Raw genomic sequence first — 113094 nt, 5'->3', positions numbered from 1 at the left:
AGGCCGACGGCATTCGTGCCGATGCGGCGTTCGCTGAGATCATCGCCCGCGCGCATACCGATTTCGGCGGCGGCATCGACCTGATCGGGATTGCCGTGCACCCCCAGCACCCGGCCGAACTGATCGGCGACCGCGACGATCAAACCCGTTCTGGCCGTGTCCTGTACGAGCAATTTGTCGATCAGCGGCATCAATGCGGCAATCGGATGCGCGTCGCGGTAGCGCTGCAGATCCGCGCCGCGCAGGCCGCGCCCGTCGAGCGGATCCATCGGGTCGACGCCGCCGCGCACACTGCGCAACCAGGATTCGAGCACGACGGGACGCAGCAGACCGGCAAGCTGCGACAGCTGCTCGCCACCCGCGCTAAGGTATCCGTGTGCTTGTGCGGCATAGGCTTCCAGTGCGCCGAGCTGAGTGCCGGGTTCGACGCCGTGCCGTGGGGGCCGCCCACCTGCAAGATTGCTGACCATTTGCCTTTCTTTCCGCCCCAAACTGTACCGGCGCGCATAACTCGGGCAAGGGCCGTTGCCTTCGTTTGTCCGCCAGGTCACACCACATTCAGACCTCGCGCAAATGTGACCTACCCATCTTCCAGACCCCTAGGTGAGGTATTCGGCGACGCGTTCGGCAATCAGTACCGTCGTCGCCTGCGGACCGCGACTCAGCGGCACCGGAACAACGGAAAGATCCACCACGGATAAACCGGTCGTGCCGTGCACCCGGCACTGCTCATCGACCACCGCGCGCTCATCGTCCGCACCGCCCATTCGGCAAGTGCCCGACAGATGTTGCGAAGTAGCCAGATTCGCGTGCAACCACGCGTCATCCGGTATCGATTCCGGCGGGCGCACCATCGGTATCGCGTGCAATATCTCGCGCGCTTCGGTAACCGCCTCCCGTAACCGAATCCGATCCGCCGACTCCGACAAGTAGCGGTAATCGATGTCCGGCGGCACGGTCGGATCGGCGGAGCGGAGTCGGAGCACGCCTTCGGAATGCGGGCGCATGAGCGCCACACCCAACCGTTGGGTATACGGGGTAAACGTTACGGCGTACGGACGGATTTCGACATCGTCGAGTTCCAGCACATATTCCAGCGGGATGCCTGCGGCAGTCGAGGGCGACGGATCGAAGCGGTAGTCGATGCCGATCTCGGGGTGATCGCTGAACCCGGCGCCGACGGGCGCGGGATGCACCACCGGAATATCGAGCGCCCGAAGCCGTTCCGGATCGCCGATACCCGAGCGCAACAGCAGCGCCGCGGATTCGATTGCGCCCGCGCACAACACGATGCGATCCGCGTCGAGTGCGCCCGGCCTGCCCTCGTGCACATAGTCCACCCCGATGGCGCGCGTGCCGTGAAAGCGGATGCGGGTCACCAGTACGGCGCCGGTCACCGTGAGATTCGGTCGCGCGAGCGCGGGCGCAAGATATGCCGATCCGGTGTCGACGCGCCTGCCGTCCTCGATATTCCACGGCACCGGCCCGAAACCATCGGCCGGACCCGTGCCGGGCAGTGCGTTCAAGTCAGGTATGAGTGGTAGGCCGAGTGCCATACATGCCGAGGCGAATTCGCAGCTCAGTGGCGCGGGACCAGCGGTGCGGCGCACCGGTATCGGGCCCGTCGTACCGTGTCCCGGCTCGTCGCCGAAGTCATGGTCGCGCTCGAGCCGGCGATAGGCGGGCAGGACCGCGTCGAAGGACCAACCGTCGAGATCCTTACTCCACGCGGCGAAATCCGCGGCCGTCGCCCGGACGAAGTAGCCGCCGTTGACCGCACTCGATCCGCCGATCACCTTTCCGCGCACGATATTCCCGGTGATCTCACCTGCCAACGTGACGGGATATCGCCACACCCACGGTGATTCGTGCCCGATCGGCATTCGAGTCGCATCGAGCAGTACCGCAGGATCGGTCGACACCGGCCCCGCCTCCAGCAGCCGCACCCGATGCTCCGGGTCCGCGCTCAGCCGGGCCGCCAGTACACACCCGGCCGAACCACCACCGATGATCAGTGTGTCGATCATCTACATCAGCTCATCGGGTGGTACAGCCATCACACGTTCGATTCAGCTCCGGGGCGTACTCGGCGCGAGCGATTCCAGGCTGCGTGCGCGGAATGCGCCGAGCCACAAGCCCGTTCCATAGGCGATATCGTCCATCCGCTTGTAGGCCACGTAGCGGAACGGGTCGAGCCCGCCCGCGTCGCGATGGGTGAACCAGTCGGCCAGACCGTCCGCCACCGCCATGGTGACCGCGATGCGCCGGACCCGCCGAGAAAGAATCATCGCCAACATGGTGACCGGCCAATAGTGCCGACACATTGCCGAGGCCAGTCGCCAGATGCCCGCGAAGTAGCCGCGCGCCAGATAGATCGCCGCGATCCGAGTCGGGTTGTCCAGTCCGGTGAAGACCCGGCGTAGTCGGGCAAGCGCGGTCACCAGGGTGATGAGTCCGCCGAGTAGTCCCCACTTCGTCAGCGTGGCGAACAGCATGGTCGCGACCACCGTCCAGAACGGCACCGACAGCGGCGTCACCATGCCCGCATGCCGCTCGCCCAGCGGCGCGGCCCCGGTGCCGTAGAACAGTTTGCGACCGAACCACGCGCGGAACGAGATTCGATGATCGTGCGCGACGTGCGCCGCCGGCTCATAGCGCAGTCGCCAGCCCGCCTGCTCCAGCCGCCAGCACAGATCGACGTCCTCGGCCACCTGCATCGTCTCGTCGAACCCGTCCTGCGCGAGCAGCGCCCGGCGGCGCACCAGCATGGCCGCGCTCGGCACATAGGAGACCAGTCCGCGCGACTGCACGGCCGATTCGCGCCGACCGAGATCGAGCGAGGAGCGGGTGTGCTCATAGCGCGCGAGCGCGTTCGACTCCGGATCCAGCGCGACGATCCGCGGCGCGACCAGCGCGACCTCCGGATCGCTGAAGTGTCCGAGCATCACCTCGAGCCAGCCGCTGCGCGGGACCACATCGGAGTCCAGGAAGGCGACGAAGTCGGTTGTCGCGGCCCGCAACCCGGCATTGCGCGCGGCGGCCGGGCCCTGTCTGCGGTCGTGACGCAGCACGGTCACCCGGCAGCGGGTGCCGCGGTTGCGCGGGATCTCGACCGGCTGATCCGAACCGTCGTCGACGACGATCACATTGTGTCCGCGCAATGCCGCGAGCAATCGGGCGAGGCCGTCGGCATTGTTGTGCAGTGGCACGATCACGGTCACATCGTCGAGGGACGGCAGCAACCGGGGGCGCGGATTACCGACACCGGAGTCGAGCAGCCGTCTGGCAACAACGGCGGACTTCGGGCCGGTGACCTCGAGGTACCCGTCGCCGATCATCTCGGCGGCCTCCGGGGCAAGTCGCAGCAACCGGGCGGGTGAACCCCCGATCAGGATGCGTCCCCCGGAGTATGCGCGTACCCGTGGATCGATCCGCACCCCGAATCCGTCGGGCAGGCGATCGTGGCGCATTCCTGGCATGTTAGGCGGTGATTCGCGCATTGGCACCATCAGTCCGGAAAAAAGGACGGAATTCCGCACGAATCCGCCCGTGTGGCGCAAGAACTCCCGCCGAATCGTGTCTTCGGCGGGTCGCAAGCGACTCGCCGAAGACAGCTGGCAACGAGAGGGCAATCATCGATTTGCCACTCGATAGCCATCGTCGATCAACGGGATAGCACATAACTGGCTACCGGCCCGCCATCAGTTCAGCGGACTTTCGTCGCAGGCACGCGCGGGGCGCCGCTCCGGCGACAGGCGTTCGGACGCGGACCGAGATACCGACAGTGTCAGCGGAATCGGTCCCGACTTACGCGAGCCGGGTCGGCTCGGCGCAATGCGCCTGGAGTGGTCCACCGACGAGCGCGGAATCATCCGCCCGACATCGGCGAGGGCCGCCTCGCCGTAGCCCTGGACGCATTCCGGATCCGGTCCGTCGGCGGGCAGGCCGGTGAAGAATTTCGCCGCCATGCAGCCGCCGCGGCAGGAGTCGTAGTGCGCGCACCCGGAGCACGCACCGCCGCCGCTCGGCTCGCGCAGTTCGGCGAAGAGGTCCGATTCCTGCCACACGGTGCGGAAACCGCCGTCCGCCACCACATTTCCGGCGAGGAACTTGTCATGGATGGCGAAGGGGCAGGCATACACGTCGCCGAGCGGATCCACCAGGCAGACCACCCGGCCCGCGCCGCACATATTCAATCCGGGCAGCGCCGCACCGAAGGCGGAGAGATGGAAGAACGAGTCGCCGGTGAGCACACCCTCGCCGTTGCGCACCAGCCAGTCGTAAAGCACCCGTTGCTGTTCCGGCAGCGGATGCAGTTCGTCCCAGACATCCGCGCCGCGTCCCGAAGGCCGCAGGCGGGTCAAACGCAGTGTGGCGCCGTACTTGTCGGCGATCGCCTTGAACTCGTCGAGCTGGGCGATATTGTGTCGGGTCGCGACCACGGAGAGTTTCGCGTCCGCGAATCCCGCGGCCGCCAGATTCTCCAGCGCCCTGATCGCCATCGCATAGGAACCCGGTCCGCGCACGGCATCGTTGACCTCGGCGTCCGCGCCGTCCAAGGAAATCTGTACGTCCACATAGTCACTGGCGGCCAAGCGCGCGGCGACCTCGGGCGTGATGCGAACTCCGTTGGTGGAGAACTTCACTCCGACATGGTGCGCGGTCGCGTAGTCGACGAGCTCCCAGAAGTCCGGGCGCACAGTCGGCTCCCCGCCGCCGATATTCACGTAGAAGATCTGCATGCGCTCGAACTCGTCGATGAGCGCCTTGCACTGCTCGGTGCTCAGCTCGCGCGGATCGCGGCGGCCCGAGGACGACAGGCAGTGCACACAGGACAGATTGCAGGCGTAGGTCAACTCCCACGTCAGGCAGATCGGTGCGGCCAAACCGTTTTCGAACTTATCGATCAATCGCCCACCGGTGACGGCCGACGGCTGCCCGGCGAGCGGCAGCGGCGCTACCGCGGGGATCGGAGCACTGCCCGGCGCGGCCTGCCTGATCATGTCGGAGCCGGCCAGCTGATCCAATGCCCGAACATACTGTCCGGCCAGGTCATCCGTGACGCCCGCCGCATGCAGGGCCGCGCGTGCCGAGACATGCGCGGGCAGCGACCGCACGATCTCGAGTATCCGTGGACTCTTCAGAAACGAGAGCTTGCGGGTGCCGAAGTGATAGAGCAGCGCGCCGAAGGACTCCGGCCGCAGCGCAACGCGCGGATGCAGCTCCCATCGGGTATCGAGATCGAGCATGGTCGCCGCGCCCGTCAGTAGACGCCGCACATACCGTCGATGGAGACCTCTTCGATGAGGGTCTCCTCGACCAGCGGCGCTTCCTCGATCGAACGGGACTCGGCTGCCCCGATCCGTCCGGTGTTGTCGGTATCGGTGTGTCCGATGGATCCGTACTCCGGCATGCCTACCTCCGAGATGTGACCGGGTTCCGCGGCCACTGCTGTAGCCGTCATCACACAATAACGTCATGAGCTGACAAAATGGAACAGGGAATGCGCAGCTCCCGCTCGATGCCCGCGCGGACGCACGCCGACCGACTCACAGCGGCGCGCTCTAGACTGCGGGTGGCAAGCAGCTGAACAGGACGTGACGGGCGATTCGACCCGCAGTGGTAGAGGTGGCATGGGAGTCGGACGAATGCAGACGAGCGGGGGCGGCGGCAATACGCTGTCGGAGTCCGAGATCGTCGAGGCCGCGTTGCGGGTGGTACGTGAGGACGGTGTGGAGAAGCTGTCGATGCGACGGCTCTCCCGTGAGCTCGGCGTTTCCCCGATGGCGCCGTACTACTACGTCGCGGATAAACGCGAGCTGCTCGATCTCGTCGCCACCGCGGCGCTGACCGGAGTTCGCAAACCATCGGCCGATTCCGGACCGTGGCAGCAGCGACTGCGCGATCTGATCGACCAGATCGATGAGAAACTGCGCAAGCATCCCGGACTCGGCGATGTGCTGATCGAACAGATGCTGGGAAAACAGCTCGACCTGATCGCCGCGATCATGGAGATCCTGCTCGAGGCCGGTTTCAACGATCGCAATGTGCTCGCCGGGTACGCGACGATCCACACCTACCTGTTCGGCCGCCGCCGGGTGAACCCGCGGGAGCCACAGCCGCTGGCGGATGTCGCACTGCCCGAATCGGTGGCACGAGCCACCAAATACATGCCCGACCTGCGCGGAAAGTACGCCTACGACTTCGGCATGGAAGTGCTGATCGCGGGTCTCGAGGCCCAACTTGTCCGTCAGCCCGATCCCGACGTACGATGAAACTGAAACACGTTCTAGTTTTGGTTCGGTTCGAGAGGACGCAAGGCGTGAGCGAGCGCAGCGAGCGAACGATATACACAGCACCTTCGGTGGACCTGACCGAGCCGAGCGTAAGCGAGGCGCGGTCATGACCACCGTCGAGGTTCCACACGGTTCGCGTTCGGTCGTGCTGCGGGTAGCCGCGGTCATCACCGAGACGCCGGACACCTGTTCGCTGGTCTTCGACGTCCCCGACGACCTGCGTGAGCGTTTCAGCTATCAGCCGGGCCAGTTCCTCACCCTGCGTATCCCGAGCGATCTGACCGGGTCGGTGGCCCGGTGCTATTCGCTGGCCAGCTCGCCGTACGCCGACGACAAACCCAAGGTGACCGTCAAGCGCACCGTGGGCGGCTACGGGTCGAACTGGGTGTGCGACAACGTCAAAGTGGGCGACGCGATCGAAGTGCTGCCGCCCTCCGGCGTTTTCACGCCGAAGGATCTCGATGACGATCTGCTGCTGTTCGGCGCGGGCAGCGGCATCACGCCGGTGATGTCCATCTTGAAGTCGGCGCTGGCGCGCGGCGGCGGCCGAATCGTATTGATCTACGCCAATCGCGATCACGAGTCGGTGATCTTCGCGGGCGAGCTGCGCGAATTGGCCGAGAAGCATCCGCAGCGGCTCACCGTGATCCACTGGCTCGAGCACTTGCAGGGACTGCCGACCGCCGATGGTTTGGCCGCCCTGGTCGAGCTGTACACGAGCTACCACGCCTTCATGTGCGGGCCCAAGCCGTTCATGGATCGGGTGCACGACGCACTCGCCCAGCTCGAGGTGCCGCGTTCACGCACCCACGCCGAGGTGTTCAATTCCCTTGCCGGGGATCCGTTCGCGGATCAGGCGCCGGTCGAGGTGACCGACGAGGAGGCGGCCGATGCGGCCACTGTCGAGGTCGAACTCGACGGCGAGGTGCACGAGCTGAAGTGGCCGCGCAAGCAGACCCTGGTCGACATCATGCTGTCGAAGGGTCTGGATGTGCCGTACTCCTGCCAGGAGGGCGAATGCGGTTCCTGTGCGTGCACGGTACTCGAGGGCAAGGTCGAAATGGACAATGCCGAAATCCTCGATCCGGAGGATATCGAAAACGGCTATATCCTCGGCTGCCAGGCGCATCCGGTCACTGATCACCTGCGCATCCAATTCTGAGCCCCGTGGGGGCGACCCCCCCACACCCCCGAGACTTGGACCTCCGGTTGGGCGCAATCCTTTACAGTTCGCGATAGTGGACGCGTAAGGCGGGATCGAGGCGTTCGGTCGCGTAACTCAGTGCGGTGCGGCCCATTTGCGACGCGTGCTTGTCGAGGAAGCCGGTGAGCAGTTGCTCGTCGATGCGCTTGCCGACTTCGCGCAGCATCCAGCCGAGCGCCTTCTGGATCAGGTCGCGGCGGTCGCCGAGGAGCCGTTCACCGAGTTCGAAGGTGGTCGAGGCATCGCCCGCCTTGATGAACGCGAAGGTTGTCAGCAGCGCTACCCGACGCTCCCAGAGCGAGTCCGCGCGCGCGAGTTCGAAGAGCAGGTCCCGGGGTCGGTCGAGTAGCCAAGGGCCGATGATATTTTCGGCGGAAACGTCGACCAGATCCCAGTTGTTCACCCGCCCTCGACGCACTGCGGCGAGGTAGAGCTCGACCATTGCCGCCTGCGCATTGATATCGAGCGTGCGCGGTTCGGCCGCCTCGGCGAATTCGGCGTTGAGGATGATCAGCGCGGCCAGGCGGTCCTCGTGCACGGCACTGTTCAGCAGTGTGTCGATCTCGTCGAGCGGAAGTGCCGCAAAGCGTTTCGCGATCGATCGCGTGACGGGTACGCGCACACCGAGGAAGACATCACCCTCGCCGTACTCGCCGGGCCCGGTCTTGAAGAACCGCTGCAGATGGATGGCATCGGCCGGGTCGGCGACCTCGGCCAGCGCCGCATGCACATCGGCGGCGGTCGGCAGCGGCGCGCTACTCCTGGGCACCCAGAATCCGCCCCGACTCGAAAGCCGCCGCGCTGGTGGGCAATTCACCCGGCCGACCGCTGTTCAGCACCCGCACCTCACCATTGCCGATGGTCGGCCGGCCGAGTGCCTCCATGCGCCGAATCGTCTGCGCCGCAACGGCTTGCGCACTGTCGAACAGCCGCACGCCGTCCGGGAGTGCGGCCACAATGGCATCGATGACCAGCGGATAGTGGGTGCAGCCGAGCACCACACCTTCCACATCGTCCGGCGTCTGTTCGGCCGCCCGCGCAATCGACTCACGGGCCGCGACCAGATCACCGCGATCGATCGAATCCGCCAGACCATGGCAGGCGATGCCGACCACCTTCGCATCGCCGCCGAAGCGGGCGATCAGATCGGCCTGATATCGGCTGGCCGTGGTCGCCGCGGTCGCCCACACTGCGACCGATTTGCATACCGCCGCGGCGGGTTTGATCGCGGGGACCGTGCCGATTACCGGAATATCGGGCCCGACCTCGGCGCGCACCTCGTCCAAGGCGGTGACGCTGGCCGTATTGCACGGCAGCACGAGCACTTCCGCGCCGAGGCGCACCGAGCTCTGCGCGGCGGCGACCACCCGGTCGGTCACCCACTGTTCCGGCTTGGGACCCCACGGCGCGCCATCCGGGTCCAACTGGAGTAGCAGGTCGACATCGGGCCGCAGCTTGCGCAGCCAGGCGGCCGTGGGCAGCAACCCCAGCCCGGAATCGATGAGCGCGACGATCACCCGACAACCGTATTACAACGGAATAATCGCTAGGCCTGGGTGGCCGCGAGCAGGTCCGCGATCGGCGCACCCGCCGCGATCTTCGCACGAACCTTCATCACCTGAGCGGTCGCTCCGGCGCCGACCACGCCGGTCAGATTGCCGTTCTGCGAATAGTAGGCGAGAAATTTGCGGCCGTCGTCGGAGACGATGTGGATCTCGTCATCAGCGCTCGGAGTGCCGAGCGCCTGGATCTTCACGTCGTACTGATCGCTCCAGAAGTACGGCACCCGTGCCGCGGTCGGCGGCTCCGCGCCCAGCAGCGCACACGCCAGCAGCCGCGCCTGCTCACCGGCATTGGTCCAGTGCTCGACGCGCTTGCGCTGCCCGGTCTCGTGCAGCCAGGCCGACACATCGCCCACCGCCCACACACCCTCGACCGAGGTGCGCCCCACCTCGTCCGCGAGTACGCCACCACCGGCCGACGGTTCGGCGAGTGCGATACCGGAATCGGCGAGCCATTCGGTCACCGGCCGGGAACCGACACCGATGACCACCAGATCGGCGGCCACCTCACTGCCGTCGGAGAGCCGGGCGCCGCGCACTCGGTCGTTATCGGAGAGGAAGGTGTCCAGGCCGGTTTCACAGCGCAGATCGACGCCCTCGGCACGATGCATGCGGGCGACCAGCGCACCGATCTCGGAACCGAGCACCGAGGCCAGCGGCGTCGGCTGCGGTTCGACGAGTACGACCTGAACGCCACTGGCCCGGAAGCTCGCCGCGAGTTCGCAACCGATGAATCCGGCCCCGACCACCAGGGCGGTACCCGCACCGGACAATTCGTCGCGCAGTGCGGCGGCGTCGGCATAGCCGCGCAGAACATGTACGCCCCGCAGATCGGGCAGCCCGGGCAGACGGCGTGGCCGCAGACCGGTCGCGATGATCAGCTGGTCGTAATCGAGCGTGCCGCCGTCGGCCAAGCGGACCTGGCGCGCGGTGGTATCGACGCCGACCGCCTCGGTATTCAGCCGCAGGTCGATCTGTTTCTCGTCGAAGAATTCGGCGGGGCGCAGGGTGGTGTCGTCGGTTTCACCGCGCACGAACTGTTTGGACAACGGCGGGCGATCGTAGGGCAGCCGCGACTCCTCACCGACGAGGAGCAACTCACCCTCGTACCCGGCGCGGCGCAATTCCTCCGCTGTGCGCAAACCGGCCAGACCAGCTCCGATGATCACAATCGGCCCGTCGCTGTTCATGGTTCGCTCGCTGCGCTCACTCACGCGGCCTTCCCTTCGTAGTGCCTGGCAGGCGCCGGGTCGAGTTGGCATCCGTCACCGCGGGTGACGCAGCTAACCCTAACCTTTGCTTGGGCGCGAATCGGCGTGAGGGCCGTCACTCTCGCACGACCCGACCGATCGGTGCGCAATCGTATCCATACCTATATTGATCGGGCGGTCAATCAGAGTTAGATCTGAGTAAGGAGAACAATTCAGAGCCTGAGGAGGCACCCCATGTTCACCGAAAGTCGCGCGCAGGACCTCCTGGCCGTTGTGCTGGGCGTCTTCACCGCGCTGTCACCCCTGTGGGTGACCCACAACGACAACGCCATGTGGACGCTGATCGTGCTCGGCGTACTCATCGCCCTCACCGGCCTCGCGCAGATGTACCGGGCGACCCTGACGGCCGCCGACTACGCGATGGGCCTGTTCGGCGCGTTGCTGTTCATCTCCCCGTGGGCGATGGACTACACCGACTACCGCGGCGCATCCTGGACCGCATGGGTAGTGGGCGTGGTGACGGTAGTGGTCGCGGTGGCGGCGCTGCCGACGGTGTCGGGCCGGTTGCACGACATGGCGCCGCATCACTGATGCAGATGCCGAAAGCCCGGCGAGGCGGGCGTCGTCGTAGCGCGAAAGTCGACGGCGACGCCCGTCAGCTCATTCTCGATGCCGCGGAACGACTCTTCGCGGCACAGGGATTCGACGCGACGGCGACAGCGGCCATTGCCGAGGGCGCCGGTGTCCCCAAAGGTCTGGTCTTCTATTACTTCCCCACCAAGGATTCGATCCTGTCCGCACTGATGGCCGAGCGGGTGCCCGCCCAGCCGATCGCCGATATCGGCACCGTGGTCAGACCGGGCGATCCCGCGGCCAGTCTGATCAATCTCGATGCCGCGCTCAATCTGCGTGATCACCATTCGTCGGTGCTGCGCGTGATCATGTGGCGCGAGGCCGATACCCATCCCGACGTGCGCCGGCAATTGCGCCGCCTGCGCGATCAACTGCTCGACATCACCGCCCGGGTGCTGCAGGCCAGCGCGCCCGGCCCGGTCCAGCCCGGCACGTTGCGCGCGTGTGCCGCAGCCTGGGTTTCGGCAATGTTCGCCATTGCCAGCAGCGATCGGCTGCATGCACTCGACGGGCTGCCGCTGCCGACGGCGGATGAAATCTGCAATGTCGCCCAGGTTGTCGCGGCGGGTATGACCCAGCTCGGCTGAGCACCGAAATCTGAAAGACTCGCGTTCTCAATACGAGTCCATGGCGCGTGATACAAGTTCCAATTGTGGAGATCAATCGAATCCTTCGAGATCTCACCGGTCTCGCGACGCGCGCAGTGATTGTCGGCCTGCTGGTCGGCGCTTCGATGACAGTCCTGGGCGGCAGCGAGGCCCAGGCCGCACCGATATATCCGGATCCGGACCCGGACCCCTTCTATGCGGCGCCACCAGATCTGGCGAATAAGAATCCAGGTGACGTACTCGCGACGCGGCAGTTGCCGCCTATATTGATCTTTCCCGATACCACCGTCACGCTGATCAAATTCCGTTCGACGAATTCCACCGGCCGACCGATCGCGGCGACTACCACGGTGCTGACACCCCGCTCACATCAACCCGATGGGCCGGTGCTGTCCTATCAGCACATCATCAACGGCCTCGGGACGAAGTGCGCGGTTTCCCGCGTGCTGTACACCTCCGATCCGAATCTGCAGGTCCGCGAGGCGATACTGCTCAACGCCCTGCTGCTCAGCGGATGGAGCATCGCGCTGCCCGATCACCTGGGACCGACCTTCGCCTACGGTGCGGCCCGGCTCGGCGGCCAGATCACCCTGGACGGAATTCGCGCCGTGCGCCGGGTTCCCGAACTCGCCGCCGCACGCAGCCGGATCACGATGGCCGGATATTCCGGCGGCGGTATCGCCACCGCATTCGCCGCCGCGATGGCACCGAAGTACGCACCGGAACTCGAGATCGCGGGCGCCGCGACCGGTGGCGTCCCGATGAATTTGGTGAAAATGCTGGAGGCGGTCGACTTCAATCCGCATCCGGCATTCGGACTGCTGATGGCGGCCGCAATCGGGCTGGAACGGGAATATCCGGACCGCTTTCCGATCAGCAATTATCTGAACACGCGCGGCGTGGCGGCACGCAAGGCCATCGCCAACGGCTGCACCAATGAAATCCTCACCACCGGCGCGGGACACAGCGTCCGGGATTACGCGAGCAGTACGACGATGATCGGTGATCGCAACGCCAGGGCCGTGGTCGAGGAGAACAGTCTGGAACTGTTCGACGGAATCCCGAAAATACCGATATTCGAATGGCATTCGCCCAGTGATCCGCTCATCCCGACCGATTCGATTCTCGATGTCAACCGCCGCTACTGCGCGGCCGGAGTGCCGCTACAGGCCGAACTCACCTACTCCCCCGAACACCTGAGTGCCGCCATCCTCGGTATCCCCGCGGTGCTCTCCTGGCTCGCCGCGCGCTTCCGCGGCGAACCGGCGCCGAGCAACTGCTAGTCGGCGAGAAAGGCGACGACGTCGGGAACGAACCGCTTCACGACCCCGATATGCGTGGTTTCCGGGTAGATGATCAAATGCGAGTCCGGGATTCCGTCGGCGGTGCGACGGAAGGTCTCGGTGCTATAGGCGCCGTCGCGGTCGCCGCCGAGGACGAGGGTCGGCGCGGTGATATCGCCGAGCCGACCGGCGAGATCGAAAGAATCCTCGGCACGGATGAAAGCCAGCGTGTCCGCCGGACTCTTCGGGCGCGCAAGGGGATCGGCCAACCACATGGCCGCAGCGGTGATGCGCTGCGCGATCGGCGAGGTGGAGCCGACGGCGGCCATATGGTGCAATGCGCGCTTACCCGCATAGGCCGCCTCGCCATAGGCCAGTTGTGCCGCGCGAGTGGCGTTTTCCAGGGTGTAGCCAGATGAGGCGATGATCAGTCGGCGCACCGCGGCAGGTCGATCCGCCGCGAGTTGCAGCGCCAACGATCCACCCGAGGAGACACCGAGAACATCGACAGGCGCACCGAATTCGGCCCGCAGTGCGTCCGCATGCTCGGCGGCGATATCGGCCATCGTCGTCCCCTCGGCCATACCGGGCGCGCGGTTCACCGCGTACACCCGAAAATGCGCCGCGAGCGGTGCCAACGTCTTGATTTCGGACTGTCGCATCCACCCGGTCGGATTGGCATGATCCGGAGTGAACCATCGCAGGAATACCAGCGGACGTCCGGCTCCGAGCGCGAGATACGGCATACCGTGCGCCAACGTCCCCTCGGTGACGTCGAGCGCGCCGGCCAACGCCGAACTCCTCATTGCATCCTCCGATCAACCGGTCTTTACCCCTTTTGCCCGACGTTAACCAAAGTGGCCGTGGCACGCGATGACCACCGACGTCATGGACAGGAATACCGTTCCCCGGCAAGGCCCACCGAAAACCCGTACGACGCCGCACCTTTCGATGCGGCCGAGTCCGACGAAGCCCGAAATGCCGAACGGCGCCGCCCCTTTCGGAGCGACGCCGTTCGAAAGCGATTCAGAGAATCACTTGATGATCTTCGTGACGCGACCGGCGCCGACGGTGCGGCCACCCTCGCGGATCGCGAAGCGCAGACCCTCGTCCATGGCGACCGGCTGGATCAGCTTGACGGACATCTCGGTGTTGTCACCGGGCATGACCATCTCGGTGCCCTCGGGCAGAGTCACAACGCCCGTCACGTCCGTGGTACGGAAGTAGAACTGCGGACGGTAGTTGTTGAAGAACGGGGTGTGGCGGCCACCCTCGTCCTTGGACAGGATGTAGGCCTGACCCTCGAACTCGGTGTGCGGGGTGGTGGTGCCCGGCTTCACGACGACCTGGCCACGCTCGACATCTTCGCGCTTGATACCACGAACCAGCAGACCGACGTTGTCACCGGCCTGGCCCTGGTCGAGCAGCTTGCGGAACATCTCGATACCGGTGACGGTGGTCTTGGTGCTCTTCTCGCGGATGCCGACGATCTCGACTTCCTCGTTCACGTTGATGATGCCGCGCTCGACACGACCGGTGACGACGGTGCCACGACCGGTGATCGTGAAGACGTCCTCGACCGGCATCAGGAACGGCTTGTCGGTCTCACGAACCGGGTCCGGGATGGACTCGTCGACCGCGTTCATCAGCTCGACGATCGCCTCGGTCCACTTCGGGTCGCCCTCGAGCGCCTTCAGACCGGAAACACGCACGACCGGCGCGTCCTCGTCGAACTCCTGGGCGGCCAGCAGCTCGCGGACCTCCATCTCGACGAGCTCGAGGATTTCCTCGTCGTCGACCATGTCCGACTTGTTCAGCGCGACCAGGATGTAGGGCACACCGACCTGACGGGCGAGCAGCACGTGCTCACGGGTCTGCGGCATCGGGCCGTCGGTCGCGGCGACCACGAGGATGGCACCGTCCATCTGCGCCGCACCGGTGATCATGTTCTTGATGTAGTCGGCGTGACCCGGCGCGTCGACGTGTGCGTAGTGGCGCTTCTCCGTCTGGTACTCGACGTGGGAGATGTTGATCGTGATACCACGAGCCTTCTCCTCCGGCGCCTTGTCGATCTGATCGAAGGCAAAGCTCTCGTTCAGATCCGGGTACTTGTCAGCCAGCACCTTGGTGATCGCTGCGGTCAGCGTGGTCTTGCCGTGGTCGACGTGACCGATGGTGCCGATGTTGACGTGCGGCTTCGTCCGCTCGAACTTCGCCTTCGCCACTTGGTGTCCTCCTGGACTTGTTGGTGCGTGCAGTTGCAGCAGTGCGGTTTACATATTGGGGGTCGTGCATGACTCCCGGCTGATAAGGGCAAGTCTTGCACCTGCCCCCATCGGACTTATTCGCCGGTCGCCTTGGCGATGATCTCCTTCGACACGTTGGCCGGAACCTCCGCGTACGAATCGAACACCATGGAGTAGTTCGCCCGGCCCTGGGTCTTCGACCGCAGGTCACCGATGTAACCGAACATCTCCGAGAGCGGAACCAGCGCCTTGACGACACGGGCACCACTGCGTTCCTCCATGGCCTGGATCTGGCCACGGCGGGAATTCAGGTCGCCGATCACATCGCCCATGTAATCCTCGGGCGTGATGACCTCGACCGCCATCAGCGGTTCGAGGATCACCGGACCGGCCTTACGGGCCGCTTCTTTCAGGGCCTGCGAGCCGGCGATCTTGAAGGCCATTTCCGACGAGTCGACGTCGTGGTAAGCGCCGTCGAGCAGCGTGACCTTCAGGTTCACCAGCGGGTAGCCCGCGAGCACACCGTACTGCATGGCATCCTGCGCACCCGCGTCCACCGAAGGGATGTATTCGCGGGGCACGCGGCCACCGGTGACCTTGTTCTCGAACTCGTAGGTCGCGCCGTCCTCGCCGACGAACGGCTCGACAGCGATGATGACCTTCGCGAACTGGCCGGAGCCACCCGTCTGCTTCTTGTGGGTGAACTCGAGCTTCTCGACCGGCTTGGTGATCGTCTCGCGGTAGGCCACCTGCGGCTTGCCGACGTTCGCCTCGACCTTGAACTCGCGCCGCATGCGGTCCACGAGGATGTCGAGGTGCAGCTCGCCCATGCCGCCGATGACGGTCTGGCCGGTCTCCTGGTCGAGCTTGACCGAGAAGGTCGGGTCCTCTTCGGAGAGGCGCTGGATCGCGGTGCCCAGCTTCTCCTGGTCGGACTTGGTCTTGGGCTCGATCGAGACCTCGATGACCGGGTCCGGGAAGGTCATGGACTCGAGCACGATCTGGTTCTGCGGATCGCACAGGGTGTCACCGGTGGTGGTGTCCTTCAGGCCGATGACCGCGTAGATGTGGCCCGCGACGGCCTCGGTGACCGGGTTCTCCTTGTTGGAGTGCATCTGGAACAGCTTGCCCAGACGCTCCTTCTTACCCTTGGTCGAGTTGATGACCTGGGCGCCGGAGTCGACCTTGCCCGAGTACACGCGGACGTAGGTCAGCTTGCCGAAGAAGGGATGCACGGCGATCTTGAACGCCAGCGCCGAGAACGGCTCGCTGGTGTTCGCGTCGCGGTGGATGATCTCCTCTTCCTTGCCCGGGACGTGGCCGTCGGTGCCACCATCGTCCAGCGGGGTCGGCAGGTAGTCGATCACGGCGTCGAGCATGGGCTGCACGCCCTTGTTCTTGAACGCCGAACCGCACAGGATCGGGTACAGCTCGGAGTTGACCGTCATCTTGCGGATGGCGCCCTTGATCTCCTCGATCGAGAGCTCCTCGCCGCCGAAGAACTTCTCCAGCAGCGCCTCATCCGATTCGGCGACAGTCTCGAGCAGCTCCTGGCGGTACTGCTCGGCCTTCTCCTTCAGATCGGCCGGGATCTCTTCGATCTCGTACTTCTCGCCGAGCTTGGTCTCGCCCTTCCAGACCTTGGCGTGCATCTCGACCAGGTCGACGATGCCCTCGAAGGTGTCCTCGGCGCCGATCGGCAGCTGGATCACCAACGGCTTGGCGCCGAGACGGTCCTTGATGGTCTGCACGGTGAAGTAGAAGTCCGCGCCGAGCTTGTCCATCTTGTTGACGAAGCAGATCCGAGGCACGCCGTACTTATCGGCCTGACGCCACACCTGCTCGGACTGCGGCTCGACGCCTTCCTTGCCGTCGAACACCGCAACGGCGCCGTCGAGCACGCGCAGCGACCGCTCCACCTCGACGGTGAAGTCGACGTGCCCGGGGGTGTCGATGATGTTGATCTGGTTGTCGTTCCAGAAGCATGTGGTGGCCGCGGAGGTGATGGTGATACCACGCTCCTGCTCCTGCTCCATCCAGTCCATGGTGGCGGCGCCATCGTGGACTTCACCGATCTTGTAGGTGATGCCGGTGTAGAAGAGGATGCGTTCAGTTGTGGTCGTCTTGCCCGCATCAATGTGGGCCATGATGCCGATGTTGCGGACCTTGTTCAGGTCGGTGAGCACGTCCTGTGCCACGGAAATCTTCCCCGCTCGTAGCTAGTTGGGATTTTCGGGGACGACCCTGTGGTCGTCTCTATGTCAACGCCGGAAGCGGCAGGTAAGTGCCGCTCTCCGACTGTGCCTCCCGACCCAGAAAACGACGGGCCGGGTAGACGTCACCAGCGGTAGTGCGCGAAGGCCCGGTTGGACTCGGCCATCTTGTGGGTGTCCTCACGACGCTTCACCGAAGCGCCGAGGCCGTTGCTGGCGTCGAGCAGCTCGTTGGCGAGGCGCTCGACCATGGTCTTCTCACGACGGGCGCGCGAGAAGTTCACCAGCCAGCGCAGCGCCAGGGTGTTGGCGCGGCCGGGACGAACCTCGACCGGCACCTGGTAGGTGGCGCCACCGACGCGGCGGGGCTTCACCTCGAGGGACGGCTTGACGTTGTCGAGCGCGCGCTTGAGGGTGACGACCGGATCGGTGCCGGTCTTCTCGCGCGCCTGCTCCAACGCGCCGTAGACGATGCGCTCTGCAGTGGACTTCTTGCCGTCCAGCAGGATCTTGTTGACCAGCTGAGTAACCAGCGGCGAACCGTAGACCGGGTCGTTGATCAGCGGACGCTTGGGTGCGGGGCCCTTGCGTGGCATATCAGCTCTTCTCCTTCTTGGCGCCGTAACGGCTGCGGGCCTGCTTGCGGTTCTTCACACCCTGGGTGTCGAGCGAGCCACGGATGATCTTGTAGCGGACACCCGGAAGGTCCTTCACACGACCGCCGCGAACGAGCACCATCGAGTGCTCCTGCAGGTTGTGGCCCTCACCCGGGATGTAGGCCGTGACCTCGACCGCGCTGGTCAGGCGAACACGCGCGACCTTGCGCAGCGCGGAGTTCGGCTTCTTCGGGGTGGTGGTGTACACGCGGGTGCACACGCCACGACGCTGCGGGCTCCCCTTGAGGGCCGCAGTCTTGGTCTTGGCGACCTTGTCGCGACGACCCTTGCGGACCAGCTGGTTGATGGTTGGCATAGACCGGCTTTCCTTAATTAGTTAACGCGGTGTCTGGAACTTCATGTCTGTGTTCAATTAGCAGCGCTCTCGGGACCCTCCGTGGTCACGCAAGCTACCGCCTCCGGGTCCGTCGTTCACGCTGCGGTCATCGAGCTTTCACTCGCACGTCCGGCCGCGTTTCTCGCGTCCCGAGGTCGGGCGTGTCGCACGCAAGACATATCCCGGATTCCGGGCACGCCGGAAAGGTCAGCCGCTTTCGCTGGCTTACGTTTGCGCACGAACCTGCCCGCATGCTTCCGGGCACAGCGATCCACGATACTCGTGACCGCGACACAGGGTCAAAGTGGGGTCGGTTATCACACCCTACGGGCCACTACCACCTGCAAGGCTACCGCGCCAGATTCAGCGTCAACTCGACCAATTTCTGCGCGCCCGCGCACGGATCGGGATGGCCGCCGGGATGGTAGTTGATCCACCAGCCGATGATGCCGGTATCCGCGGCGCCCGCACTCACCCCGCACGAGTCGGGATCGTTCGGACGCGTCGTCTTCAGACCGCGCCGCCCCTGCACGGTGATGTTCTCGGTGTTGTAGCCGAGCTTGTCGTTATTGGACTTCTCGTTGTTCAGCGAGCCTTCCTCGTACCAGTTCAGTGTCACCATGGCCGAGCCGCCGGGCGCGTCCTCGACATCCCACATGCACACCGCGCCGTTGAAGGACGGGGACACGACCGTCGCGTTGCCGACCGCCGCACCGATCTGGTCGAGCCCGACCACCTCGCATTCGCGCAGCAGCTTGTCGAAATTGGTATTGATCGTGGTCGTTCCGCTGCCGCCAGCCGGATGCGCCGAACCCTTGACGGTTTTACCGCAGCCGCCCGCCGACATCGCGACCGCGAGCACCACGGCGGCGACGGCCGCGACCCGCAGACCAGGACGTGAACTCATCCGCATTCCCCTCACTGCAGCCGCTGCACCGTCAACTCGGCCAGCTTGCGGGTCCGGTCACACGGATTGCCCTGCTCGGAGAACAGTCCATAGGACATCGACCACTCGAAGAAATCGTCGTCCAGCTGCACCGCGAGATCGCAGACCGAACCGCTGGGATCCAGCGCCTGGAAGCCCTTGCGGCCACCGACATCGATGGTCTCCGGTTCCCGCCCGACATTGGAGACCCAGGCCTTCTCACGATCGATCGGACTGCCCCGATAGGACGCGAAAGTGACACTCGGCGAAGCGAGTCCGGCGGATTGGAAGTTGCAGCCGACCGAATTCCGGTTGACCCGCGCGAGCTGGCTCAACCCGGCGATATCGCGCACCTCTTGATCGGTGACATGGCCGCACTCACCGACGAACGGGCCGAGCGTCGCGACCTTCGGCGGCGGGCGCAGCGGGGCGTTCGAGGAATCGGAGTCGCCGTCCGAGCCGCAGGCCGACAGCGTCAATGCCAAGGCAAGACCGGTGATGATCGCCGACGGGATCCGCATGCCGTGAACTCTACTGAAATCTTGGCGGCGCGGGCGCCGCGTGTTCGCGGCTCTATCTTTGGCCGCGCCTTCGGCGCGGCGGGTTCGCGGCCCCCTGGTGTCTCGCGTCCGAGCCGTCGAGACTCGCGCCTTCGGCGCATGCGCTTCGACGACTCGGACGCGAGACGGGCCGCGAACTCCTCGCTCGTAAGACTCGCTCCGTTGTGGCTGGTAGTGGGAATCGTTGGTCTGGTCAGAGGTTTCCGCGCGCGGCCTGTTCGCGTTCGATCGCCTGGAACAGGGCCTTGAAGTTGCCCTTGCCGAAGCCGAGTGAGCCGTGGCGTTCGATGAGTTCGAAGAAGACGGTCGGGCGGTCGGTGAGCGGTTTGGTGAAGATCTGCAGCAAGTAGCCGTCTTCGTCGCGGTCGACCAGGATGCCGCGGCGCTGCAGTTCACGCACCGGGACGCGGACATGGCCGATGCGGGCGCGTAGTTCGGGATCGGAATAGTAGCTGTCCGGCGTTTCGAGGAATTCGACGCCCTCGCGGCGCAATACATCGACGCATTCGAGGATGTCGCTGGTGGCCAGCGCGATGTGCTGCACGCCCGGACCGCGGTAGAACTCCAGGTATTCGTCGATCTGGGAACGCTTCTTTCCCATCGCGGGTTCGTTCAGCGGGAACTTCACCCGGTGATTGCCATTGGCTACCACCTTGCTCATCAGCGCCGAGTATTCGGTGGCGATATCGTCGCCGACGAATTCGGCCATATTCGTGAATCCCATGACACGGCGGTAGAACTCGACCCACTCGTCCATCATGCCGAGCTCGACATTGCCGACGACGTGGTCGATGGCCTGGAACAGCCTGGTCGGAGTGCCGGCGCGGGGTTGATATCCGGAGCGGCGGGCGACATATCCGGGCAGATACGGCCCGTAGTACTCGGAGCGGTCGATCAGCGTATGCCTGGTCTCGCCGTAGGTGGCCAGGGCGGCCGAGCGGACGGTGCCGAATTCGTCTGTGTCGTCATGTGGTTCGACCAGGACCGTCGCGCCGTGCGTGCGTGCCCATTCGATGCAGCGGTCCACATCCGGAACCTCGAGCGCGATATCGACAATGCCGTCGCCGTGCCGATCGTGATGTGCGACCAGCGGACTGTCCGGGGTGACCGCGCCGGTAACGACGAATCTGGCCGCACCGCTGCGCAGCACATAGGCCTTGTGATCGCGGTTGCCGGTCTCCGGCCCCGAGTAGGCCTCCAGCCGCATGCCGAAGGCGGATTCCAGGAAGTGCGCGGTCTGGGTCGCGTTGCCGACCACCCACACCAATGCGTCCCAGCCGATGACCGGGAACGGATCGACGCTGTCGTCGTGATCGACCAGCCCGACCAGGCGGCGCAACTCACCGTCGGTGGGCAGCGGCCCGCGCTGTCGCTGGGCATTCCGCAGATGCTCGATGGTCATGATCCAAGGAAATCGCCGCCCCATCGGATAGGCAACATCACCAATTTCGGTTAGACACTATGGCGAAATCGGCTAGCAAGTCACCCCTGATGCTGGACAATTTGAATAGCATCACAAGTGACCCGCACCACGCCGGTCGCGCCCCGAACGGAGGCCGTCATGTCGCGCACGCCCGCGAAACTGGATGAACTCGATCTCGCCATCCTCACCGCGATGCACGAGTATCAGAAGGCGGGCATTCTCGAGCTGTCCCGGCGCACCCGGGTCGCCAGGGCCACCGTCCAGTCGCGCATCGCGCGGATGGAGGAGTCGGGCGTCATCTCCTCCTATGATCCGCAAATCGATGTCACCGCAGCGGGTTTCGATGTACAGGCCTTCGTCACCTTGGAGATTGCACAGGGCGCGCTGGATACGGTAGCGGCTGAACTCGACGCGATTCCCGGTGTGCTGGAGGCATATGCGACCACCGGCTCCGGCGATGTGCTGTGCCGGATCGGCGCGGATTCACATGCCGGGCTGCAGGCGGTGTTGTTGAGCATCGACCGGACGAGTTCGGTGGTGCGCTCGCACAGTGTGATCGTGCTGTCGACCGTGGTCGGGCACCGGACGCTGCCGCTGTTGCGCACGCTCACACCGACTGGAACGACGAAAGCGCCCGCCTACCGGGACAACCCGGAGCGCTGAATCCATCTAGGCTCGTACTTCCAGTGTCACCGAGTACGAGATTTCGATGAGCGAGCCTGCCGAATCCACCACCGCAACACCCCATGCCCGCGCCACCTGGGCGGAACTATTCTTCGACCTGGTCCTCGTCTTCGCGGTCACGCAGACCGCGCATGTACTCGGCCACCACACCTCGATCGGCACGCTCGGCCATGCGCTGGTGCTGTTGGCGCCGCTGTGGTGGGGGTGGGTCGGGGTCACCATCCTGGTGAATACGGTGGAGGAGAACAACGCTCAGCGCTTGGTGCTGTTCGGTTCCGGGCTGTGCATCTTCCTGATGGCGGTGGCCGCGCCCGCCGCGCTCGACCAACCACGCGGGGCCGCAATGGTTTTCGCGGGTGCGCATCTATTGCTGCGGATCCTCTTGTTCGTCGCCGTCATCCGGACCAACGGATTCGCGACCACCATCAACCCCTTCAGCATCGGATTGGTCACCGGCATAGCGATATTCGCGACCGCGCCGCTACCTGAGCACACACGGATATGGGCCTGGACTTGCGCGCTCGTCGTGCAGTTGGCAGCACCGCTGCTGTACGCCCGGGCCTTGCGCGATCGGACGATCGGGGTCTCGCATCTGGTGGAGCGGTTCGGTCTGTTCATCATCATCGCGCTGGGCGAATCGGTGGTCGACGCGGGCGCGCAGGCCGCCGCGACCGGCCTCGATCCGGCGGTGGTGACCACATTGGTGCTGGCCTTCCTCGTCGGCGCCGGGCTGTGGTGGATCTATTTCCACCGCTCGGCGCGACTGCTCGAGCACGCCCTGGCGACGATGCCCACACCCGGGCTGATCGTGCGAGATGTGCTGAGCTATGGGCATTTGGGGCTGGTGTCCGGGTTGGTCGCGGTGGCCGTCGGGCTGGGGCATGCGGTCGCCGATCCCGTGCACACCGCGCACGGGGTAGCCGCCGCGCTGGCACCGGGTGGTGCGGCGCTATTCCTCGTCGCCCTGGTGGTGAATCGGTGGCGGATGCTCCGCAATGTGGCCACGACCCGCCTCGCCGCGGCCATCGCGTTGATCGTGGTCGCCACGGTGTCTTCGGCGCTGCCCGCCATCGCCGTGGTGGGACTCACCGCAGGTGTGCTGATCGCGACCGATATCGCCGAGCAGTTGGTGGCCGGGCCCGGTCAGCCGTTGCCTGCGGTACGGGTCGGACGTCGACCACGTTCGACGTAGTGCAGGGTGGCGACCCCGCGACACGAATCCGCCACCGCCGCAGGCAAACCCGATACCGGTCAGCGTCGGCCGAGGCGGGTGACAAGTCCGCAGACGTGCGCCTCGGCCGCCGCGCGCGCGTCCTGCGCGTGCCCGGATTCGAGGGCTTCGACGATGCGGCGATGTTCGCGCAGGGCGACGCGACGGTTGAGTTCGGAACGCCAGAGATCGCCGCGGTAGAGATGCGCTTGGGCTTCGAGCCGGGCCAGTTCGTCGGCGAGCGGGCGGTTGCCGGCCCGGTCCCGGATGAAGGTGTGGAACTCCAGGTCGAGTTCGGTATCGCGGGCGGTGTCGGCGGCGCCGCGCAGGTTCGCCTCTTGCTCGGCCAGGATCGTCGCCAGCTTCGCCAGATCGGCCTCGGTCAGTTTCGCCGCGGCCTCGGCGGCGGCCAGGCCGTCCAGTACGGCCCGCACCGCGAGCACATCGCGCACCTGGTCGTCGTCGATTGCGGCGACCCGAGCGCCCGCGTGCGGGACATTGACGGCCAGGCCCTCATAAATGAGCTGCTGAACGGCCTCGCGCACCGGACTGCGGCTGACGCCGAGCCGGGTGGCCAGCGCCGGAACGCTCAACGGCGCGCTCGGCTCCAGCTCACCCGTCAGCACCATCTGCCTGACCTGCCGGTGCACGGAGGCGCCGAGCAGCGCGGAGGCGGTCGTCGCATCCGGGTCGGTCATCGCAGTGTTTCCTTTCCTCTCGCTGCTGAAATTACCCGTGCGACCGGTAGTTGGCCTGCACACGCTGGGTGAGGAAGTCGGCGGCGGTGACCGGCGGGTAGGTGTGCCGTGGCCCCTGGATCACGGCGTCGCGGTCGGCCTGGGCGAAGTAGGCGATGCTGTAGCGGTCGCCTTGGTATTCGCCCGTGCCCGGGCTGCGCACCCGGTGGAAGTTGGAGGGCAATTCGTCATCGCTCCAGCGGGTGAGCATATCGCCGATATTGCAGGTGATCAGCGCGGATGACGGGGTGATCGAGGTCCACTGCTGCTCGTGCATCTCCTTGCCGGGGCACACCTGCAGGCCGCCCTGTCCGTCGCGCTGGAAAAGCAGTGTCAGACAGTCGAAGTCGGTGTGCGCACCCGCCCGCCAGCGACCGGGAACGCCGTGCGGTTCCGCTGGCACCGGGAAGTAGTGCAGCAACCGCAGCGTGCTCTGATACTGCGCGGAATTCGGATCGTGCGCCTTGGTGAAGTGGTCGCGCTCGAAGCCGAGGCGATCGGCGAAGCAGGACAGCACGCGCATTGCGACGGTCCATGCCCGATGCTCGAAATCCAGGATCTCGCTACGGAATCCGGCCATTTCTGCCTCGCTCGGCCACAGCTCGCTCATATGCGGGCGGGTGATCTGATAGGACTCCTTCTGGTCGGGCACGCCGATGGACGGGCGCACCTGGCTCAGGCTCTCCCAGCCTGCATTGTTCGCTTTGACCAGGGGGTACTGCGCCTTGGTCGCTTCCGGGAGTGCGAAAAACTCCGCGGTGCGGGCGAATACGTCATCGATCCGGTCCTGCGGGATGCCGTGGCCGGAGAGCTGGAAGAAGCCGATCTCGGTAGCCGCGGCCCACAGTTGTTCGGTGATCTCGGCGCGACGCTCGTCGAAGTCGGTCAGATCGATAACGCGGATCTCGCGGGCGTCGGTCTCCGCACCGAGGCCGCCCATCTGCTGCTCGCGCGATACTTCGGACAGGTCGTAACTGGCGGTCATGGTGTCCGTCCTTGTCTGCGTTGGGTTTCAGCTGCCGACGGCGATCGTCGGGTCCAGGAATTCCTTGGTGACGATGGCGTCGGCGGTCAGATTGTTCGGCACGTTCGCGCCCCCACGGCGCAGGATCGGGGCGAATTCGTCGATCACGCGTTGCACCCTGGCGATATCGAAACTGCCGACCGCACCGTCGGTGTCGTTGCCGATCAGGCCGCCATCGATGAGCGCCTTCGAGCCGTAGGCGGCGAGTTCGGCACTGTAGGGGCTGAACTTGGTGTTCTTCGAAACCACGTCGACGACAACAGCATTCACGTGCGACGGGTCGGCTCGGAACTGCGCGGTGGCCCGCTGGATCATCGGGACGAGCCGCTGCAGACAGGGGCGCAGCTCGTTCAGTCGGTCGGCGCGGACGTTGACGGTGCGGGCGTAACCTTCGTAGCCGACGTCGCGCAGCAGCTGATAGCCGACCGGCTTGCCCCAGGCGCGGACCTCGTGCTCGTAGACGTAGGGCTCGGAGTTCACGAAGCCCTGCTGCGCGAAGGACGGGCCCGCGACGAAGCGGGACGGCGAGTTGTCGTAAGACGCATCGATCTGTTTCGGGTCGACGAGTCCCCGCGCCGCCAGCCAGTCCGGATAGAGCTGGCCCTGCGAAACGACGATCGGCGCTCCGGATTTCCCGATATCGGCGATTCCGTGCCAGTCGGGGTGGGTCTTGGGATCCCACATCAGCAGCTGCGGGCTGTTCCGCAACAGCGTAGTCACCGCGACGATCGGCTGCTGGCCCGCCGCGGCTATCGAATGCTCGGAGTGGGCCAGCCCGAGGGTGATGCTCTGGTCGACATACATCTGCGAGGGCACAGTCTGGAAGCCGATGGCCGGTCCGCCCGCACGGATCTCCAGGTCGACCCCGGTGTCCTTGCCGTCGACCACCAGCGGGCCGGTGACCTTGTTGTTGTCGGCATCGACCCGATAGCCGGGGCCGAGCAGTCCGAAGATCGGGCCGGAGTCCGTTTCGGGTTCCCATTGCAGCTGCACGACAACGGTATTCGGACACTTCCCGGCCAGCTGCTGTTCAGCGGGCGCGGCCGGGAGGTCGACGGCGGCGGTTTCGGTGTCGGAACCGGAGCAAGCGGCGCCGGTGGCGACCACCAGGGTGGCGATGGCCGCGATACTGATGCGACGCAAGGGTATTTTCATGGGGTTCTCCTGGAATGGGGCTAGCGGCCCGAGCCGTGCCAGCGGCCGACGGTGAGCCGTTGGGCGGCGGTGAAGATCGTGAAGACGAGGACGCCGAACAGGGCCGCGAGCACCAGTGCGGCAATGAGGTCCTCGGATTGCAGTCGGGCGCGGTAGTTGTCGAGTAGGGTGCCGATGCCGGGGCGGCCCTGCGCGAAGAACATGTCGCCGATGATCGCGCCGGTCACCGAAAGCCCAGCGGCGGTACGCAGACTCGTCATGATCGAGGGCAGTGCGGCCGGTAGTTCGAGTGCGATGAGCCTGCGCCAGCGACCGGCCCGGCCGAGGGTGAACAGTTCACGCAGGTTCTGATCGATGGATTGGATGCCGAACAGCGTCATCGCGATGATCGGATGGATCGCGATAAGCACACAGACGATGGTGCGGGCCGAGGTGCCATAGCCGAACCAGAGCCCGATCAGTGGAACCACCGCGAGCACCGGGATCGCCTGCAAGACAACGGCGTATGGATACACGATTTTCTCGATCGGCTTGGCCTGACTCATCAGCACGGCAATGGCGACACCGAGCACGGCCGAGACCGCGAGCCCGGTGACCGCGACCTTCGCGGTCACGCCGAGTGCACGCAGCATCACCTCCAGCTTTGCCGGATTCGCCAGCGATTCAGTGAAGACGACGTGCGGTGGCGGGAGCAGGAATCGGCGATCCGGGGCCAGCACCACCAGGGAGACCAGGTACCAGGCGGCCATTGCCAGTCCGATCGATATCACCGGTGTCGCGACCTTGGCGAGGGCGGCGCGTGGTCGCACCCGCAGCGAAAGCCGTTGTGCCGGTGCGGCCGAGGCGGCGACCGGTGCCGCGATACTGACCATCAGCAAGCCTCTTTCAGCGAATCGGAGGCCCACCCGACCAATTCGGTGAACGCGGGCTCGAAGCGCAGCTCCTGGCTGCGCGGGTAGGGCAGATCGACGTCGATCACCTCGTGCAGACACCCGGGTCGGGCGGACATGACGACCACGCGCGAGGCGAGGAAGACCGCCTCGGATACCGAATGCGTGATGAACAGCGCGGTGAAACCGTTGTCGCGGTATAGCCGCAACAGTTCTTCTTGCATGTTCAGGCGGGTCATCTCGTCCAGCGCACCGAACGGCTCGTCCAGCAGCATCAGCCGTGGTTCCAGTGACAACGCCCTGGCCAGCGAGACGCGCATGCGCATGCCGCCGGAGAGCTGACCGGGCAGGCTGTTCGCGAAATCGGCAAGCCCGACCGCGGCGAGTGCGCGAGTTGCCCGCGCGCGCCGAGTCTTTCGGTCGATCCCGCGCAGTTCGGCGGAGAGCTCCACGTTGCGCGACACCGTGCGCCACGGCAGCAGGGTGGCCTCCTGGAAGATGAACCCGATCGAATCCGTACGCACCGCAACAGCTCCCGAGCTGACCGGCTCGAGCCCGGCCGCCAAGCGCAGCAGCGTCGACTTGCCGCAGCCGGACGGGCCTACGACGGCAACGAATTCGCCCTGCCGGATATCGAGGCTGATATCGGCGAGTGCGACGGTGTCGCCGAATCGCTTGTGCGCGTTGACAAACGACACCTCCATGCCCGAGAGCAGCGTCCTCGCATCGGCGTCCTGGACCGTGTTGTGGAGTATCTGCCTCACTTGACCTTCTCTCACCGACCATCAGATATTGCGTGCAATCATTGCTTGTCATCAGTGTCATTGATCTCAATTACATGCAATTACTGCCTGGTTTCCAGCTGATTAATTAAGATCACATGCTGCGAAGACGGTTCGCCAGAGTGTCGGTATCCACCCGGGTGCTGACGCCGTCGCGAATCACCGGTTCCCCGTCCACCCAGACCGTGTCCATCACGCGCGACGAGGCCGCGGTCAGCAGGGTGGCGCCGGGATCGAGCACCGGCAGGCAGGCGAAATCCCGGTCGAAGCGGATCAGCGCGCAGTCACCCCGGTCCCCCACCCCGAGGCCGGGACCGGTCACCGGGTGGCCGAGCGCGCGTTGGGTGCCGCAGGTGGCCAGCCGCATCATGTCGTCGAAGCCCAGGATGTCTGCCCGTTTTCGGATGACGCGCTGCAGATAGGAGCCCATGCGCAGCGCGAGCAGCATGTCCTGAGTGTCGTTGCTGGCGGCGCCGTCCACGCCGAGACCGATATCGATTCCGGCAGCCAGCATCTCCAGCACAGGCGCGGCGCCGCTGCCGAGGCGCATATTGCTCAGCGGGTTGTAGGAGACGGCCACGCCACGGTCAGCGAACACCGCGAGGCCCTCGGCGTCGAGGTGGACGCAATGCACCGCCAGGGTCCGGTCCCAGAGCAGGCCGCCCGCGTCGAGGTAGTCCACCGCTGAACGGCCTGCATGTAATCGGCACATGTCCTCGTCGGTGGAGGTTTCGAGTACATGTATCGACACGGTCTTGCCGGTCCGCTGGGCATATTCTCGGGCAGCGGCCATGCCGTCGGGAGTCAGGCACCGCGGATTGGGGATCGCGAGCGCGGTGTCGATGCGCGAACCGGCCAGCCGGGCATCCAGGTCGTCGATATGTGCGAAGACCTCCGGCAGCGGCTGCATCAGTCGCGGATCGATACCCCATTTGCGAGTGACATCGGCGCGGTCGGCGACGCCGCGACCGAGGATGACCCGGATGCCCAGTTCATTCAGCGCGCGAATCATGGCGTCGTGCACGGCCGTCGAGCGATTCGGCCACAGATGTTCGACCACGGTGGTGACGCCGCCGCGCAGCAATTCGGCGCCACCGGCGAGGGCGGCGAGATAGGTCTGCTCGGGGGTGGCAAGGACGGTGCGCTCACCGACACAGTGCAGCCATTCCAGCAGCGGCAGGCCCTCGCCGATGCCGCGGAGTACGGCCTGCTGCAGGTGGGTGTGTGTGTTGACGAAGCCGGGAATCAGATGACCGCCGTCGCCGTCGACGAACGGCAGCGCACGGTGGTCGCGCCCCGCGCCAGTGCCGATCGCGGTGACGACGCCGTCCACCACGACGACGTCTTGGCCGGACAGCCATTGCGCACCCGCGCCGACACGGGCATAGACGGTGACATTGCCGATGACAGACGAATGGGGTCGATTGCGCACCACGCGGCATTCCTCCTGGGAAATGCGGCTGGTTCGCCCGCCCGGATTCGGCGGCCCCCATCGTCCGTTGCAGCCATGAACGACGTGCGAGCCAGATTAACGACCCCGTATTTCGACGGTGTTAAACCTGGTCAGGGACGCAGATCGGCGTGCACGTCGAGGATTTCGACGCTCCGCTGCTTATCGACCTCCAGGAAACCGACCAGCGCATGGGCTTCGGCGTCCACCGCCGTGCGCTCCGCGGCCGACCACTTCCGGGTCGGAGTGATGCGCAGTCGAGCGACGCCCCTCTCCAGGAAGATCTTGTAGAACCCGGCGAGGTAGCCGTCGACCAGCACCGGCGACACCGCGGCGGCGAATGCGCGCAGGGGTGGCGCTATGCCGTCGGGCACGATTCGGGTCCGATCCTGGTGCGAGAGAATCGCATTGTCGTACCAACCGAGCAGGCGGACCGGGGCCGGCAGGTCGGGATCGGCGAGTTCGCCGTCGGCGACGTCATAGAGGGTGCGGCCGCGTTCGTCGGTGTAGGTGCGCAGGCGGTCGCCGAGTTGTTCGACGGCGGCCTTCATGCCGGTCAGCTTCGACCAGGTCTGCATATCCATGGTACTGGCCGGACCGAAGGCGCGCAGATAACGAAAGACCAACTCCGCCAACGGATAACCATGTTCGAGCGGTGCCCCGAGCCAGGGTTCGACGCGGGACCAGACCGGCCTGCTGTTGTCCTTCCACCTGCCGCGTGGCGGAGTCTGCAATACGGGCAGTTGGTACAGCCAGGTCTGCAGCACCGCACCGGCATCGCGATCCGGGTAGATCGCCGCGGCCTTGGCGCGCAGGTCCGCCGCCGACATCGGCTCGTCACCGAGCGCGGCCTCGCCGTGCTCACGCACCTCATCCGGATCCAACCCGACCATCGCGCCGTAGTTGAAACCCTTTCGGAAGGGAACTTTTTCGAGCTCCGGCTGGATATGTGGTGCGATGCGCAGCGCGTCCGGCGGCGTGACCATATGAATCGTGCCGCGCATCAAGGTGATTCGGACCAGCGAGCGATCCTCCAGCCCCGCCGAAACCGTCGCGGGATCGAAATCCACTATGCGACTCCACAATCCGACGAACGGCGGTGGCGAATCCTGGGCCTGCAAACCCACCAGATGGTCGCACATCTCCGGCACGGTCAACGCCGAACGCTCCAGCAGATGCTGGCGCGCCAGCAATGTCCGATTCAGTACCCGGTTGGCCAGCTCCATGATCAGATCACCGTACCGGCGCGCACGATTTGCCGCACCGCGCATCGAACAGTCACAGAATTCGCTCGCGGCGGCTCATGGTCAGCGCAGGGTGACGACGACCTTGCCGGCGGCCGTGCGATTGTCGAGGGATGCCACGGCCTCGGCGGCGCGGTCCAGCGGGTACAGCACCGGTTCGGGCGGCGCGATCTTGCCCGCGGCGAGCAGGGGCTCGACCTCTTCCCACTGCTCGGTCAGGTAGCCCGGATGGGTCATCACCCATTCGCCCCAGGCCGCGCCGATCACCTCGACGTTCTTGAGCAGCAGTCGATTCACCTTGACCGTCGGGATCTCACCGGCGGTGAAGCCGACCACCAGCAGACGGCCCGCCGGAGCGAGACTGCGGATGCTGTCGGTGAACCGGTCGCCGCCGACCGGATCGAGCACGATATCCACACCGCGGCCACCGGTCAGCTCCTTGACGGCCGCGAGCCAGCCGTCGGTCAGCACCACATCGGTGGCGCCATTGGCACGCGCGACCGCCGCCTTCTCCTCGGTGCTCACCACCGCGATGACCCGGCTCGCACCCAGCGCGACCGCCATCCGCAGCGTCGAGGTGCCGACGCCGCCCGCGGCGCCGTGCACCAGCACGGTCTCACCCGCGGCCAGCCTGCCGCGGTTGCGCAAGCAGAAGTGCACGGTTAGATCGTTGAACAGGATTCCGGCCCCGGCCTGCAGAGATACATTGTCCGGCAACTGGAACACCATCTGCGTCGGCGTGACCGCCACCTCGGCGAGGGCATTGCCGAGCATCGTCAGCGCGACCACCCGATCCCCCGCCTTTATGTGCGCGCCCTCCGGAGCCTCGCGCACGATCCCAGCCACCTCGCCGCCGACGACGAACGGCAGCTCCGGCTTCATCTGGTACAGACCCCGCGTCATCAGCACATCGGGAAACGCCACCCCGGCCGCGTGCACGTCGATGACCACACCCCCGGGATATGCCGCCGGCTCCGGAATCTCGACGACCTCGACCGCTTCCGGCCCCTCCAGCTTGCTGACCTGGGCTGCACGCATATGCCGACCTCTCTGTCCATTCAGCGACACTCACATCATCACCGACGCACTGACCAACCTAACCACCCGCCGTCGCCCCCCTGTCCACACCACCCGTTTTTGCTATGCTGACCGCGACCTGAGGTGGGGACGAAGGGGGAGTCTTTCGTGGTGGAGAAGATGGACGCGGGGACCCTGCGGGTCGACGCGGGCGCGCTGCAGAAATTCGCGGACAACCTGCGCACCGAGGCGGGCGATATCGGCAAACTCAATGCCGGTGAAGGCTTCGCGGTGGCGGCTGCGGCATTGCCCGGTACCGACTTCGGATCCGTCATACCGGAAGTCACCGACGCGGTGAATCGCTGCATGCAGCGCATCGGCGAGCGGCTGACCACGATTGCCGACAATACGAAGAACGCGGCGGGTAAGTACGAGTTGGCCGAGGACGAATTCGCGAACAAGCTGAAGACGATCGGGCTGCAGCTGCCATGACACTCACCATCGACAATGTCAGCAACTGGCATCCGGAGAAGCTCGGTGACGCGGGCGAGCAAGCCAAGAAGGTCGCGGACGGCCTCGATGGCGTCGTCGGCAAGGGGGTTACCGATACCAAGGGGCTCGAGGACACCAAAGCTTGGTCCGGGGCCGCCGGCCAGGCGGCGAACACTCGGATGGAGACCGAGAAGTCCCGAGCCGGCAAGGTGAGCACCGAATTGCACGCGCTCCAAACGGCATTCAACGAACAGGTACAGAGCCTGCAAAGCGCAAAAGACGCTGTGCTGCGCCTGCGCAACGACGCCATCAACCAGAATCCGCCCTTCGAGGTCTCCGCCGATGGCACCGTCAGCGCCGCACCGCGCATCGCCGAAATCCGCCGGGCCGAGGGCGAAGGCTCGAATACCGAAATGAACGAACAACACGAAGCCGCACGTCGACAGTGGGAACTCGTCCTCGCATTGCAAGCTGCGGAGACAGCCGCGAACACCGCCCGCGACAGAATCCGCGATGCTGTCGGTAAGTTGCAGGCTGCCTTCAACGATCTCGGCGACCCGAATCTCGGTGTGACGCAGACACAGAACACCAGCACGACGCCGGCCGCCACTACCTCTACCACGAGCAAGCCCAGCTATGTGACGAGCAGCCACAACGGCGGCGGCTCCGGATCGTCTTCCGGCACATCGAATTACGGAACCAGCGGTGGTACGCACAATGCCACCGGAGCGATGCCGACGGGCGACGTCGCGGAATGGATCAAGAAGGCCAAGGCCAAGTTGATCGAAATGGGATACAGCCCGGATCAAATCGATGAGCGGGCCCTGGCCATGATCATCGAGCACGAGTCCGGTGGCAACCCCTTGATCGTCAACGATTGGGACAGCAATGCCGCCGCGGGCCACCCGTCGAAGGGATTGATGCAGACGATCGACAGTACCTTCAACGCATATAAGGCACCCGGCCACGAGAATATCTACGACCCGGTCGACAACATCATCGCGGGAACGCGCTACGCCATCGACCGATACGGTTCCCTATCCAACGTTCCAGGCGTAGCGGCCGTCAACAGCGGCGGGGCCTATCAGGGCTACTGACCGAACCGGGTTTCGCTGCGCTACTGGGCATTCACCATCCACCGCTTCAACCGATTCGAGCAACTGGACGGGCGTCGGCCGCTAGGCGGGATTCCTGTCGAGACATGCGTCCACAACTGGGCGCAGTACCGGCGGCACTCGGCTCGTATCCGCCCGGTTGTGCACCACGTTGTACAACGTCTGCGGCGTCGATGCGCCGAGGAAGGGACTCTCGCCTGTGGCGGCGAGCAACAGCATGGCGCCGACCGAGAAGACGTCACTGGCGACGGTCAGCGGGCGGCCTTCGGCTTGTTCCGGTGACATGAAGGCCGGGGAGCCGACCAGGGAGCCGGTGTTGGTGAGCTGGGTGTCGCCTTCCAAGGCGCGGGCGATGCCGAAGTCGATGACACGCGGGCCGTCGTCGGTGAGCAGGACGTTGCTGGGTTTGAGATCGCGGTACACCATGCCCGCGCGGTGGATCTCCATGAGTGCGGAAGCCAGTCCGGCCGTGAGCAATCGGAGTCCGCCCGGTGGCATCGGCCCGGACTGATCGATGGCTTCGCGCAGCGAGGGTCCGGCGACGAAGACGGAGGCGAGCCATGGTGCGACGGCATCCGGATCGGCGTCCATCACCGCCGCGGTATACGCCCCGGTCACCCGCTGCGACGATTGGACTTCCATGCGGAATCGCGCACGGAACTCCGGGTTCTGCGCCAGATGGCGGTGAATCATCTTCACCGCGACCAACCGTCCGTCCGGCGAGCGGCCGAGCAGCACTCGCCCCATTGCCCCCTGGCCGATCAGTGCGATAAGGCGGTGTCGTCCCGCTGATCGCGGATCGTGTGGCCCAGTGGTTGCACTCGTACCCTCCCCTCAGTACTTGCTGGGGATAGTACCGGCGCGGGTGCGGTGTTTGCCGGGTGCAGGGATCAGGCGAAGCTCTGGCCGCGTTCGGCGAGGGCCGTACGGAGTTTGGCGATGGCGGTGGGACCGACGCCGTGCAGTGCGGCGAGATCACGTTCGGTCCATGCGGTCAGGTCGGCCAAGCGGTGGATTCCGGCGGCGGCCAGGGCGCGTTCGGCGGGTTTGCCGAGTTTTACGGGGAGGTCGGAGTCGGGCATGGCCCCATCCTGCCCCGCGGGACCGACAACTGTGAGTAGAGGCGGCTCGACGCGAGTGTGTGACGTACGCCCCGTAAAGTCGTCTCAGAACAGCAGCGTAAGAGAACGCGGCACACCGTGCAGCGCGAGGAGCACCAGTGTCACTCGATCAGCCACTCACCCCGCTTCCCCAGGAGGGCATGGGGTTTGCGTCGGCGTGGCCCATCCGGGCTGGCGATGTAGATCCGTACAACCGCTTGCGGTTCGACGCCGTCGCACGTTATCTGCAGGACATTGCCTGGGAACAACTGCAACAGACGAATCTGCATACGACCGATCCGAGCTGGATCGTGCGTCGTACGGTCATCGACGTCATCCGGCCGATCCTGTGGCCCGACGAGGTGCGGCTGCTGCGGTGGTGTTCGAGCATGTCCACCCGGTGGACGAATATGCGGGTGCGCATCACCAGCGCGAACGGCGGATTGATCGAGACCGAGGGCTTCTGGATCAATATCAGCGAGTCCAACAATATGCCCGCCAGGATCAGTGACGAGGGCCTGTCCTACCTGGCGCAGACCACCAATGAGCACCGGCTGCGCTGGCGGCCCTATCTCACCGACGCCACCCCGCCGGAATCGGATACCGATATGCCGTTCCCGGTGCGGGCCACCGATATCGACCAGTACAACCACGTCAACAATGCCTGTTACTGGCAGGCGGTGGAACAGTTCCTGGTCGAATACCCCAAGCTGGTCGCGGGGCCGCATCGCGCGGTGATCGAGTATGTCGCGCCGGTGCTCGCTCGTCAGCATGTCAGCGTGCGCAGCCGCTATGAACCGGGCGACCGCTCCGGACGGCCGGTGCTGCGGTTGTGGTTCGTGGTCGGCGGCACCACCACGACCGTCGTGCGCATCATGCCCCTGTAAAGAAAAACCGGCTCCGTTCACTGGAACGGAGCCGGTCGCTGTTCAGCCGCGGGTGGCCTTGAGCAGATCCTCACGGGTGGTGAGCTTGACGCGCGGGCGGCCCGACGCCTTACCCGCGGACTTCTCCGCCGTATCGATCGCCTTCCAGCCCTCACGGTCGACCAGATCGGCCTGCCGCTGTCCGATCAGCGCCTTCAGCGCGGCCCGATCGGCCTGTGGCACACCGAGTTTGCCCGCGGTGAAGTCCGCGAGAAGGTGCTCGACGGTCTCCTCGGAGTCGACGCGGTTGGAGCCGATGACCCCGCGCGGACCGCGCTTGATCCAGCCGCTCACGTACACACCGGGCACCGGAACACCGTCCTCGCCGATGACGCGGCCGTGCTCGTTGGGAACGACAGCGCGGCGCTCGTCGAACGGCAGATCCTTGATCGGTTCGCCCTTGTAGCCGATGGAGCGCAAAACCAGTCCGGCGTCCAGGGTTTCGCTGCGATCGGTCGTGCGTGCCACCAATTGGCCATTCTCGCTGACCAATTCGTTGTGCGCGAACTCCACCGACTCGACGTGATCGGCACCGTGCAGTGCCGTCGGCGAGACCAGGTAGCGGAAGACGATCCGCTTATTGGCCGGATCGCGCCGCCCCGCCGCGTATTCCTTGGCGAGGGTGTACTTCAGCTCCAGCGACGGCTCGACCTCGGGATCGTCCAGCAGCGCCTGACTGCTCGGGTCGAGCGTCAGGTCGGCCTCCTCGACGATGACATCGATACCCTTCAGATGCGTCAGCGCCAGGAACTCCGGCGAGGTGTAGGCCGCCTGCAGCGGACCGCGCCGACCGAGCACGACGACCTCGCGGATATTGCTGCCGCGCAGCGCATCCAGGGCGTGGTCGGCGATATCGGTCTTGGCGAGTTCGTCCGGGTCCACCGTCAGCACGCGGGCGACATCCAGCGCGACATTGCCGTTGCCGACGATCACCGCGCGCTCACCGGACAGGTCGAACTTGCGATCCGCGTAGTCCGGATGGCCGTTGTACCAGGCGACGAATTCGGTCGCCGAATGGCTGCCCGGCAGATCCTCGCCCGGCACGCCCAAACGGCGATCGGAGGACGCGCCGACGGCGTAGATGACCGCGTGGTGGTGGGCCAGCAGTTCCTCATGGGTGATGTGCGAGCCGACCTCCACATTGAGGTAGTACTGCAGCGTCTCGCGCCGGAAGGCCGACTCGAACAGCCCGGAGACCGTCTTGGTGCCCGGGTGGTCGGGGGCGACGCCCGCGCGCACCAGACCCCACGGGGTCGGCAGCCGATCGAACATCTCGACCTCGACATCGCAGCGGCGCAGCAGTTCGTCGGCCGCATAACAGGCCGCGGGTCCCGCGCCGACGATCGCGACGCGCAACGTGCCGAGTTCCTTGGGCGGCCGCGCGGGCGTGACGATCGGATCGAAGTTCGATTCGAGTGGATGCCGCTGGAAGTAGGCGGCGTTGATGTCACGGAACCTGGCCAGCGACGCGGTCAGATCATCCTCGGAGAAGATGGCCTCCACCGGGCACGCGTCGACGCAGGCACCGCAGTCGATACAGGTGTCGGGGTCGATGTAGAGCATCTCGGTCGTCGCGAATTCCGGCTGGTCCGGGGTAGGACGGATGCAATCGACCGGGCACTCAGTGACGCAGCTGGCGTCGTTACAACAACGCTGCGTGATTACGTAGGCCATATTGTGCAGATCCTCGAAAATGTACCTGGGCTATAGCCACCCAAGGGGGTCGGGAGTGGGTAGGGAGCGTCATCTTCACAGTGCCGGCGGAGGGTGCCCCATGAGGCGCCGTGATGTGATGCCGCTTTCAGTTTGCCTCGAGTGTGTTCGAGGCCTCTCCTCCGGAGGGCTTACGGTATCTCCATGGTGCGGACTCTGATCCTCATGCGGCACGGTAAGTCGGCCTATCCCGACGGTATCCCCGATCACGAACGCCCGCTCGCTCCGCGTGGTCGGCGCGAGGCCGGACTTGCCGGTCAGTGGTTGCGCGAGACCCAGCCGCCGATCGATGCGGTACGGTGCTCGACCGCCACGCGCACACGGGAAACGCTGGCCGCGACCGGAGTTACCGCGCCGGTGGTCTACGAGGGGGGCATCTATGAGGCATCGCCGCGCACGCTCATAGAATTGGTCCAGCTCAGCGATGACGATGTCACGACGCTGCTGGTCATCGGGCATGCGCCCGGAATGCCGTGGACGGCATGGGAGTTGGCGAGCAATCGCGATTCCGAACCGGCGATCGAACTCAGCCGGAAGTTCCCCACGTCGGCGCTCGCGGTACTCGAATTCGACCGGCCGTGGGCACAAGTCGACGAGGGCACCGGTGACCTGGTGCGCTTCCACATCCCGCGCTGATCGCGGGTGAGGTCATTGCAGTAGTTTGCCACCGACGACCACCACGACGCCGAGGACGACGAGCAGCACGAACGCGGCGAATCCGCCGAGCAGCCACCACACGACGCCGAGCGCCAGCACGAACGGCGCCACCGCGATGGCGGTGATCACCGGGCTTTCCTTGACCGTGGCCCAAGCCGAGCGGGCCCTGATCCGGTCGATGTCCTTACCTGGCATGTCACCAGGGTAGGTGCGAAAATCCGTTCTCGCCGTGGAGCGGGTGGAATGCTCGGCAGATGGATTGGAAAATCGAACTGGTCGCGATTCCGGTGACCGATGTGGACCGCGCCAAGGACTTCTACACCAAGATCGGCTTCAACGCCGACCACGACCACCGCGTCGACGAGAGCCTGCGCTTCGTCCAGCTGACCCCACCCGGCTCCGGCTGTTCCATCTGCATCGGTGAGGGCATCACCGACGCCGCACCGGGCAGCGTCGAAGGTATGCAGGTGGTCGTCGCGAGCGCCGAGGACGCGTACCAGCAGCTGGTCGCGGCGGGTGTGGAGGCGTCGCCGGTGGTGGATATGGGCTGGGGCCTGTTCACCTTCTTCACCGACCCCGATGGCAACAAATGGGCGGTGCAGGAGTTGCCCAAGCGCGACTGAGTCCGCGACACCGGCCCGCGTCGATCATCCGCCGCGCACCGCATACGGCGGCGGATGATCACGCTCCCCGGCGGCAAGCGATTCCGAATTTCGGCAGAATTGAGGCTTGCTTGGAGTGCGCTCCAGGTTATTAACGTCGGTTGTGTTCATCGAGAAGGGCGAGTGCAGTGGGTGGAGCCGTAGGTCAGGTTGTCGGTGATCAGCAAGTCGTCGATGTGGATCGGGAGAAGCCGCAGTATTCGATCGGCGAGGCGGCGGATCGGTCGGGACTGAGTCGCGACACGCTGCGCTGGTACGAGCGGATCGGGCTGATGAACTACATCGGGCGCGATCACGCCGGGAAGCGGCGGTTCAGCAATCGCGATCTGGAGTGGTTGGCGCTGATCGGCAGGTTGCGCACCACCGGGATGTCGGTGGCGGACATGGTCCGCTACGCCGAATTGGTGCGGGAAGGGGAATCCACCGTGCCCGAGCGGCTGCAGATGTTCCGCAATACCCGCGCGGAGGTGCTCGCCAAGATCGACGAACTCCGTCAGACCCTGGCCGTGCTCGATTACAAGATCGACCTGTACGAGGGCCAGACCGCCGCGGTCAAACCGGCCGCACTCACGCAACCATGCGAAGGGATCAACATATGAGCTCACTTCCAACCGCAGCATTGGGTGCCAGCGGCATCCGGGTGGGTGCACAAGGCTTGGGCTGCATGGGAATCAGCGATTTCTACGGGCCCTCGGATCTCACCGAATCGCGGGCAACCCTGGATCGCGCACTGGAACTCGGCGTCACTCTGTTCGACACGGCCGACATGTACGGCTCGGGTCACAACGAGGAATTCCTGAGCGATTTCGTGCGCGCCAACCGCGACCAGGTGGTCCTCGCCACCAAGTTCGGCATCGCCCGCAAGGCCGACGACCCCACCTACCGCGGCATCGACAACTCTCCCGAATACATCCGCAGCGCGGTCGATGCCAGCCTGCACCGTCTCGGCATCGACACCATCGACCTGTACTACATGCACCGCCGCGATCCGGCCGTCCCGATCGAGGAATCGGTCGGCGCGATGGCCGAACTCGTCGCACAGGGCAAGGTTCGGGCGCTCGGCCTGTCGGAGGTGACCGGCAAGGAACTGCGCGCGGCACAGGCGGTGCATCCGATCGCGGCCGTGCAGTCCGAATGGTCGCTGTTCTCCAGGGATGTCGAGCGCAGCGCGGTGCCCACCGCCGCCGAACTCGGGGTGACATTCGTGCCGTACTCGCCGCTCGGTCGTGGATTCCTCACCGGATCCTTCGCCGCAGCCGGCGACTTGGCCGATGGCAAGGATTTCCGGCACATGCAGCCGCGCTACTCGGGCGATAACGCCGCACACAACGCCGAACTGCTCGCCCCACTGCGCGCCATCGCGGACGAGCGCGGAATCTCGCTCGCGCAAGTGGCATTGGCGTGGGTGCATGCCCAGGCGGGTGTGCACGGACTGACGGTGGTACCGATTCCGGGCACCCGCAGCCGCACCCGGCTCGCCGATAACGTCGCCGCCGCGACCATTTCGCTCACCGCCGACGAATTGGCCACGCTGGAACCGATCGCCGACAAGGTGGCCGGCGACCGGTACGCGGATATGTCTTTAACCTCCGTCGGCCGGGAATGACCCCTCGTAGCGATGCAGGTCGCTTGAAATAGCACCACGCAGCAGATCAGGAGGCATCGGTGTCCACACTGACGCTCAATGTCCGATTCACCGCCAAGCCCGGTCACGAGACCGAACTGCGCGAGACGCTCGAGGATTTGGTCGCACCGACGCTCGCCGAGGCGGGCTGTATCGCCTACGAGCTGTATCTGCACCCGAGCGATCCGAGCCGGGTGGTGCTGCTCGAGGAGTGGGTCGACGAAGCGGCGCTCGCGACGCATTTCGAAACCCCGCATCTGAAGGAGGCCGCGGTCGTACTGAACGAGATCCTGATCGAGCCGTTCCAACTCCGGCAGTTCCACGAGGTCGCCTGATCCCCAGCGCAGCACGGTGAACCGGACCACAGTCCGGGCACCGTGCTGCTCTACTATCCGGACCATGGAGTCCTCCGGCAGACGCGTGTTCATCGATAAGCAGACACCCGAGGCGTTTCGAGCGCTGAACACCGTGGCGAGCGCGGTCCGCGCGGCCGGCGCCGAGGCCGGACTCGACCGCAGGCTCATCGAACTGATCAACGTGCGCGTCTCGCAGATCAACGGCTGCGCCTACTGCCTGGACGTGCACCACCGCGCCGCCGTCGCGGCCGGTGCCACCGAGCGCGAACTCGCCGTGCTGTCCGCGTGGCAGCGGACCGAGCTGTACACGCCACAGGAGCGGGCCGCGCTGGCACTAGCCGAACTCACCGCCACGCTGCCGGACGAGGCCACGTTGGATCGTGAGTACGCTCTGGCACGCGAGCATTTATCGGATCAGCAGGTCTCGGCGATCCTCTGGGTCGCCACCACGATCGGCGCGTTCAACCGCGTGTCGATCCTGAGCAAGCACCCGGTACGCCCGACGAAGGAGAAGTCGACCATGACCGAATCGACCCCCGAGAGCAACGTCGTCCGCAACGACGAGAAGAAACGCTACGAGGTGTTCTACGGCGGCGAACTGGCGGGATTCGCCGACTACGAGGAGCGCGACGACGAGACGGTGTTCATCCACACCGAGATCGATGGCGCGTTTTCCGGTAAGGGTCTCGGGACCGTTCTGGCCAAGCATGCGGTCGAGGACGCGATCGCCCGCGGCCGGGTGATCCGGCCGCTGTGCCCGTTCATCAAGGCCTACCTGGAGAAGCATCCGCAATACGACGAGCATGTGGTCGGCAAGGGCATCACCCGATGAGTGAGCGCAGCGAGCGAACAATCAACACAGCGACAAGGTCGGTCATGCCGGAGCCGAGCGCCGGCGAGGTGCAGGCATGAGCGACCTCGATCCACATCCGGAGGAAGCGGTCTGCGAGGCGACACCGGGTTCCGGTCCGGTGGCGGAGCTCTATCCGGCGCGCGAGGTCCCGCTCGGCGGGGTGCGCGGCGTCTATGTGGAACGCGTACTGCCGCAACGTGATCTGCCGACCGTCGGCGCCTGGTGCTTCCTCGATCACTTCGGCTCGCCCACGGTCACCAAGACGGGTGCGTCACCGGATATCGATCCGCATCCGCATATCGGATTGCAGACGGTGACCTGGCCGTTCGACGGACGCATCCGCCATCGCGATTCGATCGGCTCCGATGTGGAGATCGAGCCGGGACAGCTGAATCTGATGACCTCCGGCCGCGGCATCGCGCATTCCGAATACGGCGTCGCGGGTGCGCATGCCGGGCACGGTCTGCAGCTGTGGATCGCATTGCCCGGCAACAGCCTCGGGATCGATCCGCATTTCGAACAGCATCGTGAGCTGCCGGTCTACGAGGCACCCGGGGTGCGAGCGATCGTGCTGATCGGCACCTTCGCCGGGCTGACCTCGCCCGCCAAGGCGTACACACCGATCGTCGGCGCGGATGTTCGGATCGAACCGGGCACCGACACCACCATCGCCCTTGATCCCGATTTCGAGCACGCACTCATGGTGATCGAGGGCAGTCTCACGGCCGATGACACCGAAATCGCGGCCGGCCCACTGCTCTACCTGGGCACCGGACGCGACGAGTTGCGGCTCAGCAGTGCCGATGGCGCGCATTTCGCGCTCATCGGCGGTGAGCCGTTCGGTGAGGAGCTGGTGATGTGGTGGAACTTCGTCGGCCGCAGCCATGAGGACATCGTCGCGGCCCGAAACGATTGGGAGAAGCACGATGTCGAGCGTTTCGCCGATATCGCGGGCCACACGCCGGAACAGCGCATTCCGGCCCCACCGCTGCCCGGTCTGCATCTGAAGCCGCGCAAGCGCCGCATGGGTTCGGCCAGAACCTGAATCCGAAGCACCACAAAACAATCGGGACTTTCCCCGAAGTGCTGGGATCAGTGGAGGAAACCCTTCAACATCTGGTCACGAAACGGTATCTTCGTCCGGAGCAAACCGGACATTCCGCGCCGGTGGTCCGATGAAAGAGCAGGATGAGGATCTCCAGAATCACCGCGACGGCACTGCTTGCGCTCGCGGCCACCACGATCGGCACCGGCGTCGTACACGCGGAACCCGCACCGCCCGTGCCGAATTCGACCGCCGACGTACCACTCGACGTGCAGGGTTTCTTCCAGCACATCGGCTATCACGTCGCCGCAACGCAGAACCGCCACGCCGTGGTGACGACCATTTCCGAGGGCCGCTGGGACCTGGTCCGCGACAACAAGGTCATCTCGCTGACCGATCCCAACGGACAGGTGGTCGCCGCGCTGCCGACCGCAGTGAAGATCGCCGGACATCGGATCGATCTGGTCCCGGCCATCGATGAGGCGGGCACCCGGCTCTCGCTCACCCCGATCAGCACGACCGATGACCCGGTGCGGGAGGTGAGCACCGAGGAGCGCTTCTTCGATCAGGTCGAGAAGTCCATGCCGCAGGTGCTGACCGGAGCCGCCATCGGTGCGGCCATCGGATTCGTCCTCGGTTTCCCGCTCGGTCTTTTCGTCTTCGACTTCGTCACCGTCCCGGTCATGACCGTGGTCGGCGGGGCCATCGGTGCCTTCGCCGGTCTGTCCGCCGGTGGTGGTGAACCAGCCGTTCAGGCGGCGATGGATTACTTCGATCTCAATCCCTGAGCGAGCCGATATCGTCGTGCGGCAGCAGGCGCTGGGTCCCGATTACGCGCAACAGATCCAGCTTCTCCGCGGCATCGGTACCCGGACGCGGCATATAGACCAGTAGTCGCTGTGCCGCGTTCGGGGTCAGCAGGGTTTCGCAGACCGTGTCGATCGCACCGACCTCCGGGTGCAGGATCCGCTTGATATCCGAAGTCCGCACCGCCACTTCGTGTTCGTGCCACAACTGCTCGAATTCCGTACTCGCGGCGCGCAATCGGCTCACGTATTCGCTGACGTCGGCATCGCCGGATCGGCGCGCCGCGGTGGCGCGCAGATCCGCGACGTGGTTGCGGCCCAACCGATCCCAGTCGTCCTCGGGGAAGATCGAACGCGACTGCGGATCGGTGAACCAGCGCCATGCATAGAACCGGTCCCAGCCACGCCGATTCGCGTGGTCGCCGACGAGCAGGGTGTGCATGCGGTTCTGCACCAAAACCTCGCCGAGGTCGGTGATGACCGTGGCAGCCGTGTCGTCCAGCTTCGCGAGCACGTGCATGATCCCGGGAGCGACATGTTTGTCGGCGGACTCCTGTCCGGGCGGGGCGTGATCGCACAGGTGGTACAGATGGTCGCGCTCGTCATTGCTGAAACGCAGCGCCCGCGCCAGCGACGCCAGCACCTGGGTGGACGGACGCGGGCCGCGAGCCTGCTCGAGGCGGGTGTAGTAGTCGGTGGACATGCCCGCCAGCAGCGCCACCTCGTCACGCCGCAGCCCCGGGGTGCGGCGGCGCACCCCCGGTGGCAGCCCGACGTCCGCGGGCGTCAGCTGTTCGCGACGCCTGCGTAGGAAATCTGCCAGTTCGGATCGGTCCATAGCACCACTGTCCCGCAATACGCGCGGGCCAGCCAGGGATCGCCGATCCCCCGATAAGCGATCTCTGCCGCGGCCCGTGCACTGGGGCCATGCTGGTCCCATGACGACATCGAAGCTCATCACCAAGCTCGGCAATACCGGCCCGGCGGTCAGTCGCATCGGACTCGGCGCCATGGGCATGTCCGGCATGTACGGCGCCGCCGACGACGCCGAATCGATTGCCACCATCCACGCCGCACTGGACTCCGGCGCCAACCTCATCGATACCGGCGATTTCTACGGCGCCGGTCACAACGAGATGCTGATCGGCAAGGCCATCGCCGAGCGTCCCCGCGAGGACATGGTGCTCAGCGTGAAGTTCGGCGCATTGCGCGGGCCGGGCGGCACCTGGGGCGGCACCGACAATCGCCCCGTCGCGCTGCGCAACTTCCTCATCTACAGCCTGCAGCGCCTCGGCGTGGATTACATCGATATCTACCGTCCCGCGCGCTTGGACCCGAATGTCCCGATCGAGGAGACGATCGGTGCCATGGCCGAACTCGTCGAGGCGGGCTATATCCGGCACATCGGCCTGTCCGAGGTCGGCGTCGACACCATTCGCCGGGCCGCCGCCGTGCACCCCGTTGCCGATCTGCAGATCGAATATTCGCTGATCTCCCGTGGTATCGAGACCGAAATCCTGCCTGCGGTAAGGGAACTCGGCATCGGCATCACCGCCTATGGTGTGCTGTCGCGTGGTCTGCTCAGCGATTCGGTTCGCCCGGGTGCGACCTTCGCGCCGACCGACTTCCGCGCCCACAGCCCGCGCTTCCAAGGTGAAAATCTCGACCAGAATCTGAAATTGGTCGACGCCCTCGCGACAATCGCTGCGCAGAAGGATGTTTCGGTCGCGCAGCTGGCCATCGCCTGGGTGCTGACCCGGGGCACGGATATCGTGCCGATCCTCGGCGCGCGCACTCGCCAGCGCTGGTCGGAATCCCTTGGGGCAGTGGATATCCAGCTCAGCGCCGACGAACTGGCGACCATCGAGGCCGCGGTGCCCGCGGATCAGATCGCGGGCGAGCGTTATGCGCAAGCGCAGATGGCGCTGCTCGACAGCGAGCGCTGACGTGGTCTACGGGAGGGCACGCTCGGGCCGCCCTCCCGCCCAGGTCAGTCGGTCACTTCCGCCGTGGCCGAATGACCGCCGTGAACGCCGATGCGGCAACGGACTTTCCGGTGCTATCGGTGATATCCACCGGCACCTCCAGCTCGACATCGACCCGCGCCGCAATATCGGCACGGACCTTTTCCAGGGTTTCGGCGGTCAGCTCGGAGGTCGCCAGAAACGGACCCGCCTCGCCCTTGGCCCGCGCCAGATATTCGATCCGGCCGTCGCGGGCGACGATGAACGTCTCACCCATGAGATCGACGATGCCCGAGATCGACGCGCCCATCGCGGCGGTCTCGGCCAGGCCGAACAGCACCGCGGCATGGAGATCGCCGTTGTGGTTGAGATGTTCGGGCTTCGGCGCGATCGTCACGACATTGCGGCCCGCGCTGAACTCCACTCCTTCGATACCGGTGAACCGGATAAATCCCAGCTTCTGAAATCCGGCCATCACCAGATCGCCCATGGCCGTGTCGCCCATCGCACCTCCCACTGAACTGAAACGTGTTCTAATTTCATACCCCGGTGGGATAGCGGTTGTCCACCGGGGGTCAGGAAGAAGAATGGGTGAGCGTAACGACCAGGTAGCCGAGTCCGAGTACCACGCACAGCACATTCGCGACCATCGCTGCGATCGCCCAGCCTCTCGCCTTCTTCGACGCGTCCATCGCGCCGGCGACGTCGCCCGCGATCCACTTCGAATGCACCTGGGTACCGAAGACGATCGCAACCAGCCCGAGCGCCGTTCCCACCAGACAGGTAAGCGTGCCGATAATCGTGGCGACGACCGCGAAGCCCAGATGTGCCGGTGGTTCGAACTGCGGCTGGGCCGGCAGGTAGCCATAGCCGGGCTGTTGTCCATAGGTCATAGGTGGGATCCCGTCTCGAAGTCGGCGGCCGGGCCCGGCATTTCGGGCTGTACCAGCCTACGAACACAACCATGCACCGTGGCTGATGATCGCGCGAACGGCTCGGCTTGGGCACAATTGACAACGGTGGCATGTCTATCGCGATTGGATATTGCATGACGGCGTTGGCGCGGAAGGCTGCGGGAAAGCCGATGTGTCTGCGGCCGATCGGACGGTAGGGCCGATGTACGACCCGACCTCCGATATCGATCGGATCATCGCGCAGCAGGTGGGTTGGTCCGCGGCCGACGACCATCTGCTGTACACCTGCGGTGTCATCGACTTCCTGCTGCACGACCGACTTGCCGAACTGCCGACCCGGGCCACCATGGTCCGAACCGAATCCAACGAAATATGCCTGGCCGAGGGCCCTGCCGTCTGGTTTCAGTGGCGGGCGGTCGGGGACGGAACCTGGAATCGGAACAGCGTGACGGCTGTCGGCACGCTGTCCTTCGTGGCGGCGGCCCATCTCGGCAATGCCATGGCGAACCGCTCGCGACGCCGCCAGGCCGAGGCTGGACTGCGCCCGCGCTGGGTGGCCGAACGCCCCGGCTCGGTAATGGTTTCGGACCGGCGGATGTACTGCTACAACGCCGATCATTCGTTCTCGATGCATTGGTCGGGTCTGGAAATGGTGGATATGCCCGGCCCCGACCGGCTGGTCTGCCGTTATCCGGACCGAAACGGCAATCCGCATCTCCTCCAGGTCCAAAGCCCATGGGCCGTACTGATTTTCGCGCTGGCGGCACACACTCAGTTCCCGAGCCACCCGCTCTTGCAGTCAGGTAACTGGCTACCGGCGGGGTTCGAGGAAAAGTGCCACATCGCAGGCAAAACCTGCCCGCGAGTACGTCATCGGTAATACGCCCTCGGCAGCCGGTAGCCGCGTTCGGCGAGGATGGTGCGCAGTAGGTCCGGGCGGTTGGTGATCAAGCCGTCCACGCCGAGATCGATCAGCGCGGTCATGGTCGGGCGATCGTCGACCGTCCATGGCACCACCGTCATGCCGCGCTCGTGTGCGACGCGGACCAGCTCGGCGGTCGTGAACGCCGCGTAGCCCGGATCCTCGACCGTGCCGTCCTGCGGACTGCCGTGTACCGGTGACAGCACATTCGCGCCGAAAGACGCTGCGGCCGCGACGTATTTCTCGGGCAGTGTGCCCGGAAAGTCATCGATATCGATCCCGCCCAACCAAGGCGACGCACCCGGCTGACCTACCTGCAGAAATTGCTGCCCGTTGGTCAGCGCGACGATCGGCAACTCCGGCGCTACCTGCCGCATCCGCATCAGCGCGCCCCAATCGAAACTCTGGATGGTCACCCGGTTTTCGAAATGCGCCCGATGCACCTCCACCGCGACCACCTGCACGAATTGCTCCCGCGGCGCGGTCTGCTCCGGTGCCCCGGCCTCGACCTTCGTCTCGACATTCAGCATGACATCATCGGCTCGATAGGCCCGCACCAGCTCGAATACCTCCGACAGCAACGGCATTCGCTCCCCCGGCACAATTCGCTGACTCGGAAATGCGGCCGATTGCTTCGATCCACAATCGATCGTCCGCACCTCAGCCAATGTCAGATCCCGAATGAACTGTGCACCAGGCACATACGGGAACTTCGGATCGCCAGGAAACGCGGGCACGGTATCGACACACTTATCCGGACTCGGATCGCGATCATGCGTGACCACCGCAAATCCATCCGCCGTGATCTGCACATCCAATTCCAATGTGCTGACGCCGAGTTCCAACGCATTCGCGAACGCGGCCAACGTGTTCTCCACAACGAGCGCGGCACCACCCCGATGTGCCTGCAGATCGAAACTCCGCCCCGGCCCATCCGCCGAAGCCGCACCGGCAGCGGCCAGCAACAACCCGACCAGGCCCGCCGCGTACCACCGCATGCACCTCATCATGACAAACGCACCCGGCCACACCGCAACCTACGGATGAACACGAAACAGCCGAGATAGGCGACCCGGCACCGGTAAATCCGCCGTACCACGCGAAACGGCCCCCGCTCCGGAGAGCGGGGGCCGAATGCTGTTACCGGGTCAGCGGTAGTCGCTGAAACCGTAATCGTCGAGCGGGACCGCGGCACCGGTGGTGGCGCCGAAGCTGTCGGGGCTGTAGTAGGTGTCGTCGTAGGACGGCACCGCGTACGCCGCGGCACGAGCTTCTTCGGTCGGCTGGACCTGGATATTGCGGTACCGGTTGATGCCGGTACCGGCCGGGATCAGCTTGCCGATGATCACGTTTTCCTTGAGGCCGATGAGCTTGTCCGAACGGCAGTTGATGGCCGCGTCGGTCAGGACTCGGGTGGTCTCCTGGAAGGATGCCGCCGACAGCCACGAATCGGTCGCGAGCGACGCCTTCGTGATACCCATCAGCACCGGGCGACCCGCCGCGGGCTCATTGCCCTCGGCGACGACGCGACGGTTGGAGGCCTCGAACTCGGAACGCTCGGTGAGCGAGCCGGGCAGGAACTCCGTGGCACCCGAATCGATGATCGTCACGCGACGCAGCATCTGCCGCACGATGACCTCGATGTGCTTGTCGTGGATCGACACACCCTGCGAGCGGTAGACCTCCTGGACCTCGTGGACCAGGTGGATCTGCACCTGACGGGGGCCCATCACACGCAGCACCTCGTGCGGATCCGCCGCGCCTTCCAGCAGCTGCTGGCCGACCTCGACGTGGTCACCGTCGGAGAGCAGACGCTCGGTGCCGTCGTCGTGCTTGAACACACGCAGACGCTGACGCTTCGAGAGCTTGTCGTAGACAACCTCTTCGCCACCGTCATCCGGGATGATGGTGATCTTGTAGAAGCGATCGTCGTCCTCGAGCCGCACCCGACCCGACACCTCCGCAATCGGCGCCTTGCCCTTGGGCACACGAGCCTCGAAGAGCTCCTGCACACGGGGCAGACCACCGGTGATGTCGTCACCCGCGACACCACCCTGGTGGAAGGTACGCATGGTCAGCTGAGTACCGGGCTCACCGATGGACTGGGCGGCGACGATACCGACGGCCTCACCGATGTCGACCAGCTTGCCGGTCGCCATGGAGCGGCCGTAGCAGGTCGCGCAGACGCCGGTGCCGGTGGTGCAGGTCAGCACGGAGCGGACCTTCACCTCGGTGATACCGGCGTCGAGCAGCGCCTCGATGGCCGGGTCGCCGAGGTCGGCGCCCTTCGCCACGACAACGTTGCCCTTGGCGTCCATCGCGTCCGATGCGAGCGTCCGGGCGTACGCGGAGGTTTCCACGTGCGCGTCCCGGATGAGCGAACCGTCGAGCTGCTTCTCTGCGATCGGCACCACGATGCCGCGCTCGGTGGCGCAGTCGTGCTCACGCACGATGACGTCCTGCGAGACGTCCACCAGACGACGGGTCAGGTAACCCGAGTCGGCGGTACGCAGCGCGGTGTCGGCCAGACCCTTACGCGCACCGTGGGTGTTGATGAAGTACTCCAGAACCGTCAGGCCCTCACGGAACGAGGACTTGATCGGCCGCGGGATGAACTCACCCTTCGGGTTGGTAACCAGGCCCTTCATACCGGCGAGGGTACGAGTCTGGGTGAAGTTACCGGTTGCGCCCGAGTCGACGATCGTGATGATCGGGTTGTCGGCCGGGTAGTGCGAACGCAGCGCCTTACCGACCTCTTCGGTCGCTTCCTGCCAGATCTTGACCAGGGCGTTGTTGCGCTCCTGGTGATCGAGCGCACCACGCTGGTACTTCTTCTCGATCTGATCGGACTGCGCCTCGTAGCGCTCCATGATCTCGGTCTTCTCCGGCGGAACGAGCACGTCCGACATCGAGACCGTCACGCCGGAACGGGTGGCCCAGTAGAAGCCCGCGTCCTTCAGCTTGTCGACGGTCTGCGCGACCACGATCATCGGGTAGCGCTCGGCCAGATCGTTGATGATCGTGGCCTGACGCTTCTTCGGCATCTGCTCGTTGATGAACGCGTAGTCCGCCGGGAGCAGCTCGTTGAACAGCACGCGACCGAGGGTGGTCTCGGCGATCCACGCGTCCCCGCGGTTCCAGCCGTCCGGGAACAGCTCCGCCTCGATAGCCTTCGGCGGGCGCTGGTCGGTGAGACGCACCTTGATCAGCGAACGCACGGTGAGCTCACCACGGTCCACCGCCATCTGCGCCTCGGCGGGCGAGGAGTACACGCCCTGCTCCGGTGCGTCCTTGGTGGCCGCCTGGTACTCGCCCTTCGCGCCCTCTTCCAGGCGGGTCAGGTAGTACAGACCGGTCACCATGTCCAGACGCGGCATGGCCAGCGGACGACCCGAGGCAGGCGACAGGATGTTGTTCGAGGACAGCATCAGGATGCGGGCCTCGGCCTGCGCCTCCGCCGACAGCGGCAGGTGCACGGCCATCTGGTCACCGTCGAAGTCGGCGTTGAACGCCTCACAGACCAGCGGGTGCAGCTGGATGGCCTTACCTTCCACCAGCTGCGGCTCGAAGGCCTGGATGCCGAGGCGGTGCAGGGTGGGCGCACGGTTCAGCAGCACCGGGTGTTCGGCGATGACCTCTTCGAGGACATCCCACACCTGAGGACGCTGCCGCTCGACCATCCGCTTGGCGGACTTGATGTTCTGCGCGTGGTTCAGATCGACCAGACGCTTCATCACGAACGGCTTGAACAGCTCCAGCGCCATCAGCTTGGGCAGACCGCACTGGTGCAGCTTCAGCTGCGGACCGACGACGATGACCGAACGGCCCGAGTAGTCGACGCGCTTACCGAGCAGGTTCTGACGGAAACGACCCTGCTTACCCTTGAGCAGATCGCTCAGCGACTTCAGCGGGCGGTTACCCGGTCCGGTGACCGGGCGGCCGCGGCGACCGTTGTCGAAGAGTGCGTCAACGGACTCCTGCAGCATCCGCTTCTCGTTGTTGACGATGATCTCGGGCGCGCCGAGATCGATCAGTCGCTTGAGGCGGTTGTTGCGGTTGATCACGCGGCGATACAGGTCGTTCAGGTCGGAGGTGGCGAAGCGGCCACCGTCGAGCTGAACCATCGGGCGCAGCTCCGGCGGAATCACCGGAACGGCGTCGAGCACCATGCCCATGGGCGAGTTGCCGTTGGACTGGAAGGCCGCGACAACCTTGAGCCGCTTGAGCGCGCGCAGCTTCTTCTGGCCCTTACCGCTGCGGATGGTCTCGCGCAGCGATTCGGCCTCGGCGTCGATGTCGAAGTTCTCCATCAGCTTCTGGATGGACTCCGCACCCATGGCCCCGGTGAAGTACTCGCCGTAGCGGTCGATCAGCTCGCGGTAGAGCACCTCGTCGACGATGAGCTGCTTGACCGACAGCTTGGTGAAGGTGTTCCAGATCTCGTCGAGCCGATCCAGCTCGCGCTGGGCGCGGTCGCGCAGCTGACGCATCTCGCGCTCGCCGCCGTCCTTGACCTTGCGGCGGACATCGGACTTGGCACCCTCGGCCTCGAGCTCGGCCAGATCGGCCTCGAGCTTCTGGGCGCGGGCCTCGAGATCGGCGTCGCGCTGATCGGCGACCGCCTTCTTCTCGACCTCCATCTCGGCCTCGAGCGTGGAGAGCTCGTTGTGACGCAGCTCCTCGTCGACGCCGACGATGACGTAGGCAGCGAAGTAGATGATCTTTTCCAGATCCTTCGGCGCCAGGTCGAGCAGGTACCCGAGGCGCGAAGGCACGCCCTTGAAGTACCAGATGTGGGTAACCGGAGCGGCCAGCTCGATGTGGCCCATCCGCTCACGGCGCACCTTGGCGCGAGTCACCTCGACGCCACAGCGCTCACAGATGATGCCCTTGAAGCGGACGCGCTTGTACTTACCGCAGTAGCACTCCCAGTCGCGGGTGGGACCGAAGATCTTCTCGCAGAACAGGCCGTCCTTCTCGGGCTTGAGCGTGCGGTAGTTGATGGTCTCCGGCTTCTTCACCTCGCCGAAGGACCACTGGCGGATGTCTTCGGCGGTGGCCAGACCGATCCGGAGTTCATCGAAGAAGTTGACGTCTAGCACGTAACTTCCTTTCCCCTATTCGGGTCGAATTCGAGCAAAAAGTTCACTAGTTGGTCGAGCGCGGAGGCCGGATGTCGTCGGCGTGCACGCCATCCGGCCCTACCGCCTAGTTCGCCAGATCGTCGACGGTCGCGGCTTCGTTCCTGGACAGGTTGATGCCCAGGTTCGCGGCCGCGCGCTCCAGATCCTCATCATCGCCGTCGCGCATCTCGATCGCCGCGCCGTCCGAAGACAGCACCTCGACGTTGAGGCACAGCGACTGGAGCTCCTTCAGGAGCACCTTGAACGACTCCGGAATGCCCGGCTCCGGAATGTTCTCGCCCTTGACGATCGCCTCGTACACCTTCACGCGACCGACCACGTCGTCGGACTTGATGGTGAGCAGTTCCTGCAGTGTGTAGGCGGCGCCGTAGGCCTGCATTGCCCAGCACTCCATCTCACCGAAGCGCTGACCACCGAACTGCGCCTTACCACCGAGCGGCTGCTGGGTGATCATCGAGTACGGACCGGTCGAACGGGCGTGGATCTTGTCGTCGACCAAGTGGTGCAGCTTCAGGATGTACATGTAGCCGACGGCCACCGGGTACGGGAAGGGCTCACCGGAACGCCCGTCGAACAGCGTCGCCTTGCCGTTGTCGTCGACCATGCGCTCACCGTCGCGGTTCGGCAGGGTCGAGGCGAGCAGACCGGTCAGCTCCTCTTCACGAGCGCCGTCGAACACCGGGGTGGCGATGTTGGACTCGGCCGGGGCCGCCAGCATCTCCTCCGGCAGTGCCTTGGCCCAGTCCGGACGGGAACCACCGTCCGCACCGGCGCCGACATCCCAACCCGCCTTGCCGATCCACCCGAGGTGGGTCTCCAAGATCTGGCCGATGTTCATACGACGCGGCACACCGTGGGTGTTCAGGATGATGTCCACCGGGGTGCCATCGGGCATGAACGGCATGTCCTCGGTCGGGAGGATCTTGCCGATGACACCCTTGTTGCCGTGGCGGCCGGCCAGCTTGTCGCCGTCCTGGATCTTGCGCTTCTGCGCCACGTACACCCGGACCAGCTCGTTGACGCCCGGAGGCAGATCGTCGTCGTCCTCGCGCGAGAACACGCGGATGCCGATGACCTTGCCGGACTCACCGTGCGGCACCTTCAGCGAGGTATCGCGCACTTCGCGCGCCTTCTCACCGAAGATCGCGCGCAGCAGCCGCTCCTCCGGGGTCAGCTCGGTCTCACCCTTCGGGGTGACCTTGCCGACCAGGATGTCGCCGTCGCGAACCTCGGCGCCGATGCGCACGATGCCGCGCTCGTCCAGGTCCGCGAGGACCTCGTCGGAGACGTTCGGGATGTCCCGGGTGATCTCCTCGGCGCCGAGCTTGGTGTCGCGGGCGTCGATTTCGTGCTCTTCGATGTGGATCGAGGTGAGCACGTCCTCTTCCACGAGGCGCTGCGACAGGATGATCGCGTCCTCGTAGTTGTGGCCCTCCCACGGCATGATCGCCACAAGCAGGTTCTTGCCGAGCGCCATTTCACCGTTCTCGGTGCAGGGACCATCGGCGAGTACCTGACCGGACTCGACGCGCTGACCCTCGTCCACGATCGGCCGCTGGTTCGCACAGGTGCCCTGGTTCGAGCGCGCGAACTTGCGCATCCGGTAGCTCTTGCGGGTGCCGTCGTCGGCCATCACGGTGACGTAATCGGCCGAAACCTCTTCCACCACACCGGACTTCTCGTTCACCACGACGTCACCGGCGTCGACCGCGGCACGCAGCTCCATACCGGTACCCACGATCGGGGATTCGGAACGGATCAGCGGCACGGCCTGGCGCTGCATGTTCGCACCCATGAGGGCACGGTTGGCGTCGTCGTGCTCGAGGAACGGAATCATCGCGGTCGCGACCGAAACCATCTGGCGCGGCGAAACATCCATGTAGTCGACCTCGGAGGCGGGAACGAGTTCGTTCTCGTCGTTGCCCCGGCGGCAGAGCACGCGCTCCTCGAGGAAGCGGCCGTCGACGTCGACCGGCGAGTTGGCCTGCGCACGGACGTGGCGGTCCTCTTCGTCGGCGGTGAGGTACTTGACCTCATCGGTGACCTTGCCGTCGACCACCTTGCGGTACGGCGTCTCGATGAAGCCGAACGGGTTGACCCGCGCGTACACCGAAAGCGAACCGATCAGGCCGATGTTCGGGCCTTCCGGGGTCTCGATCGGGCACATGCGGCCGTAGTGCGAGGTGTGCACGTCGCGGACTTCCAGACCGGCGCGCTCACGGGACAGACCACCCGGGCCGAGCGCCGAGAGGCGACGCTTGTGGGTCAGACCCGACAGCGGGTTGTTCTGGTCCATGAACTGCGACAGCTGCGAGGTTCCGAAGAACTCCTTGATCGCGGCCACGACGGGACGGATGTTGATCAGGGTCTGCGGCGTGATGGCCTCGACGTCCTGGGTGGTCATCCGCTCGCGGACCACACGCTCCATGCGGGAAAGGCCGACCCGGATCTGGTTCTGGATCAGCTCGCCGACGGTGCGCAGGCGACGGTTGCCGAAGTGGTCGATGTCGTCGACCTCGACCGGTACCTCTTCGCCGCCGGGCGCGGTCATCACACGATCACCGGAGTGCAGACGCACCAGGTACTCGATCGTGCTGACGATGTCTTCCTTGGTGAGCACCGATGCGGTGATCGGTTCGCCGAGGTGGATGCCCAGCTTCTTGTTGATCTTGTAGCGACCGACGCGCGCCAGGTCGTAACGCTTCTCCTTGAAGAACAGGTTCTCCAGCAGGGTCTGCGCGGACTCCTTGGTCGGCGGCTCGCCCGGACGCAGCTTGCGGTAGATGTCCAGCAGCGCCTCGTCCTGACCGGCGGTGTTGTCCTTCTCCAGGGTCGACATCATGATCTCGGAGAAGCCGAAGCGCTCGACGATCTCCTCGGTGGTCCAACCCAGTGCCTTCAGCAGCACGGTGACCGGCTGACGACGCTTGCGGTCGATGCGCACACCGACGGTGTCGCGCTTGTCGACATCGAACTCCAGCCAAGCGCCACGCGACGGAATGACCCGCACACTGTGCAGATCCTTCTCGGTGCCCTTGTCGACGCTGTGATCGAAGTACACACCCGGCGAACGCACCAGCTGCGAAACGACGACGCGCTCGGTGCCGTTGATGATGAACGTGCCCTTATCGGTCATCATCGGGAAATCACCCATGAAGACCGTCTGGCTCTTGATCTCACCGGTGTTGTTGTTGATGAACTCGGCGGTCACGAACAACGGCGCCGCGTAGGTCATGTCCTTGTCTTTGCACTCGTCGATGGAGGCCTTGACCTCCTCGAAACGAGGATCCGAGAAGGAAAGGGACATCGAGCCGGAGAAGTCCTCGATCGGCGAGAGCTCCTCGAGCACCTCCTCCAGACCGCCCGTTAGTCCGCCGTCGCCGCGAGCCGCGGCTTTCTCACGCCACGAGGGCGAGCCGATCAACCATGCAAATGAGTCGGTCTGTAGATCGAGAAGTCCGGGCACCTCCAAGGGTTCACGGATCTTCGCGAAAGACACCCGCAACGGGGCTCCGGGGATTCCGGCAACTGCCTTGGTCTGGGTGGAGACTGCCAAGATGCGTCCTTCCAGCACCTCACGCGCGTCGCGTGGTGGTCCGCGACCGTCGCTTGTCTGCTACGAATTCCGCTGGATACAACCCGAACGAAACCCGAACAGGCACCAACGGAAGTAACACCGGAAGGTGGAACTTACGTGTGCAAATCGAGGTATGGACAGGAGGCAGCCAGCGCAACGTCCAACCGTACACCCATACGCAAGGTGGTGTCAAAGTACCACCCGAACAAGCCTCCGCGTGGCGGCGCGCCGTGACCGTTATGGCCGCATTCCGGGTCCGAATCGCTGGCTGCGTCGGGAGCCACGGGGCGCGAGAAGCCACTGTGACAGCTGCCGCTGTTGTGAATAGCGTGACGTGTCCGGCGAAACTCGTCAAGTGGCGGGCCCGACCCGGTGATCAGCCAGATCACCTGCCCCGCTGGGCTTATGCCGCCGAAATCACTGGTCGACGATGGCCGCGGCCAGCCACTTGCCGTCCACCTTCTGCATTTTCAGCACGATCGGGCCGGAGGCGCTCTGCTGGGCTACGCCGTTCTTGTTCGCGCTGACCACGAAGTTCACCAGCAGCTCGGCCCTGTCCTGGGTGAGCAAGGTCACCCCGATCGGGTCAGCGAGGGCATCGGCGCTGGTCTGCGCCTGTTTCAGGGCGGCGAGATTGGTATCGGCGTACTTGTCGAAATCGGCGAGCATCTGCCCGGTGACGACACCGTGCACCGCATCCTTGTAACCGTCGAGCTTGTTCACGTCATAGGCGTAGATCGTCTTCAACGCGTGTGAGGCAGCCGCGGTCACCTCTTCGGTGGCCTTGCTGTCCACATAGGCCTCGTTGGAATCGTCGATGCCGGGACGGAACGCCGCGACCGCGGCGAAGGCACCCAGCAGCACAGCGACGAGAAGAAGGGCCGCGACCACGCCCCACCCGGCGCCCGGACGCAGCCGCTGCGACCACGGCCGCGACGGCCCGGCCGGCTGCGGAACCGGACGGACCGGTTCCGCGCTACCGGCGACCTTCGTCCGGCGCTTCGGGGTCGCTTCGTCGGCCGCGCGGTTGCTGCGGCGCGCGGTGACCGAGCCGGTGTTCGCCGCCGTGCGGCCGACAGTGGGACGGTTGCGGGGAGTGACCCGATTGACTGGTCGACGAGATGCCATGACGGGTTCTCCTACGATCCGGGCTTGGGCGTCGCGCCCGCGGACGGCGTTGCACCGGGCTGTGCGGCAGTCGGCTGATTCAGGGGGATCGGCTGACTCAACGGACTCGCCTTCTCGGCCTTCCAGACCTCACCCTGCTTGACCAGATCAAGCGCCCAGGTCTGACGGTAGGAGTACGGCGCGACATCCGGGACGGTCCTGGTGGTCTGCAGCACGATGAGCGCGGAGGCGTGGTCGCGCTCGGAGTTCAGCGCGGTCAGCGAGGAGCCGATGACCTTGGACTCCAGCCTGGTCTTCGCCTGCGTGGCCTGCTCGCGGAACTGCTCCTGGGTCTTGGTGGCATCGTCGAGCAACGATCCGGTCATCGACGACTGGATCAGCTTGATCGAACCGTCGACATCATTGGGATCCAGCGACATCAGGTTGATCGCGGCCTGCCTGGCATCGGCGAGCGCGGTATCGCGCGCCTCGACGCGCGGACCGTCGGTGAAGAAGGCCGCGCGCACCCAGCCGGTGCCGAACCAGACCGCGGCGATCAACGCGACGACCAGCGCGGCGGCCGCGACCATGGTGACGGTGAGTCGTCCGCGGGGTGCATCAGCGGACGCGACCTCCGGGCGCACAGGATCCGATGCCGTCGCGTCATGCGCTGCGGCATCGGCTTCCGTGGAATCGGAGCCGGGCACCGCCGGCGTTTCCTTGGACATGTCGATGCTCACGACCGTACCTCGCCAAAGCTCGGCACGGTCGTGCCCATCATGGGCGCAGTGTTCTCGGTTCGTTCGCTTCGCTCACTCACGGCCAGACACCCTAACTATTGTTACTGCGGCGTAGCCGCGTAGGTCCTGTTCACCGCTTGGGCGTGACCCCCAACAGGGTGGCCATCTGTACGGCGATCGGGTTCAGATTCAGCTTCTCGGGATCGGTCTTGGGGTTGGCATCCCAGGGCTGCACAATGCTCGGATCCGCCAGATCGGCGCGCATTCCGCCGCGCACCGCGGTCGGATTACCGAACGGCACAGTGCATTTCGCGTCCTTGTTGAACGGGAACTCGTCGCGGGTGTCGTCGAAGTCCGGATTCTCCCGCTTCATCTGGTCGAGGATCGCCTTGGTGCCCTCGTAGCCCTGGGTGCACGCGGGCGGGTTGTTCGCCTCGAGCACCAGGCCGAAGTGACTGGTGCCGTCGCCGGGCGCGGTTGACGACGCGCCGATGGACAGCTGCGGCAGCATCTGCAGCAGCGGGCGCAGCGCGTAGAACTTCGGCGAGATGGACACCAGCAGCTGACGCAGGTTGGTCAGATCCTCGGTGAGGGCGCCGCCGCTCTCGTTCAGCAGTGCGGTGATCTGCTGGCCGGCATCGGTGCCGGTGCCGATGAGCCGCCGGATATCCGGATCGCTGGAGCGCAGCTGGGCGGTGAGTTCGTCGAGGCCCTGGCTGAACTGCCGGATGTAGCCCGACTGTTCGGCCTGGGTGCCCAGTGCGATCCGGCCGTCGCGGATCAGCTGGATCGTCTGCGGCAGGGTGTCGTTGAACGTGGCGGTGAACTTGTTCAGCGAATCGATGAAGACCTTGAGGTCGTCGCCCTTGCCGTCGAATGCCTTGCCGAGTTCGGTGACGGTGGTGTTCAGCGCGGTGAGATCGACCGAGCGGGTGAAGGTGTCCACGCTCTGGACCAGCTGCTCGACCGAAATCGGGGTCGTCGCCGAGGTGATGACCGAACCGTCGCGCAGATACGGTCCGCGGTCGGCATCGGGCTGCAGATCGACGTACTGCTCACCGATGGCCGAACGGTTGGCGATCACCGCCTTGGCCGACTCCGGAATCTTCGGCGCATTCGAATCGAGTACCAGGTCGATCGCCACACCCGAATCGGTGAGTTCGAGATTGCCGACCCGGCCGACCGGGACGCCGCGGTAGGTCACCTCGGCGCCCTTGTAGATGCCGCCGGTCTGCTTGGCGTCGACCTTCACGTTGTACTCGCCGATGCCGAGCATGTGATCGAGCCGGACGTATTTTGCGCCGACGAAGACGACGCCGAGCACCGCGATCACGGCGAACGCGACCAGCTGGTAACGCACCAGACGGCTCATCGCTGACCACCTCCGATCTGGTCGAGAATCGCCCCGAGCGGATCGGCAGGCAGCTGCGGCAGGCCAGCGGGGTAGCGCGGAATATTGGGCGGCAGTGGCAGCAGCGATACCGTCGGCCAACCCGGGCGCGGACCATTGCCGCCGTAGTACGGGTTGGTCGGATTCACTGGAACCTCGGGGCCGTAGGCCGGCGGGATGTACACCGGATCACCCTTGCCGACACCGAGATTGCTGAGCGTGACACCGATCTGCTGGTCCACCGAGAGCCAGGTGTTCACCTGACCGCCGAAAGTGCCCTCCAGCGTCGAGTCCGGGAACGGATAGGTCGGCACCAGCGGCAGCGCGGTAACCAGATCCGGTGCGGCCTTGCCGAGTTCCTGCAGTGTCGGGCGCAGCGAGGTCAGATCCTTGATCAGGTCGTCCTTCGAGTGGTTCAACACGTCGAATCCGGCCTGGCCCACCCGATCCAGCTGCTGCAGCAGCGAAATCAGTTGTGGCCGTTGCTCGTTCAGGATCTTGATGCCCTGCGGCAGTTCATCGATGATCTTGCTGATCTGATCGGTCTGGGTGCTCACCCGACCGCTCAGCGTGGCGAGTCCGTCGATGGCCCTTGTGATGTCGTCGACCTGCTCGTTCAGCCCGCCGATCAGGGTATTGGCCTGATCCAGCAGCGAGCGCACCCGCTCCTCGCGGCCGCCGAGCGTCTTGTTCAGCTCCGTGACGATGGGCTGCAGCTGCGCGACGCCGCCACCGTTGAGCAGCAACGAGAGCGCACCGAGCACCTGCTCGATCTCGGTCGCGTGCCTGGTGTGGTCGGCCGGGATGACCGAACCATTGGCGAGCTTCTTGCTGTCGGGTTCCTCGGCCGGCTTGGACAGCTCGATGAACTTCTCGCCGAGCAGATTCGACTGCCGCACCTCGGCCCGCGCATTGGCGGGCAGATCGACCGAGGAGTTCACCAGGGCGCGCACACTGGCGGTCCAGCCGTCCGGTGCCAGGGCGATCTTCTCGACGCGGCCGACCGCCACACCCTCGACCTTGATCGCGGACTGCGGCACCAGATCGAGCACATCGTCGAACCGGATATCGATGGTCATCGGATGGTCGCCGACATCGGCGCCGCCGGGCAGCGGCACCGCGTAGATACCCTCGGACGAGCACGAGGTCACCAGGACCGTGCTCATGCCGACCGCCAGCACCGCGCTGACCATCTCGAGCGACCTGCGAGCAGTCGCGACGCGGACCCTTTCGAGCGACCTGCGAGCAGTCGCAACGGCGAGAGTGCGTGCCGCGGAACGAATTCGCGTGTTCATCGCTGGCCACCTCCCTGCGACGGCGGAAGTTGATCGGACGGGGTGCCGGGAACCGTCCCGGGCACCGGATCGCGCTGCTGGTTGTCATTGCTGAGGATGCCGAAAGGCAGGATCAGCGTCGGCGTCTTCACACCGGCGGTGATCTGATCGGTGATCTCCTTGCAGTGATCCAGAATCGGGCGCATCTGCTTGCCGAGCGCCTCGAACTTCGGATCGCCCGGCATCAACTTGCTCAGATCCAGCATCTTGCACACCGCACCGAACGGATCCTGCAGATCGGTGAAGTTGGCGCGCATATCGAGGGTGCCGGATTCGGCATTGTGGATATTGATCAGGTTGCTCAGCGCCAGCGGCAACACCGGCAGTGCCGCGGCCAGATCGTCGCGCTGCTTGGCCAGCGTCGCAGTGAGCGTGGTCAGGCCCTGGGCATTCTGCTGGACCAGATCCCGGTTCTCATCGATGAATCTGGCGACATCGCCGAGTGCGACCGAAAGCAGGTTCAACGCCGCACCGAGATCCTGGCGTTCCCCCGCGAGGAAGGTCGACAGATCCGCGAGCTGGGCATTGAATTGCCGCACCTGCTGGTCGTTCTGGGCCAGCATGGTGACGAAGGTCTGCAGATTCTTGACGGTGTCGAAGATATCGCCGCGGGCATCGCCGAGGTACCGCGCCGCGCGCGAGAGCTGAGTGATGCTGTTGGCCAACGCCTCTCCGTTGCCCGCCAGATTCGCGGCCGAGGTGCGCACCAGTTGGTTCACCGCGCCCTGGGCGTTGGCGCCGTTGGGGCCCAACGCATCAGAGAGTTCGGTGATGCTCTTGTACAGCTGGTCGACCTCGACCGGGGTGACCGTGTTGCTGCGCGGAATGGTCGCGTTGCGCCCCATTTTCGGTCCGCCGGAGTAGGCCGGGGTCAGCTGGATGTAGCGGTCGGACACGATCGACGGCGTGATCTGCGCGGCCTTGGCATCGGCGGGCACGTCGAAGCTACGGTCGACGCTCATCACCACCTTGACCTGCTCGCCTTGCGGCTCGACGGAATCCACCTTGCCCACCGGCACACCGAGGATGCGCACATCCGAACCTTCGTAGATGCCGACCGAGCGGTCGAAGTAGGCGGTGATCTTGGTCGTGGTCATCCGGTCGAAAAGCCACCAGAGGACACCGGCCAGGACCAGCGCCGCGATCAGGCCGATCGCGATGGTCACCTTGGTGCCGCGACGCGAGGTCCGCATCGCGGTGAGCGGCTCCTTACGAGGCCAGTTCACCCCCATGTCAGTTACCTCCCATGGTGCGCACCGGCGGCCGATCACCCGGAATCTCCGGCAGACCGGGCGGGAGCAGGTTCACGATCACGGCGTCGAACCAGCGACCGGTACCGAGCACATTGGCGTAGAGGCCGTAGAACGGCGCCGCGAGTTCCAGCGTCTTGGAAATGTTCTGCTGGTTCTTGTTGAGCAGGTCGATGGCGGCCTCGAGGTTGGTCAATGCCGTACCCATCTGCTTCTCGTTATCGGCGACCAGCGCGCTCAGTTCGGCCGAGACCGTCTTGGCACCGGTGAGCAGCTGGGCGATCGACTGCTGACGAATGTTCAACTCGGCCAACAACTGTCCGCCGTTGGCCAGCAGGCGTTCGAACTGCTGATTGCGGTCGGCGAGCACACCGGTGGTCTGCCTGGTCGCTGCGAACAGCTTCTTGAGCTCCTCATCGCGCTTGCCCAAGGTTTCCGAGAGCCGGGCCACACCGTCGATGGAGTTGCGGATCTCCGGAGGTGTGGTCTCGAACGCCTCCGAGAGCACCCGCATGCTGGTGGCCAGCTGCGCGGTATCGATCTGGTCGATGTTCTTGGCCGCATCACTGAACGCGTCCACCACGTCGTACGGAGATACCGTGCGCGACAGCGGAATCACCTTGCTCGGATCGGCGGGCTCGGAGCCCTTCGGATCCAGCGCCAAGTACTTCTGGCCGAGCACGGTCTTGATCTGGATCGAGGCGGTGGTTTCGTTGCCGATCCACGCGTCCTGGGTGCGGAAGTCGACGAGCACCTTATTGCCGTCGAGCCGGACATTCGATACCGCACCGACCTTCACACCGGCGATGCGAACCTCATTGCCCTTCTTGAGGCCCGCGGCCTCGGAGAACTGCGCGGTGTATTTGGTGCCCGCGCCGATGATCGGCAACTTGTCCAGGAAGAACGCGGAGATCGTCACGAGCAGCACCATGGCCAGGCCGAGCACACCCAGGAACGCGGGGCTGCGCTTGCCGAGCAGGATCCGGTCGTCCATCAGTGACCACCCTTCCCCTGGCAGCGCGGCGCGGCATTGGTGTAGAGCGGCTGGTTGACCGTCGGCAGCCCGGCCGGGAGGTTGAGCTGCGGCGCATCAACCGCGCCCGGTCCGACCACGATGTCGATACCGCACAGATAGAACTGGAACCAGGAGCCGTAACTGCCTGCGCGGCCGAGCTTCTCCATCTTGATCGGCAGATTCGTCAGCGCCGTATTCACTTCGTCCTTGCGCTCGTCGAGGGTGCCGGTGAACTGGCTGAGCCCGGCGATCGAACCCTGCAGCGTCGGGCGGGTCGGCACCAGCAGATCCGCGGTGGCCGAGGCCAGATTGCCGAGCGAGGTGATCGAGCTGCCGATGGTGTCGCGTTCGGCGGCCAGTCCGCTGACCAGTGCCTCGGTATTGACGATCAGCTGATCGAACTGGCCCTCGCGCTCGTTGACCGCATTGAGTACGGCCGTCAGATTGCGCACCAGATCACCGATGACCGCGTCCTTGTCGGCGATCTTGTTCGTCAGGTTCGCGGTGGTCGCCACCAGATCGTGGATGGTGCCCTGCTCCCCCTGGAAGACCTGGATGATCTCGTAGGACAGCTTGTTCACGTCATCGGCGGTCAGCGTCTGGAACAGCGGACGGAAGCCGTTGAACAGTGTGGTCAGGTTCAGTGCGGGCCTGGTGTGCTCGAGCCCGATGGTCGCACCCTTGTTGAGTTTGCGGCCCTGCTCGCCCGTGCCCTGTTCGAGCGCGATATAGCGCTGGCCGACCAGGTTGCGGTACTTGATGGTCGCCGTCGTCGAGGCGGGCAGCCAATCGCGGTCGGTGAGTTCGAATCCGACCTCGGCCTGACGCTTGTCCACGATCTTGACGCTGGTGACCTTGCCGACCCGGACACCGGCGATGCGCACCTCGTCACCGGTATTGACCGAGGTGACATCGGAGAAGCGCGCCTTGAACGCGGTGCCGCCACCGGTGTAGTTGGCGATCGACAGCCCGAGGATCGTCGTCGCCAACAGCGTGACGACGACGAAGATGATGAGCTTGGTCAGCGGCCCGCCGAGGCCGCGCATCTGTTGCTTCATCGCACGCTCACCTCGCTGCCGCGGAATGCGGGTGCACCGATCCTGGTGACCCAGCCGGGCACCTGGTCGGGCGAAACACCGTTCGCCGCACCGTAGATCGTGCCGAGGGTCTGCTGTTCGGCCGGCGAACCGGCCGTGGTCGGCACATTCGCGGCCGGGTACATGCCGAACTGCGGCGCCGACAGCTTGCCGCTGTCCTGGTCACCCGGATTGCGGCTCGGCACCGCGTAGGAACCGTCGTTGTTCGGTCCGCCGGTGTACTGGCCGGGATCGGTGAAGACCGGGTATTCCGGCACGCACCAAGGTCCACGGGTGTCCAGCCAGCGCGGCTCGTCCTGGTTGGGCAGGTACTTGCCGCGGGTGTTGGTCAGCTCGATGCTGACTCGCGAGCCGGGCCGCTTGGTGCCCATACCCATCAGCTGGTCGATGCGCGGCTTCATCTTGGCGAAATTCGCCAGCGCGCAGGCGTAGTTCGGCGAGTAGGTTGCCAGCTGTTCCAGCGCGGGCCGCGAATCGGCGGCCACATCGATGATGTTGTCGCGATTGGCGATCAGGAAGTCCGCGGTGGTAGCAGCGGTCGGGTTCAGCGTGGCCAGCAGGGTGTCGATCTGCGAGCGGCGCTGCACGATGGTCGCGTTGGTCGTGCGCAGGTTGTCGAACGCGTCGACCAGCTGCGGCAGGGCGTCGGAATAGGTGGCGGCAACATCGGCGAAGCTCACCAGATCCTGCTTGAGATCCGGCATGACCCCGTTGACCTCACGGAAGATGTGATCCAACTTCTCCACCGACTCACCGAGCGCCAGACCCTGACCCGAAAGCGCTTGGGACAGTGCGCCGAGCGTCGAGGCGAGATCCTGCGGCGGAATCGCCTGCAGCAGCGGCAGCACATCGTCGAGCAGCTTGCTGATCTCGATGGCATTGCCGCTGGTGTCCTGATGCAGGGTCACGCCCTCGGTCAGGTGCTGCTTACTCGGCTCGTCCGGAATGACCAGATCCACATAGCGCTCGCCGAACAGCGTCTTCGGCAGCAGCCGGGCCGTCGCATTGACCGGAATCTGCTCGGCCTTACCGGGATTGATCGCGAGGTCGAGGGTCACCTTGCCGCCCTCGGACCGGCTGGACCTGACCTCGCCGACATTGACGCCGCGCACCTTCACATCGGCATTCCGGGTCAACGCATTTCCCACGCTGTCGGTGATCAGTTCGACCCGGACGGTATCGACGAACGCCTTGTTGTAGATCGCGACCGTCGTGACCAGGAATAGTGCGCAGACCACGAAGAATGCGATACCGAGCAGCCGGACGCGCAATTTCTCCGTCGCGCGCCACATCTGCACGCTATTACTCATGACGGCACCTCATTGCCGCTCCCATTTCGATGACGCGCTCGCTCATCCAGCAACCCGCACTGTCGTGGTGGTGCCCCAGATGGCGAGGCTCAGGAAGAAATCGAGCACATTCACGAGCACGATCGCCGCGCGCACCGCGCGACCCACCGCGACGCCGACACCGGCCGGTCCACCGGTGGCATTGAAGCCGTAATAGCAATGCACCATGATGATTACGAACGCGAAGACCAATACTTTGATGAATGAATACAAGACGTCTTCTGGTGGCAGGAACAGACTGAAATAGTGGTCATAGGAACCACTGGATTGTCCGTTGAACCAGATGCTGATCATTCGCGACGCCAGGAATGTGCCCAGCAGGCCCACGATGTAGAGCGGGATGACCGCGAGGAAGCCCGCGATCACCCGGGTGGTGACCAGGAACGGCACACCCGGCACCGCCATCACCTCGAGCGCATCGATCTCCTCGGAGATCCGCATCGCGCCGAGCTGGGCGGTAAAACCACAACCCACCGTTGCCGATAGCGCGAGCGCCGCGACCAGCGGCGCGATCTCACGCGTATTGATGTAGGCGGTGAGGAAGCCGGTCAGCACCGAGCTGCCGAGCGAATCCAAGGCCTTGAAGCCCTGCAGGCCGACGACGACGCCGACCGAGCCGGACATGAACACGATGACGCCGATGGTGCCGCCGATGACGGCCAGCGCACCACTGCCGAAGGTCACCTCGGCGAGCAGCCGCATGACCTCCTTGCGGTAGTGCACCGCGGTGCGCGGAATCCAGGCGATGGCCTTGGAATAGAACGACATCTGATCGCCGGCGCGATCGATGACATTCACTGGCAGGCGCGCGATCTCACGGGCCCGGCGGGCGGATTTCGCCAAGACCGGGGGACGGTACGAGGTGGCCACGGGTCAGGCGCCCTTGGCGGGGACGACCTGCAAATACACCAGTGTCAGGATCAAGTTCACGAAGAACAGAACCATGAAGGTGATAACCACGGATTGGTTCACCGCGTCTCCGACTCCTTTCGGGCCCCCTTTGGGATGCAACCCCTTGTACGCGGCGATCACGCCTGCGATCAGACCGAATACCAAGGCCTTGATCTCGCCGATCCACAAGTCCGGCAGCTGGGCCAGCGCGGAGAACGAAGCGAGGTAGGCACCCGGTGTGCCGCCCTGCAGCAGCACGTTGAAGAAGTAGCCGCCCGCGATGCCGACCACCGACACCAGACCGTTGAGCAGTAGCGCGACCAACATCATGCCGAGCACGCGCGGCACGACCAGGCGCTGCACCGGGTCGATGCCGAGCACCTCCATCGCGTCGATCTCCTCACGGATGGTGCGCGCGCCCAAGTCTGCGGCGACCGCCGATCCGGCCGCACCCGCGATGATCAACGCGGTGACCACAGGGGCGGCCTGCTGGACAGTAGCCAGGACGCTGGTTGCGCCGGTAAACGATTCGGCGCCTAGTTGTTTGATCAAAGAGCCGGTCTGCAGCGCGACAACCGCACCGAACGGGATGGCAACCAATGCGCTTGGCAAGATCGAGACACTCGCGATGAACCACGACTGCTCGATGAATTCGCGCAACTGGAAAGGCCGTTTGAACGTCTTGCGCATAACGTCGATGAACAGCGCAAAGATGTTGCCGGCCTGGCCAAACCCCGACTCCATTGGAGTCCGCAATCGCGCCAGGGTGGAATTCACGATCGCAGATGTTACCCGTTAGTTGTGTTGTGGCGCACGGTAGTGTCGAATGACCCACCCTGGTATCCGCCCAGCTCGCTGTTCTGGTACGCCATCACCTGCGTGTCGTCGCTCTGCTCAAGTGACTCACGGATAGCGGCCTGGGCCGCGTGCGGCAGGGTGTGCATGATTTCGCGGACGCGCGCCTGACGGCGAAGCACCGCTTGGCGCACCGGCATACCGGGAGTGGCCCGCATCTGCGGAATGATGCCCTCGACCTCTTCGGCGCCACCATGATGGTGCCCGGCGTCCACGAGCGCCTGCTCGCGCGCCATCTGCGCCTCGTCCTTTTCCTCGGACATGCCGATCGGACCGATCATGCGGCCGTTGAGGAACTGTTTGACCACCGGCTCCTCCGAGGTCAGCAGCACCTCACGTGGACCGAACATCACCAGCGAGCGACGGAACAGCATCCCGATGTTGTCGGGCACCGTCCGCGCCAGGTTGATGTTGTGGGTCACGATCAGGATCGTCGCGTCGATCTGGGCGTTGATATCGATCAGCAACTGCGACAGATACGAGGTACGCACCGGGTCCAGACCCGAGTCCGGCTCGTCGACCAGGATGATCTGCGGGTCCAACACCAGGGCGCGGGCCAGACCGGCACGCTTGCGCATACCACCGGAGATCTCACCGGGCAGCTTGCCCTCCGCGCCCAGCAGACCGGTCAGCTCGAGCTTCTCCATCACGATCTTCTTGATGTCGGACTCGGACTTCTTGGTGTGCTCACGCAACGGGAACGCGACATTGTCGAACAGGTTCATCGAGCCGAACAGCGCGCCGTCCTGGAACAGCACACCGAACAGCTTGCGGATTTCGTAGAGCTCCTTATTGGAGCAAGTAGTGATATCGGTGCCGTCGATAAAGATGGAGCCGCGCTCAGGGCGCAGCAGACCGATCAGCGACTTCAGAAAGACGGATTTACCGGTACCCGAGGGGCCGAGCAGCGCGCTGACCTCCCCGGAGGGCAGCGTCAGGGAGACATCCTGCCAAATTCGCTGTGAACCGAAGGATTTGGTAACACCCTCGGTCCTGACCTCGACGCCCACGCCAACCTCCACAAATTCTCAGCGAGCCACCCACCGGCGAACCGCGCTATTCGGTATCACGGTGTGTCGCGTCACAGTGGGTGCGGTCACTGTAACCCATGAGCATGACGCGGCACACCCTTACCTGACCGAAGAGTAACCCCGGATCACTCGCAATATTCGCATTACCGTCGCACGCGTCATGACAACGCAAACGGGCGGCCCCCAATGGGGACCGCCCGTTCGACGAGTAGCTCGCGAATTACTTCACGGACACCTTGGCGCCGGCCTCTTCCAGCTTCGCCTTGGCAGCCTCGGCGGCGTCCTTGGCGACCTTCTCCAGGATCGGCTTCGGGGCGCTCTCGACGAGGTCCTTGGCTTCCTTCAGGCCCAGGCCCGAGACGATCTCACGGACCACCTTGATGACCTGGATCTTCTTGTCGCCGGCACCCTCGAGGACGACGTCGAACTCGTCCTGCTCCTCGGCGGCCTCGGCCGGAGCGGCAGCGCCACCGACAGCGGCGACGGCGACCGGAGCAGCCGCGGTGACCTCGAACTTCTCCTCGAACTTCTTGACGAAGTCCGACAGCTCGAGCAGGGTCATGTTGCCGAAGGTCTCGAGCAGTTCGTCAACGTTGGCCATTGTTGTTTCCTTTCGGTAGTTGGTTGTCTATGTGGGCGAGCCGCACGCGATCCACCCTGTGTTGAATTTGCGACGCTCGCGGGGCCCTGCGTGGTTACGCCGGCGCTGCCGCCTCCGGGCCCGTCGCTCCTGCCGCAAGGGGTGTTACTCGGCGGCAGCTCCGCCTTCTTCAGCCTGCTTCTTCTCCTGCAGCGCGGCAGCCAGGCGGGCCACCTGCGAAGCGGGAGCGTTGAACAGACCGGCAGCCTTCGCCAGGTTGCCCTTCATCGCGCCGGCCAGCTTGGCCAGCAGCACCTCGCGGGACTCCAGGTCGGCGATCTTCTCGACCTCGGCAACGGACAGCGCGGCGCCGTCCATGTACCCGCCCTTGATGATGAGCGCCTTGTTGTCCTTGGCGAAGGTCTTGATGGCCTTCGCTGCGTCGACCGGCTCGCCCTTGATGAAGGCGATGGCGGTCGGTCCGACGAACAAGTCGTCCAGGCCAACGACGCCCGCTTCCGCAGCCGCCCGCTTGACCAGGGTGTTCTTGGCGACGGAGTAGGTAGCGCCTTCGCCGAGCGCGCGACGCAGATCGGTGAGCTTACCGACCGACAGACCACGGTATTCCGTGATGACGGTGGCCGATGAGCTCTTGAACTGCTCCGTGATCTCCTCGACCGCGGTGACCTTCTCGGGTTTTGCCATACTTCGCCTCCTCTCTGGATGTCGGTTCGTATTCGAACTGCCGAGTACCAGGGGTCGCTAGCGACTGCTTGCAGATCGCTCGAAGGATCCAGCGATAAAGCAAACGCCCCGAACGCAGAGCGTTCCGGGGCGCAGTAGGTGATCGACCCAGGCATGACCCAGATCGAATCCCAGCCTCGGTCCTCCCTGCGTGGGCCGCCGGCTCGATGCCGGACCTTCGACCACGCCCGAATGGGCGCAGCGACCAACGGTCTTCGGTAGAACGGATTGGGTAGTCATCGAACTCGTCGATTACTTCGGTCCAGAGTAGCTGAACCAGCCCCCATCTGCCAAAACGGCTGCGAACGGAACCCTTCCGCGCTCGAATTGTTGTGGCCCAGATCACAATTCAGCCCAATATGTGTCGGACATCGCCGCAATAAGGTGTTACCAAGAGTGACAGTTACTGTTTGACTACTGAACTATGGCAACCTCCATAGTCGATCCACCGGTGCTGTTGGAACGACGCACCAGGCGCTTCATCGCTCTTGCTGTCATCTGCCTGGCAGAGCTGCTGGTCGTCCTCGACAACACCATCGTGAATGTGGCCCTGCCCTCCATCGGAGTGGAATTGGCCACCGACGTCAGCGGCCTGCAATGGGTCGTCGATGCGTACACCCTGACCTTCGCCGGATTGTTGCTCGCCTTCGGCAATCTCGGCGACCGCTACGGACGCCGCCGCGTCATGATGATCGGCCTGGTCGGCGTGGCCGTCATGTCGATCGGCGGTGCGCTGTCGGAATCCATGGGCAGCGTCATCGCCGCCCGCGCGGCGATGGGCATCTTCGCCGCGGCCGTCTTTCCCGCGACGCTGGCGCTGATCATCAATATCTTCACCGATAAGCGCGAGCGCGCACTGGCCATCGCCGCCTGGACGGCCATGGCCGGCTTCGCCATCGCGATCGGCCCGATCTCGGGCGGCTGGCTGCTGGAACACTTTTCGTGGCATTCGGTCTTCTGGATCAATGTGCCGGTGGCGCTGATCGCCCTGGCCGCCACTGTGATCTGGGTGCCCGAATCGCGATCGGCCCAGGTGGGGCGGCTTGATCTGCCGGGTATCGGATTGTCGGTCACCGGCATCACCGCACTGGTGTGGGCCATTATCGAAGCGCCACGCTACGGCTGGCTGTCCACGACCACACTCGGCGTCGGCGTACTCGGCCTCGCATTGCTCGCGGCGTTCATCACGTGGGAATTGCGTACCAGCGCACCGATTCTCGATATGCGGCTGTTCCGCAATCGCCGATTCTCCATGCCCGCCTTGGCGATTGCGGTCGGCTACTTCTCGATGTTCGGATTCCTGTTCCTTATCACTCAGTACTTCCAAGGGGTGCGGGAGTACACGCCGCTCGAATTCGGTATCGCCTCATTGCCGTTCGCGTTCTCGGTGGCGGTCGGCGCACCGATCGCGACGCTCATGGCGACCCGCATCGGCACCACACCGGTGATCGTATTCGGGTTGTTGCTCACCGGGGTCGGGCTGTATCTCGGCGGGCAGGTCACGGTGAACAGCAGTTATGTCATCGGTGTGCTGCCGTCCATGGTTTCGATGGCGCTCGGTCTGGCCATCGTGCAGGGTCCGGCCACCGAATCGATCATGTCGGCACTGCCCCTGGACGAAGCGGGCGCCGGGTCGGCAGTCAACGACACCACCCGTGAGATCGGCGGCACCCTCGGTGTCGCGGTACTCGGCTCGATTGTGGCCTCGTATTACACAACTCGCGTCTCGCCGCTGATCGACCGGGTGCCCGCCGGGATGATGAACTCCGACCAGCGCAGTCTGGTGAAGGCCAGTCCGCTCAGCGTGCTGGAAATCCGCAAACGAGAACTCGCGCCATTCTTCGACGCCCAGCGCGAAAACCTCATCATCGCAATGAAAACGGCAGCACTGCAGGGTTCACACGCCGCATCACTGGTCGCCGCGGGCGCGGTCGTGGTGTGCGCGCTGATCGTCGCCATCTTCCTACCGTGGGGCGTGCAGGAGGGCGGATCGGTGCTCCTCGGCTGGCGCAAATCCACAGAGCCCCACGAAAACTGACCATCGAGGCGAATCGAATGGTGGCTCGAACCCGGTCCGAAAGCCACCATTCGACTCGCCTGGGCGGGGGTCAGGCGGTGGTCTGGTGGACCAGGCGGGTGAGGGCGGCTAGTGCGCCGGTGCGGAATTCGGGGGTGGTGACCAAGCCGTCGGCGTCGACGGCATCGCGAGCTACCGGGAGGCGGGCACAGGTGGCCGGATCGACGATGGCACCGACGTAACCCAGCACCGTGGTCAGGGTGGTGGCCGCGCCTTCGCCGCGGCCTTGGGCGGCGACATTGAGGAAGGCAGTCGGCTTTTCGTACAGGTCGGCGGTGCCGACCGTCCAGTCGAGCAGGTTCTTGAAGCTGCCGGGGAGGGTACCTGCGTATTCGGGAGTGCAGAGCAGGACCGCGTCGGCGCGCGAAATATGTTCGTGCAGTGCGACAACCGACGGATGACCGGTACCGTCGTCATCCGGACTGAAGGCGGGAAGTTCGGCGAGGCCTTCGTACCAGAAGGTCCCGACACCCTCCGGCGCGATCGCCGCGACTGTGCGCAGTGCGGCGGTATTGGTCGAGGCACTACGCGTGCTTCCGGAGATGAGCAGTACGGCGGTCACCTCATGGCCAACCGTCGCCGCGCGTGAATTAGTCCGGTTCGCGGTCCGTCCACAGCACCGCGAGCGCCCACCTACGAGAATCTGCCGAATATGCGCGAAGGGCGGGAACGCGATTCGCGTTCCCGCCCTTGCGGTAATACTCAGCTTCCTGCGATAACGCTCAGCTTCCGAAGAGCTGGGCTACCGAAGAGCCAGGGTGCTACTTACGCATCCTCGTCGAGGAGGTTGCGGGTGCGGTTCGGGTCCACCGGGATGCCCGGTCCGGTGTTCGTCGAGACCGTCACCTTCTTGACGTAGCGGCCCTTGGCGGTCGACGGCTTGGCACGCAGGATCTCGTCCAGCGCGGCGCCGTAGTTCTCCACCAGCTTGGCGTCGTCGAAGGACGCCTTGCCGATGACGAAATGCAGGTTGGCCTGCTTGTCGACGCGGAAGTTGATCTTGCCGCCCTTGATGTCGTTGACGGCCTTGGTCACATCGTTGGTGACCGTGCCCGTCTTCGGGTTCGGCATCAGGCCGCGCGGGCCGAGGACACGCGCGATCCGGCCGACCTTGGCCATCTGGTCCGGGGTGGCGATCGCGGCGTCGAAGTCCAGCCAGCCGCCCTGGATCCGCTCGATCAGATCCTCGGCGCCGACGGCGTCCGCACCGGCGGCCTCGGCCTCGGCGGCCTTCTCACCGGCCGCGAACACGATGACGCGGGCGGTCTTACCGGTGCCGTGCGGCAGGTTGACCGTGCCGCGGACCATCTGGTCAGCCTTGCGGGGATCCACACCGAGACGAACGGCGACCTCGACGGTCGCGTCGGTCTTGGTGGTTGCGGTCTCCTTCGCCAGGCGCGCGGCGGCCAGCGGGGAGTAGAGCTGAGTGCGATCGACCTTCTCGGCCGCGGCGAGATACGCCTTGCTTCGTTTTGCCATGATTGTCTGTCCTTAATGTGGTTCAGAAGTGGTTATCGGGTCTGGCCGACCCTCCCACCGGGATTGCGAGTGCGAAACTCACGCCTCGACGGTGATACCCATCGAGCGCGCGGTGCCCGCGATGATCTTGGCCGCCTGGTCGATGTCCTTGGCGTTCAGATCTTCCTGCTTGGTCTTGGCGATCTCCCGGACCTGGTCCATGGTGACCTTCGCGACCTTGGTCTTGTGCGGCTCGGCCGAGCCCTTCTGCACACCGGCGGCCTTGAGCAGCAGCTTGGCGGCAGGCGGGGTCTTCAGCTTGAAGTCGAAGGTCCGGTCCTCGTACACCGAGATCTCGACCGGAATGACGTTGCCACGCTGCGACTCGGTCGCGGCGTTGTACGCCTTGCAGAACTCCATGATGTTGACGCCGTGCTGACCGAGCGCGGGGCCGACCGGAGGGGCCGGGTTCGCCTGGCCGGCCTGGATCTGAAGCTTGATGATCCCGGCGAGCTTCTTCTTCTTGGGGGGCATCTTTCTTTCCTAGGGTTTTTGTGTCCTTGCTCTTTGCAAGATTGGGGGTGCTAGATCTTCGCGACCTGGGTGAACGCCAGCTCGACCGGAGTCTCGCGACCGAAGATCGACACGAGCACCTTGAGCTTCTGCTGCTCGGCATTGACCTCGGAGATGCTGGCGGGCAGCGTCGCGAACGGGCCGTCCATCACGGTCACCGACTCGCCGACCTCGAAGTCGACCTCGATGACCGGCTTGGGCGCGATATCGGTGGCGGTCGAAGCCGCGGCGGCGGCCTCGGCAGCGGGCTTCTTCTGCTGCTGCGCGGCCGGGACCAGGAACTTCACCACATCGTCGATGGAAAGCGGCGACGGGCGCGAGGTGGCACCGACGAAACCGGTGACACCGGGGGTGTTGCGCACCGCGCCCCACGACTCGTCGTTGAGTTCCATCCGGACCAGGATGTAACCGGGCAGCACCTTGCGGTTGACGTGCTTGCGCTGGCCGTTCTTGATCTCGGTGACCTCTTCGGTCGGCACCTCGACCTGGAAGATGTAGTCCTCGAGGTCCAGGTTCTGCACGCGGGTCTCGAGATTGGCCTTCACCTTGTTCTCGTAACCGGCGTACGAGTGAATTACGTACCAATCGCCGGGTGCGCGCCGCAGCGCGGCCTTCATCTCGGCGACCGGATCGGCGGGTTCGGCATCGACAGGAGCGGCCTCGACAACTTCGGCGTCAGCGGCGTCGGATTCGTCGACAACAGCTTCCTCGACGGCCGCGGACTCCTCGACGGTCTGCACCGCTTCGTCGACCGGGAACTCGTCGGTTGTGTCGTTCTCCGGGGTGCTCACTGGGGCACTCGCTTCCTGTGTCGTCACGTACATCCTTTGCGTACCGGGCCGGGCGCGCTGTAACGCGCCGGCCCGGGGTCGGCTACCGGCGTCGGCGGCGATCAGCTAGCCGAACAGCCAGTTGACACCCTTGATGAACGCCAGATCCAACCCGCTGATGAACGCGACCATGAAGATCACGAACACCAGAACAACGCTCGTATAGGTGACCATCTGCTTCCGGTTGGGCCAGATCACCTTGCGCAGTTCCGCGACTACTTCGCGCAGGAACTTGATCAAACGCTTGAACGGGTTACCCGTCTTCTTGCGTTCGGCCCGATCGGTCTTCTTGGCTGCCTTGCCCGATGCGGGCCGATCGATCGTGGCGACCGAGCCCGAATCGGCATTGCGACTGCGCCGCGCGGACCGCTTACCGCTCGGCCGAGCCACCGCGGCGGTGTCGTCGTCCTCGGCATGCGCGCCGTGGCGATTATCCCGCTCGTCGCTCACGTCGATCCTTTCGTCGCTGGCATCCAGGGCAGGGGCGACAGGACTTGAACCTGCAACCTGCGGTTTTGGAGACCGCTGCTCTGCCAGTTGAGCTACGCCCCTTCGGTTGGACGATCCAGCTGTCCAACCACTGTTCAGTGTTCAGTTGTCGTTCTTCCATCTGGTGTCACACAACACGCGCGCCACTCCGGCAGTTGCCGGCCCCGTCGGCGAATCCTTGCGGACTCACCTGGAACCAGCCCTTGCAGAGCAGCGCGCAGCGGCTGGTGACCCCAGAAATCTGAGTGTACGTTACCGCCCGCGGCATATGCCAATCAGGGTCGCTCGACCAGGTCAGGCCAGTTGGACCGTCGCGGTGGCGCGTCCGAAGATCTTCTTGCCCGCCGACTTCGCCACGATGGCGACGACCGCGGTCCGGGTCTCCGGATCCACCGACTTCACCTTACCCGTGTACTCGACCTCCGCAGGCTCCTCGGAGCCGACGTAGACCGGGCTGGTGAAGCGGACGTTGTACTCCTTGACCGCGCCGGGATCGCCGAGCCAGGAGGTGACGAAACCGCCGCCGAGGCCCATGGTGAGCATGCCGTGCGCGACCACGTTGTCCAGGCCGACCAGCTTGACGACCTCGTCACTCCAGTGGATCGGGTTCGCGTCGCCGGAGACGCCCGCGTAGTTCACCAGATCGCCACGGGTCAGGCGGACGGTGCGCGGGGGCAGCTCGTCGCCGACGGCGATGTCCTCGAAGTTGATCGCGTGCTTGCTCGGCACGATCGCAGGCACCACGCGCGCCGCGGCCACATCTGTGGCGGCCTGGGTGCGCGGATGATGGCTCGGGGCGTTCTCGTCGATGCCGTGCATGAGCACATTGCGGACCGCGCCCTGCAGGTTCGGATCGATATCGCCGCCGCTGCGCCCGATCAGAGTGGTGTAGGTGGTGAGCACCAGCTCGTCGTTCTGCGCGGTGACGATGTTCTTGGTGACGATGATGTCGCCGCCGAATGCCTGCCGGAACGAGTGCAGGTACACGTCGCAGACCAGCTGGTCGCCGACCTTGATGGGCCGGTGGAATTCCAGGATCTGATCGGTCTGCATGATCTGGCTCAGGTCGTAGCCCGTGACGATCTGCTCGAAGAGCTTGCGCTGGGCCAGAATTCCGACCAGGGAGATGAAGGTGAGCGGGGCCAGCAGGGCGTCGTGGCCGTACTCCTGCGCGGAATCTTCATCCCAGTGCACCGGGTGGTAATCCTGCACGGCGCGGGCGTATTCACGCACCTTCTCGCGGCCGACCTCGTAGTAGTCGTCGACGCGGTAGTGATGACCGACCATCGCCGCGGCGTGCGCCGCGGGATCGAGTTCTTCGTCCACAGCGACCGCTTCGTCTGTACCGGTGTTGATTGTCACGGGAGGACTGTACCTATCTGACCCCGAGCCCCGGAGTCGACGGAGCGTTCAACCACCGCACTCGAGTCGTGAAACACGTCAGGGCCGGACATATGTCCGGCCCTCGCAAGTGTCACGACCCGAGAATCCGGGACGAACCCGGAAGCCAATCAACGCGGCAGCGGCACGCGTGGTGGACTAGCGGGATTCGCGGTGCGCCCGGTGGGTGCCACAGTTCGGGCAGAACTTCTTCAGCTCCAGCCGATCCGGGTCGTTGCGCCGGTTCTTCTTGGTGATGTAGTTGCGGTGCTTGCACTGCTCGCAGGCCAAGGTGATCTTTGGCCGGACATCGGTGGACTTCGCGGCCACGATATTCCTTCTTTCGGGTCAACCAGATGGTCTGATCGGTCTTTGGTAGCGATGGCCGGACTTGAACCGGCGACACAACGATTATGAGTCGTTTGCTCTACCGACTGAGCTACACCGCCACGGGGTCGCATTGCCTGGTGATGCCGCGCCCAACCTTGGAGATGCCGAGTCGGTCACCACCGGCAATCCGGCGAGCCCCCTAACGGAATCGAACCGTTGACCTTTTCCTTACCATGGAAACGCTCTGCCGACTGAGCTAAGGGGGCATGACTAGCTCCGCACCGTGACCAACGTTCAGGACTCCGGCGCGGCGAAGTCTTGAACGAGGTTACACACTCACTGGTCGCACCTCCAAACCGGGTGGTCAGAGCGATTTTTGCGGCCACTCGCGAGCGACTGCTTGCAGGTCGCTCGAAAGGATCAGCCACGACGCCTACCGGTAATTGACGAACTGCAGCGCGATGCCGAAGTCATCACCCTTCAGCAATGCGATCACCGCCTGCAGATCGTCGCGCTTCTTACTGGAGACGCGTAGTTCGTCACCCTGGATCTGCGCCTTGACGCCCTTGGGGCCCTCGTCGCGGATCTTCTTGGAAATCTTCTTCGCATGCTCGGCGTCGATGCCCTGCACCAGCGTGCCGGTGATTTTGTAGGTCTTGCCGGAGGCCGCGGGCTCGCCGGCATCGAAGGCCTTCAGCGAGATATCGCGGCGAATCAGCTTTTCCTTGAAGACGTCCAGCGCCGCCTTGACCCGCTCCTCGGCCTCGGCACTGAGCACGATCTTGTCCTCACCGGACCATTCGATACTCGCGCCGGTGCCACGGAAGTCGTAGCGGGTGTTCAGCTCCTTCTCCGCCTGATGCAGCGCGTTGTCGACCTCCTGACGGTCGACCTTGCTGACAACATCGAAAGACGAATCGGCCACACTTCGCTCCTGTCCTGGCGGTCCAACGGGTCCTGGCTGACCATTTCGAGCGATCTGCAAGCAGTCGCCGGCGACCAGATGATCCGGTCACCGTCAGTTCTACCCCGGAGCGCGACCGTAGTCCCGTCGCATGGCCGATGGCCAGCCGGTTTGCATTCAGGGTGCAGGTTCGTTGTAAGCTGCTCTGCGCGCCGAGAAGCGCGAAGGCAGGTTGCCCGAGCGGCCAATGGGAGCAGACTGTAAATCTGTCGGTGAAAGCCTACGTAGGTTCGAATCCTACACCTGCCACCGAAAACCCCCGTCGATCATCATGATCGACGGGGGTTTCTCATTTCTCCGCATTTACCGCTGTCGAAGTTCAGCCGGGTCGGTCGCATTCAGGGTTGTCACGAGTTCGTCCTCCTCGTAACTGAAATGGGTTTCCAATTCATCGGCGAGACGGTCGAATTCGGTGCGCAACCGGGCCGCGTCGGCACTGTTCAGCAACTGTTGCAATTCGGCCAGTGCCGTGGCAACCACACCGTGCTCACGCTGCAACCGCTCGACCACTGGAGCCAATTCGGGATGCCGGCGGACCAGCGCCGGGAAGACACCGTCCTCATTGGTGTGATGCTCATGCAGCGCGCCACAGAACGCGACACAGTGGGCACGCAGATCAGTTGGCAGACTTGGAATTTCACTCGAATCGTCGAGTTGTGCACGGACCGTCGCGAGATCACGACGCAATTGCTCGTGCACCGTCCGCAGATGGTCCCCGATGGCGGCGGCGCGTGGGGCCGTCTGCTGCGGGGCCGCATCACCCGAGCCGACGATCGCGGCGGAGACGCCCGCGACCGTGGTCGCGGCGACCGCCGCACCGACGATCACGCCGCGTCGGCCGATCACGGATCGCCGTTCCCGATACAGCGCGATCACCGGTATGACTCTCGAGGTTCCCGCTTGATACGCGGCAAATGCCGGATCGCGCTCGGCCTGCTCGGCGTAGCGCTGATCGCGCTCGACACCCGCCAGCACTGTTGCGGTGGCCCGAAAAGACTCGACGCCGGCCGCTTCGCCGATCTCCACGGTGACGGCCGGATTCCGCTGCACGTTGTAGTACCACGCCGGATGGGTGTCGGCTCCAGCGTTCGAGCCGAAGATCAGTAGACGATCGCCGTCTCGGTAATAGACGACCGGCGTCGTGTGCTCGCGTCCGCTTTTCGCGCCGACCGTGGTCAGCAGGATGAGCGGCACACCCTCGAACATCGCGCCGACCGACCCCGCGTTCGCGCGGAACTCCTCGATGATCGCCGCATTGAAATCCGCCGCCGAAGTCGGCTGTGCATCTGTCATGTCCTGCGTCCTTCCGGATCGCCGGGCAGACCGGCGACCGCTGGTACTAGCCTTGCCAGAGAGATTAGATTTTGCTTTGCAAGCAAAATTACTTTGTAGGCAAAGGTTATTTGGAGGTGTGCGGGATGTCAACGGGTGCGCGTGGCATCGGGGTGGACGAGGGCATTCGGAGTCTGCTGCTGCTCATGCCGCGGGTGGTGGGGCGGGCCAAGAAGATGCGCGTTCCCGAAGAGTTGCAATCGTTTTCGCTTGCTCCGCGGCATCTGTCACTGCTGGCGAATCTGGTGTTCGAGGGGCCGATGACAGTGAACGCGCTGGCCGCACGGCTGGAAGTCGCGCCGACGACCGTCAGTCTGATGGTGGGCGATCTGAGCCGTCAGGGGGTGCTGGAACGCCGCCCGGATGCGGCGGATCGCCGTCGGACCATCGTCGCCATCGCGGCGGCGCACGAGAAGTCGGTCAATGCCTGGCTCGGTGGCAGTGCGCGGGCCTGGCGGAGGGTGCTCGAGCCGTTGAATGCCGAGCAGCGGCGGATGTTCGTCGAGACGCTACGGGCCTACGAACAGGAACTCGCGGCCGAACACGATTGAGCGCGTCGGGTCCGCCGATCAGTAGTTGCGGGGCCCGCCCGCCATTTCCTCGAGACGGGCGATGCGATCGGCCATCGGAGGGTGGGTGGAGAACAGGCGTGCCGCACGCTCACCGGCCCGGAACGGGTTGGCGATCATCAAGTGCGACTGCGCCGTCAGCTGCGGCTCAGGGGGCAGCGGGGCGGCCTGTACGCCGCGTTCCAGCTTGCGCAGCGCCGAGGCCAGGGCGAGCGGATCGCCGGTCAGCTCGGCGCCGGATTGGTCGGCTTGATATTCGCGAGAGCGGGAGACGGCCAATTTGACCAGAGTCGCGGCGATCGGACCGAGCAGCGTCACCAGGATCACGCCGAGGATATTGGGGCCGTCGCCATTGCGGTTGCCGCCGAACATCGAGGCGAAGAAGGCCAGGTTGGCCAGACCGGAGATGACCGCGGCCAGTGCGCCCGCGATCGAGGAGATCAGGATGTCGCGGTTGTAGACGTGCGATAGCTCGTGGCCGAGTACCGCGCGTAGTTCGCGCTCGTCGAGGATCTGCAGGATGCCGCTGGTACAGCAGACCGCGGCGTGGCGCGGACTGCGTCCGGTCGCGAACGCGTTGGGGGCGTTGGTCGGGCTGATATAGAGCCGCGGCATCGGCTGACGCGCCGTGGTCGCGAGCTCGCGCACGATGCGATAGACGACCGGGGCCTCCAGCTCACTGACCGGCTGGGCGTGCATGGCCTTGAGCGCGATCTTGTCGCTGTAGAAATAGGCGTAGGCATTCATGCCGACGGCGAGCAGGATCGCCAGGAAGAGAATCGTCGGGCTGCGGAACATCGCCCCGGCGAACACGATCAAGGCCGAGAGGCCGACCATGAGCCCGAACGTCTTCAGCCCATTCGCATACCCGTGCCCGTGCATAGGTCTCCTTGCCCACTCCCCCGTCCGTCGAGTGTCTTACGGCAGATCAACGATAGAGATCGTGGGCAAAGTTCCGGATGTGATCCAGTCCGGCGCGCCGGTGCGAACCACTAGCCGACGCGTTCGATGGTGTAACGGACCAGGTGCTCGAGGGCGTCGTTGGCTGGACCCGACGGCAGCGCGGAGAGTTCGGCGTGCGCGATATCGGCGTAGCTCTGCAGCTTCTCCTTGGCCAGCACCATGCCGCGGGAGTGGGCGAGCAGGGACAGCGCCTCCTCGACCTCGTCGTCGGTCTGCAGCGGGTGGGCCAGCAGTTTACGCAGGCGGTCGCCCTCGGCGCCCTCGTCGCGCAGCGCGTACAGCACCGGCAGGGTGTGCACGCCCTCGCGCAGGTCGGTACCCGGCGTTTTACCGGATTGTTCGGCGGCCGAGGAGATGTCGATGATGTCGTCGGAGATCTGGAAGGCGGTGCCGACCGCATCGCCGAGCCGGGCCAACCGCTCGACGTGTTCGGCATCGGCGCCGGAGAAGGTGCCGCCGAAGCGTCCGGCCGCGGCGATCAGCGAGCCGGTCTTCTCCCAGACCACGCGCAGGTAATGCTCGACCGGATCCTGGGATTCGCGGGCGCCCATGGTTTCCCGCATCTGACCGGTGACCAGTTCGGCGAAGGTTTCGGCGATGATCCGCACCGCATCGGGGCCCAAAGTCGAAGTGAGCCGTGACGCGTGTGCGAAGAGATAGTCGCCGGCGAGGATGGCGATGCTGTTGCCCCAGCGCGAATTCACGCTCGGGGCGCCGCGACGCATCGGGGCCTCGTCCATGACGTCGTCGTGGTACAGAGTCGCCAGGTGCACCAGCTCGACCACGGTGCCCGCCGTGATCAGCGCCGGATCGGTGGGGCGCGGACCGAGCTGGCCGGTGAGGATGGTGAACAGCGGGCGGAATCGCTTGCCCCCGGCCTTGGCCAGATGCAGCGCCGCCTCCTGTAGGAACAGCTCGCCGTCGGACAGCTCATCGATCAGGAGTTTTTCGACATCGATCAGGCCATTGCGCACAGTCTCCGCGAGCTCGGTATCACCGAGATCGACTCCGGCCACCACCGTGCTCTCATCACTCACAGCCGATGTGCTCATCTCTTCTCCCAGCGATGCGTCCGACCCCACGGTAGAGAACCTAGCGTGTCCCCGCCGCGCGGCCCATGAACACCGTCACTATGCGGTGTATCAGACACTTTTCCATATCGTTTTCCGACCTCATCGATCGCATGGTCTGCGCCACGAGCAGGCTCCATCGACACGAACCGAATGCTCCTGCGAGTATTGAGCGCATGGGTTCACCGGATGTCACCCCCGTCGGCGGGGACGGGGAGACGCAGAGCGCGATTCCCACACAGACCGAAGTGCTCGTGGTCGGCGCCGGGCCGGCCGGATCGGCCGCCGCGGCCTGGGCCGCACGGGCCGGCCGCGATGTCCTGCTCATCGATTCCGCCGTCTTCCCACGTGACAAGACCTGCGGCGATGGACTCACCCCCCGCGCGACCGCCGAATTGGAGCACCTCGGGCTCGGCGACTGGCTGCGCGCGCACACCGTGAACCACGGCCTGCGGCTGACGGGTTTCGGTCGCGAGGCGCTGCTGCCGTGGCCGGGCGGTTCCTTCCCAACGTATGGAAGTGCCGTTCCCCGAACCGAACTCGACGACAAGCTGCGTGAGACAGCTGTGAAGTCCGGGGCCAGGATGCTGGATGGCACGAAAGTGATCGATGTCATCCGGGAGGGTGATCGCGTCACGGGTGTGACGGTGAAGACGGCGGAGGGCACCCGTTCGATCGGATGCAAGACGCTCGTCGTCGCCGACGGTGTCCGCTCGCCGATCGGAAAACTGCTCGGGCGCACCTGGCATCGGCAGTACGCCTATGGCACCGCGGCCCGCGCCTACATCAAGTCCGCGCGCAGCGACGACCAGTGGATCACCTCGCATCTGGAGCTGCGCAATGCCGACGGCGACTTGGTACCCGGCTACGGCTGGGTGTTCCCGCTGGGCAATGGCGAGGTGAATATCGGCGTCGGCTCGCTGGCCACCGAACAGCGGCCCTCGCATATCGCGCTGAAACCGCTGCTGGAGCACTACACCTCGTTGCGCCGCGAGGAGTGGCAGTTCGAGGGTTCGCCGCGGGCGGTCGCATCCGCACTGCTGCCGATGGGCGGGGCGGTATCGAATGTCGCGGGGCGCAATTGGGTGCTGATCGGCGATGCCGCGGGCTGTGTGAATCCGCTCAACGGCGAGGGCATCGATTACGGACTGGAGGGCGGGCACATGCTCGCCGAACTGCTGGACGAACCGGATCTCACGACGGTGTGGCCGGAGCTCTTGCGTACCCGCTACGGTCGGACGTTCTCGGTGGCGCGACGAATCGCCGGTCTGGCGACCCACCCCAGGATGGTGCCGATGGGCGGGCCGCCGGTGATGCGGTCGAAATATCTGCAGCGCACCGCGGTTCGGGTGATGGGCAATCTGGTCACCGACGAGGATCTGGATCTGACGGCAAGGGCCTGGCGAGCCGCGGGCCGGGCGTCCTATCGCTTCGACGAACTCGCACCCTTCACCTGAGATGACCGGATTACCCGCGCTCTACCTACTTCCGCATCTGCGGCGGGCGCGGGATCTTGCGGACCGGAACTATGCCGAGCCGTTGAATCTGGACGAATTGGCCGCCGCCGCCAGGGTTTCGAAGTATCACTTCCTGCGCGCGTTCGCGGCCGTATACGGCGTGACGCCCGCGGCATATCTGGCGGAGCGACGGATCGAGCGGGCACAGGACTATCTGCGGGCCACCAACCTCACCGTGACCGAGGTCTGCATGCTGGTCGGGTACAGCAGTCTCGGATCGTTCAGCAGTAAGTTCCGGCAGTTGGTCGGGGTGACGCCGTCGGAGTATCAGGCCAAATTCGCGGATGGCGCGCCACGGATTCCTGGCTGCTATGTGTTCATGCACGGGCTGTCGGATCGCAAGCCGCGGGGCTGAGGCTCAGCGGTTCGCACAGCTCAGCAATTTCGGAGAAGCGTCCAGGTCGACGCGTTTCCTAGCCTATCGGCATGACTATTACGAATGTCTCGCTGGTCACCGTGTACGTCACCGACCAGGACGCGGCCAAGCAGTGGTACACCGAAAAGCTGGGGTTCGTCGAGCGCACGGATCTGACCATGGGCGACAACGGATTCCGCTGGGTCAGCATCGCACATCCCGATCATCCCGAACTCGAGGTCACCCTGATGATTCCGGGACCGCCGCTGGATGACAATCTCGCCGACGCCATCCGCCGGGCCCTGGCCAACGGCACCAACGGCGCGCTCGGCCTGAAGACCGACGACTGCCAGAAGACCTTCGAGGAATTGACCGCAAAGGGCGTGGAGTTCATCCAGCCGCCCGCCGAACGGCCCTATGGCACCGAGGCGATCATCCGGGACAACTCCGGCAACTGGCTGGTGCTGGTGGAGCCCAAGGAATTCAGCCCGGAGGATTTCGCCTAGCCGATGAGCCCGGCACGCCCCGACCTTCGCCGGGGCGTTCGGAACGGGTCAGGCGCTCGCCTGCGCGGCGACCCACCCCTCGATATGTTTGCGCTCGCTCTCGAGCACCCGATGATGCAGCTGCTCGGCCAGCGGTTCGATGGCACCGCCGACCAGCGGCACCTTGACCCGCACGGTGCCGACGACCTCGATCTCGGACCCCTCAACGGTCGGGCGCAGTTCGTAGGTGCCCGACATTTCGCTGCTGACACCGCCGGTGGCGCCCTCGAAGGTGCCCTTGGCGATTTCGCCGTCCAATGCCTGCCAGTTGTCGGTGCGCGAGAGCACCAGTTCGCTCCTGAGTACCTTGCTCACGATGCCGGGAACCTTGTCATCGCTTGCTTTTTCGGTCATATGTATACGGATGGTGCCCGCGCCCTGCGGATGCGAGAGATCGAGTGTGGCGGTCTGCGCACCGGCGAACCGGGACTGCCAGACGTCATCGGTGGTGAGTGCCCGGTGAAGATCTTCGACCGGGACGGCGTAGGGCACGGTGAAGCTGAATTTTCGGGACATGGGCGCAAACGGTATCGGAGGCGGCAAGTAGCCTGTTGTGGTGTCGGAAACCAGCCAGTCTGAAAGGCGTTCGAACCGCCTGCGGCGGGCCAGGATCGGGGTGCTTACGGCGGCCGTCTTCCTCAGCGCCCTCGTCGTGCTGCTGGTGCTGGCCGCCTGGCGCAACGACTATCTGATCAGCTCCGACAAGGGTGTGACCTCCGCCGAGGTGCTCTCGGCCGGGCGGCTGCGTTCGGCGGTCATCTATGTCACACCCGACGGGAAGACGCACAATCCGAAGGTCGGGGTGCTGTATCCGACCAACCTCACCGCGGGTGAGCGGATCAATGTGGAATACAGCCGCAAGGATCCGGATCTGGTCCGGGTGGCCGGGCGTGATGTGCGGGTCGCGATTCAGCCCGCGCTGTCGGTGATTCTGGTGGTGTGGGCGATCGCGTTGCCCACGATGTGGCTGCTGCTGCGGGCACAACGCCGTACACCGGGCCCGGTGAACGGATCTCGCGCAGCGGCCGGCGCCGTCTGAGGCGAGCAGCCCCGACAGTTCGCCGGATCTTTGCGTATCGGTCATTTCGACGTGACGGCGTGGCGCGTTGCGCAGGTCAACCTGGGATGGTGCGAGTAGCCATCGTTTCGGAGTCGTTCCTGCCGAATATGAACGGCGTCGTCAATTCCGTGCTCCGGGTGCTGGACCACCTGGACCAGCATGGGCACGAGGCGCTGGTGATCGCGCCGGATACGCCGTACGGGCTGCCCGCCGCCCCACGGATCTACAAAAGGTTCCCGGTGCATCTGGTACCAGCGGTGATGGTGCCGAAAGTCAGCTCGCTGCCGGTGGGCCTGCCGCAGCCCGGAATCACCGCCGCGATCGACGAATTCGATGCCGATGTGGTGCATCTGGCCTCGCCCTTCCTGCTCGGCGCGGGTGGTCTCGGTGCGGCGATGCGGTTGGATCTGCCGACGGTCGCGATCTATCAGACCGACGTGGCCGGATTCGCGAAGAGTTATGGGCTGGGGCTGGCCAGTCGGGCGGCCTGGGCCTGGACGCGACGGATTCACGAGGGCGCGACACGGACGCTGGCACCGTCGCGTGCGGCGGCCGAGGATCTGGGGCGGCACGGTATCCCCCGGGTGCACCGCTGGGGTCGCGGTGTGGATATCGGCCGGTTCACACCATCGGCGAAGCGGCCGGAACTGCGGGCGTCCTGGTTACGCGGGCAGGACAAGCTGCTCGTGGGGTTCGTCGGTCGGCTGGCCCCGGAGAAGCATGTGGAACGGCTGGCGGTGCTGGCGAGCGATCCGGCGATCCAGCTGGTGATCGTCGGAGACGGGCCGGAGCGGGCTCGGTTGGCTCGGATGATGCCCACCGCGGTCTTCACCGGTGAGCTCGGCGGCGAAGAGCTGGCGCAGGCGTATGCGAGCCTGGATGTGATGGTGCACGCGGGTGAGCACGAGACTTTCTGTCAGGGCGTGCAGGAGGCGCTGGCCGCCGGGGTTCCGGTGATCGGGCCGGATGCGGGCGGACCGCGCGATCTGATCGCGCACTGCCGCAACGGCTACCTGCTGCCGGTGGATCGCTTCGCCGAGCTGTTACCCAGTGCGGTTGCGGCGCTTCGTGATCCGGTATTGCGGGCGCGATTCGCCGCGTCCGCTCGCAAGTCGGTGCTGCACCGGACCTGGCCCGCCATCTGTACCGAACTGATGGGCCACTACGCCGACGTCACGGGGATTCGGACCCAGTTGCCGCATACCGCGTAACTCGTTTGTGAGTTTCGCGACCTCCGAAAGCCGATTACGGGGTGTGACCATGCAAAAGGCCGGCGCGACCGATGATGACGCGGATTGTCTGGGCCAGTTCGGCGCGGGAGTCTCGCCCGGCATGTGTTACGCGCGGTAGGTTCGGGGGCGTGGCGAAAACAGAGCAGCGGGAACCGGTTCGGGCTTCGCTGGACAAGCAGCCGCACGAGGTCGCGTCGATGTTCGACGGGGTCGCGAAGCGGTACGACCTGACCAACACCGTCATCTCGTTGGGACAGGACCGATATTGGCGCTGGGCGGTGCGCAAGGCAGTGGCGCCGCGGCCGGGTGAGCGCGTGCTCGACCTCGCCGCGGGCACCGGCATTTCGACGCTGGACCTGGCGAAATCCGGTGCCTGGTGCCTGGCGGCCGACTTCTCCCAGGGCATGCTCGCCGCGGGCAAATTCCGCAATGTGCCGATGGTGGCCGCCGATGCGACCGCACTGCCGTTCGCCGACGATTCGTTCGACGCGGTGACCATCTCCTACGGTCTGCGCAATATTTCCGAGACCGATGCCGCGCTGCGCGAGATGCTGCGGGTCACCAAGCCGGGCGGGCGGATGGTGGTCTGCGAGTTCTCCACGCCGATCGTGCCGATCTTCAGCACCATCTATCTGGAGTACCTGATGAAGGCGCTGCCGAGGGTCGCGGTGGCGGTGAGCAGTAATCCGGATGCCTACGTCTACCTCGCCGAATCCATCCGAGCCTGGCCGAATCAGCGGCAATTGGCGCTGCGGATCGCCGATGCGGGCTGGTCGTCGGTGAAATGGCGCAATCTGACCGGCGGCATCGTCGCACTGCACCGCGCTTACAAATTGGGCTGACCGCCGAATTGAACTGAGCTCCTGGTTGCGGCATATTTTCGTGGCGTATGCCACACCTCACGGAGGGAACTTGCTGCGGTGAGGTCAATTGTCATCTGTCGATAACGTTGGGTAAATCGGCCGCAATCGGCGGTGCGCATGATCGGTGGCATGACCGATGCAGGCACCGATCGCGCGAGCACCGCCAGAACGGCGTGCTCGTACTGCGGCGTCGGCTGCGGCATCGTCGTGGAGACCCGCCCGGGTGCGGACGGTGCACCGGTCATCGCCAAGGTGCGCGGTGACAAACTGCATCCGACGAACGCGGGCCGGCTGTGCACCAAAGGCGCGACCCACCAGGAGTTGATGGCGGCGCCGGGGCGGATGCGGACCGCGTACCGGCGGCCCGAGCGCGGTCAGGTACCGGTGCCGGTGCCGGTCGACGAGGCGGTGCACGAGGTGGCCACCCGGCTGCGGGCGATCCTGGACGAACACGGACCGGATGCCATCGCGCTGTACGTCTCCGGGCAGATGTCGCTGGAGGCGCAGTACCTGGCGACCAAGTTGGCCAAGGGGTATCTGCGGACCAAGCACATCGAGGCCAATTCCCGGCTGTGCATGGCCAGCGCCGGGACCGGCTACAAGCAGTCGCTCGGCGCGGACGGGCCGCCGGGCTCCTATGACGACTTCGAACATGCCGATCTGTTCTTCGTGACCGGCGCGAATATGGCCGACTGCCATCCGATTCTCTATCTGCGCATGATCGACCGGGTCAAGGCGGGGGCCAAGCTGATCGTGGTGGATCCGCGGCGCACCGATACCGCGGCGCGGGCCGATCTGTTCCTGCAGATCGCGCCGGGTACCGATCTCGCCCTGCTGAACGGGCTACTGCACCTGCTCGTCGAAAACGGTGATATCGACACGGACTTCATCGCCGAGCACACCGAGGGGTGGGCGGCGATGCCCGAGTTCCTCGCCGATTACCCGCCGAACCAGGTCGCCGCGATCACCGGGCTGGCCGAGGACGATATCCGGACAGCAGCGCGCTGGATCGGCGAAGCCGGCGAATGGATGTCGCTGTGGACCATGGGACTCAACCAGTCCACCCACGGCACCTGGAATACCAACGCGCTCTGCAACCTGCACCTCGCCACCGGGGCTATTTGTCGTCCTGGCAGCGGGCCGTTCTCGCTGACCGGTCAGCCGAATGCCATGGGCGGGCGCGAAATGGGTTATATGGGACCGGGTTTGCCCGGGCAGCGCACCCTGCTCTCCCCCGCCGACCGCAGCTTCGTGGAGACCGCGTGGGGTGTCGAACCCGGCACGCTGCGCACCGAGCCCGGACCGGGCACGATCGAGATGTTCCGCGAGCTGTCCGAGGGGCAGATCAAGGCGGCCTGGGTCATCTGCACCAATCCCGTTGCCACCGTAGCCAACCGGAAGACGGTGATCGGCGGCCTGGAGGCAGCCGAGCTCGTCATCGTGCAGGACGCCTATACCGATACGGCCACCAACTCCTACGCCGACATACTGCTGCCCGCCACGCTGTGGGCCGAAGCCGATGCGGTGATGGTTAATTCGGAGCGCAATGTCACGTTGCTGCAGCGTTCGGTGGATCCGATCGGCGATGCCCGTCCGGACTGGTTGCTGATCGCGCAGGTCGCCACCGCGATGGGCTTCGCGGGTTTCGAATACTCCTCCAGTGCCGAGGTTTTCGACGAGATCAAGCAGTTCGCCAATCCGGCCACCGGATACGACCTGCGTGGCATGAGCTACGAGCGGTTGCGCGAGGGGCCGATGCAGTGGCCGTGCGCCGAGCCCGACCGCACCCGCAACCCGATCCGCTACCGCAATGACGGTGTCAGCCAGGAACTTTTCGTCGACGATGCCGGGCACCAGCCCCGGTTGTCCTTCGCGACGCCGAGCCGCCGAGCGGTGTTCTGGCCGCGCCCGCATCTGGCGCCGGCGGAAATGCCCGACGACGACTACCCGTTCATGCTCAATACCGGCCGCCTGCAGCATCAGTGGCACACCATGACCAAGACCGGCAAGATCGACAAGCTGACCAAATTGACCGGCCAGCCGTTCGTCGAAGTGCATCCCGAGGATGCCGGGCGGCTCGGGGTCGAGGCGGGTGACCAGCTCGAAATCGCCTCCCGACGCGGTCGAGCGGTGCTGCCGGTGCAGATCAGCGACCGGGTGCGGCCCGGTGATTGCTTCGCGCCGTTTCATTGGAATGACGAGCAGGGCGAATATCTGACGATCAATGCCGTGACCAATGACGCGGTGGATCCGGACTCGTTGCAGCCCGAATTCAAGGCGTGCGCGGTGTCGTTGCGGCGGGTCGCGGTGATGCCGAAAGCGGCCGAAAGCCCTTCGGCGGGAGTGCCGGAAACCGCCGCCAACCATGGCTCGCACCCGCTGGCGGTCATGCTGGGGCTCGACGCGGGCACAGCGCCGACGCTCAGTGAGACCGAACGGATCTATCTCGCCGGATATCTCGCGGCGCTGCAATCGCTTCCGGTGACCGGTCAGCCGGTGCTGCCCGAATCCGCGCCGCTGGCCAAGCACAGCCGGTTGTGGATCGACGGACTGTTGGCCGGTATGTATTCGCGAAGCACGGCAACCGAATCCGCGTCCGCCGATAATGTTCCCGACGAACCGACCCGGCCGATCACCGTGCTGTGGGCTTCACAGACCGGAACCGCCGAAGAATTCGCGACGACGACGGCCGCGCGTCTGGCCGAATCCGGTTTCGCGCCGCGGCTGCTCGATATGGACTCGTGCGAACTCCACGAGCTCACCGGCGATGTGCTGGTTATCAGCAGCACCTTCGGCGACGGCGGACCGCCGGATAACGGCACCGACTTCTGGGAACGCCTGGACGACAGCGCGATCCGATTGACCGGCATGCGGTACGCGGTATTCGCGCTCGGCGACTCCTCCTATGACGACTTCTGCGGCCACGGTCGCAAACTGGACGCGAAACTGTCCGAACGCGGGGCCACCCGCCTGCTCGCACGCGTCGACAGCGAACCCGATTACGAGGAAGCGGCGGCGCGCTGGCTCGACGACGTGCTCACCGCACTCGACGGCGGTGCGCCCGAGACGAGTCCTTCGGGTCCCGGCGGAGCCCGGATGCCCGAGCGCTCCACCGGCGCCACGATGGTGCTGACCCGCACCGCACCGGCCGTCGGGACGCAGACCGCCGGACCGGCGCCGTTCACCCGCAACGCCCCGGTGACCGCACCGCTGGTGCGCAATGAACCGCTGTCGCATACCGGATCGCCGAAGGAAGTGCGTCAATTCGGCTTCGACCTGCGCGGACTGAAAGCGAATTACGAGGTCGGCGATTCGCTCGGGGTTTGGCCTACCAACGCCGAGTCGATGGTGGCCGAATGGCTCGGGTCGACCGGTTTGGACGGCCGTCGGATCATCGAACTCGACGGCCAGGAATTGTCGCTGGCCCAGGCGCTGCGGACCCGCTTCGACATCACGAAGGTCAGCCACGATCTGCTCACCTTCATCGCCGAACGCAATCCCAACAATCGGCTGGCGAAACTGCTGCGCCGCGATAATCGCAACGAACTCGACAACTACCTGTGGGACCGGCAGGCCGTCGATGTGCTGCGCGATTTCCCGGTACGCGCCGATCTCGTGGAATGGCTCGGCACGCTGAAAAAGCTGCAGCCGCGCCAGTATTCGATTTCGTCGAGTCCGCTGGTCAGTCCCGAGGAGGTGCAGCTCACCGTGGGTGTCGTCCGGTACGGCGATCCGGCCGCGACCGGATCCGCCGCGCGGCGCGGTGGGGTGTGCTCGACCTTCCTCGCCGACCGCGCCGACGCCGCCGAATCCGCGGTACCGATCTTCCTGCAGCGCGCCCCGCACTTCCGGCCGCCGCTCGATCCGACCGCACCGATGATCATGGTCGGTCCCGGCACCGGAATCGCGCCCTTCCGCGGCTTCCTGCAGGAACGCCGTGCCCTCGGCTGCAGCGGCCGCAACTGGTTGTTCTTCGGCGATCAGCATGCCGCCCAGAACTTCTACTACCGGGCCGAATTGGAGGATATGTTCCGCTCGGGCTTCCTCACCCGACTCGATCTGGCCTTCTCCCGCGACCAGCGCGAGCGGATCTACGTGCAGCACCGGATGATCGAGCACGGCGCCGAGCTGTGGTCCTGGCTGCGCGACGGCGCGCACTTCTATGTGTGCGGTGATGCGGCACGCATGGCCAAGGATGTCGACGACACCCTGCTGGCCATTGCCAGGATCCACGGCAAGCTCGACGAGGACGGGGCGCTGGCGTTCCGGAAGCAGTTGGTTGCCGAGAAGCGGTACGTTCGCGACGTGTACTGAGGGTGGTTGGCCTCGGCGCCCATTCCTGTTCCGATCCTGCGGGTTGTTGGGAGGAGTGGGCGCGGTGGCCGATCCCCTCACACCGCAGGAGCACTCAGCCGCGCAAAGTCCGGCAGCCGGTAGTACGGATAGTAGGGGTAGGCCGGGGTAGTCGCGCCGGCCTTGTCGAGGCGCGCGATCTGCTCGGCATCGAGCTCCCAGCCGACTGCGCCGAGGTTCTGGCGCAGCTGTTCCTCATTGCGTGCGCCGACGATGACGGTCGACACCGTTGGACGGCGCAGCAGCCAGTTGAGGGCGATCTGCGGGACGGTCTTACCGGTCTCCGCGGCGAGCTCGTCGAGGACGTCGACCACGTCGTAGAGCTTCTCGTCATCGACCGGCGGACCTGCCTCGGCGGTCTGATGCAGACGGCTGCGCTCCGGAAGTGGTTGGCCGCGGCGGATTTTCCCGGTCAATCGACCCCAGCCGAGCGGGCTCCACACCACCGCGCCGACGCCCTGGTCCAGGCCGAGCGGCATGAGCTCCCATTCGTAGTCGCGACCGACGAGTGAGTAGTAGACCTGATGGGCGACGTAGCGGGTCAGGCCGTGCCGGTCCGCCGCGGCAAGGGATTTCATCAGCTGCCAGCCCGCGAAGTTGGAGGCGCCGAGGTAGCGGATCTTGCCCGCGCGCACCAGATCGTCCAGTGCCGCAAGGACTTCCTCGACCGGAGTGTGCGCGTCGAAGGCGTGCAGTTGGAACAGGTCGATGTGGTCCGTGCCGAGCCTGCGCAGCGAACCCTCGACCGCCTTGATCAGGCGCGAACGGCCGGAACCCGCGTCGAGCGGACCGGGACCGGTCGGCAGGCTCGCCTTGGTGGACAGCAGCAGTCGCGCACGCCTGCCCTTGATGGCCGCACCGAGCACTTCCTCGGAGGCGCCATCGGAATAGACATCGGCGGTATCGAACATGGTGACGCCCGCATCCAGGCTGATATCGACCAGTCGGCGCGCCTGCTCCGCGTCGGTATCGCCCCACGCGCTGAACAGTTCGCCCCGACCGCCGAAGGTGCCCGCGCCGAAACTGAGCGCCGGGACGAGCAGACCTGATGCGCCGAGCCGCCGGTACTCCATGATGACTCCTAAAGGGTCTATAGTTCCGTTAACAACTCGAACATACACCCGTCGTGCCATAAATGAAACTGGAGTTCCGTTATGGAGTCTGACAATGCCGTCCCCGGCTCGGTTCGCCCGGGTGGACGCACCGCGCGCGTTCGCGAGGCCGTGCTGCAGGCGGCGGGTGACCTACTCGCCGAGCGCGGTTTCGCACACCTGGATCTGACCGAGGTCGCGGCGCGCGCCGAGGTCGGCAAGACCACGGCCTACCGCCGCTGGCGCAACTCCACCGGACTCGTCGCCGATCTGCTCGTCGATATGGCCGAACAATCGCTGCCACACGCGGATACCGGCTCCCTACTCGGCGATCTCACCGCCAACGCCCGCCTGGTCGCCAAAACGCTCACCGACCCCCGCCAGGGCAAGCTCTTCCAGGCCATCATCGCCGCTGCCACCTGCGACGAAACCGCCGCAGCCGCCCTACGCCGCTTCTACGACATCCGCCTCACCGAATGGACCCCCTGCATCGACGCCGCCATCGCCCGCGGCGAAATTCCCGAGGACACCGATGCCCGCACCGTGCTGACCGCCGTCTCGGCGCCCCTCTACTACCGCCTGCTCGCCAGCGGCGACCCGATCGACGACGCCGCCGCCCGCACCGCCGCCGCAGCCGCCACCCGAGCCGCAACAGCGGGCATCTTCACGAAGTCATGAACAGGATCAGATGGAACTGGCGACGCCCCCTCGGGCGATGCCGCCACAGATTCCACCTGATCTCGATCCGGGCAACCCGTTGCGAGCCATGACAATTCGTTGCGAGCTACTCGGAGCGGTTCCGGGCCGCTACCTGGCGGTCCGTTTGGGCTCGATGGACTTCCAGCGCGGTGCGCACGAAGTCGAGGATCACCTCCAGTTGGTCGGAGCTGTAGCGGGCCAAGGCTTTCGCGCCCGCCTGACCGACGGGGCCGAAGATTTCAGCCGCCGTCGCTTGCGCGGCCTCTGTGGCTTCGACCAGGACGCGGCGACGGTTGGCCGAATCCTGGCCGCGGGTGACGAATCCGGCACGGACGAGTCGATCGATGACGGTAGTGGTCGCGGCGGGGCTCAGTTTGAGCTGAGCACTCAGCTCGCCGGCCGCGAGCGGGCCGCGACCGAGAACGACGTCGAGGCAGCGAGTATCGGTGCGGTTGAGGCCGAGACGGGCGGCGACGGCCTCGTCGAAGGCATCGAAGCTCTCCTGCAGCAGGCGCAGCTGCATCCCGATCTCGCCGATGATTTCATCTTTCGACATTCGAAGCTTTCTGTTATCGTATATTTCGTTCATCGAAACGATAGCACAGAAAGAGTCGGCACCATGAACGAGACCCTCGATCGCACCAGCACCGACGACGCACAACTCAGCGCGGTTTTCCAGCAGGTCATGCAGACCTGGACCGATAACGATGCCGCGGCATTCGGCGCGTTGTTCACCGACGACTCCGATTACGTGTCCTACGACGGCACCCGGGCGATCGGCCGCAGGGAACACCAGGCCAACCACGACAAGCTCTTTCGCGGTGTGCTCGCCGGTTCGGCCCTGGTCGGCGAACTGGAGTCGATCCGGTATGTGACACCGGATGTCGCGATCCTGCACGGCACCGCGTCGGTGCTGATGCCGTGGCGGTCGCGGCTGCCCGAGCGCCGCCTGTCGCGGCAGACCCTGGTGCTGGTCCGCACCCTCCAGGGGTGGCGGATCACCGCGATTCACAACGGCCGCGTACGACCGGTCACGGTTCCGGAGCCGGATTCGTTCCCGGCCAGGATGTCTCAGCTGATGGCCCGTATCGCGCGCAAGCTCGGCCTCGGCCGCAGGTGATCAGCGGGACCAGGAGGGAGCGCGGCCGGTGAGTCCGACGATGCGGTCCAGGGGCGGGGCGGTGTCGGGGACTTGGACGACCGGGCCGAACATGCCCGGGGTGCCCTCGAGTGGTGTGTCCCTGAGGAATTCGAGCAGGACGGTCAGGTGCACCGGGTCGACTGTCAGTTGCTGATCGGTAGCGCGGGCGAGATCCCAACTGTGGATAACGATTTCGTCCAGCGCGATCATGGCCATGACGACCGCCGGGGCGGATACGCCGCCCGCCTCGGTTTCGCCGTCCCAGGCCGCCGGATCGCGCCAGGCCTCGACGAGTGCTTTCAGTTGGGCCGGAATGCGGGAACGCCAGTCGGCGGGCAGGGCGCTCTCCGGGCCGACGGCGGGCGGGACCGAGCGGCCGACCGCTTCCTTGGTCGCGGCCTGCCGGAAGGCCTCGGTGAGTCCGATGACGTGGGCGAGCAGGTCGCGCACGCTGGTATCGGTGCAGGGTGTGGGCGCGCTGAGCTGATCGTCGGCGATGGCGCCGACCACCGCCTCCAGGGCGACGGCGGCTGGTTCGAGATCGAAATTCGGGTGCATCGGGGCCTCCTCGGCAACGGACGTCAACGATTGAGACGGCGCGCTCCATCGGAATTCATCGGTGCCGCGATCCCGACTGCATCCGGTTCGGTCCGGCGCCTTGCGAGGCCTCCCGCCGCCCCCATCGCAACCAAGTCGTAGCGGCGAAAGGCGCTGGAAAAGCGGAGAATTGGTAGATGAAGGGCGATCGGGTGGAGATCGTCGTCGATTTCGGCGACGGGTCTCGCAGTTATGAAGTGGTCGCGACGCGGGCCGGGCGCAAGGTCGAGGTGCGCATCGCGCGTGGCGTGGTCGAGGTCAGCGAAGTGACGCGAACGGGCGTCGCGGTGCGGACGGCGCGGTTCATGGCGGGGCGCACATTGGCGCTCGTCGAATTCCCCGCGAATGGTTCGGGTCCGGTCGACGGCGAGTAGCAGGTGGGTTGCCGCGCGGCCAGACTAGGAGCATTCTCAACAGTGTTGGACTGGTTGTCCGCCTGCGCTGTGATTCCCGCAGCACCTGGAGTTCGCTCGGCAGAGCATTGGGTACCCAGCCGAAAAGCACGCGCGGAGAGGAATGAACGATGACCGATCCAAGCACGTCCCGCACCATCGACGCGGTTTCGGAAGCCGACTACGTCGAGCAGAACGTCCCCGCCTATCCCGAGATCGTCGATGACACCGACGACAGTTCCGACCGCGATCTCGCGGCGGCGGTCGATCGAGATGCCTTCGATGCCAATCCGGCCGATGTCGTGGAACAGTCGATCCCGGTGCCGCTCGACGACGATCGCGATTCCGAGCCCGGGTACTGATCGGCCTCGATCGCAGCCCAGGCTCACCAGCACCTGAAAGTACGGCGGCGGCGATCGCACGCAGGCGGGGCGGCGGCGACAGCCATCGGGGTCCGAGTCCTCCGATCCGGCGATTCCGCCGTACCGGCCGAAAGCTGCGCGCTCAGAGCCGGTCTCGGCTTACGGCGCGATCTTGGCCCGCACCGTCGCGTGCAACTCCCGCAGACTGGAACGCTCGGTCGCGACTTCGAGCACCCGCAACCCGTGCGCGTGTCCGGTCAACTCGACCGCCAACTGCTCGGTATCGACCTGCTTGTGCGGAATCCGGTAGGCGGCACACAGCGCGGCCAGATCCATCCCGTGCGGCGTACCGAAGACGCGCTCGAAAACACCGGCGTACTGCGGATCGCCCTGTTCCAGGAGTTCGAAGATGCCGCCGCCGTCGTCGTTGGCGACCACGATGGTCAGATCGGCGGGGCGGGGTTCGCCGCGGCCGATGAGCAGGCCGGAGGCGTCGTGCAGGAAGGTGAGGTCACCGATCAGCGCGATGGTTCGCCCGGTGTGGTGCAGTGCCGCACCGACGGCCGTGGAAACGGTGCCGTCGATACCGGCCACGCCACGATTGGACAGCACCTGGACGCCCGGCCGCGGAGGCGCGACCAGGGCCGCATCACGCACCGGATTGGATGCGCCGAGCAGCAGCTGATCGCCCTCGCGCAACGCGTCCATCACCACCGCGGCGACATGCAGTCCGGTCGGCTTCGGGTGGCTGGCCAGTTCGGCGCGAACGACCTGAACGGCCTTCGCATCGAGTTCGCGGCAGTACGCGAGCCAGTCCACACTCGGAGCACCCGTCGTAACCGCCCGGGTACCGGTGCCGACCACATTGCCGGAGACATCGGGCCAGCGCGGGCCGGTGGTGAGTGCGTAGACGGTCACAGCCGGATCCGCGAGCACCTTCGCGACCTGACGATGCAGCGTCGGCCGCCCGGTGATGATCGCCTGCCGCGGCTTCAGCAGCGGCAGGGCGAGCGGATGCAGGGACGGACCGTGCATCGGGGCCGTAGGTTCGGCCACTGTCGGCAACTCGGCCAGTTCCGGTCGCAAGCCGGCGCCATGGCCGGAGATGACGACCGTATCGGGCGTCAGGTCGAGGTCGAGCGGTACATCGAGCGTCGCGTACCGGGTGCACGTCCACGCCTCGCCACCGGGGCGGCCCAGGGGCGCCCACTCGTCCGGCGTGTGATCCGGCACCAACGGCTCGCGCAGCGGAATATCGAAATGCACCGGCCCGGCATTGCCGGAACGGGTGCCGCGGGACGCCGCGAGCACCCGGCAGACGGCCGAACGCCACTGGCTGTTCTGCTGGCCGTAGGACCCGCCGCCATCGGTGCCCGACTCCTCCTCGGCGAGTCCGAGGCTGATCGAGGCGCGGACCTGGCTACCGAACAGCCCGAACTGTTCGACGGTCTGATTGGCGCCGGAACCGAGCATTTCGTAGGGCCGGTTGGCGCTCAGCACCACCAACGGCACCCGGGCGTAGTTCGCCTCCAGCACGGCGGGGCCGAGATTGGCGACGGCGGTCCCCGAGGTCATCACCACCGGAACCGGCAGTCGACTGGCGATGGCGAGACCGATGGCCAGGAAGCCCGCAGTTCGCTCGTCGATGCGCATATGCAGGCGGAGTCGGCCGGCCGCATCGGCCGCCTGCAGCGCGAATGCCAGGGGCGCGTTTCTCGACCCCGGGCACAGAACGACGTCCCGCACACCCCCGCGCGCGAGCTCGTCAACGACCACTTGCGCCTGTGCTGTAGACGGATTCACATCTCCAGCCTCTCAGACAGTTGCTTCGACGTCTTCGTCACCCTGCTCACAGTGGCACCTCGCTAGTGCTCGGCACCATTGTGCCCAGCGGGCGCTGTGCCGTTGGTTCGCTCGCTGCGTTCCCTCACACTGTCGGGGGTTGGCGGAATTTCGCCCCGCGTCCACCACCGGACGCGGGGCGCTCAGCGCCCGTGGTCGGCCGAATCGCCATGCGCGACAATGAGCGTCGCCGACGCACCCACCACGGAGCGAGTCCCATGAGCAAACGCGGTGAGCGACAAAAACACAGCCGCCCACGCGGTCATGCCGGAGCCGAGCGTTAGCGAGGCGCAGGCATGAGCGCGATACGCGGCGCCGTGGCGCCGCAATCCAACTCAGGCGTGCCGCTGCACGAGGTCGCCCAGCCGCGGCAGGGCCTCGATGACGTTCTTCTTGGCCGAGGAACGCATCGACGAGTAGACCTTCTTCAGCGCCGGACGCGTCGAGGCGTCGGCACGCGCGTCGGTCACCGCGAGCAAAGCCTCGGCGACCTCATCCGACTTGGCGACCAGCAGGTCGGCGAACTGGCCGGACCCCGTCGCCGAGTATTCCTGCCAGAACGGCTCCAGCTGCGAGACGAGCTTGGGCGCCAAGGACTCCAGCGCGTCCGGCACGATGGACGGGCTGATCTTCTTGACCGCCGCGTAGCCACCCTTGACGGCCAGGCCCGACGCACCACCCTTGTCCGACACCTCGGCGTCCAGAACCTCCTTGGCATCGGCAAGGAAGGCCGAGCGCTTTGCGTCGTCGAGCAGGGATTCAGACAGTGCTGCAACCACTTTCAGGTTCCTCCGGGATCGATGTCTTTGAACGAGCGCACGTCACTATACGCACTGGTGCGCAGAGTCACACGGCACTCATCAGGCTACGGCTGCCACGGGAGCAATTGGACCATCAATCCTTCACAATCCGCGAGGACATTGCCCAGCTCATCGGCCAGTTCCGCGGTGATGAAGGTCTTGCGGCCTTCGATGCGATCGACGCGACCCCGCACGGTCAGCGGCGTCTCCAGCGGAGTGATCTTGCGATAGTTCACATGCAGATAAGCGGTGCGGCTGATCGGCCGACCGGCGTAGTGCACGATCATCCCGAGCAGATCGTCGAAGAGCAGTGGAAGCACGCCGCCGTGTGCCGCGCCGTTGCCGCCGAGATGGAAGCGACGGAATTCACCGGTCATCACGATGCCGTCGGGTCCGGCCTCGACCACCTGCCACGGCAGCAGCAAAAGGCTGCCGCGCCCGGGCAATTCGACCGCGCGGCCCGCCGGGCCCTGCAGTTCGGGTGCGCGATACGGCTCGAGCAGATCGATGAGTTCGCGGGCCAGGTCGAGTGCCTCGCCGTAGATCTCGTCGGGGGCGTCCACGGAGACGACCAGATCCTGCAGCGTGCGCATGGCCTCGACGAACGGGCCGAAGTCGGCGCCGACTCGCGCTCGGGAGACCTTGGGGAAGCCGCCGTGCTTCTCGTACCGGGATTCGTCCACCGCGCTGTCGTCGATGCGTGGACCGGACCGCCCGACAACGCGCTCTGGAACCCGTTTCACTGCCTCGCTCATACCTGCACGGTATCGCGTTGTTATACACCGTCAAGTCGTACCGCCGAGTAATGGAATCGGCACCGTAGAAGTTCGCATGGAAGTCGCTGGCATCCGAAACATCGGTGGGGGCAATAATCACTGGGGTGACGTTCAATCCGAAGCTGTGGCGGCCCGTTCCAGGGTTCGAGAACCTGACCGACATCACCTATCACCGGCATATCGAGCAGGGCACCGTCCGGGTGGCCTTCGATCGGCCGGAGGTGCGCAATGCGTTCCGCCCGCATACGGTCGACGAGCTCTATCGCGCGCTCGATCACGCCAGGATGACCCCCGACGTCGGCGCGGTGCTGATCACCGGCAACGGTCCCAGCCCCAAGGACGGCGGCTGGGCCTTCTGCTCGGGCGGCGACCAGCGCATTCGTGGCCGCAGCGGCTACCAGTACGCCGATGGCGAGACCGCGGACACCGTCGACCAGGCGCGCGCGGGCCGCCTGCACATCCTCGAGGTGCAGCGGCTGATCCGGTTCATGCCGAAGGTGGTCATCGCGCTGGTCAACGGCTGGGCCGCGGGCGGCGGGCACAGTCTGCACGTGGTCTGCGATCTGACTCTGGCCAGCCGCGAGCACGCCAGGTTCAAGCAGACCGACGCCGATGTCGGCAGCTTCGACGGCGGTTACGGCAGCGCCTATCTCGCGAAAATGGTCGGCCAGAAATTCGCGCGGGAAATCTTCTTCCTCGGCCGTCCCTACACCGCCGAGGAAATGCATCAGATGGGCGCGGTGAACAAGGTCGTCGATCACGCCGAACTGGAAAATGTCGCACTGGAGTGGACCGCCGATATCAACGGCAAATCCCCACAGGCCCAGCGCATGTTGAAGTACGCGTTCAATCTGCTCGACGACGGTCTGGTCGGTCAGCAGCTCTTCGCGGGCGAGGCCACCCGGATGGCGTATATGACCGATGAGGCGGTCGAAGGCCGCGACGCCTTCCTGGAAAAGCGCAAGCCGGACTGGGCCCCCTACCCCTGGTACTTCTGACATGGACATCCTCAGCAGCCGAGTCATCCTGCGGCCCGCCGACTACCGGGCAACCCTCGCGTTCTACCGCGACGGACTCGGCTTGGCCATCGCGCGCGAGTATCCGGGCGGCACGGTTTTCTTCGCTGGACAGTCGCTGATCGAGGTGGCCGCGCACGGCGGATCGGGCAAATCGACCACCTTCGAGGGCGCGCTCTGGCTGCAGGTTCGCGACATTTCGGACGCGGCGGCGGAGCTTGCGCTGAAGGGGATCCGCATCGAGCGCGAGCCGGTGCGCGAGCCGTGGGGACTGATCGAAATGTGGGTGCGCGATCCGGACGGCGTGCCGATCGTTTTGGTCGAAGTTCCCGCCGAGCATCCGATCCGGCGGGATTCGCGCTGGTCACCGGACTGATCACGCCGGCAGCGGTGGCGCGGCCGGTCCGGCTCGAGTTGCCAATGCCGACCCCGGCGAGGACGATAACCACGGATGACCTCCCGACCGCCGACGTCCGGGTGAGCACCGCTGAGTACCGTCCTCCGAGTGAATCGCAGTCTCGATGTCCGGCGTACCCGACTTCTTCTCCCCTGACGCGGCCGAACCCCCAGCGCGCCGCCCCAGCAAACCGACCCCTGCCGCGTGCGGTCATGTTGACATGACACGATCAGACTCGTGAGGGAGCGCAGCGAGCGAACCATGAACACAGCGCGCCTGCGCACGACGGCGCCGAGCACCAGCGAGGTGCGGTCGCGCACGACGGGGGCGAAATCATGAGCCGCACCCTGCGGACGCTGCCGATGCCGACCGGATCCGGGCTCGGCGATGTCATGCCGCATCTGCGAGAAGTGTTGGAGGGCAACGGCCCCGCGTGGTTGCCGATACCGACCAGCGACCGTCGGGAGGCCCGGCGACTGAGCGATGCACTATCGCCCGGCGAGCTGATCGATGACGAGGCGGCACTGGTCGTGACCACCTCCGGCACCACCGGTGTGCCGAAGGGCGCCATGCTCAGCTCCGCCGCGCTGCGGGCCAGCGGGACTGCGACACACGATCGACTCGGTGGTCCCGGCACCTGGTTGCTGGCCCTGCCGACCCATCACATCGCGGGCATCCAGGTGTTGCTGCGCAGCATTCTGGCCGGTACCGAACCCAGCGTGCTCGACGTTTCCGGCGGATTCCTCCCCGAGGCGCTGGCCGGCGCGATTTCGGGTATGCGCGGTGAGCGCCGCTACACCGCACTGGTACCGACCCAGCTCATCAAGGCGCTGGAGGCGCCCACCGCCGCGGCGGCACTTGCCCAGTTGGACGGCGTGCTCGTCGGCGGGGCGGCCACTCCCGCGCCGGTCTACGAACGCGCGAAAGCGGCCGGTATCAACGTCGTTCGCACCTACGGCATGAGCGAAACCTGCGGCGGCTGTGTGTACGACGGAGTTCCGCTCGACGGCACCGAGATTCGTATCGAGGACGGTCGCGTACTGCTCGGCGGCGCGATGATCGCCATCGGCTACCGCGGCCAGCCCGACCATCCCGCGTTCGCCGAACCCGGCTGGTTCCGCACCGAAGACGCGGGCACCTACGAGAACGGCGTGCTCAGGATCAGCGGACGGCTCGACGAGGCCATCATGACCGGCGGACTGCTGGTCATCCCGCAGGTCGTCGAGGCCGTGCTGATCACCCATCCCGGCATCAGCGAATGCGTGGTGCTCGGTCTGCCCGACGATCGGCTCGGCCAGCGGGTCGCGGTCGCGGTGGTGCCCGCCCCTGGCGCCAACCCGACCCTCGAGGAACTGCGCGATCACGTCGTGCGCGAACTCGATTCCATCGCCGCACCGCGCGAGCTGGCGCTGCTGGACGAGCTCCCGCTGCGCGGCCCCGGCAAACCCGACCGCGTCAAACTCCGTGAGCATCTCCTCGCGGAGTCGACGCACTGACACCGGGTTCCGCGGCCGAATCCGTGGCACCCACTGCGGTCGACGATCAACGACTCGAGTCGGGCACCGGACAAAGCTGATGAGCGCGGCAAGCCCGACCGGCTCGCAGCCGCCGGACACGCATGGCCGCGGCATCGCCCACGATTGCCCAGGTGACGCCCAGGCGTGTGCCCGGTACCTCCCCCGAGCAGGCTCGTATTGCCGGGGGGCACACGAACATGCAAGTGGGTGCAAGAGTGCGGTGACACCGCGGTGCAAGGATCGTGCAAGACGCGGACCCCAAAGTCTTGTGCATGACTTCTTACACACCCACTTCAGCGCTCGCCGTCGAGGCGGACAGCCTGGTCAAGGTGTTCGGGGAACAACGCGCCGTCGACGGTGTGAGCCTGGCGGTTCCGCAGGGCTCGGTCTACGGCGTGCTCGGCCCGAACGGCGCGGGCAAGACCACGACCATCCGCATGTTGGCCACCCTGTTGCGCCCGGACGGCGGCAGCGCCCGCATCTTCGGCCGTGACGTCGTCGCGGAACCGACGGCAGTCCGGTCGCTGGTCGGCGTCACCGGGCAGTACGCCTCGGTCGACGAGGACCTGACGGCCACCGAAAATCTGATCATCTTCTCCCGCCTGCTCGGCCTCGGCCGGATCGATGCCAGGCGCAAGTCGGTCGAACTGCTGGAGGAGTTCGACCTCACCGAGGCTGCGAACAAGCCGCTGAAGAACTTCTCCGGCGGTATGCGACGCCGTCTCGATCTGGCTGCCAGCCTGATCGCGACACCGCCGCTGCTGTTCCTGGACGAGCCGACGACCGGCCTCGATCCGCGCACCCGCGCCCAGATGTGGGAGACCATCCGCCGTCTGGTCCGCGAGGGCGCGACGGTGCTGCTCACCACGCAGTACCTGGACGAGGCCGATCAGCTCGCGGACCGGATCGCCGTCATCGACCACGGCAAGGTGATCGCCGACGGCACCGCCGACGAACTCAAGGCCTCGGTCGGTGGCTCCTCACTGCATCTGACCCTGGTCGACCGGGCCCAGCTCGAGGAGGCCCGCCGAGTTGTCGGTGACTTCCTCGGCGTCGACGCCCAGATCACGCCGGAGGCCGGACGACTCACCGCGCCGCTTGCGGACGCGGGCATGACCGCCGATCTGCTGATCCGCCTGCGCGAGTGGGAGATCGCGATCGACGAGATCACCGTCACCAAGCCCAGCCTCGACGAGGTCTTCCTCACCATCACCGGCCACCCGGCCGACGACAACGATTCGGAACGGAGCGCGGCATGACCACCATCACCGCACCAACCCCGGCGCGCCACGCCGCGCCGACCGCAATCCCGGAGGCCAGCAACAAGATCAGCCTCCGTCGGACCGTCGAGACCTCGTTCACGATGGCCTACCGCGGCATCATGAAGATCAAGCACAATCCGGAACAGCTGTTCGATGTGACGATTCAGCCGATTCTGTTCACCGCGCTGTTCGCCTACATCTTCGGCGGCGCGATCTCGCACAACGTGCACGCCTACCTGCCGATCCTGATTCCGGGCATCCTCGTGCAGACCGTGGTCCTCACCTCCGTCGTCACCGGTACCCAGCTGCGTGAGGATATGGACAAGGGCGTCTTCGACCGGTTCAAATCCCTACCCATTTCCCGCATTTCGGCGCTCGCGGGCGCATTGATCGCCGATATGGTGCGCTACAGTCTCGCGACCGTGCTCACCGTGGTCGTCGGTCTGTGCCTCGGCTACCGTCCCGGCGGCGGGTTCGTCGGGGTCGTGGTCGCCGGTCTGGTGGTGATTTTCTGCTCGTTCGCGGTGAGCTGGATCTGGGCGCTCGTGGGCGTCACGGGTAAGAGCGCCGCCGGCGTGCAGGGCATTTCGATGATGATCATGTTCCCGCTGACCTTTATGTCCGGCGCGTTCGCACAGGTCAGCACCATGCCCGGTTGGCTGCAGGGGATCAACCACGCGAACCCGATCTACTACATGGTCAATGCCGCCCGAGAGTTGATGAACGGCAACGTCTACAGCAGCGATCTGGTCTGGTCACTGGTCGGCTCGGTGGTCGTGATCGTGATCTTCGCACCGCTCGCGGTCCGGGCTTACATGCGCCGAGCTTGACCACTCAGGTCTGACCGCTACCCGAAGTCGCGGTGGGAGACGACAAGTCACCCACCGCGATTCTCGTTGTCCCAGGACAGTTCCTGCAGGAGTTCGAGAATCCGCGCCGCAGCTTGCCGTCGACGCATCCCGTCGGCCCGGGTCACTGCTTCGTCGAAGCGCTCGTCCCCCACCGTTGTTCGGTGCAGTGCCGCGTGCCGCCGCAAATCAGCCGACGGATTATCCTGTCGCGCCACCACTTTGCCGGCCAGCGACACCAATTCCAGGCCGATCGCCGAATCGCGTCCGACCGCGAGACAAAACGTTCCGACCGCGTTGCCGACCGCACCGATCTGCGGCAGGTCGTAGAACTGCCCGAGTCGGCCCATCGCGAGGCGGAGCAGCGTGCGCGCGATATCGTCGGCCTCCGCCGCCCGCCCGTGCAACACGTACGCGTCCACCGCCCCGCTCGCGGTCATCAGAATGCCCGGACCGGGCATCGGTTCGTCATCGGGCCAGCCGTACAGGTCGAGTGCCCGACGATAGTGGCGCAGCCCGGCGTCGATATCGCCCTCGGCCAGTTCGAGTTCCGCCATTCCGATGACAACCGGTGCCAGGCGGTGGTTGCGTCGGATGTGCGGGTCTTCGATCGCGGTACCGTGCGCCGGATCACCATCCGCAGCACCGAGCGCGAAGCCCAACTCCCGCCGCGCTTCGGCGAGCCGACCCGTGCCGATCAGCGATACCGCGAGATAGCTGCGCATCTCGACAGCTTCTTCGTGGGCACGCAACTCCCGCAACAGTTCCGCGGCCCGACGGTAATAATCCACCGCATCGGCATAGTGCGCGGTCTGTCCGGCCAGCTGCCCGAGATGCTGGGTGACCATCGCCGTGCCCCAGACATCGCGGCCCTCGATCAGCTGCAAGGCAGCCTTCGCGTCCCTGGTGGAGCCGTAGACATCGCCCGCGTTTTCCCGGATATTCGCGCGCATGAATACCGCCGCGCCGCGCACCACGGGGTCCGGCGACCGGGCGCCGTCCGCGAATCGCCTCGGCGTGTCCGAGCCCGAGGCATCCCCGCAGGCCATAGCGCCGAGAAAGCGCGCTCCACCATTGAGATCGATTGCGGTGCTGAGCAATCGACGGATCCTGGCCCGCGTGGTCGCCACCCCGCGCAGGTCGGCGCCGAGGAACACGACGTGCATGCCGATCTGCAGGTGCGCGAGCATCTGCAGATCGGCGACCGGACCGCGCACCGGACCGGGTTCGGGCGCCAGGGTCAGAATCCGGCGCGCCCAACCGCTCAGCTCCATATGCGCGCCACGCATCACCCATATCGTGCCCACAACCGGGAAGACCCGGTACACCGTGCGGGCGTCCCTGCGCTCCAACGCATATCGCAGCACCGCGACCAGGTTGTCGAGTTCCGCACCGACCGAGAGCACGGTGGCCACCTGCTCGTCGGAGACATAGCGGTGCACCGTGGCGATCGAATAGTCACGGGCCCAGCGCGACATGCGATCCATCACCACGGGACGCTCGTCGATCGCACCCGAAATGCCCGCCGCCGCATCGGATCCGGTCAGCGCGAGCTGTTCCTCACCGAATTCGCGAACGGTTTCCAGCATCCGGTAGCGGGTGCCGATCAGGCCCTCATCGTCGTCCAGGACGGTCAGCAGCGATTGGCCGACCAGTCCGTCCACGGCCGTGGCCACATCGTCGACGTCGGGGCCGCCCGCCACCACTTCGGCGGCATCGAGGGTGAACCCGGCCGGAAAGCGGCACAACCTGCGCAAGGCGATCTGTTGCGGCTCCTCGAGCAGATTCCAGCTCCATGCGATCACCGCATGCAAGGTGCGGTGGCGTTCCGGCGAGGAGCGATCTCCACTGCGCAGCAAGGCGAATCGGTGTTCCAGGCGGGTTTCGATTTCCTCGACGCTCATGGTCCGCACGCGGGCGGCCGCGAGTTCGATGGCCAGCGGCAGGCCGTCCAGTGTGCCGCACAGCCGGGCCACCACCTCGGGATCCAGACGGACTGTCGGCCGCACCGCACGCGCTCTGGCCATGAACAGCTCGGTGGCGGGCGACCCGGCCGCGTCGATTGCCAGAGGTGCCAGTGGGTAGACCGTTTCCGCGGTGATCGCCAGCGGCGCTCGGCTGGTGGTGAGGACACTGAGCTGGTCGCAGCTGCCGACCAGGTCGGCGACGACCTCGGCGACCGCGTCGATCAGATGCTCGCAGTTGTCCAAGATCAATAGTGTCGGGCGGGCAGCGAGCGCATCGCGCAGTCGACGACCGGCATCGCTGTAGCCGGTGGAGCGCCGCCACGCCGTCTCCCGGACGATCTCGCCGAGACCGAGCGTGGTGCTGATCGCGGCCTCGACATCGGCGCGCGGGTCCGCGTCGGCGGCCGTATCGGACCGCACCGACGCCAACTCGACCAGCACCACGGATTCGCTGCGCGCGACCCGTGCGCCCAATTCGTTGGCCACCCTGGTCTTTCCGGTGCCGCCGGGGCCGAGGACGGTGGTCACCCGGGAGCGGTGCAGTAGTTGCTCGAGCGCGTCCAGATCGTCGGCACGTCCGAGCAGGGCATTGGGAGCCGCGCGCAGGCCGATCGCGGAGCGGGCACTCGACGGCACCGCGGCGGCCGAATCCGAAACTCGTCCAATCGAATCCAGTGCCGTCCGGCCTGCGGAATACCGTGCGACCGAATCCGCTACCGCGGAATCAGCTGGTGTGACCGAATTCACGGCGGGCGTCGGCTTCGGTTCGACTCCACCATGATCGGTCCGCGATGCGAATCCGGGCACCGGATCACCCCGCAGGATCGCGGTATTCAGCTCGACCAGCGCCGGACCCGGATCCGCGCCGAGTTCTTCGACAAGTCGCCCACGAATCGATGCGAAGACATCGAGGGCTTCGTTGGGCCGACCGGCCGCGGCGAGCAATCGCATCAAGGTGGCGTGCGCGGCCTCGTCGAGCGGCTTGGCGGCCGCGGTGCGGCGGGTGATCGCCACCGCGCCGTCGAGATCACCGCCGGCGACCCGGGCGGCGACCTCGATCGCCTCCAGTTCGGACCAGCGGTGGGCGGCCGCAGCGCGTAGTTCGTCGGCGAGGTCGCCCGCGGGTAGGTCGGCACCGGGCTCGCCGCGCCAGAGCGATCTGGCCTGGGTCAGCACCTCCAGACATCCGGCGTGGTCGCCGTCGGCCTGCTTGGCGCGAGCCGCGCGCACCAGGTCGTCCGCGAGGGTCAAATCGACCTGATCGGCGGTCAGTGTGAGGCGGTAGCCCGCCGGGCCGATCTCCAGCGCCGCATCCGGTAGCGCCGCGCGCAGTCGCGACACCTGGGTGTGCAGCGCGTTCATCGGCGCGCGCGGCGGCTGCTCACCCCACACCTCATCGATCAGCGCCTGGGCACTGCGGCTGCGGCCGGGACGTAGGGCCAGCGCGGCGAGCAGCAGTCGCGACCGTGCCCCGGGTAGTGCTGCGAGCGTGCCGTCTCGGCGTAGCGCGATTTCGCCCAGCAGGGCCACTACGACCGATTCGCCTGCGGGCGTCGTCAGGGTTTGACTTCGGCCGTTCGGGCCGCTCTGATCGGGAAACATTCCGTGGTTATCGTATGCGAGCCCCGGCGCGAGCGACGGGCCCACAGGCGGTAGCACAGCGCGACCGCAGAGGGACCCGGGTGTGCCGAAATCGAATACTGTCTGCCAGGCTGACATGGTTTTTCGCCCCTGTTCGGACCGGTAAGTCGCTTACGCTGTGCGCATGGCTGAGTTCGAAATCGTTCGGCAGGCTGTGATCACAGCCGAGCCCGCGCGCATTCATGGGCTGATCGATAACTTCCACGAGTGGACCAAGTGGTCGCCGTGGGAGGACGTCGATCCCCAACTGCAGCGGAAGTACTCCGGGCCGGACGCCGGAGTCGGCGCCAAGTACGCCTGGGACGGCAACCGCAAGGCCGGTCGCGGCAGCATGGAGATCACCTCCAGTGACGACCGGGAAATAGGTATCCGGCTGGCCTTCGAGAAGCCGTTCAAGGCCACCAATAAGACGACCTTCGAGCTGAACCCGGTCTCGGCCCTCGAAGGAGGAGAACCCCGCACCGAGGTGGTCTGGCGGATGAGAGGCGAGCACAAGGGCCTGATGGGAGTGATCGGGAAGGTGTTCCCGATCGACAATATGATCGGCAAGGATTTCGAAAAGGGCCTGGACCGACTGAAGACCGCCGCCGAAGCCAACTGAACCGCCCGAGCGGACCGAACCGCGGCCGCGCATTAGGCTGCGAACATGGCTACTGCAGCGCAATGGATCGAGGGCGCACGGCCCCGTACCCTGCCGAACGCGATCGCCCCTGTCCTCGCCGGAACCGGCGCCGCCGCCTCCATCGATGGCGCGGTGTGGTGGAAAGCGGTTCTCGCGCTGCTGGTTTCGCTGGCCCTGATCATCGGGGTGAATTACGCCAACGACTACTCCGACGGCATCCGCGGTACCGATGACGTGCGGGTCGGTCCGCTGCGGCTGGTCGGGCAGAAGCTCGCCTCGCCCGCCGCGGTCAAGAATGCCGCGATCATCAGCCTGGCCATCGGCGCGGTCTTCGGGCTGGTGCTCGTCATCGCGACGGCGTGGTGGTTGCTGCTGGTCGGCATGGCCTGCCTGGCCGGTGCCTGGTTCTACACCGGCGGCAGCAAGCCCTACGGCTACAGCGGGTTCGGTGAGCTCGCGGTCTTCGTCTTCTTCGGTCTGATCGGTGTGCTCGGCACCGAATTCGTACAGGCCGAGCGGGTCGAATGGGCGGGCCTGGTGCTCGCGATCGGGGTCGGGGCGTTCTCCAGCGCGGTGCTGGTTGCCAATAATCTGCGCGATATCCCGACCGATACCGAATCCGGGAAGGTCACGCTCGCGGTCAAACTCGGCGATCCGCGGACCCGGACGCTGCACCTGGCGCTGCTCGCGGTGCCGTTCATCGCGACGCTGCTGTTGGTCGTCCGCACGCCGTGGGCGCTGGTCGGACTGGTCGCCGTGCCGTTGGCGGTGCGCGCCAACGCACCGGTGCGCTCCGGTAAGGGTGGACTGGAATTGATTCCGGCGCTCCGCGATTCGGGGTTGGCGCTGTTGGCGTGGTCGGCGGTCACCGCGTTGGCGCTGGGTATCGCCGGCTAGTAGCGCGCGGGCGACCAGGTCGGTCGCCCGCGCCACAGCTGTTAGTCGTCGCCGTCCGGAACCAGGATGCCGAGGACCCAGTTGACCACCGCGACGATGATGCCGCCCCAGACGGCGGCCCAGAAGCCCTCGACGCGCAGGCCGTAGTCGGTGGTCTCGCTGATCTTCGCGGTGAGCCACAGCATCAGCGCGTTGATCACCAACAGGAACAGACCGAGGGTCACGATGACCAGCGGTAGCGATAGAAGTTTCACGATCGGTTTGATCACCGCGTTCACCACGGTGAAGACCACCGCGACGACCAGGATCACAATGACTTTGCCGCCATTGCCCTTGTCCTCGGGACTGAGTATTTCGATCTTGTCGACCCAAGCGGCGGCCAGCCAGATGGCCACCGCGTTGATGATCAACCGAATCAGAAGCTGCATGCGCCAATGCTAGGCCCGACGGGCGGGCATGTGCTGCCACAAAGCGCGAATCGAGCGGCGCGCACACGCCCGAACCATCACGCGGCACGGTCGAGCAACGCGTGCACCTTCGGCCGGAGCGCATCGATCGCTTTCGCACCGCCGAGGATGCGGGTGGTGGTGGCATTGGGCGCGCGCAGAATGCCGAGCAGCAGATGCCCGGATTCGATGGACCTGTCCTTACGGGCCAGTGCTTCGCGCAGTCCCAGCTCCAATACCTTCTTGGCATCCCTGGTGAACGGGATGTGGCCCCAGTTCCGATCGCGGCCGCGGCCGAATCGGGACCGCTCCTCGGGCACGGCCCGTTCCAGCGCGTCCTCGCCGAAGGTGGCCTCCAGACTCTCGCGCACCGCATCCAGATCGATGCCGATCGAACGCAACGCCTCGGCGTCCTCCGCACCGAGCGGCTGGCCTTTGGCCTGCTGGCCGAGGGATTCCAGCACCTGTCGGTGGGTGAGCCCCGCCTCCTCGAGCAGTGTCTTCAATTCCGGCTCGCCCTGCGCCAACAGACCGAGCAGCACATGCTCCACCTCGATCTTGGGTGCGCGCAGCTCCCGCGCGTCTTCCTGAGCGATGACGATCGCCGTCCGCGCCGACCTGCTGAACCGTTCGAACATCAGCGGTTCCCGCCTCTCCGGTTGTATTTCTGGTGGACCGCCTGCTTGCTGACCTCGAGCGCCTCCGCGATCGCCTGCCAGGACCAGCCCTGCTCGCGGGCATTGGTCACCTGGATCGCTTCCAGTCGTTCGAGCAGCCGACGCAGCGCGAGCACCGCGCGCAGCCCGACCTTGGGGTCCGGACTGCCCGCGGCGGCCGCCAGTGTGGTTGCTTCAGTCATGTCGTCAATTTTTATTGACGAACTCCGGAGTTGTCAACAAAAATTGACGACGTTCGGCGCAAGAGAACCCCGGCGCCATGGCCGGGGTTGCGATATCGGGTGCTAGCCGGACCAGATTCCGGTCGCGGCGAACTTCTCCAGGATCGCGGCGGGTTCGGTGAGGTTCATGCCCTGCGCCTCGACCCATCCGTCATCGAAATACGTTCCGGCATAACGATCTCCGCCGTCACAGAGCAGCGTGACGACACTTCCCGAACGTCCGGCGGAGATCATTTCGGCGATGAGTGCGAACGCACCCCACAGATTGGTTCCGGTGGAACCGCCTACGCGGCGGCCGATTACCCGACTCGCGAACCGGGCCGTGGCGATCGATGCGGCATCGGGCACCTCGATCATCCGATCCACCACCTGACCGATGAACGACGGCTCGACCCGCGGGCGGCCGATTCCCTCTATCCGCGACGGCATTCCGGTCTGATATCCGGCGTCGGCGGTTTCGTAGCCGCCGTAGAACGCGGAGTTCTCCGGGTCGACCACGGCCAGTTTCGACGGGTAACGGTGATAGCGGATATAGCGACCGATGGTGGCACTGGTACCGCCGGTACCCGCGCCGACCACGATCCAGTCCGGCACCGGATGCGCCTCCAATTCCATTTGCTGGAAGATGGATTCGGCGATGTTGTTATTGCCGCGCCAGTCGGTGGCGCGCTCGGCATGGGTGAACTGATCCATGAAATGGCCGCCGCATTCGGCAGCCAGCCGCGCCGCCTCGGTGTACATATCCGGTGGACGCTGCACGAAATGGCAACGGCCGCCCTGGGCTTCGATCAACTCGATCTTCTGCGGCGAGGTGCTCGCCGGCATCACCGCGACGAAATCCAGGCCGAGCAATTTGGCGAAATACGCCTCGCTCACCGCGGTCGAACCGGACGACGCCTCGACCACCGTGGCGCCCTCGGTGACCCAGCCGTTGCAGATCGCGTACAGGAACAGCGACCGCGCCAGCCGGTGCTTGAGGCTGCCGGTGATGTGCGTCGACTCATCCTTCAGGTACAGCTGGACGTGCCAAGCCGCGGGCAGCGGGTACCGGATCAGATGCGTGTCGGCGCTGCGCTGGGTGTCGGCCTCGATGAGCCGCACGGCATTGTCGACCCAGGCGCGTGGCGTACTGCGATCGCAGTACTTCACGAGGCCGCACCGGTCGGGTCGTCGTCACCACGCAGCCGGGCGCGCAGCTGCGCCTTGTCCTGGCGGCGCTTCGCATCGACGACCGCGATGTCCTCGTTGACCCGAGCGCGCAATTTCTTGAACAGCGTCAGCGACAGCGGCATCGCGATGATCAACGCGAACAGCGCGGCGACCAACCACGGGACATCCACCGATACGAGCCGGGCGACGCCGACGATCGCAGCGCCGATGACGACGACCAGCGCCAGCCTGGCGAGCGTGTACAGCGCCAGATTGCGGGCCAGCCGCGCGCCGACGCCAGCGGTTTGCTGTGCGGGTTCACCCTTCGGTGGCGTTGCGTCACTCACGTCGTCCAGCCTATGCGAAGCTATGACCCAGCCTCGGCGATACCTCCGGTCGAACTGAGCGGCGGCCTTGCCTGCGCTCGGCCGAGCGCAAGGGACCGGAGACGGACTACCTCCGACTGCGCCTGACCAGGGCTCATATCCGTTTTGTCTATTACTTCCCCTTTACCAACTGTAGGTGGTTCGAGTACCTAGGGGTTGCAGTGCAACGATGGCGCCATCTGATGAGGGAACTGTCGAGAACGGAGAGGTTTGCTATGACTGCGATCACCGTCGGCGGCCAGGACACCCTGCTGACACCGGGCCAAGTCGCCGCCATGTTCCACGTCGATCCGAAGACCGTCACCCGCTGGGCCCACGCCGGGCGCCTGGGATCGCTGCGGACGCCGGGCGGACATCGCCGGTTCCGCGAATCCGAAGTACTTCAGCTGCTCCAGTCCCTCACCACCGAGGCCACCGCACGCTGAGCCTGGTCCGCGGGCCTGTAGCTGTGAGTTCGATCCTCCTGTCTAGGGGCCCGCACCCACCAATTTCGTGTCTGCGGTGTTCGAAGGCTACGCACGCGACTACCCTCGTTAGCAGGAGGTGAGCGACGTGACGTACCTGTTGGCACTCATCGCAGTTGTGGCAGTCGCGGTGTTGTGCTGGAAGGCGTTCGGCCCCGAGAAGACAGCCGGACCGCCCACGCGTTCGCCGCAGCGCAAGCGCATCATGGGGCCGGACGACGACGCCGAATTCCTCTGGCGCATTTCGCGCCAGCATCGTGATGGTGACGGGTCCGCCGAGCGCTGAGTTTCGTTGCGCTCGGTTCGCCGGGCGGTTTCCGGTGGACGGATGGGCCCGTGGCAGATAGAGCGCCTCGTCGTGCCCGAAGAAGGCTCGAATCCCTCAGTCGCGCAACCCGAATCGACCGCGCGGTTCTTGCTGCAACCAATGACGAATCGCGCGCGATTTCCTGCGGCGCACACTTCATGCGTGGGCGCGGCCCGATCGCCGAGCGATGCTCCGGCAGCCACATTGCATCAGCCTGCGAACCGAGCCGGCCAGCATGTGCAACAACGATCACTCACTGCCATCGGCAGCCGCGCCACAGTACTTCCTGAGATCCGGAAGCGAAGTCCGCACCCCCGATGACTACCTCGTACGAGGTAGACCCTGCGCGAGGTAGTCAGCGGGGGTGCGAGAGCTCAAACGATCACGGCTCGCCGTTGATGACGGCCATGAGGGCGTCCATGAACGACTGGCCGCCCATGATGTAGCCGCCGGCGATCGCGCCGACTACCGCGCCGATCGGGCCGGTGATGATGCTGAAGAAGAAGACGCCGACGATGGCGCCGATGATGAGGCCGAGGACGCCGCCGAGGACCACGCCGACGATGTTCTTGTTGATTTCGTCGGTCAGGCGGGCCATGGAATTGACCGGCTGCATCTCGCCGATGTTCTTGGCGCTCAATTTCGGTGTGAGAGCGAGGGTTCGGCCGTTATCGGAGATCGTCTGGTCGACCGCGACCTTCGTACCGGAGAGCTCGTAGGTCAAGGGGACTTCCGTCACCACAGCACCGGCATCGGACTTCAGCAAAACCTTGGTGCCGTTATCGGCGAGTTCGAACTTGCCGCTGTCGACCTCGGTGGTGAGAACGCGATCCCGGTGCCCATCCGAGATTTCGGAAGCCACTGTGTGGTAACCGATTCCCTGCTCGACGCCGGAGGCCGACACCTCTTTGGCAACTTCCGCTGGCTTCGCATTCGCGGTTCCCGCCGCGATTCCCACGGCGGCGATGGACACGAGGGTGACGGCGAACGTGCCGAACTTCATCAAGGTTTCCT

General features: G+C 65.5%; 114 protein-coding genes, 4 tRNA genes and 1 pseudogene (1 of these 119 running past the window's edge). 44 read left to right on the top strand and 75 right to left on the bottom strand.

From position 1 onward, the window contains the following. From ACIBW7_RS26450 to mftA, 5 genes are all read right to left on the bottom strand, one after another. A protein-coding gene (locus tag ACIBW7_RS26450) for a GAF domain-containing protein (RefSeq protein ID WP_397050682.1) crosses the window boundary here: on the bottom strand, window positions 1–470 show its beginning. The gene continues 886 nt to the left of window position 1, outside the view; the window shows 470 of its 1356 coding nt (coding positions 1–470); the start codon lies at window positions 468–470; the stop codon falls past the left edge of the window. Between the two features lie 129 nt (window positions 471–599). After that, the gene (mftG, locus tag ACIBW7_RS26445) at window positions 600–2027 is read right to left on the bottom strand and encodes a mycofactocin system GMC family oxidoreductase MftG (RefSeq protein ID WP_397050680.1); all 1428 of its coding nucleotides are present in this window, start codon (window positions 2025–2027) and stop codon (window positions 600–602) included. Between the two features lie 42 nt (window positions 2028–2069). Continuing rightward, a complete protein-coding gene (mftF, locus tag ACIBW7_RS26440; RefSeq protein ID WP_397050678.1) occupies window positions 2070–3470 on the bottom strand; it encodes a mycofactocin biosynthesis glycosyltransferase MftF in 1401 nt (466 codons plus the stop codon). Window positions 3471–3701: 231 nt separating this feature from the next. Next, window positions 3702–5249 carry a mycofactocin radical SAM maturase gene (gene mftC, locus ACIBW7_RS26435; RefSeq protein WP_397050831.1) on the bottom strand — a complete coding sequence of 516 codons (1548 nt, stop codon included), beginning with the start codon at window positions 5247–5249 and terminating at the stop codon, window positions 3702–3704. Between the two features lie 14 nt (window positions 5250–5263). Then, window positions 5264–5338 (bottom strand): mycofactocin precursor MftA, encoded by a 75-nt coding sequence (gene mftA / locus ACIBW7_RS26430; RefSeq protein WP_245720762.1) that lies wholly within the window; start codon window positions 5336–5338, stop codon window positions 5264–5266. Between the two features lie 310 nt (window positions 5339–5648). Between mftA and mftR2 the strand changes: the two genes are divergently transcribed. Further along, window positions 5649–6275: a mycofactocin system transcriptional regulator MftR2 gene (gene mftR2, locus ACIBW7_RS26425; protein ID WP_397050676.1), complete on the top strand. Its 627-nt coding sequence runs from the start codon at window positions 5649–5651 to the stop codon at window positions 6273–6275. 127 nt (window positions 6276–6402) lie between these two features. Beyond that, the gene (locus tag ACIBW7_RS26420; RefSeq protein WP_397050674.1) at window positions 6403–7458 is read left to right on the top strand and encodes a 2Fe-2S iron-sulfur cluster-binding protein; all 1056 of its coding nucleotides are present in this window, start codon (window positions 6403–6405) and stop codon (window positions 7456–7458) included. Window positions 7459–7519: 61 nt separating this feature from the next. On the opposite strand, the gene ACIBW7_RS26415 is transcribed toward ACIBW7_RS26420, so the two are convergent. From ACIBW7_RS26415 to ACIBW7_RS26405, 3 genes are read right to left on the bottom strand one after another with little or no spacing between them, the layout of a single operon-like run. After that, window positions 7520–8269: a DNA alkylation repair protein gene (locus ACIBW7_RS26415; RefSeq protein WP_397050672.1), complete on the bottom strand. Its 750-nt coding sequence runs from the start codon at window positions 8267–8269 to the stop codon at window positions 7520–7522. After that, window positions 8256–9017 (bottom strand): glutamate racemase, encoded by a 762-nt coding sequence (locus ACIBW7_RS26410; RefSeq protein ID WP_397050670.1) that lies wholly within the window; start codon window positions 9015–9017, stop codon window positions 8256–8258. The genes ACIBW7_RS26415 and ACIBW7_RS26410 overlap by 14 nt, the downstream gene beginning before the upstream one ends. A gap of 29 nt (window positions 9018–9046) precedes the next feature. Next, window positions 9047–10252: an NAD(P)/FAD-dependent oxidoreductase gene (locus ACIBW7_RS26405; RefSeq protein WP_397050829.1), complete on the bottom strand. Its 1206-nt coding sequence runs from the start codon at window positions 10250–10252 to the stop codon at window positions 9047–9049. 255 nt (window positions 10253–10507) lie between these two features. On the opposite strand from ACIBW7_RS26405, the gene ACIBW7_RS26400 reads away from it, so the two are divergent. The 3 genes from ACIBW7_RS26400 to ACIBW7_RS26390 all read left to right on the top strand — a co-directional run bounded on the left by ACIBW7_RS26400 (window position 10508) and on the right by ACIBW7_RS26390 (window position 12797). Next, window positions 10508–10864 carry an SPW repeat protein gene (locus tag ACIBW7_RS26400; RefSeq protein WP_397050668.1) on the top strand — a complete coding sequence of 119 codons (357 nt, stop codon included), beginning with the start codon at window positions 10508–10510 and terminating at the stop codon, window positions 10862–10864. Then, window positions 10864–11493, top strand: a complete 630-nt coding sequence (locus ACIBW7_RS26395) for a TetR/AcrR family transcriptional regulator (RefSeq protein WP_397050666.1) — start codon at window positions 10864–10866, stop codon at window positions 11491–11493. The genes ACIBW7_RS26400 and ACIBW7_RS26395 overlap by 1 nt, the downstream gene beginning before the upstream one ends. A gap of 146 nt (window positions 11494–11639) precedes the next feature. Further along, on the top strand, window positions 11640–12797 hold the full coding sequence (locus ACIBW7_RS26390) for a lipase family protein (RefSeq protein WP_397050827.1): 1158 nt from the start codon (window positions 11640–11642) through the stop codon (window positions 12795–12797). On the opposite strand, the gene ACIBW7_RS26385 is transcribed toward ACIBW7_RS26390, so the two are convergent. The 8 genes from ACIBW7_RS26385 to hppD all read right to left on the bottom strand — a co-directional run bounded on the left by ACIBW7_RS26385 (window position 12794) and on the right by hppD (window position 21136). Continuing rightward, window positions 12794–13603 (bottom strand): alpha/beta fold hydrolase, encoded by an 810-nt coding sequence (locus tag ACIBW7_RS26385; protein WP_397050664.1) that lies wholly within the window; start codon window positions 13601–13603, stop codon window positions 12794–12796. The genes ACIBW7_RS26390 and ACIBW7_RS26385 overlap by 4 nt on opposite strands. A gap of 228 nt (window positions 13604–13831) precedes the next feature. Next, window positions 13832–15022 (bottom strand): elongation factor Tu, encoded by a 1191-nt coding sequence (gene tuf, locus ACIBW7_RS26380; protein ID WP_397050662.1) that lies wholly within the window; start codon window positions 15020–15022, stop codon window positions 13832–13834. Window positions 15023–15138: 116 nt separating this feature from the next. Continuing rightward, entirely contained in the window at window positions 15139–17241 is a 2103-nt protein-coding gene (gene fusA, locus ACIBW7_RS26375) for an elongation factor G (protein WP_397050660.1), read from the bottom strand. 140 nt (window positions 17242–17381) lie between these two features. After that, a complete protein-coding gene (gene rpsG / locus ACIBW7_RS26370; RefSeq protein WP_014353063.1) occupies window positions 17382–17852 on the bottom strand; it encodes a 30S ribosomal protein S7 in 471 nt (156 codons plus the stop codon). Between the two features lies 1 nt (window position 17853). Continuing rightward, window positions 17854–18228 (bottom strand): 30S ribosomal protein S12, encoded by a 375-nt coding sequence (gene rpsL, locus ACIBW7_RS26365; RefSeq protein WP_014353064.1) that lies wholly within the window; start codon window positions 18226–18228, stop codon window positions 17854–17856. Between the two features lie 370 nt (window positions 18229–18598). Continuing rightward, a complete protein-coding gene (locus tag ACIBW7_RS26360; protein ID WP_397050658.1) occupies window positions 18599–19156 on the bottom strand; it encodes a DUF3558 domain-containing protein in 558 nt (185 codons plus the stop codon). 11 nt (window positions 19157–19167) lie between these two features. After that, window positions 19168–19695 (bottom strand): DUF3558 domain-containing protein, encoded by a 528-nt coding sequence (locus ACIBW7_RS26355; RefSeq protein ID WP_397050656.1) that lies wholly within the window; start codon window positions 19693–19695, stop codon window positions 19168–19170. Between the two features lie 232 nt (window positions 19696–19927). Then, the gene (gene hppD, locus ACIBW7_RS26350) at window positions 19928–21136 is read right to left on the bottom strand and encodes a 4-hydroxyphenylpyruvate dioxygenase (protein ID WP_397050654.1); all 1209 of its coding nucleotides are present in this window, start codon (window positions 21134–21136) and stop codon (window positions 19928–19930) included. A 159-nt stretch (window positions 21137–21295) separates the two neighbouring features. Here hppD and ACIBW7_RS26345 point away from each other — a divergent pair, with 159 nt between their 5' ends. Next, the gene (locus tag ACIBW7_RS26345) at window positions 21296–21820 is read left to right on the top strand and encodes an Lrp/AsnC family transcriptional regulator (RefSeq protein ID WP_397050652.1); all 525 of its coding nucleotides are present in this window, start codon (window positions 21296–21298) and stop codon (window positions 21818–21820) included. Window positions 21821–21866: 46 nt separating this feature from the next. After that, on the top strand, window positions 21867–23033 hold the full coding sequence (locus ACIBW7_RS26340) for a low temperature requirement protein A (protein WP_397050650.1): 1167 nt from the start codon (window positions 21867–21869) through the stop codon (window positions 23031–23033). Window positions 23034–23092: 59 nt separating this feature from the next. Here ACIBW7_RS26340 and ACIBW7_RS26335 read toward each other — a convergent pair whose 3' ends face one another. From ACIBW7_RS26335 to ACIBW7_RS26300, 8 genes are all read right to left on the bottom strand, one after another. Further along, a complete protein-coding gene (locus ACIBW7_RS26335) occupies window positions 23093–23749 on the bottom strand; it encodes a GntR family transcriptional regulator (protein ID WP_397050648.1) in 657 nt (218 codons plus the stop codon). A gap of 31 nt (window positions 23750–23780) precedes the next feature. Next, entirely contained in the window at window positions 23781–24773 is a 993-nt protein-coding gene (locus tag ACIBW7_RS26330; protein ID WP_397050646.1) for an isopenicillin N synthase family dioxygenase, read from the bottom strand. 27 nt (window positions 24774–24800) lie between these two features. Next, window positions 24801–25967, bottom strand: a complete 1167-nt coding sequence (locus ACIBW7_RS26325; protein WP_397050644.1) for a nitrate ABC transporter substrate-binding protein — start codon at window positions 25965–25967, stop codon at window positions 24801–24803. 20 nt (window positions 25968–25987) lie between these two features. After that, a complete protein-coding gene (locus ACIBW7_RS26320) occupies window positions 25988–26839 on the bottom strand; it encodes an ABC transporter permease (RefSeq protein ID WP_397050642.1) in 852 nt (283 codons plus the stop codon). Continuing rightward, complete coding sequence (locus ACIBW7_RS26315) at window positions 26839–27561, bottom strand: ABC transporter ATP-binding protein (protein WP_397050825.1); 723 nt, start codon at window positions 27559–27561, stop codon at window positions 26839–26841. The genes ACIBW7_RS26320 and ACIBW7_RS26315 overlap by 1 nt, the downstream gene beginning before the upstream one ends. Window positions 27562–27733: 172 nt before the next feature. Next, window positions 27734–29071, bottom strand: a complete 1338-nt coding sequence (locus ACIBW7_RS26310; RefSeq protein ID WP_397050823.1) for an amidohydrolase family protein — start codon at window positions 29069–29071, stop codon at window positions 27734–27736. A 131-nt stretch (window positions 29072–29202) separates the two neighbouring features. Next, window positions 29203–30315 (bottom strand): winged helix DNA-binding domain-containing protein, encoded by a 1113-nt coding sequence (locus ACIBW7_RS26305; RefSeq protein ID WP_397050640.1) that lies wholly within the window; start codon window positions 30313–30315, stop codon window positions 29203–29205. Between the two features lie 81 nt (window positions 30316–30396). Further along, window positions 30397–31371 carry an NADPH:quinone oxidoreductase family protein gene (locus ACIBW7_RS26300; protein WP_397050638.1) on the bottom strand — a complete coding sequence of 325 codons (975 nt, stop codon included), beginning with the start codon at window positions 31369–31371 and terminating at the stop codon, window positions 30397–30399. Window positions 31372–31518: 147 nt separating this feature from the next. Here ACIBW7_RS26300 and ACIBW7_RS26295 point away from each other — a divergent pair, with 147 nt between their 5' ends. Beyond that, window positions 31519–31842 (top strand): type VII secretion target, encoded by a 324-nt coding sequence (locus ACIBW7_RS26295; RefSeq protein WP_397050636.1) that lies wholly within the window; start codon window positions 31519–31521, stop codon window positions 31840–31842. Beyond that, complete coding sequence (locus ACIBW7_RS26290; RefSeq protein ID WP_397050634.1) at window positions 31839–32939, top strand: transglycosylase SLT domain-containing protein; 1101 nt, start codon at window positions 31839–31841, stop codon at window positions 32937–32939. The genes ACIBW7_RS26295 and ACIBW7_RS26290 overlap by 4 nt, the downstream gene beginning before the upstream one ends. Window positions 32940–33020: 81 nt before the next feature. On the opposite strand, the gene ACIBW7_RS26285 is transcribed toward ACIBW7_RS26290, so the two are convergent. Continuing rightward, on the bottom strand, window positions 33021–33719 hold the full coding sequence (locus ACIBW7_RS26285; protein ID WP_397050821.1) for a serine/threonine-protein kinase: 699 nt from the start codon (window positions 33717–33719) through the stop codon (window positions 33021–33023). A gap of 128 nt (window positions 33720–33847) precedes the next feature. Beyond that, window positions 33848–34039 (bottom strand): DNA-binding protein, encoded by a 192-nt coding sequence (locus tag ACIBW7_RS26280; RefSeq protein ID WP_397050632.1) that lies wholly within the window; start codon window positions 34037–34039, stop codon window positions 33848–33850. Between the two features lie 137 nt (window positions 34040–34176). Here ACIBW7_RS26280 and ACIBW7_RS26275 point away from each other — a divergent pair, with 137 nt between their 5' ends. Then, a complete protein-coding gene (locus tag ACIBW7_RS26275; RefSeq protein WP_397050630.1) occupies window positions 34177–34944 on the top strand; it encodes an acyl-[acyl-carrier-protein] thioesterase in 768 nt (255 codons plus the stop codon). Between the two features lie 42 nt (window positions 34945–34986). Here ACIBW7_RS26275 and ACIBW7_RS26270 read toward each other — a convergent pair whose 3' ends face one another. Beyond that, the gene (locus ACIBW7_RS26270) at window positions 34987–36657 is read right to left on the bottom strand and encodes an FAD-dependent oxidoreductase (protein ID WP_397050628.1); all 1671 of its coding nucleotides are present in this window, start codon (window positions 36655–36657) and stop codon (window positions 34987–34989) included. Between the two features lie 183 nt (window positions 36658–36840). On the opposite strand from ACIBW7_RS26270, the gene ACIBW7_RS26265 reads away from it, so the two are divergent. Beyond that, window positions 36841–37332 (top strand): SixA phosphatase family protein, encoded by a 492-nt coding sequence (locus ACIBW7_RS26265; RefSeq protein ID WP_397050626.1) that lies wholly within the window; start codon window positions 36841–36843, stop codon window positions 37330–37332. A gap of 12 nt (window positions 37333–37344) precedes the next feature. On the opposite strand, the gene ACIBW7_RS26260 is transcribed toward ACIBW7_RS26265, so the two are convergent. Further along, window positions 37345–37548: a hypothetical protein gene (locus ACIBW7_RS26260; protein ID WP_397050624.1), complete on the bottom strand. Its 204-nt coding sequence runs from the start codon at window positions 37546–37548 to the stop codon at window positions 37345–37347. Between the two features lie 59 nt (window positions 37549–37607). Here ACIBW7_RS26260 and ACIBW7_RS26255 point away from each other — a divergent pair, with 59 nt between their 5' ends. The 8 genes and pseudogenes from ACIBW7_RS26255 to ACIBW7_RS26220 all read left to right on the top strand — a co-directional run bounded on the left by ACIBW7_RS26255 (window position 37608) and on the right by ACIBW7_RS26220 (window position 42681). Beyond that, window positions 37608–37976, top strand: a complete 369-nt coding sequence (locus tag ACIBW7_RS26255) for a glyoxalase superfamily protein (RefSeq protein WP_397050622.1) — start codon at window positions 37608–37610, stop codon at window positions 37974–37976. A 167-nt stretch (window positions 37977–38143) separates the two neighbouring features. After that, window positions 38144–38614: a MerR family transcriptional regulator gene (locus ACIBW7_RS26250; protein WP_397050620.1), complete on the top strand. Its 471-nt coding sequence runs from the start codon at window positions 38144–38146 to the stop codon at window positions 38612–38614. Continuing rightward, window positions 38611–39621 carry an aldo/keto reductase gene (locus tag ACIBW7_RS26245; protein ID WP_397050618.1) on the top strand — a complete coding sequence of 337 codons (1011 nt, stop codon included), beginning with the start codon at window positions 38611–38613 and terminating at the stop codon, window positions 39619–39621. The genes ACIBW7_RS26250 and ACIBW7_RS26245 overlap by 4 nt, the downstream gene beginning before the upstream one ends. 59 nt (window positions 39622–39680) lie before the next feature. Further along, the gene (locus ACIBW7_RS26240) at window positions 39681–39974 is read left to right on the top strand and encodes a putative quinol monooxygenase (RefSeq protein WP_397050616.1); all 294 of its coding nucleotides are present in this window, start codon (window positions 39681–39683) and stop codon (window positions 39972–39974) included. Between the two features lie 64 nt (window positions 39975–40038). Further along, a pseudogene (locus ACIBW7_RS26235) lies at window positions 40039–40497 on the top strand (carboxymuconolactone decarboxylase family protein); the annotation flags it as partial. 18 nt (window positions 40498–40515) lie between these two features. Further along, a complete protein-coding gene (locus ACIBW7_RS26230; RefSeq protein ID WP_397050819.1) occupies window positions 40516–40827 on the top strand; it encodes a GNAT family N-acetyltransferase in 312 nt (103 codons plus the stop codon). Window positions 40828–40903: 76 nt separating this feature from the next. Beyond that, complete coding sequence (locus ACIBW7_RS26225; RefSeq protein WP_397050614.1) at window positions 40904–41893, top strand: pirin family protein; 990 nt, start codon at window positions 40904–40906, stop codon at window positions 41891–41893. Between the two features lie 143 nt (window positions 41894–42036). Then, complete coding sequence (locus tag ACIBW7_RS26220; RefSeq protein ID WP_397050612.1) at window positions 42037–42681, top strand: hypothetical protein; 645 nt, start codon at window positions 42037–42039, stop codon at window positions 42679–42681. Here the strand turns inward: ACIBW7_RS26220 and ACIBW7_RS26215 are convergent. Beyond that, the gene (locus ACIBW7_RS26215; RefSeq protein ID WP_397050610.1) at window positions 42671–43537 is read right to left on the bottom strand and encodes a helix-turn-helix transcriptional regulator; all 867 of its coding nucleotides are present in this window, start codon (window positions 43535–43537) and stop codon (window positions 42671–42673) included. The genes ACIBW7_RS26220 and ACIBW7_RS26215 overlap by 11 nt on opposite strands. Before the next feature lie 100 nt (window positions 43538–43637). Here ACIBW7_RS26215 and ACIBW7_RS26210 point away from each other — a divergent pair, with 100 nt between their 5' ends. Continuing rightward, complete coding sequence (locus ACIBW7_RS26210; protein ID WP_397050608.1) at window positions 43638–44645, top strand: aldo/keto reductase; 1008 nt, start codon at window positions 43638–43640, stop codon at window positions 44643–44645. A 52-nt stretch (window positions 44646–44697) separates the two neighbouring features. On the opposite strand, the gene ACIBW7_RS26205 is transcribed toward ACIBW7_RS26210, so the two are convergent. After that, complete coding sequence (locus ACIBW7_RS26205; RefSeq protein WP_397050606.1) at window positions 44698–45168, bottom strand: PaaI family thioesterase; 471 nt, start codon at window positions 45166–45168, stop codon at window positions 44698–44700. 70 nt (window positions 45169–45238) lie between these two features. Then, window positions 45239–45556, bottom strand: a complete 318-nt coding sequence (locus ACIBW7_RS26200; protein WP_397050604.1) for a CD225/dispanin family protein — start codon at window positions 45554–45556, stop codon at window positions 45239–45241. A gap of 223 nt (window positions 45557–45779) precedes the next feature. On the opposite strand from ACIBW7_RS26200, the gene ACIBW7_RS26195 reads away from it, so the two are divergent. Beyond that, entirely contained in the window at window positions 45780–46457 is a 678-nt protein-coding gene (locus tag ACIBW7_RS26195; protein WP_397050602.1) for a hypothetical protein, read from the top strand. On the opposite strand, the gene ACIBW7_RS26190 is transcribed toward ACIBW7_RS26195, so the two are convergent. The 16 genes from ACIBW7_RS26190 to rplJ all read right to left on the bottom strand — a co-directional run bounded on the left by ACIBW7_RS26190 (window position 46448) and on the right by rplJ (window position 68564). Further along, entirely contained in the window at window positions 46448–47497 is a 1050-nt protein-coding gene (locus ACIBW7_RS26190; RefSeq protein WP_397050600.1) for a glycerophosphodiester phosphodiesterase family protein, read from the bottom strand. The genes ACIBW7_RS26195 and ACIBW7_RS26190 overlap by 10 nt on opposite strands. A 150-nt stretch (window positions 47498–47647) precedes the next feature. Next, window positions 47648–51601: a DNA-directed RNA polymerase subunit beta' gene (locus tag ACIBW7_RS26185; RefSeq protein ID WP_397050598.1), complete on the bottom strand. Its 3954-nt coding sequence runs from the start codon at window positions 51599–51601 to the stop codon at window positions 47648–47650. 106 nt (window positions 51602–51707) lie between these two features. After that, window positions 51708–55217 carry a DNA-directed RNA polymerase subunit beta gene (locus ACIBW7_RS26180; protein ID WP_397050596.1) on the bottom strand — a complete coding sequence of 1170 codons (3510 nt, stop codon included), beginning with the start codon at window positions 55215–55217 and terminating at the stop codon, window positions 51708–51710. Window positions 55218–55637: 420 nt separating this feature from the next. After that, on the bottom strand, window positions 55638–56348 hold the full coding sequence (locus tag ACIBW7_RS26175) for a hypothetical protein (protein WP_397050594.1): 711 nt from the start codon (window positions 56346–56348) through the stop codon (window positions 55638–55640). Window positions 56349–56359: 11 nt separating this feature from the next. Continuing rightward, window positions 56360–57067 carry a hypothetical protein gene (locus ACIBW7_RS26170; RefSeq protein WP_397050592.1) on the bottom strand — a complete coding sequence of 236 codons (708 nt, stop codon included), beginning with the start codon at window positions 57065–57067 and terminating at the stop codon, window positions 56360–56362. A 130-nt stretch (window positions 57068–57197) separates the two neighbouring features. Then, entirely contained in the window at window positions 57198–58439 is a 1242-nt protein-coding gene (locus ACIBW7_RS26165) for an MCE family protein (protein ID WP_397050590.1), read from the bottom strand. Next, complete coding sequence (locus ACIBW7_RS26160) at window positions 58436–59650, bottom strand: MCE family protein (protein ID WP_397050817.1); 1215 nt, start codon at window positions 59648–59650, stop codon at window positions 58436–58438. The genes ACIBW7_RS26165 and ACIBW7_RS26160 overlap by 4 nt, the downstream gene beginning before the upstream one ends. A gap of 98 nt (window positions 59651–59748) precedes the next feature. After that, window positions 59749–60984 (bottom strand): MCE family protein, encoded by a 1236-nt coding sequence (locus tag ACIBW7_RS26155; RefSeq protein WP_397050815.1) that lies wholly within the window; start codon window positions 60982–60984, stop codon window positions 59749–59751. 40 nt (window positions 60985–61024) lie between these two features. Beyond that, on the bottom strand, window positions 61025–62035 hold the full coding sequence (locus ACIBW7_RS26150; protein ID WP_397050588.1) for an MCE family protein: 1011 nt from the start codon (window positions 62033–62035) through the stop codon (window positions 61025–61027). Beyond that, entirely contained in the window at window positions 62035–63102 is a 1068-nt protein-coding gene (locus ACIBW7_RS26145) for an MCE family protein (protein WP_397050813.1), read from the bottom strand. Before ACIBW7_RS26145 ends, ACIBW7_RS26150 begins: the two co-directional genes overlap by 1 nt. A gap of 8 nt (window positions 63103–63110) precedes the next feature. Continuing rightward, window positions 63111–64463, bottom strand: coding sequence for an MCE family protein (locus tag ACIBW7_RS26140; RefSeq protein ID WP_397050586.1), 1353 nt, complete (start codon window positions 64461–64463; stop codon window positions 63111–63113). A gap of 42 nt (window positions 64464–64505) precedes the next feature. Continuing rightward, on the bottom strand, window positions 64506–65270 hold the full coding sequence (locus ACIBW7_RS26135) for an ABC transporter permease (RefSeq protein ID WP_397050811.1): 765 nt from the start codon (window positions 65268–65270) through the stop codon (window positions 64506–64508). Window positions 65271–65375: 105 nt separating this feature from the next. Next, window positions 65376–66137, bottom strand: coding sequence for an MlaE family ABC transporter permease (locus tag ACIBW7_RS26130; protein ID WP_397050809.1), 762 nt, complete (start codon window positions 66135–66137; stop codon window positions 65376–65378). Between the two features lie 44 nt (window positions 66138–66181). Beyond that, window positions 66182–67258, bottom strand: coding sequence for an ABC transporter ATP-binding protein (locus tag ACIBW7_RS26125; RefSeq protein ID WP_174415162.1), 1077 nt, complete (start codon window positions 67256–67258; stop codon window positions 66182–66184). Window positions 67259–67499: 241 nt separating this feature from the next. After that, window positions 67500–67880 (bottom strand): 50S ribosomal protein L7/L12, encoded by a 381-nt coding sequence (gene rplL / locus ACIBW7_RS26120; protein WP_043698929.1) that lies wholly within the window; start codon window positions 67878–67880, stop codon window positions 67500–67502. A 144-nt stretch (window positions 67881–68024) separates the two neighbouring features. Next, window positions 68025–68564, bottom strand: coding sequence for a 50S ribosomal protein L10 (gene rplJ, locus ACIBW7_RS26115; protein WP_364358575.1), 540 nt, complete (start codon window positions 68562–68564; stop codon window positions 68025–68027). 463 nt (window positions 68565–69027) lie between these two features. Between rplJ and ACIBW7_RS26110 the strand changes: the two genes are divergently transcribed. Beyond that, window positions 69028–70641, top strand: a complete 1614-nt coding sequence (locus ACIBW7_RS26110) for an MFS transporter (RefSeq protein ID WP_397050583.1) — start codon at window positions 69028–69030, stop codon at window positions 70639–70641. A 70-nt stretch (window positions 70642–70711) separates the two neighbouring features. Here the strand turns inward: ACIBW7_RS26110 and ACIBW7_RS26105 are convergent, their stop codons facing one another. The 11 genes from ACIBW7_RS26105 to ACIBW7_RS26055 all read right to left on the bottom strand — a co-directional run bounded on the left by ACIBW7_RS26105 (window position 70712) and on the right by ACIBW7_RS26055 (window position 76665). Next, window positions 70712–71242 (bottom strand): NADPH-dependent FMN reductase, encoded by a 531-nt coding sequence (locus ACIBW7_RS26105; protein WP_397050582.1) that lies wholly within the window; start codon window positions 71240–71242, stop codon window positions 70712–70714. A 203-nt stretch (window positions 71243–71445) separates the two neighbouring features. Continuing rightward, the gene (rplA, locus tag ACIBW7_RS26100) at window positions 71446–72159 is read right to left on the bottom strand and encodes a 50S ribosomal protein L1 (protein WP_354960268.1); all 714 of its coding nucleotides are present in this window, start codon (window positions 72157–72159) and stop codon (window positions 71446–71448) included. A gap of 78 nt (window positions 72160–72237) precedes the next feature. After that, complete coding sequence (gene rplK, locus ACIBW7_RS26095) at window positions 72238–72672, bottom strand: 50S ribosomal protein L11 (RefSeq protein WP_040696015.1); 435 nt, start codon at window positions 72670–72672, stop codon at window positions 72238–72240. A 50-nt stretch (window positions 72673–72722) separates the two neighbouring features. Beyond that, on the bottom strand, window positions 72723–73502 hold the full coding sequence (gene nusG / locus ACIBW7_RS26090) for a transcription termination/antitermination protein NusG (RefSeq protein ID WP_040696017.1): 780 nt from the start codon (window positions 73500–73502) through the stop codon (window positions 72723–72725). Between the two features lie 105 nt (window positions 73503–73607). After that, on the bottom strand, window positions 73608–73991 hold the full coding sequence (gene secE / locus ACIBW7_RS26085) for a preprotein translocase subunit SecE (protein WP_387294390.1): 384 nt from the start codon (window positions 73989–73991) through the stop codon (window positions 73608–73610). A gap of 29 nt (window positions 73992–74020) precedes the next feature. Further along, window positions 74021–74093: transfer RNA gene (locus tag ACIBW7_RS26080), tRNA-Trp, on the bottom strand. Window positions 74094–74324: 231 nt separating this feature from the next. Next, window positions 74325–75386, bottom strand: a complete 1062-nt coding sequence (locus ACIBW7_RS26075) for a fused (3R)-hydroxyacyl-ACP dehydratase subunits HadA/HadB (RefSeq protein WP_397050806.1) — start codon at window positions 75384–75386, stop codon at window positions 74325–74327. Window positions 75387–75569: 183 nt separating this feature from the next. Then, complete coding sequence (rpmG, locus tag ACIBW7_RS26070) at window positions 75570–75740, bottom strand: 50S ribosomal protein L33 (RefSeq protein ID WP_011211653.1); 171 nt, start codon at window positions 75738–75740, stop codon at window positions 75570–75572. Window positions 75741–75783: 43 nt separating this feature from the next. After that, a tRNA-Met gene (locus ACIBW7_RS26065) sits at window positions 75784–75859 on the bottom strand. 74 nt (window positions 75860–75933) lie between these two features. Beyond that, window positions 75934–76006, bottom strand: a tRNA-Thr gene (locus tag ACIBW7_RS26060). 167 nt (window positions 76007–76173) lie between these two features. Next, the gene (locus ACIBW7_RS26055; RefSeq protein WP_397050579.1) at window positions 76174–76665 is read right to left on the bottom strand and encodes a YajQ family cyclic di-GMP-binding protein; all 492 of its coding nucleotides are present in this window, start codon (window positions 76663–76665) and stop codon (window positions 76174–76176) included. A gap of 205 nt (window positions 76666–76870) precedes the next feature. Between ACIBW7_RS26055 and ACIBW7_RS26050 the strand changes: the two genes are divergently transcribed. After that, window positions 76871–76953, top strand: a tRNA-Tyr gene (locus ACIBW7_RS26050). Window positions 76954–77007: 54 nt separating this feature from the next. Here ACIBW7_RS26050 and ACIBW7_RS26045 read toward each other — a convergent pair. Beyond that, window positions 77008–77997: a nitroreductase/quinone reductase family protein gene (locus ACIBW7_RS26045; RefSeq protein WP_397050577.1), complete on the bottom strand. Its 990-nt coding sequence runs from the start codon at window positions 77995–77997 to the stop codon at window positions 77008–77010. 125 nt (window positions 77998–78122) lie between these two features. Here ACIBW7_RS26045 and ACIBW7_RS26040 point away from each other — a divergent pair, with 125 nt between their 5' ends. Continuing rightward, window positions 78123–78587, top strand: coding sequence for a MarR family transcriptional regulator (locus tag ACIBW7_RS26040; protein WP_397050575.1), 465 nt, complete (start codon window positions 78123–78125; stop codon window positions 78585–78587). An 18-nt stretch (window positions 78588–78605) separates the two neighbouring features. Here ACIBW7_RS26040 and htpX read toward each other — a convergent pair whose 3' ends face one another. Next, window positions 78606–79487, bottom strand: coding sequence for a zinc metalloprotease HtpX (gene htpX / locus ACIBW7_RS26035; RefSeq protein ID WP_397050573.1), 882 nt, complete (start codon window positions 79485–79487; stop codon window positions 78606–78608). A gap of 110 nt (window positions 79488–79597) precedes the next feature. Further along, the gene (locus tag ACIBW7_RS26030; protein WP_387294385.1) at window positions 79598–80620 is read right to left on the bottom strand and encodes a polyprenyl synthetase family protein; all 1023 of its coding nucleotides are present in this window, start codon (window positions 80618–80620) and stop codon (window positions 79598–79600) included. 194 nt (window positions 80621–80814) lie between these two features. Here ACIBW7_RS26030 and ACIBW7_RS26025 point away from each other — a divergent pair, with 194 nt between their 5' ends. From ACIBW7_RS26025 to ACIBW7_RS26015, 3 genes are all read left to right on the top strand, one after another. Beyond that, entirely contained in the window at window positions 80815–82095 is a 1281-nt protein-coding gene (locus tag ACIBW7_RS26025) for a geranylgeranyl reductase family protein (protein ID WP_397050570.1), read from the top strand. Between the two features lies 1 nt (window position 82096). Next, complete coding sequence (locus ACIBW7_RS26020) at window positions 82097–82510, top strand: helix-turn-helix transcriptional regulator (RefSeq protein WP_397050568.1); 414 nt, start codon at window positions 82097–82099, stop codon at window positions 82508–82510. Window positions 82511–82581: 71 nt separating this feature from the next. Continuing rightward, on the top strand, window positions 82582–83016 hold the full coding sequence (locus ACIBW7_RS26015) for a VOC family protein (protein WP_327094007.1): 435 nt from the start codon (window positions 82582–82584) through the stop codon (window positions 83014–83016). Between the two features lie 48 nt (window positions 83017–83064). Here the strand turns inward: ACIBW7_RS26015 and ACIBW7_RS26010 are convergent, their stop codons facing one another. Beyond that, complete coding sequence (locus ACIBW7_RS26010; protein WP_397050565.1) at window positions 83065–83571, bottom strand: DUF2505 domain-containing protein; 507 nt, start codon at window positions 83569–83571, stop codon at window positions 83065–83067. 40 nt (window positions 83572–83611) lie between these two features. On the opposite strand from ACIBW7_RS26010, the gene ACIBW7_RS26005 reads away from it, so the two are divergent. From ACIBW7_RS26005 to ACIBW7_RS25990, 4 genes are all read left to right on the top strand, one after another. Further along, window positions 83612–84094, top strand: a complete 483-nt coding sequence (locus tag ACIBW7_RS26005; protein WP_397050563.1) for a DUF3592 domain-containing protein — start codon at window positions 83612–83614, stop codon at window positions 84092–84094. An 89-nt stretch (window positions 84095–84183) separates the two neighbouring features. Further along, complete coding sequence (locus ACIBW7_RS26000) at window positions 84184–85326, top strand: glycosyltransferase family 4 protein (RefSeq protein ID WP_397050561.1); 1143 nt, start codon at window positions 84184–84186, stop codon at window positions 85324–85326. 149 nt (window positions 85327–85475) lie between these two features. After that, window positions 85476–86189: a demethylmenaquinone methyltransferase gene (locus ACIBW7_RS25995; RefSeq protein WP_397050559.1), complete on the top strand. Its 714-nt coding sequence runs from the start codon at window positions 85476–85478 to the stop codon at window positions 86187–86189. A gap of 150 nt (window positions 86190–86339) precedes the next feature. After that, window positions 86340–90524: a molybdopterin-dependent oxidoreductase gene (locus ACIBW7_RS25990; protein WP_397050557.1), complete on the top strand. Its 4185-nt coding sequence runs from the start codon at window positions 86340–86342 to the stop codon at window positions 90522–90524. A gap of 77 nt (window positions 90525–90601) precedes the next feature. Here the strand turns inward: ACIBW7_RS25990 and ACIBW7_RS25985 are convergent, their stop codons facing one another. Beyond that, window positions 90602–91636 carry an aldo/keto reductase gene (locus ACIBW7_RS25985; RefSeq protein ID WP_397050555.1) on the bottom strand — a complete coding sequence of 345 codons (1035 nt, stop codon included), beginning with the start codon at window positions 91634–91636 and terminating at the stop codon, window positions 90602–90604. Between the two features lie 81 nt (window positions 91637–91717). On the opposite strand from ACIBW7_RS25985, the gene ACIBW7_RS25980 reads away from it, so the two are divergent. Then, complete coding sequence (locus ACIBW7_RS25980; protein ID WP_397050553.1) at window positions 91718–92332, top strand: TetR/AcrR family transcriptional regulator C-terminal ligand-binding domain-containing protein; 615 nt, start codon at window positions 91718–91720, stop codon at window positions 92330–92332. Between the two features lie 106 nt (window positions 92333–92438). Here the strand turns inward: ACIBW7_RS25980 and ACIBW7_RS25975 are convergent, their stop codons facing one another. Further along, entirely contained in the window at window positions 92439–92909 is a 471-nt protein-coding gene (locus ACIBW7_RS25975; protein WP_397050551.1) for a MarR family winged helix-turn-helix transcriptional regulator, read from the bottom strand. 63 nt (window positions 92910–92972) lie between these two features. Here ACIBW7_RS25975 and ACIBW7_RS25970 point away from each other — a divergent pair, with 63 nt between their 5' ends. Further along, a complete protein-coding gene (locus ACIBW7_RS25970; protein ID WP_397050549.1) occupies window positions 92973–93473 on the top strand; it encodes an SgcJ/EcaC family oxidoreductase in 501 nt (166 codons plus the stop codon). On the opposite strand, the gene ACIBW7_RS25965 is transcribed toward ACIBW7_RS25970, so the two are convergent. After that, window positions 93474–94052: a TIGR03086 family metal-binding protein gene (locus tag ACIBW7_RS25965; RefSeq protein WP_397050547.1), complete on the bottom strand. Its 579-nt coding sequence runs from the start codon at window positions 94050–94052 to the stop codon at window positions 93474–93476. Between the two features lie 176 nt (window positions 94053–94228). Between ACIBW7_RS25965 and ACIBW7_RS25960 the strand changes: the two genes are divergently transcribed. Together ACIBW7_RS25960 and ACIBW7_RS25955 are read left to right on the top strand one after the other, a co-directional pair. Then, a complete protein-coding gene (locus ACIBW7_RS25960; protein ID WP_040696132.1) occupies window positions 94229–94465 on the top strand; it encodes a hypothetical protein in 237 nt (78 codons plus the stop codon). Window positions 94466–94614: 149 nt separating this feature from the next. Beyond that, the gene (locus ACIBW7_RS25955) at window positions 94615–94845 is read left to right on the top strand and encodes a hypothetical protein (protein ID WP_397050544.1); all 231 of its coding nucleotides are present in this window, start codon (window positions 94615–94617) and stop codon (window positions 94843–94845) included. 159 nt (window positions 94846–95004) lie between these two features. Here ACIBW7_RS25955 and menD read toward each other — a convergent pair whose 3' ends face one another. The 3 genes from menD to ACIBW7_RS25940 all read right to left on the bottom strand — a co-directional run bounded on the left by menD (window position 95005) and on the right by ACIBW7_RS25940 (window position 98242). Next, window positions 95005–96648, bottom strand: coding sequence for a 2-succinyl-5-enolpyruvyl-6-hydroxy-3-cyclohexene-1-carboxylic-acid synthase (menD, locus tag ACIBW7_RS25950; RefSeq protein WP_397050542.1), 1644 nt, complete (start codon window positions 96646–96648; stop codon window positions 95005–95007). Window positions 96649–97022: 374 nt separating this feature from the next. Then, window positions 97023–97466 (bottom strand): DUF6918 family protein, encoded by a 444-nt coding sequence (locus ACIBW7_RS25945; RefSeq protein ID WP_397050540.1) that lies wholly within the window; start codon window positions 97464–97466, stop codon window positions 97023–97025. Between the two features lie 86 nt (window positions 97467–97552). Next, window positions 97553–98242, bottom strand: a complete 690-nt coding sequence (locus ACIBW7_RS25940) for a PaaI family thioesterase (RefSeq protein WP_397050538.1) — start codon at window positions 98240–98242, stop codon at window positions 97553–97555. A gap of 125 nt (window positions 98243–98367) precedes the next feature. Here ACIBW7_RS25940 and ACIBW7_RS25935 point away from each other — a divergent pair, with 125 nt between their 5' ends. From ACIBW7_RS25935 to ACIBW7_RS25915, 5 genes are all read left to right on the top strand, one after another. Next, window positions 98368–99261 (top strand): 1,4-dihydroxy-2-naphthoyl-CoA synthase, encoded by an 894-nt coding sequence (locus ACIBW7_RS25935; protein ID WP_397050536.1) that lies wholly within the window; start codon window positions 98368–98370, stop codon window positions 99259–99261. A 1-nt stretch (window position 99262) separates the two neighbouring features. Further along, window positions 99263–99655, top strand: coding sequence for a VOC family protein (locus ACIBW7_RS25930; protein ID WP_397050534.1), 393 nt, complete (start codon window positions 99263–99265; stop codon window positions 99653–99655). Between the two features lie 356 nt (window positions 99656–100011). After that, entirely contained in the window at window positions 100012–101172 is a 1161-nt protein-coding gene (gene menE / locus ACIBW7_RS25925; RefSeq protein WP_397050532.1) for an o-succinylbenzoate--CoA ligase, read from the top strand. Between the two features lie 293 nt (window positions 101173–101465). After that, complete coding sequence (locus tag ACIBW7_RS25920) at window positions 101466–102452, top strand: ATP-binding cassette domain-containing protein (RefSeq protein WP_397050530.1); 987 nt, start codon at window positions 101466–101468, stop codon at window positions 102450–102452. Further along, window positions 102449–103285: an ABC transporter permease gene (locus ACIBW7_RS25915; RefSeq protein ID WP_397050528.1), complete on the top strand. Its 837-nt coding sequence runs from the start codon at window positions 102449–102451 to the stop codon at window positions 103283–103285. Before ACIBW7_RS25920 ends, ACIBW7_RS25915 begins: the two co-directional genes overlap by 4 nt. Before the next feature lie 47 nt (window positions 103286–103332). Here the strand turns inward: ACIBW7_RS25915 and ACIBW7_RS25910 are convergent, their stop codons facing one another. After that, entirely contained in the window at window positions 103333–106872 is a 3540-nt protein-coding gene (locus tag ACIBW7_RS25910; RefSeq protein WP_397050526.1) for an AfsR/SARP family transcriptional regulator, read from the bottom strand. 163 nt (window positions 106873–107035) lie between these two features. Here ACIBW7_RS25910 and ACIBW7_RS25905 point away from each other — a divergent pair, with 163 nt between their 5' ends. Together ACIBW7_RS25905 and ACIBW7_RS25900 are read left to right on the top strand one after the other, a co-directional pair. Then, window positions 107036–107512 carry an SRPBCC family protein gene (locus tag ACIBW7_RS25905; protein ID WP_397050524.1) on the top strand — a complete coding sequence of 159 codons (477 nt, stop codon included), beginning with the start codon at window positions 107036–107038 and terminating at the stop codon, window positions 107510–107512. A gap of 45 nt (window positions 107513–107557) precedes the next feature. Next, window positions 107558–108430, top strand: coding sequence for a 1,4-dihydroxy-2-naphthoate polyprenyltransferase (locus ACIBW7_RS25900; RefSeq protein ID WP_397050522.1), 873 nt, complete (start codon window positions 107558–107560; stop codon window positions 108428–108430). A gap of 41 nt (window positions 108431–108471) precedes the next feature. On the opposite strand, the gene ACIBW7_RS25895 is transcribed toward ACIBW7_RS25900, so the two are convergent. The 5 genes from ACIBW7_RS25895 to ACIBW7_RS25875 form a co-directional block, all read right to left on the bottom strand. Further along, a complete protein-coding gene (locus tag ACIBW7_RS25895) occupies window positions 108472–108858 on the bottom strand; it encodes a phage holin family protein (RefSeq protein ID WP_397050520.1) in 387 nt (128 codons plus the stop codon). A 77-nt stretch (window positions 108859–108935) separates the two neighbouring features. Then, window positions 108936–109514: a Clp protease N-terminal domain-containing protein gene (locus ACIBW7_RS25890; protein ID WP_397050518.1), complete on the bottom strand. Its 579-nt coding sequence runs from the start codon at window positions 109512–109514 to the stop codon at window positions 108936–108938. Beyond that, on the bottom strand, window positions 109514–109735 hold the full coding sequence (locus tag ACIBW7_RS25885; protein WP_040696163.1) for a hypothetical protein: 222 nt from the start codon (window positions 109733–109735) through the stop codon (window positions 109514–109516). The genes ACIBW7_RS25890 and ACIBW7_RS25885 overlap by 1 nt, the downstream gene beginning before the upstream one ends. A gap of 102 nt (window positions 109736–109837) precedes the next feature. Beyond that, a complete protein-coding gene (locus ACIBW7_RS25880; RefSeq protein WP_397050516.1) occupies window positions 109838–110923 on the bottom strand; it encodes a PLP-dependent cysteine synthase family protein in 1086 nt (361 codons plus the stop codon). Next, window positions 110920–111270 carry a DUF4229 domain-containing protein gene (locus ACIBW7_RS25875; protein WP_397050514.1) on the bottom strand — a complete coding sequence of 117 codons (351 nt, stop codon included), beginning with the start codon at window positions 111268–111270 and terminating at the stop codon, window positions 110920–110922. Before ACIBW7_RS25875 ends, ACIBW7_RS25880 begins: the two co-directional genes overlap by 4 nt. A 254-nt stretch (window positions 111271–111524) precedes the next feature. Between ACIBW7_RS25875 and ACIBW7_RS25870 the strand changes: the two genes are divergently transcribed. Beyond that, complete coding sequence (locus tag ACIBW7_RS25870; protein ID WP_040696172.1) at window positions 111525–111734, top strand: BldC family transcriptional regulator; 210 nt, start codon at window positions 111525–111527, stop codon at window positions 111732–111734. 127 nt (window positions 111735–111861) lie between these two features. After that, on the top strand, window positions 111862–112059 hold the full coding sequence (locus ACIBW7_RS25865) for a hypothetical protein (RefSeq protein ID WP_357471640.1): 198 nt from the start codon (window positions 111862–111864) through the stop codon (window positions 112057–112059). Window positions 112060–112462: 403 nt separating this feature from the next. Here the strand turns inward: ACIBW7_RS25865 and ACIBW7_RS25860 are convergent, their stop codons facing one another. Next, on the bottom strand, window positions 112463–113083 hold the full coding sequence (locus tag ACIBW7_RS25860) for a hypothetical protein (protein ID WP_397050511.1): 621 nt from the start codon (window positions 113081–113083) through the stop codon (window positions 112463–112465). Window positions 113084–113094 lie beyond the last annotated feature (11 nt).

This window comes from Nocardia sp. NPDC049526 (genome assembly GCF_044465765.1).
Lineage (GTDB): Bacteria > Actinomycetota > Actinomycetes > Mycobacteriales > Mycobacteriaceae > Nocardia.
The sequence above is the reverse complement of the archived record's forward strand: the minus strand, read 5'-3'. Positions and strand labels throughout refer to the sequence as shown.

Coding starts and splice junctions, on each gene's coding strand:
- ACIBW7_RS26255 (WP_397050622.1), top strand. CDS start 37,608: ATGGATTGGAAAATCGAACTGGTCGCGATTCCGGTGACCGATGTGGAC.
- ACIBW7_RS26110 (WP_397050583.1), top strand. CDS start 69,028: ATGGCAACCTCCATAGTCGATCCACCGGTGCTGTTGGAACGACGCACC.
- ACIBW7_RS25980 (WP_397050553.1), top strand. CDS start 91,718: ATGGAGTCTGACAATGCCGTCCCCGGCTCGGTTCGCCCGGGTGGACGC.
- ACIBW7_RS26205 (WP_397050606.1), bottom strand. CDS start 45,168: ATGGGCGACACGGCCATGGGCGATCTGGTGATGGCCGGATTTCAGAAG.
- ACIBW7_RS26260 (WP_397050624.1), bottom strand. CDS start 37,548: ATGCCAGGTAAGGACATCGACCGGATCAGGGCCCGCTCGGCTTGGGCC.
- ACIBW7_RS26280 (WP_397050632.1), bottom strand. CDS start 34,039: ATGCCCGACTCCGACCTCCCCGTAAAACTCGGCAAACCCGCCGAACGC.
- ACIBW7_RS26010 (WP_397050565.1), bottom strand. CDS start 83,571: ATGTCCCGAAAATTCAGCTTCACCGTGCCCTACGCCGTCCCGGTCGAA.
- ACIBW7_RS25960 (WP_040696132.1), top strand. CDS start 94,229: ATGAAGGGCGATCGGGTGGAGATCGTCGTCGATTTCGGCGACGGGTCT.
- ACIBW7_RS26420 (WP_397050674.1), top strand. CDS start 6,403: ATGACCACCGTCGAGGTTCCACACGGTTCGCGTTCGGTCGTGCTGCGG.
- ACIBW7_RS25890 (WP_397050518.1), bottom strand. CDS start 109,514: ATGTTCGAACGGTTCAGCAGGTCGGCGCGGACGGCGATCGTCATCGCT.
- rpsL (WP_014353064.1), bottom strand. CDS start 18,228: ATGCCAACCATCAACCAGCTGGTCCGCAAGGGTCGTCGCGACAAGGTC.
- ACIBW7_RS25970 (WP_397050549.1), top strand. CDS start 92,973: ATGAACGAGACCCTCGATCGCACCAGCACCGACGACGCACAACTCAGC.
- ACIBW7_RS26315 (WP_397050825.1), bottom strand. CDS start 27,561: ATGGAGGTGTCGTTTGTCAACGCGCACAAGCGATTCGGCGACACCGTC.
- ACIBW7_RS26355 (WP_397050656.1), bottom strand. CDS start 19,695: ATGCGGATCCCGTCGGCGATCATCACCGGTCTTGCCTTGGCATTGACG.
- ACIBW7_RS26020 (WP_397050568.1), top strand. CDS start 82,097: ATGACCGGATTACCCGCGCTCTACCTACTTCCGCATCTGCGGCGGGCG.
- ACIBW7_RS26130 (WP_397050809.1), bottom strand. CDS start 66,137: ATGGAGTCGGGGTTTGGCCAGGCCGGCAACATCTTTGCGCTGTTCATC.
- ACIBW7_RS25975 (WP_397050551.1), bottom strand. CDS start 92,909: ATGTCGAAAGATGAAATCATCGGCGAGATCGGGATGCAGCTGCGCCTG.
- ACIBW7_RS26340 (WP_397050650.1), top strand. CDS start 21,867: ATGAGCGAGCCTGCCGAATCCACCACCGCAACACCCCATGCCCGCGCC.
- ACIBW7_RS26160 (WP_397050817.1), bottom strand. CDS start 59,650: ATGGTCAGCGCGGTGCTGGCGGTCGGCATGAGCACGGTCCTGGTGACC.
- mftG (WP_397050680.1), bottom strand. CDS start 2,027: ATGATCGACACACTGATCATCGGTGGTGGTTCGGCCGGGTGTGTACTG.
- ACIBW7_RS26150 (WP_397050588.1), bottom strand. CDS start 62,035: ATGGACGACCGGATCCTGCTCGGCAAGCGCAGCCCCGCGTTCCTGGGT.
- ACIBW7_RS26385 (WP_397050664.1), bottom strand. CDS start 13,603: ATGAGGAGTTCGGCGTTGGCCGGCGCGCTCGACGTCACCGAGGGGACG.
- ACIBW7_RS26395 (WP_397050666.1), top strand. CDS start 10,864: ATGCAGATGCCGAAAGCCCGGCGAGGCGGGCGTCGTCGTAGCGCGAAA.
- ACIBW7_RS26290 (WP_397050634.1), top strand. CDS start 31,839: ATGACACTCACCATCGACAATGTCAGCAACTGGCATCCGGAGAAGCTC.
- ACIBW7_RS25965 (WP_397050547.1), bottom strand. CDS start 94,052: ATGCACCCGAATTTCGATCTCGAACCAGCCGCCGTCGCCCTGGAGGCG.
- ACIBW7_RS26190 (WP_397050600.1), bottom strand. CDS start 47,497: ATGCGGTGGTACGCGGCGGGCCTGGTCGGGTTGTTGCTGGCCGCTGCC.
- ACIBW7_RS26305 (WP_397050640.1), bottom strand. CDS start 30,315: ATGGAGCTGGCCAACCGGGTACTGAATCGGACATTGCTGGCGCGCCAG.
- ACIBW7_RS26270 (WP_397050628.1), bottom strand. CDS start 36,657: ATGGCCTACGTAATCACGCAGCGTTGTTGTAACGACGCCAGCTGCGTC.
- ACIBW7_RS26335 (WP_397050648.1), bottom strand. CDS start 23,749: ATGACCGACCCGGATGCGACGACCGCCTCCGCGCTGCTCGGCGCCTCC.
- ACIBW7_RS25940 (WP_397050538.1), bottom strand. CDS start 98,242: ATGAGCGAGGCAGTGAAACGGGTTCCAGAGCGCGTTGTCGGGCGGTCC.
- ACIBW7_RS26195 (WP_397050602.1), top strand. CDS start 45,780: ATGTACGACCCGACCTCCGATATCGATCGGATCATCGCGCAGCAGGTG.
- mftR2 (WP_397050676.1), top strand. CDS start 5,649: ATGCAGACGAGCGGGGGCGGCGGCAATACGCTGTCGGAGTCCGAGATC.
- ACIBW7_RS26405 (WP_397050829.1), bottom strand. CDS start 10,252: ATGAACAGCGACGGGCCGATTGTGATCATCGGAGCTGGTCTGGCCGGT.
- ACIBW7_RS26140 (WP_397050586.1), bottom strand. CDS start 64,463: ATGAGTAATAGCGTGCAGATGTGGCGCGCGACGGAGAAATTGCGCGTC.
- mftF (WP_397050678.1), bottom strand. CDS start 3,470: ATGCGCCACGATCGCCTGCCCGACGGATTCGGGGTGCGGATCGATCCA.
- ACIBW7_RS26325 (WP_397050644.1), bottom strand. CDS start 25,967: ATGAAAATACCCTTGCGTCGCATCAGTATCGCGGCCATCGCCACCCTG.
- ACIBW7_RS26400 (WP_397050668.1), top strand. CDS start 10,508: ATGTTCACCGAAAGTCGCGCGCAGGACCTCCTGGCCGTTGTGCTGGGC.
- ACIBW7_RS26145 (WP_397050813.1), bottom strand. CDS start 63,102: ATGCGCGGCCTCGGCGGGCCGCTGACCAAGCTCATCATCTTCGTCGTC.
- ACIBW7_RS26225 (WP_397050614.1), top strand. CDS start 40,904: ATGAGCGACCTCGATCCACATCCGGAGGAAGCGGTCTGCGAGGCGACA.
- ACIBW7_RS26175 (WP_397050594.1), bottom strand. CDS start 56,348: ATGGCATCTCGTCGACCAGTCAATCGGGTCACTCCCCGCAACCGTCCC.
- ACIBW7_RS26230 (WP_397050819.1), top strand. CDS start 40,516: ATGACCGAATCGACCCCCGAGAGCAACGTCGTCCGCAACGACGAGAAG.
- hppD (WP_397050654.1), bottom strand. CDS start 21,136: ATGACCATCGAGCATCTGCGGAATGCCCAGCGACAGCGCGGGCCGCTG.
- ACIBW7_RS25900 (WP_397050522.1), top strand. CDS start 107,558: ATGGCTACTGCAGCGCAATGGATCGAGGGCGCACGGCCCCGTACCCTG.
- ACIBW7_RS25990 (WP_397050557.1), top strand. CDS start 86,340: ATGACCGATGCAGGCACCGATCGCGCGAGCACCGCCAGAACGGCGTGC.
- ACIBW7_RS26165 (WP_397050590.1), bottom strand. CDS start 58,439: ATGAGCCGTCTGGTGCGTTACCAGCTGGTCGCGTTCGCCGTGATCGCG.
- ACIBW7_RS25920 (WP_397050530.1), top strand. CDS start 101,466: ATGACTTCTTACACACCCACTTCAGCGCTCGCCGTCGAGGCGGACAGC.
- ACIBW7_RS26360 (WP_397050658.1), bottom strand. CDS start 19,156: ATGAGTTCACGTCCTGGTCTGCGGGTCGCGGCCGTCGCCGCCGTGGTG.
- ACIBW7_RS25910 (WP_397050526.1), bottom strand. CDS start 106,872: ATGTTTCCCGATCAGAGCGGCCCGAACGGCCGAAGTCAAACCCTGACG.
- ACIBW7_RS26025 (WP_397050570.1), top strand. CDS start 80,815: ATGGGTTCACCGGATGTCACCCCCGTCGGCGGGGACGGGGAGACGCAG.
- ACIBW7_RS25955 (WP_397050544.1), top strand. CDS start 94,615: ATGACCGATCCAAGCACGTCCCGCACCATCGACGCGGTTTCGGAAGCC.
- ACIBW7_RS26265 (WP_397050626.1), top strand. CDS start 36,841: ATGGTGCGGACTCTGATCCTCATGCGGCACGGTAAGTCGGCCTATCCC.
- rplL (WP_043698929.1), bottom strand. CDS start 67,880: ATGGCCAACGTTGACGAACTGCTCGAGACCTTCGGCAACATGACCCTG.
- ACIBW7_RS26030 (WP_387294385.1), bottom strand. CDS start 80,620: ATGAGCACATCGGCTGTGAGTGATGAGAGCACGGTGGTGGCCGGAGTC.
- ACIBW7_RS26200 (WP_397050604.1), bottom strand. CDS start 45,556: ATGACCTATGGACAACAGCCCGGCTATGGCTACCTGCCGGCCCAGCCG.
- ACIBW7_RS26155 (WP_397050815.1), bottom strand. CDS start 60,984: ATGCGGACCTCGCGTCGCGGCACCAAGGTGACCATCGCGATCGGCCTG.
- rpsG (WP_014353063.1), bottom strand. CDS start 17,852: ATGCCACGCAAGGGCCCCGCACCCAAGCGTCCGCTGATCAACGACCCG.
- rplA (WP_354960268.1), bottom strand. CDS start 72,159: ATGGCAAAACGAAGCAAGGCGTATCTCGCCGCGGCCGAGAAGGTCGAT.
- ACIBW7_RS25930 (WP_397050534.1), top strand. CDS start 99,263: ATGGACATCCTCAGCAGCCGAGTCATCCTGCGGCCCGCCGACTACCGG.
- ACIBW7_RS26210 (WP_397050608.1), top strand. CDS start 43,638: ATGACGACATCGAAGCTCATCACCAAGCTCGGCAATACCGGCCCGGCG.
- ACIBW7_RS25915 (WP_397050528.1), top strand. CDS start 102,449: ATGACCACCATCACCGCACCAACCCCGGCGCGCCACGCCGCGCCGACC.
- ACIBW7_RS25860 (WP_397050511.1), bottom strand. CDS start 113,083: ATGAAGTTCGGCACGTTCGCCGTCACCCTCGTGTCCATCGCCGCCGTG.
- ACIBW7_RS26345 (WP_397050652.1), top strand. CDS start 21,296: ATGTCGCGCACGCCCGCGAAACTGGATGAACTCGATCTCGCCATCCTC.
- rplK (WP_040696015.1), bottom strand. CDS start 72,672: ATGCCCCCCAAGAAGAAGAAGCTCGCCGGGATCATCAAGCTTCAGATC.
- mftC (WP_397050831.1), bottom strand. CDS start 5,249: ATGCTCGATCTCGATACCCGATGGGAGCTGCATCCGCGCGTTGCGCTG.
- ACIBW7_RS26320 (WP_397050642.1), bottom strand. CDS start 26,839: ATGGTCAGTATCGCGGCACCGGTCGCCGCCTCGGCCGCACCGGCACAA.
- ACIBW7_RS26135 (WP_397050811.1), bottom strand. CDS start 65,270: ATGTCGTTCTATTCCAAGGCCATCGCCTGGATTCCGCGCACCGCGGTG.
- ACIBW7_RS25985 (WP_397050555.1), bottom strand. CDS start 91,636: ATGGAGTACCGGCGGCTCGGCGCATCAGGTCTGCTCGTCCCGGCGCTC.
- menE (WP_397050532.1), top strand. CDS start 100,012: ATGAGCCGCACCCTGCGGACGCTGCCGATGCCGACCGGATCCGGGCTC.
- ACIBW7_RS26300 (WP_397050638.1), bottom strand. CDS start 31,371: ATGCGTGCAGCCCAGGTCAGCAAGCTGGAGGGGCCGGAAGCGGTCGAG.
- ACIBW7_RS26220 (WP_397050612.1), top strand. CDS start 42,037: ATGAGGATCTCCAGAATCACCGCGACGGCACTGCTTGCGCTCGCGGCC.
- ACIBW7_RS25905 (WP_397050524.1), top strand. CDS start 107,036: ATGGCTGAGTTCGAAATCGTTCGGCAGGCTGTGATCACAGCCGAGCCC.
- ACIBW7_RS26040 (WP_397050575.1), top strand. CDS start 78,123: ATGTCAACGGGTGCGCGTGGCATCGGGGTGGACGAGGGCATTCGGAGT.
- ACIBW7_RS26045 (WP_397050577.1), bottom strand. CDS start 77,997: ATGACAGATGCACAGCCGACTTCGGCGGCGGATTTCAATGCGGCGATC.
- ACIBW7_RS26330 (WP_397050646.1), bottom strand. CDS start 24,773: ATGACCGCCAGTTACGACCTGTCCGAAGTATCGCGCGAGCAGCAGATG.
- ACIBW7_RS26245 (WP_397050618.1), top strand. CDS start 38,611: ATGAGCTCACTTCCAACCGCAGCATTGGGTGCCAGCGGCATCCGGGTG.
- htpX (WP_397050573.1), bottom strand. CDS start 79,487: ATGCACGGGCACGGGTATGCGAATGGGCTGAAGACGTTCGGGCTCATG.
- ACIBW7_RS25885 (WP_040696163.1), bottom strand. CDS start 109,735: ATGACTGAAGCAACCACACTGGCGGCCGCCGCGGGCAGTCCGGACCCC.
- ACIBW7_RS25895 (WP_397050520.1), bottom strand. CDS start 108,858: ATGCAGCTTCTGATTCGGTTGATCATCAACGCGGTGGCCATCTGGCTG.
- ACIBW7_RS26215 (WP_397050610.1), bottom strand. CDS start 43,537: ATGGACCGATCCGAACTGGCAGATTTCCTACGCAGGCGTCGCGAACAG.
- ACIBW7_RS26015 (WP_327094007.1), top strand. CDS start 82,582: ATGACTATTACGAATGTCTCGCTGGTCACCGTGTACGTCACCGACCAG.
- rplJ (WP_364358575.1), bottom strand. CDS start 68,564: ATGGCAAAACCCGAGAAGGTCACCGCGGTCGAGGAGATCACGGAGCAG.
- ACIBW7_RS26390 (WP_397050827.1), top strand. CDS start 11,640: ATGACAGTCCTGGGCGGCAGCGAGGCCCAGGCCGCACCGATATATCCG.
- ACIBW7_RS25870 (WP_040696172.1), top strand. CDS start 111,525: ATGACTGCGATCACCGTCGGCGGCCAGGACACCCTGCTGACACCGGGC.